Origin of the sequence: Glycomyces sp. MUSA5-2, from assembly GCF_037034145.1 — a bacterium.
GTDB lineage: Bacteria > Actinomycetota > Actinomycetes > Mycobacteriales > Micromonosporaceae > Glycomyces > Glycomyces artemisiae.
The window spans coordinates 1-115,343 of the sequence record NZ_JBAGKG010000007.1 but is presented as its reverse complement, the minus strand read 5'-3'; the positions used below and the strand labels follow the sequence as shown (position 1 = coordinate 115,343).

Below are 115,343 nucleotides of genomic sequence, written 5' to 3'. Positions count from 1 at the left end.
GCCCTTGGGGCTCAGGGCTTGCGGAGGACGAGGCCCTGGTACTGGTCGATGCCGCGGTCGATCGGCAGGCAGACGGCCTCCACGAGGGCGAAGTGCTCCCGGGCGAGGCGCTCGATCGCGTCGGCGGTGAAGAACGAGAAGTACCGCTTCGGCTCGTACGCGTCGCCGTCCCAGACGCCTTCGGAGTCCTCGCCGCCGTACTGTCCCCAGTAGAGCAGGCCGCCGGGCGCGAGGACGCGGGCGATGCCGTCGAGGACGCCGGGCAGCTCCACTTTCGGGACGTGCAGCAAGCAGTTCATGCCGAAGACGGCGTCGAAGGCGCCGTCGGGGAAGTCGAGGTGCGCGAAGTCCATGACGCGGGCGTCGAGCCCGTTCGCGCGGCAGTGGGCGACGAGCGCGGGCGAGAGGTCGGTGCAGGTGACCGCGAAACCCTCGTCGGCGAAGGCGCGGCCGCTGACCCCGTGGCCCGCACCGATCTCCAGGAGGGACTTCGCTCCGGCCTCGCGCAGGTGGGCGGCGAAGCGGGCGCGCTCGGCGCGCTTCCAGGGGGCGTCGTCCATGCCCGCGCGGTCGTCGGCGCCGGCGTCGTAGGCCGCGCGCAGGTCGGCCTTCACTTCCTCGTATCGCATGGGACCGATGGTGCCCGAGGGGTGCGACACCTCAGCGCAGGCCCGCTTCGGCGAGGAGGCGCTTGCGGGTCTTGGCGGGGAGGCGGTCGACGTAGACGGTGCCTTCGAGGTGGTCGGTCTCGTGCTGGAGGCAGCGGGCGAGGGTGCCGGTGCCGTCGATGCGGATCGGGTTCCCGGCCGGGTCGAAGCCCTCCACGGCGGCGGTGGAGGCGCGCGGGGTGTCGGTGAACGGGCCGGGGACCGAGAGGCAGCCCTCGTCGCCGACCATGAGGTCGCGCGGCGGCGGGGGCAGGATGAGGACGGGGTTGACGACCGCGGCCACGGTGCGCTCGCCGTCGGCGTCCTCGCAGTCGAGGACGAAGACGCGGGCGTCGACGCCGATCTGGTTGGCGGCCAGGCCGACCCCGTTGGCGGCGTACATGCTCGCGAACATGTCCTCGACGAGGGACGCCAGCGCGTCGTCGAAGTCCTCGACGGGCCTGCACGCGCGGTGGAGCACCGGGTCCCCGTAGTGGACGATCGGCCGGACGGCGCCGGTGTCGCCCGGGTTCGGTCCGGTGCTCGGGTCGCTGGCGGTCACTGGTGCTCCTCGGTTCGGTCGCGATGCTTATTGCAAGTCTATGGCAACAGTATCCGGAGCGATGTCGGATCCCTCCCGACCGATAGCGGTTCGTTCCCGGACCGTGACGCACCGCGAGGATCGTTGGAAGCGGCGGCGGATCCCTGGCCGCCACCCCTCCTACCCCCTTGCGAGGCAGCACATGCGCACCTTCAGGATATCCATTGTGGCCGCCGCGGCGGCGCTGCTCCTCTTCGGCTGCGGCGACTCAGGCGGCGGGTCGAACGAGGCGGCGGACGACGCGGACGGCGGTGCCGCCGTCGACGAAGGCGCCGTCGACCCTGCGGACGGTGCGACCGGCGGCATCGCCGATCCGCAGGTCAGCGCCGGTGAGCGGGCCGTGGTGTACGAGTCAGCGCTCGCCGTCGAGGACCCCGACCCGGACCGGGTGGCCGAGGACGTGTGGGACCTCGCCGAGTCGTTCGGCGGGTACGTGACCGCCGACGAGCGGGACCTCACCGCCACGGACGACGGCGTCGCGGGCACCGCGCGGCTGACGATGCGCATCCCGTCGGAGCACTTCCAGGAGGCCATGGACGGGCTCACCGCGCTCGCGGAGACCGAGGTGAGCCGGTCGGTGACCACTGAGGACGTGACCGAGGCGGTGGTGGACCTGGAGTCGTACATCGCGACCAAGAGCGCCAGCGTCGACCGCGTGCGCCAGCTCCTCGCCGAAGCGGACTCGGTCACCGCGATCCTGGACCTGGAGTCCGAGCTGGCGACGCGGGAGGGCGAACTCGCTTCGCTCCAGCAGCAGCTCGCGGACCTGGAGGACCGGATCGCGCTGTCCACCATCGACTTCACGGTGACCGCGCCGTACCAGGAGCGCGCGGAGGCGGGCTACACCGGGCCGGACTCGTTCTGGGACGGGCTCGTGGTGGGCTTCGACGGGGCGCTGGCCCTGGTCGTGGGGCTGTCGGTGGCGGTCGGCGTGATCCTGCCGTTCCTGCCGCTGGTCGCGCTCGGGTTCGCGGCGGTGCTGGTGCCGCTGCGGTGGCGCGCGAAGCGGCGCAAGGCCGCGCCCGCGGCGGCGGCCCCGCTCCCGCAGGCCCCGCCGCTGCCGAGGGAACGGGTCTGAGACGCGCCCGAAACGTCCCCGCGGGCCGGTCGTGAGAGACTGGCTCGCGTTCGGTCCACTGCCCCGAGAGGACGTACCCCTATGCGCCGCGTCGCCGGTTGGGTCAAACCCCTGAACACCGTCATGTCCCCCGCCCTCGCCAGGGCGGTCCGCAACCCGGACAAGGCCTTCGAGCAGGCGGTGGCGAAGGCGGAGCAGGCTGCGGGGGCGAGCGCCGACATCGACCCCGCGTTCATCGAGGACTACCGGGACCTGATGCGCCGCTTCGCGAAGGTCCGCGACATCTCGTACCTCGGCTGGACCGCGACGGTCTCGGAGCTCCAGATGCGCATGGAGAACCGGCTGCGGATCAAGCGCCTCCACGCCGAGCACCCCGAGATCGCGCACCAGCCCATCGACCGGCCGATCGTGGTAGTAGGGCTCCCGCGGACCGCGACCACGCTGGCGCACAAGGTCATCGCCGCGCCGGAGGGGAACCGGGCGCCGATGATGTGGGAGTTCCACCACGCCGACCGGTTCGACATCGACCCGAAGCTGCGCGAGCAGCGCCTGAAGAAGGCCCGCCGGATCTCGGCCGCGGTCAACGTGATCACCCCGATCTGGGAGACCATCCACCCCAGCACCGCCGAGACCCCCGAGGAGTGCGTGCTCGCGCTCCCGCACGGCCTCCAGTGGGGCACGCGTTTCAAGCTCAACGGGTACCGGGAGTGGCTCGCGAAGCGCGACTTCGTGCCGGACTACCGGTACCTCAAGGAGTTCCTCCAGGTGCTCCAGACCGGCGACCGGACCCGCCGCTGGGTCCTCAAGTCCCCGTTCCACCTCTACAACCTGGACGCGCTCCTCAAGGTCTTCCCCGACGCGCACATCCTGTGGACGCACCGCGACCCGCAGACCGTCATGGGGTCCTGGTGCTCCCTTGTGGAGACCGGGACGGCGCTGTGCAACCGGCACTACGACACCTACGCGATCGGCCGCGAATGGCTCGACTCGCTGTCGTGGATGGTCGAGCAGGGCCGCATGTCGCGCCTGGACATCCCGCCGGAGCGGATGGTCGACGTGTCGTACCACGCGCTCACCGCCGACCCGTACGGGCAGCTCCCCCGCATCTTCGAGCGCCTGGGCCTGCACTGGAGCCACCGCGAGGAGGGGAACCTCGACGACGTGCTCGCGCGGCCCGGCATGCGCCGCAACCACGAGTACTCGCTGGAGCGGTACGGCCTCGACGCGGACATGGTGGACGCGGCGTTCGGCGACTACTCGAAGCTGGTGGCGTCGATCCGTTAGGGCCTGGCCTGCGGATCAGGGCGTGGCGGGATCCGAGTCCGTTCGTTCGCTCGCAAGGCGGAGGGGCCTCCCAATACCGGTGTTGTATTGGGAGGCCCCGACAACGCAGCGAGCGGGCGAACGGGCCGGATGCCGACCGTTCTGATCCGCAGGCCAGGCCCTAAGGGCCGCAACGGTTCCAAATCGAGGGCGTCGGACCTGACGACCTCCAGGGCGCGGGCGACCGCGCCGAGGCTGACGACCCCGCCGCCGAGCGTGGAGGCCACCAGTTCGGGCCCGGGCGGGTGGGCGAGCTCGCCGAGGCGCTCGGCCGCGCGCTTGAGGACCGGGTCGAGGGACGCGGCGACCGCGCCCGCGAGGACGATCCGCTCCACGTCGAGCAGGCCGCCGAGGACCGCGCAGATCCGCGCGAGCCGCTCGGCCATCCGCTCGGCGAGGCCGAGCGCAGCCGGGTCCCCGGCCGCGGCGGCGGCGAGGACGAGTTCGGCGCCGAGGGACTCGGCGGGGGCCGTCATGATCGGGCTGCCCGAGTCGGCGGTGCCCGCGGCGCGGGCTTCGAGGGCCCAGCGGCGCAGCAGGTTCCCGATGCCGTGGGTCGAGCCGACGCCTTCGACGAGGGTGAGCAGCCGCAGCTCCCCCGCCGCGCCGGAGCGGCCGCGAACGAGGTGGCCGTCCACGACGTAGCCCGCGCCGAAGCGCTCGCCCGAGACGAGCGCGATGTACGAGGAGGCCCCCGCGCCCGCGCCGTGCGCGCCTTCGGCGAGCGCGGCAAGGTTCGCGTCGTTCTCGACCTCGGTGCGCCAGCCGCGGCCGCGGAAGTGCGCGGCGTAGCCGGGGTTCATGCGGGCCCAGAAGCGCCGCTCGCCTTCGGGCGAGGCGCCGTCGAGGTCGGTGGGGGCGGGGACGCCGACGGTGATGCAGAGGACGGATTCGGGCAGGGCGCCGGCGCGTTCGAGGGCTTCGGCGATCGTCGCGTCGGCGACGGCGAGGCGCGCGGCCGGGTCGTCGCCGTCGGGGTCGACGTCGCGGTGGGCGCGGGCGAGCTCGCGGCCGCGGAGGTCGGCGGCGGTGGCGGTGATGCAGTGCTGGCCGGCGTCCACGCCGAGGACGGTCCCGGCGTCGGCGCGCAGCTCGTAGCGGCGGGCGGGGCGGCCCTTGCGGTACTCGCTTCCGGCGGCGCGGGCGTTGGGGAGCTCAGCGAGCCAGCCGCGGTCGACGAGCTCGTCGCACAGGGCGATCACCGTCGAGCGGGTCAGGCCGGTCGCGGCGATCACGTCGCTCGCGGTGAACGCCGCGCAGTCCCAGGCGCGGTCCAGGACCGCCGCGGCGTTCGCGCGCCGCTGCGGGTGGGTCCGGTCCTCGGTTTCCGTCACGGGTCTTGACACCTCGCCTTCGCTGCCTCAGTATGGCGTGGGTGATTTGATTTTGGTACTAGATTTAATCACGCGATCATTCCGGTCCGCGCCCCGGCGCGGCCCACCACCACCGAAAGGCACCCAAGATGGCTGCTCAGACCGGCGCCGACTGGTGGCGCCAGGCCACCGTCTACCAGATCTACCCGCGCAGCTTCGCCGACGCGAACGGCGACGGCATCGGCGACCTGCCCGGCATCACCTCGCGCACGGACTACCTCGCGCGCCTCGGCGTCGATGCCGTGTGGCTCAGCCCGTTCTACCCGTCGGCGCTCGCCGACGGCGGCTACGACGTGGACGACTACCGGAACGTCGACCCGCGCCTGGGCACCCTCGACGACTTCGACGCGATGGTCGCGGCCCTCCACGGGGCGGGCATCAAGCTCATCGTGGACATCGTCCCCAACCACTCCTCGAACCGCCACGAGTGGTTCCAGGCCGCCCTCGCCGCCCCGAAGGGGTCGCCCGAGCGCGACCGGTACGTCTTCCGCGACGGCCTCGGCGAGAACGGCGAGCTGCCGCCCGCCGACTGGGTCTCGATGTTCGGCGGCCCGGCGTGGACCGCGGTCGGCGACGGCCAGTGGTACCTGCACCTGTTCGCGCCCGAGCAGCCGGACTTCAACTGGCACAACGAAGAAGTGCGCGCGGATTTCCTGAAGACCCTGCGGTTCTGGTCCGACCGGGGCGTGGACGGGTTCCGCGTCGACGTCGCGCACGCGCTCGCGAAGGACCTCCCCGCGGACCTGCCGTCGCAGGCGCAGCTCGACGCGATGGACAAGGCCACCGGCCTGCACCCGCTGTGGGACCGCGACGAGGTCCACGACATCTACACCGGCTGGCGCGCGGTGTTCGACGAGTACGACCCGCCGCGCATCGCCGTCGCCGAGGCGTGGGTCAGCCCCGCCTCGCGCCGGGCCCGCTACGCCAGCGCCGCGGGCCTGGGCCAGGCGTTCAACTTCGACCTGCTCGAAGCGGACTTCGACGCGGCGGCGTTCCGGGGCATCATCACCGAGAACCTGGAGCAGGCCGCGGCGTCGGGGTCCTCCACGACGTGGGTGTTCTCCAACCACGACGTGGTGCGCCACGCGACCCGGTACGGCCTGCCGCCCAACGGGGACGAGCCGCGCAAGTACAACCGGGCGTGGCTGCTGTCGAGGGGGGCCGATCCGGAGCTGGACGCGGCGCAGGGCCTGCGCCGGGCGCGGGCCGCGACGCTGCTGATGCTGGCGCTGCCGGGGTCGGCGTACCTGTACCAGGGCGAGGAGCTGGGGCTCGGGGAGGTCGCGACGATCCCCGACGAGGCGCGGCAGGACCCGACGTTCTTCCGCAGCCCGGGGGTGGACGTGGGCCGCGACGGCTGCCGCGTGCCGCTCCCGTGGACCGTGGAGGGCCCCTCGTTCGGATTCGGTTCGGGCCCTGCGCATCTGCCGCAGCCGGACTGGTTCGGGAAGGTCTCGGTGGAGGCCGAGGACGGCGACGCGGCCTCGGCGCTGTCGCTGTACCGGCGGGCGCTGGAGCTGCGGCGGGAGCTCCAGTCCGACGAGACGCTGGAGTGGGTGCGCTACCCCGCCCCGGACGTGCTGCACGTGCGGCGCGCGAACGGCTGGGAGGCCGTGGCCAACTTCGGGAAGGAGACGCTGCCGCTGCCCGAGGGCACGCCGCTGCTGTCGAGCGGCCCCTTCGACTCGGGCGAGCTGCCGGGCGAGACGACCGTGTGGCTCAAGCGGGCTTAGGCGGTGAGGGAAGGGCGCGGCGGGACTCCCGCCGCGCCCTTCGCGCTATTCGAGGGACCAGACCTGGACGTCGCCGCCCATGGAGCCGGTGACGGCGACGGGGTAGCCGTCCACTTCGGTCACAGCGGTGGACTGGATGAGGTCCTCGCCCGAGTGCGGGGCGAAGGCTTCGCCGAGTTGCGTACCCGTGCCGAGGTCGAACATGCTCAGGCCCTGGTCGCCTTGGAGGAGTGCGATCGCCTCGCTGCCGAGTTCGATGAGCTGCGCCTGTGTGACCGCTTGGCGCAGTTCCATACCGGCCGTGCCGTACGGTTCGGCGGCGGCGAGGTCCCAGCCTTGGACCGATCCGTTGGCGGCCACGGTGAGGCTCAGGGCCTTTCCGGCCGCGCCACCCGCGGCGTAGGCGGTGACGTCGTAGCTGAGCTGGTCGAAGGTGCCGGTGGTCGGCTCGCCGGTCGCGAGGTCCGCGACGAAGACGCGGTTCTCGTAGACGCCGGTGAAGCGCAGGGTCCCGTCGACGTCGACGATGCCGGAGAGATCGGCGTAGGCCAGGGAGACGTCGGCGATCGGCTCGCCCGTGAACATCTGCACGACCTCGTACCCGGAGATGTAGGCGGGCACGCCGTCCCAGACGCCGGTCCAGTAGACGGTGTCGTAGTCCGCTTCGCGGGTGGCGATCGGGTGGTCGGGGTCGTCGGCGTACCAGACGGCCTCGGTCCCGTAGTCGCGCGAGAAGACCACGGTCCGGTCCTCGAACTCGAAGGTGGAGAGCACCTCGATCGTGTCGGTGTGGCCGCGGAACTCGTCCTTGAGCTCGCCGGAGTTCAGGTCCCAGATGCGGATGATGAAGTCGTCCCCGGCGGTGATGGCGACGGGCGCGTTGTCGGCCTTCCCGACTGCGACCCTGGTGACCGCGCCGACGTGGGCCGATTCGAACTCGCCCACCAGGTCGCCCTGCTCCGCGTCGGCGAGCGGCACGAGCCCGTCAGACGCCTCGGCGTTGTTCTGGTCCTCGCCGTTGTTGGAGGAGGCGTTCTGGTCCTCCTCGGTGCTGCTGTTCTCGCTCTGCGGGTCCGAGCCTCCGGCCTGGTCGGAGGTGGTGTCGTCGCGAAGGTAGCGGAGACCGATGAGGACGGCGAGAGCGAGGACCACGACCGCGGCGGCCGCGCCGACGACGGACAGGCCCTGCTTCGACTTGATCCACGGGGTGGATTCCGGTTGCGGCGCAGGGTAGGCGGGGCCCTGCGGGTACTGGACGGGCGGCGGGCCGGGGGGCGGGCCTTGGGGCGCGGCCATGGCGGGCTGGGTGACCGGGCTCGGGTGGGACGGGACGGCCTGCGGGGTGGGCTGGGGCGCCGAGGGATGCATCAGGGGCATCGTCTGGTTGGTGTCCGGCGCGGGCGGCGGGAGGACCGGGGTCGGCTGCGGCACAGCGGACTGCGGGGCGGCGGTCTGCGGGGGCAGGGCCGGGCTGGGGATGTTCACCGGGGACGAGATGGTGTGCTGGGCGACCAGTCCGCCTTCGGAGACGGCGAGTTCGGGCTGCTCGATGGCGGCCGGTGCGATGCCGAGCTCGCGGTGGAGCTTGGTGGCGACCAGGGGCATGCGGGAGGCGGCGCCGACGAGGAACAGGGCGGTGATCTGCTCCTTCGCGAGACCTGATTCGCGGATCACGCCTTGGGTGACGCGGATGGTGCGGGCCACGAGCGGCGCGCAGACCTCTTCGAGCTGGCCGCGGGTCAGGTGCGTGTCGACGTCCAGCAGCGGGATCGTCAGGTCGGTGGTCATGGAGCGGGACAGGCGCTCTTTGGCCTGGCGCACTTCGTCCATGAACGCGGTGCGGTGGCGCAGGTCGGCGGGCTCGACCGGGTGGAGCAGGCGCTGCCAGCGCTCGTCGTCGGACTGGACGGTGGCGGCGAGATGCTCGGCGAGGGCCTGGTCGAAGTCGAGGCCGCCGAGGTCGTCGGCGCCGTCGACGGCGAGCACGTCGAAACCGTTCGCGTTGCGGCGCAGGACGGTGGCGTCGAAGGTGCCGCCGCCGAGGTCGTAGACGACGACGCCGTTGCCGGGGTGCACGTCGACGCGGAGGGTCTCCATGAAGTAGGAGGCGGCGGCGACGGGTTCGGCGACGAGGTCGACCTGGCCGAGGCCGGCCGCCGCGGCGGCGTCGGCGACGACGTGGCGGCGGGTCGGGCCCCATGCGGCGGGCACGGTGACGGTGACGGGGCCGAGCGCGCCGAGGGTCTGCTCGCATTCGCGTGCGACGCGGGAGAGGACGGCGGCGATGACGCTGGTCACGGGGATCTCGGTCTCGCCGAGGAGGATCGACTCGTCGTCGATGCGGCGCTTGGGGTTGGGCTCGAAGCGGTCAGGGCGGCGGCGTCCGGAGTGGACGGCGTCGGCGCCGACGACCGGTCCGCCCTCGTCGTTCATGAACACCGCGGAGGGCAGTTGCGGCGAGCCGTCGAACAACTGCTGGTGGACCCGCCCGTCCGCGCGCCGGATGGTCGCGACCGTATGGGAGGTGCCGAAGTCGATGCCGATCGCGGCGGGCCGTGGGCTGGAGAAGGACATGAGGTCACTGTAGTTTCCGCGGTCAACGGCGCGGGGGACGGGAACCGGCGTGGTGGCGGGCGGCTGCGAGAATTCCTCAGTGGGAATTCAGACGCAGCTGCGGCGCGCGAACACGGTGTTCCGGTTCGTCGCGCTCGGCTACCCGGTGCTGCTGGGCGGCCTCGCCTTCGACGCGCTGGTGCGGCCGTTGTGGGCGGCGCTGCTCGTCGTGGTGCTCCTGGGCTGGACGTGGGCGGCGACCGAGTGGTACCGGCGGCGCGGGTACGAGCCGAAGGCGCTGTACACGGACCTGGCGGTGACGGTGTGCGCGGTCGCGGCCTCGTCGTGGGCGCTGGCGACGGACACCGGCGTGCCGGTGTCGGTGGGGCCGTGGATGGCCGGGGCGGTGCTGGCGTGGGCCGCGGCGTGGGGGCGGCGGTCGGGGGCCGTCGCGGGCGCGGTCGTGGCGGCCGCGGGCATGGTGTTCCGCGGCGGCGTCCACTCCAGCACGGTGAACGAGACGGTGCTGCTGGTGCTCACCGGGTTCGCGGCCGGGCACCTGGTGCGGCTCGGGGTGGTCGCGGAGCAGCGGATGCGCGAGGCCGCGGAGCGGAGCGCGACGGTGCGCGAGCGCGAGCGGCTGGCGCGGGACATCCACGACTCGGTGCTCCAGGTGCTGGCGCTGGTGCAGCGCAGGGGCGCCGAGATCGGCGGGGAGGCCGCGGAGCTGGGGCGGCTCGCCGGGGGCCAGGAGGAGGCGCTGCGGGCGCTCATCCGCTCCGAGTCGTACCGCGATCCCCTCGGGGGCCAGCGGGACCTGCGGAGCCTGGTGGGGCGGCACGCGGGCGCGACGGTGACGGTGGCGGCCCCGGCGACGCCGGTGCCGCTCCCTGCGGAGACGGCCCGGCAGCTCGCGGCGGCGGTGGCGAGCGCGGTGGACAACGTGCGGGAGCACTGCCCGGCGGGCACGAAGGTGTGGCTGCTGGTGGAGGACGACGGGGAGGCCGTGCAGGTCACCGTCAGGGACGACGGTCCGGGCATGGAGCCGGGGCGGCTCGCGGCGGCGGCCGCGGAGGGCCGTCTCGGTGTGGCGCAGTCGATCGAGGGCAGGATCCGGGAGCTCGGCGGCACGACCGCCGTGGTCTCGGCGCCCGGGGAGGGGACGGAAGTGGAGATGCGGGTGCCGAGGGGTGAAGGAGGTGCCGGTGGCGACGCTCGTCGTGGTCGATGACCATCCGATCTGGAGGGAGGCCATCGCCAGGGACCTGGAGGGGGCCGGGCACCGGGTGCTCGCGGCGTTCGGGGAGGGCCGGGCGGCGCTGCAGGGCATCAGGTCGCTGCGCCCCGACGTGGCGATCCTGGACCTGCAGCTGCCGGACCTGTCTGGGGTGGCGGTGCTCCAGGGCCTCGAAGAGGACTGCCCGACGGCGGTGCTGGTGCTGTCGGCGAGCGGCGAGTCCACGGACGTGCTGGAGGCGATCAAGGCCGGGGCGCGGGGGTACCTCGTGAAGTCGGCGTCCCCCGCGGAGCTGGCGGAGGCGGTGGAGCGGGTCGCGGCCGGGGACGCGGTGTTCACGCCGGGCCTGGCGGGCCTGGTCCTCGGCGAGTACCGGCGGCTCGCGAACACGCCGGAGCCCGACGAGCGGCCGCGGCTGTCCGACCGCGAGACCGAGGTGCTGCGGCTCGTTGCAAAGGGCTTGGGGTACAAGGAGATCGCGTCGAAGCTGACGCTGTCGCCGCGGACGGTGCAGAACCATGTGCAGCACATCCTCGCGAAGCTCCAGCTGCACAACCGGGCGCAGCTGGTGCGGTACGCGATCGAGCAGGGCATCGACGGGGACTGAGTACTTTCGCCCCCGCGAAATGAGCGATCCGGCGGATGCGGGGCGGCCCCCGGATGGGGCCCAATGGAGGCATGAACGCCTTCATCACCGCCGCCGGGGCGTACCTCCCCGGGGACCCTGTCGGGAACGACGAGATCGCCGCGCGCCTCGGGGGCGTGGACGGGCGCGGGGACCGGCTCCGCCGCCGCATCCTCGCCGCGAACGGGATCGCCAAGCGCCACTACGCCCTCGACGAGCGCGGGCGCACCACCGAGCTGAACGAGGAGCTCGCGGCGCACGCGCTGCGGGCCATGCTCGGCGACCGCGGGTACATCGCCGAGGACCTCGACATGCTCGCCACCGCGACCACCCAGGGGGACCTGCTGGTGCCCGGGTTCGCGTCGATGGTCCACGGGCGGCTCGGGGGCGGCCCGATGCAGCTCCTGTCGGCGGCGGGGGTGTGCGCGTCCAGCATGGCGGCCCTGGACGCGGCCGTGGCGAAGGTGCGGCTCGGGGACCGCGAGCGGGTGGGCGTGGTCGGCAGCGAGCTGGCGTCCCGGTGGCTGCGAGCCTCAAGGTTCAACGGCGCCAATGACACCGACGCGCACTTCCTGCGGTGGATGCTCTCCGACGGCGCCGGGTCGGTGCTCGTGGAGGCGCGGCCGCGCCCGGACCGGCCGTCGCTGCGCGTGGACTGGGTGCGGACCGTGTCGCTCGCCCACGAGCACGCGGTGTGCATGCGGGCCGGGACCGACGGGTCCTCCCCCGCGGCCGGGCGGACCTGGCAGGACATGGGCAGCGCCGCCGCGGCCGAGCAGGCCGGGATGATGCTGCTGCGACAGGACACCTCGGCGCTCGGGCAACTCGCCGAAGCCGGGCTCAAGGAGTTCGCGTCGCTCGCGCAGCGCGGCCTCATCGACCTCAAGCGGCTCGACCACGTGCTGTGCCACTACTCGACGAACGCGTTCCGCGACATCGTCTTCGACCAGCTCGCGGCCACGGGCGCGCAGATCGACACCGGCCGGTGGTTCTCGAACCTGGAGACGCGCGGGAACACCGGGGCGGCCTCGATCTTCATCGCCCTGGAGGAGTGCTGGCGGACCGGGCGGTTCGAGCCGGGGCAGACCGTGCTGCTGGCCGTGCCCGAGTCGGGCCGCTTCTCGTTCGGGTTCGCGCACCTGACGTGTGTGGGACCCGAAGCGCCGCAGGCGGTCCAGGTCCCGGCGCGGGCCGCGGCGCCGGTCCGCGAACCGGTGGCCGCCGCGGAGGGGGACGTGTTCGCGCGGCTCGACGCGGTGTGGCAGGACTTCGAGGAGCGACTCGACGACGTGCCGGTCATGCGCCGCCTCGCCGACGGCGAATCCACACTGGACGACTATCTGCGACTGCTGTTCAACCTGCGCCAGCAGGTCGCCGACGGCGCCCGCTGGATCGCGCGGGCCGCCTCGAACTTCTCCGTCGACTACTTCGACCTGCGCAGCGCCGCCATCGGGCACGCCCAGGAGGAGCACCGCGACTTCATGATGATCGAGCGGGACTACGCCGCGTGCGGCGGCTCGATCGAGGCGATCCGGAACGGGCGCAAGAACATCGGCTCGGAGGCGCTGTCGGCGTACATGTTCTGCAAGGCGAGCGAGCCGGACCCGGTCGGGCTCCTCGGGGCGATGTTCATCATCGAAGGGCTCGGCACCGGGAAGGCCGCCGGGTGGGCCGCGCAGTTCAAGGAGCAGCTGGGCCTGCGCGACGACCAGGTGAGCTTCCTGGCCTACCACGGGGAGGCCGACGACGACCACTTCGCGAAGCTCCAGGCGATCCTGGCCTCGCCGCGGGTCGACGACGCCGCGGCCGACGCGATCGTCTCCACGGCGAAGGCCGTCGCCCGCCTGTACGCGCTGCAACTCGAAGAGCTGGACAATGTCTGACCTCGCCGGGCCGCCGCTGTGGGACGCCGTGGTCGGGGACCCGTCGCTGGTTCTCGACCCCGAGACCGCCCGCAAGATCGCCGCGGACCAGCAGCGGTGGACGCGCACGTGGCTGTACCCGCTCGCGCGGCCCGTCTCGCGGGTCCTGGCCCTGGTCATCCTGGTGCTCAAGCGGCTCACGCCGGTGCGCTGGACCGCGCACCGGCTCATGGACCGGCTCTGCATCTGGTTCCTGCGCCGCTTCGTGTCCCCGCAGGCGGTGGAGCTGCTCATCAGGCACTTCGTGATCGAGACGAACCTGCTCAACTTCATCGTCCGCAACTGCGACACCGACGTCGAGCCGGTCTCGCTGCGGCCCACCACGCTCGCGGGGCTCGGGGACAACGCCGTCATCGAGCACGACATCAACGTCTATGTAGTGCTCGCCGGGATCGGGCCGCTCGTGTACGACGCCGGCCCCGACTACTCCGGGCTCGACGTCCCCGAGCTCGACCCCGAGCCGGACCGGTTCCGGTTCATGCACCTCGACATCCAGACCGCCCTGTGCCTCATGAACCTGCCGTTCGCCGCGTGCCTGACGCCCGAGGAGTACCGCCGCGCCGTCCACTCCATGCGCTTCGACGACTCGATCCTGGCGATCCTCGCCGAGATCACCGGCGACCCGGCGTTCCTGCGGTGGTGCAACGGGGACCTGTCGGTGCGGGTCGACTCCAATGCGGACGTGCCGCACGCGGTGTACCGCCACGCCGTGATCTGCGAGTACGCGCACGAGCACCTGCGGCGTCTGGCGGCGCGCGCCTGAGCTGCTACCGTCAGCGGCGCAGCAGAGGGGGCACGCCTGTGGACGCCTGGGTGGCGATCGACTTCGAGACGGCGAACGGCAGCCGCGCCAGCGCGTGCTCCGTGGCCGCGGTGCGCGTCGAGAACGGCAAGGAGGCGGACTCGTACGCGAGCCTCATCCGCCCGCCCGCCGGGCACGACCGGTTCGACTACCGGAACACGCAGATCCACGGGATCAGGCGCGGCGACGTCGTCGGGGCGCCCACGTGGCGGCAGGCGTGGTCGCAGCTGCGGGACCTCATCGGGGACGCGCCGCTGGTCGCGCACAACGCCGCGTTCGACACCTCGGTGATCCGCGGCGCGAACGCGGCGGCCGGGATCGACGCGCCGAGCGTGCGGTACGCGTGCACGCTGGTCATCGCGCGCCGCACGTGGGAGCTCGACTCGTACACGCTGCCGCGGGTGGCGCGGGCGGCCGGGATCGCGTTCGGCGACCACCACCGGGCCGAGGCCGACGCGCGGGCGGCGGCGAACGTGCTCCTCGCCGAGCAGCGCGAGCACGCGGTGGACTCACTGGACGGGCTGCTGGACTCCGCGCGCGTGCAGTGGGGCCGCATTCACAGCGGTGGATACGACGGCTGCCGCAAGTATTGACCCTAGTCGATATCGGCGGGTTCTGGCGGTCTGGACGCTTTCACCCTTTCGGTGTCAAGAAATTGTCAAGTCCGTTGACGCAGGTCAATTGCGGTGGTGCGCTTGAGAGGTCAAGCGAATCGCAATCGGAGGTGGATGATGGAGCGCACTCCCTCGACCCCGTACTCCCGCGCCGGCGGCCTGGCCGCCCTCGGCGGTTCCATGCTCGTGGCCGGATCGATGTTCCTCCCGTGGGCGGACGCGGGAGGGGGGACGGTGAACTTCTGGGGCCTCTCGGACCTGGTCGACGGCGACGGCGACACCCGCACCTACGGGATCTCGGTGGCCCTGATCCCGCTCCTCGTGCTGTGGTGCGCGATGTTCTTCGCGTGGCGCACCCACGAGACCCGCATGGCCTGGGCGTTCGGCGGGTTCACCGGGGCGATGCTGCTCTACGGCGGCGACCTGCGCATCAGCGAGGACATCGCCGGCAGCGCCCAGGGCGCGGGCGAGGTCGTCGCCGCGGTCGGGCTGCTGCTCCTGGCGGCGGGGTGCGTCCTCGCGCTGGCCGCGAACATCCCCGAGCCGGTCCAGTCCCGGACCGACTGGAAGGGCTCGCTCTAGGCGGACCGGAGACCCGGCGGCGGCACCTCGGTGCCGCCGCTGCTCATTGCTCCAGGAGGCGGCGCTTGGCCGCCTCGAACTCCTCTTCGGTGAGGTGGCCCGCGGCGCGCAGGGCCGCGAGGCGTTCGAGCTCAGCGACGAACGTGCCGGGAGCGGCGGCCGGGGCCGCGGTGTCCGGTTCGGGGCGCTCCAGGGCGGGGAAGCTTCTGATCCACGGCAGGGCGATCCTGGCGCGCTCGGGGCGGGCCTCGCGGAAGACCGCGAAGAGCGGGTGGCCGACCCACTGCTCGCGGGCGCGCACCTTGACGCGGTGGCGGCGGCCGTTGTCGGTGAACGTCAGGTACGCGGTGCCGAAGCCGAGGGCGGCGGCGTCCTTCGCGCCGATGCGGCCGTAGTCGCCTTCGGCGGCGCCGTAGTCGACGAGCACGGCGGGCACGCGCCTGGCGCCGAGGAGGCGGGCGCCGTAGCCGGTGGTCTTCAGCTCCGAGAGCAGGCCGAGGAGGGCGATCAGCGCGGCGAGGGCCGCGGCCGCGGTGACGACCCGCCGCTCGGTGAGGACCGCCGCGGGGTCGACGCCGCCTTCGGTGATCGCTTCGTTCCAGCCGCTCAGCCCCGCGAGGGTGCCGACCAGGGCGGCGAGCCCGAAGCCGAAGGCCCGGGCCGGTTTGAGGAGCAGGACCATGAGGACGACGTTGCAGATGATCCCGGCGATCGGCAGGAGCGACCGGGGGTCGTTCGTGGAGCACTCCCCGCCCCAGCACTCCCACTGGACCAGGTGGCCGACGCTGACGCCCCATTCGATGAGCCGCCAGGCGGCGACGGCGAACGCGGCGGTGAGGAGGAATCGGAGGATCGCGGCGGCGGGGCTGCGGCGCGCGGGCTGCGGTGTCGAGGGCACGGGACCAGTATGGAGCCTGGGAGCCCCTCGCGCGGAACGCGTCTCGCGAAGCATTTGACCTAGAGCGCGCTCTAGGTTCTACGCTCGGTCCATGAGCACACCGCAGCAGAGCATCAACTCCGGATTCGGCGCGAAGACCACCGCGGCCGAGGTCCTCGAAGGCATCGACCTGACCGGGAAGCACGTCCTCGTCACCGGCGGGTACTCCGGGATCGGCCTGGAGACGACGAAGGCGGTCGCGGCCGCGGGCGCGGAGGTCCTGGTCCCCGCGCGGCGCCCGAAGGTCGCCGAGGAGGCCCTCGACGGGATCGCGGGCGTCGAGACGGACGAGCTCGACCTCGCCGACCTCGCGAGCGTCCAGGCGTTCGCCGACCGGCGCATCGCCGTCGGGCGGCCCTTCGACGCCGTGATCGACAGCGCCGGGGTCATGGCCTGCCCCGAGACGCGGGTCGGTCCGGGCTGGGAGCTCCAGTTCGCGACCAACCACCTCGGGCACTTCGCGCTCGTGAACCGGCTCGCGCCGCTCGTCAGCGAAGGCGCGCGGGTCGTCTCGGTGTCCTCGGGCGGCCACCGCAGGTCGGCGATCCGCTGGGACGACCCGCACTTCGAGCGGGGCTACGACCGGTGGGAGGCGTACGGGCAGTCGAAGACCGCGAACGTGCTGTTCGCCGTCCACCTCGACCGGCTCGCGCAAGAGCGCGGCATCAGGGCGTTCGCGCTGCACCCGGGCGGCATCCTCACGCCGCTCCAGCGGCACGTCTCCCGCGAGGACCAGGTCGAGCTGGGCTGGATCGACGCCGACGGCAACCCCGTCGCCGACTGGTTCAAGACCCCCGAGCAGGGGGCCGCGACCCAGACGTGGGCGGCGTTCTCGCCGCAGCTCGACGGGAAGGGCGGCGTGTACCTCCAGGACTGCGACGTCGCGGAGGTCGGCGAGGGCGGCGTCGCCGAGTACGCGGTGGACCCGGACGAGGCCGAGCGGCTGTGGGCGCTGTCGGCGGAGCTGACGGGCGTCGACGGCTTCGGGCGCTGACGTCGGTCGGGCGCGGTAGGTTTCCAGGCGGAGAGAAGGGAGGCCGCATGGAGGTCAACGAGCTGCTGGCCGACGCGTTCGGACGGGTCCAGGGCGAGGTCGCGGGGGTCCTCGACGGGCTGTCGCAGGAGGACCTGGAGGCCCGGCCGGGCCCGGAGGCGAACTCGATCGCGTGGCTGGTGTGGCACATCGCCCGCGTCCAGGACGACCACGTGTCCGAAGTGGCCGGCCGCGAGCAGGCCTGGACCGCGGGCGGCTGGGAGGAGCGGTTCGGCCTGGACCTGCCGCCCGGGGACACCGGGTACGGGCACGGCCCGAAGGACGTCGGCAAGGTCGCGGGGGTGTCCGCAGCGGACCTCCTCGCGTACTACGAGGCGGTCCACGCGAACACGCTCGAATACATCGGCGGGCTCACCGCGGCCGACCTCGACCGGGTCGTCGACACGAACTGGACGCCGCACGTGACGCTCGGAGTGCGGCTGGTCAGCGTCATCGACGACAACCAGCAGCACGGCGGGCAGGCCGCGTACGTGCGCGGGCTCCTAGAGAGCCGTTGAGGCGCAAGGGATTCAGGCGCGGGCGCGGCGGGAGCGGGTGAGCAGGACCCACAGGCCCGCGGCGAGCACCCCCGCGGCGCCCGCCGCCGCGGCCCACAGCCACCAGTGGGCGGTGGACTCGACGGGGGCGACCAGCGCGGCCTCGTCGCTGTCGCAGTCGAGCATGTGGACCTCGTCGGCGGTGGCGACGCAGACCGTGGTGGTGAACCCGGTGCCGCGGCCCGCGGGGCCGAGGTCGTGCTCCTCGACCGCGACGAGGCGGCCCTCGCGGAGCTGCTCCCCCGTTCCGGCCTCGACGGTGTCGCCGATCGCGACGGTCTCGCCGGGGCCGAGGGAGATCCGCCACGCCGCGCCGCCTTCGGGCTCGGTCGCGGGTTCAGACCCGGCGAGGGTGAACCCGGACGGGAGCAGGTGCGAGACGCGCAGGTCCTCGTAGGTTTCGTCGCCGGTGTTGGCGACGGTGATCGCGTACTCGACGGTCTCGCCTTCGCGGACCACGTTGGCGTCGGCGGTGCGCTCCACGGTGACCGCGATCGGGCCCGCCTGCGCGGCCGCCCCGGTGAGGACGGCCGCGGCCAGGCCGCAGGCGAGGGCGGCCGTCAGGTTCCAGTGCTGCATGGGGTCCGTTGTAGCGGAGCGAGACGTGGGAAGGACTGCGCGACACGGCGGCGGCTCGGGAAGGAAACGCGAGGAGTGCTCGATGCGGAGCGCCCCCCGTTTCGAGTGTGGCGCGGGGGTGCGACAGCGCACCGCGGCGCGGGCCGGGGCCGGGTGCGTTCGGGTTCAGGCGGGCCGCTCCCTGGACCGCGGGGAGCCGGTCGGCCGGGGCCGGATGCGTTCGGGTTCAGGCGCCTTCCGGCTCAAGCGCTGTCGCGGACGACCAGTTCGGTCGGGAGGATCACCGGTGCCACCTCGTGCTCGTCGAGCAGTTCGATGAGGAGGCGCACGGTCTCCTCGGCGACGCGGGCGAGGGGGTGGCGGACCGTGGTGAGGGCCGGGCGGGTGGCGGTGGCGATGACCGAGTCGTCGAAGCCGCCGACGGCGACGTCCTCGGGGACGCGGCGACCCGCCTCGTGGAGGGCCTGGAGGGCCCCGGCCGCCATGAGGTCGGAGGCGACGAAGACGGCGTCGATGTCGGGGACGGCGGCGAGGAGGCGGCGCATCGCGGCCTCGCCCGCAGCCTGCGTGTAGTCGCCGTGGACGACGAGCTGCTTGGCGGCCTTGCGGCCCAGCACGCCCGTGAAGCCTTCGAGGCGCAGCGCGCCGCCGGGCGTGTCGAGCGGGCCGGTGATCATGCCGATCTTGCGGCGGCCCAGGCCGACCAGGTACTCGGTCATGGCGGCGGCGCCGCCGCGGTCGTCGGCGGCCGCGTACGGGATCACCGACTCGCGGCCCAGGACCGCGCCGCACGCGACGGCCGGGATGCCGGAGCGCTCGATCTCGTCGAGCAGCGGGTCCCCGGCGTGCGTGGAGACGAGCAGGGCCCCGTCGGCGTGGCCGCCGCGCAGGTACCGGGCGACGCGGTCGCGGCCGCGGTCGTCCCCGGCGATCATGAGCACCAGCGACATGTCGCGCTCGGCGAGCTGGTTCGTCGCCACCCGCATGAGGACCGAGAAGTTCGGGTCCTCGAACAGGCGCTCCTGCGGCTCGGACAGGACCATGACGATCGAGCCCGTCCGGCTGGTCACGAGGCTGCGCGCCGCCCGGTTGACGACGTACCCGGTCTCGGCGACCGCGCGGCGCACCGCAGTCTCGGCCGAGAGCGAGACGTTCGACTTGCCGTTGAGGACCCGCGAGACCGTCCCGCGCGAGACCCCCGCGGCCGCGGCGACGTCGTGGATCGTCGGTCGTTTCCGTGCTGCCAAGTTGCTCAGTTCTCCCTTGTGTCCCGGTCATTATGTCCCCGCCCGGCGACCGGGCGGGGCGCGGATGATCGGGGAGGCCGCCCAAGGGGGTGACGGCGTTCCCCGGTTCCGCGGTCAGGCGCCGCCGAGCGCCCGCAGCGACGGCAGCGCGTCGCCGTCGAAGTCGAACAGGCCCTGGTTGGCCCAGGAGTTCCCGGCCTCGTCCACTACGTCGTCGCCGTACTCCATCCCTGCCCGCGACGCCCAGGTCGTGCCCGCCACCGGGAGCCACGCGGGCTCCCAGTAGACGATGCCCAGGCCCAGGCCGTTCGGGACCACGGCCACGGTCGCGTACAGGTCGCGCAGGAACGCGGCCTGGCCCTCGGGCGAGACCTCCCACGGCAGGCCCTCCGCGAGCTTCGCGGTGAAGACCTGGTGGTGGCCCTCCGGCTGGGCCGTCGTCCACGCGTACGCCGTCTCGACCACCACGAGGCCCTTGCCGTAGCGCAGCGCGAGGTCGTTCAGGTTGGCGCCCAAGTCCTCAAGGGTCGAGTGCCAGTACGGGTAGTACGACAGGCCGATGACGTCGAAGTCGAGGCCGCGCACCGTCGCCTGGTCGAACCAGCCGCGGTAGAGCTCGTTCGCACCGCCGAAGTCGAGGTGCACCATCACCTGCGCGCCGCCGGACTCGCGCACGGCGGCCGCGCCCGCCTGAAGGAGGCCGGTGAGGCGGTCGAACGCGGCCGGGTCCTCGCCGTCGAAGCGGCGCTCGGCGTCCAGGAACTTGGGCGTCCTGCCTTCGGGCCAGAGCATCCCGTTGGTGATCTCGTTGCCGACCTGGACCATGTCCGGGTAGACGTCGGCGGCGCTCATCGCGGCGAGGACCTCCGCGGTCCAGTCGTGCACGCGCGCTTGGAGGTCCGCGCCCTTCAGGCCGCGCCAGGCCTTGGGGGTGGACTGCTTCTTCGGGTCGGTCCAGAAGTCCGAGTAGTGGAGGTCGAGCAGGAGGCGCTGGCCCGCGGACCTGGCGCGGCGGGCCAGCGCGATCGTGGTGTCCAGGTCGTTCGTGCCGCCCATGTAGGGCTCGCCGGTCTCGTCGCGCGGGTCGACCCACAGGCGCAGGCGGATCCAGTTGACGCCGTTGGACTCCAGGATCTCGAAGAGGTCGCGCTCGGCGCCGCCGGAGCGGAAGGCCGCGCCGCGCTCCTCGATCTCGGCGGTCATGGAGACGTCGGCGCCTCGGATGGGCGGCAGGGACATGTCTAGCCTTTCTCGGCGCCGGCGGACGCGCCGGTCACCAGGTAGCGCTGGAGGACGATGTAGAGGATGGTGATCGGGACGGCGAGGATGACCGCGCCGGCGGCGAAGGTCGTGAACGCGTTCTGGTAGACGTCCTCGATCATGGCGAACAGGCCGAGCGCGACGGTCTGCTTCTCGGGGCTCTGGAGCAGCAGGCGCGGGAGGATGAAGTCCATCCACGGCACGGTGAACTGCGTGATGGCCACGAAGGTGAGCATGGGACGCATGAGCGGCAGGACGATCTTCACGAAGATGGTCCACCGGCTGGCGCCGTCGATCGCGGCGGCCTCGTCGAGGCTCGCGGGCAGGTTGTCGGTGTAGCCCTTCATGAGCCACGTGTTGTACGGGAGGGCGGCGGCGATGCTCACGAGCGCGAGACCGGTGAGGGAGTCGAGCAGCCCGAAGTTGAGGAACAGCATGTAGACGGCGATGGCGGTGAGGAAGGTCGGGAACATCTGGAGGATGAGGATGCCCAGGAGCCCGGCCTTGCGGCCGCGGAAGCGGATGCGTGAGAACACGTAGCCGCACAGGGCCGACAGGACGACGGAGCCGACCATGTTGAGGACGGCGACGTACAGGGAGTTGAGGTACCAGCGGCCGTAGTCGGTCTCGGTGAAGAGGCTGACGTAGTGGTCGAGGGTGGCGTCGGTGGGGATGGGGCTGGCGTTCGCCAGGCCCGTCCCGGGGCTGAAGGAGGCGCCGACGATCCACATGAGCGGGAAGATCACGATGATCGCGACGACCAGGAGCTCCAGGTGGAGGAAGAGGCTCGCGGCCTTCTCGCCCCGCGGGGAGGTGCGGCGGCGCTTGCGCGCCGGTGCTGCGGTTTCGGTGGTCATGTGATCAGAGCTCCCGGATCGCCTTGGAGCGGTTGAGGTTCCACACCGAGATGGTGCCGACGATGACGAAGATGAGCATGCTCATGACCGCGCCAATGTTGTAGAGCCGGTTGTCCAGGGTGAGGTTGAACAGCCAGGTGATGAGCAGGTCGGTGCTCCCGGCGAACCGGTAGTCGGCGTTGTCGGGGCCGCCCTGGGTGAGGAAGTAGATGACGCCGAAGTTGTTGAAGTTCGACACGAACGCGAGGATGAGCAGCGGCGCGACGGTGCGGTGCACGACCGGGAAGGTGATGTGGCGCAGCTGCTGGAGCGGTCCGGCGCCGTCCATGCGGGCGGCCTCGTAGTAGCTGTCGGGGATGTTGGTGAGCACGCCGCCGACGAGGGCCATGAAGAACGGGAAGCCCAGCCACAGGTTGACGAGCAGTGCCACGGCCCTTGCGAGGTTCGGGTGGGACGGGTCGGTGAACCAGTAGACGCGCTCGTCGGTGAGGCCGACGTCGACGAGCCACTGGCTGATCGGTCCGAACTGGCCGTTGAACATCGAGCGGAACACCAGGGCCGAGACGATGCCGGGCACGGCCCACGGCAGCAGGAACACCGAGCGCCACACCCGCGGGAACTTCACCTTCTTGTTCGCGAGGAGCACGGCCTGGAGGAACCCGGCCGCGTAGGTCGTCGCCGTGGCGACGATGGCCCACACGAAGGTCCAGCCGAGGACGCCGAGGAACGTCGCGGTCCAGGAGGGGACGGCGAAGATCGTGGCGAAGTTGTCGAAGCCGACCCAGTTGACGAGGTTCTTCGGCGGCAGGTTGTCCCGGTTGTAGTCGGTGAAGGCGACGAGGATGCCGAAGAGCACCGGCAGGACCGACATGAACACGATGAGGATCAGGCCGGGCGACAGGACGATGTACGCGAAGGCGCCCTCCCAGACGCGCTTGAAGTAGGCGAGGGAGGTCTCGCGCGGGCCGCCCTCGATGAGGCGGCGGCGGTAGGCGTGGGCGTCGCGGATGCTCCAGACCCACACGATCGCCAGGAGCGCGAGGGTGAGGAGCGCGATGAGGCCGTTGGCCATGAGGACGATCGAGTTGTCGCCGTCGGTGAGGCCGGTGACGGTCATCTGGCGCGGCTGGGTGCCGAGGGTGAGCAGGCCCCACAGGCCCTTCATGAAGAACCCGCCGTTGGAGCGCGGCGCGAAGTCCATCCCGGCGTAGTAGTTGCCGGTCCCCATCTCCCAGCCGATCAGGGCGGCGAAGAAGGCGAAGAAGAAGGCGGCCTTGCCGACCTGCCGGTTCATGAGCTGGCCGGCGCCCCACACCAGGGCCGAGGCGACGCCCGGCACTGGTGCGGGGAGCCCTTGAGCAGTACCCATCTGTGGTTGCGTCCCTTAGAGTCCGGCGAGCTCGTCGTACCCGGCGACGGCCGCCGCGGCGGCGTCGGCGGAGGACGAGAGGTCGTCCCAGACGGCGACGGTCATCTCGTTGGCGGTCGACCAGAAGTACTCGGGCAGCTGCGGGAACAGGTCGGCCTGGGTGGACTGGGCGACGATCCCGGCGACGTGCGGGTCCTCGGAGAGGCCCTCGATGCCCGCGAGCAGGTCGGCGTTCAGGGCCGGGATCTGGCCGGTGGTGGCGTAGAGGGCGGCGGCGCCCGCGTCGGAGGCGAGGAAGTTCGCGAAGACGCGCGCGGCGGCCGGGTACTTCGTGTACGCGGACACGGCGATGACGTGCATGCCCGCGAAGGACGAGGCCGGGTCGCCGGAGGGCGCGGAGGGGATGGTGGTGACGCCGTACTCGAAGCCGTTCTCCGCGGCCCCGGCGTCGAACGCGGAGAACGCCCACGGGCCGGTGATGATGAGCGGCGTGTTCCCGGCGGCGAACTCGGCCTCGACGGTCTCGGGGGTGGCGTCGGCGGACGGGACGTTCCAGATCTCGCGCAGGCCCTTGTAGTAGTCGAGGGCCTCCACGAGGGCCGGGTCGTCGAAGCCGGGCGCGGCGACGTCGCCGCCGGGGTAGGCCTGCCAGCCCATGGAGGAGAGCACGGAGTAGGAGTAGTAGATCTCGCCGGGGACCCAGCGGATCGTCCAGGTGTTGGCGGCCGCGTCGTTGTAGCCCGCGGCGATGGCCTTGACGTCCTCCCAGGTGGCGGGCGGCTGGTCGGAGCCGGTCAGGTCGGTCAGGAGCTGCTTGTTGTAGAACAGCGCGATGGACTCGGTGGTGACGGGCACGGCGTACATCTGGCCGTCCTCGCCGGAGACGGCGCTGGTGAAGGTCTCGGCCAGGCGGCCCTTGAGGACGGTCTCGTACTCGCCGAGGGGCGCGGCGGTGCCCTCTTCGATCGCGCGGGCGATCTGGTCGTAGAAGCTCATGAAGACGTCGCCGCCGTTGCCGGCCTCGCCCGCGAGGGACATCTCGGAGACGGCGTCGTTCTGGGCCACGAGCTCGTACTCGAACTGGATGTCGGGGTAGACGTCCTTGAAGGCCGTCTTGAACGCGTCGATCTGCGCCTTGGCGAGGTCCTCGTTCTCGAACCACAGCTTGAGCGGGACCTTGCCGGAGGCGATGTCCTCCTCGATGACGTACTGCTGTGCGTCGGCGTCCCAGTCGAGGCCGCCGTTCTCCTCCGGCTCCTCCTCGGGGGAGCCGCAGGCCGCGAGGGTCCCGGCCGCGGCGACCCCGCCGCCCGCGGCGAAGAGGCGGCGGCGGTTCATCGAGGGTCCCGCGTAAGCACCGTTGCTGCGCATGTCAAGTCCTTGTCTCGGTGAGAGGGAGTCCAGTGCCCGCTGGGCTGAGAGAGGCGTGCCACCGGACTGTGAACGTTTACACGAATCTAGCGACTCACGTCGCAGTTAGCAACATATCTATGTCCGCTTGTATCCGTTTCACGTGAAACGTACTTCATGAAACGATCACAATTTCGAAACGAGGACCGACTGAACCACAGGTTGCACGGCGGCTAGGCGTGGAGTACTGTGCACGTTCACAGGCATTGATGCAAGGAACCTCACAGGAGACCGCAGTGCAGGACATTCGCTTCGGCGGCGACTACAACCCCGAACAGTGGCCGGAGGAGATCTGGCTCGAAGACGTGCGCCTCATGCGCGAGGCGGGCGTCAACCTCGTCAGCCTCGGCGTCTTCAACTGGGGGATCATCGAACCCGCCCCGGGCGAGTACGACTGGAGCGGCCTCGACGCGATCGTGGAGCTGCTGCACGCCAACGGGATCGGCGTCAACATGGGGACCCCGACCTCCTCGCCGCCCGCGTGGCTCCGCAAGGCGCACCCGGAGATCAGGCTCGTGGACGCCGAGGGCCGGACCCTCGCCGGAGGCTCGCGCCACGGCGTGTGCCCCTCCTCCCCCGCCTACGCCGAGGCATGCGAGTCCATCGTGGACAAGATCGCGGAGCGGTACGGCAAGCACCCGGCGGTCAAGCTGTGGCACATCCACAACGAGTACGGATGGGCCAACGTGGAGTGCTACTGCGAGGCGTCCGCGGCGGCGTTCCAGGGGTGGCTGGCCGAGAAGTACGGCGACGTGGACCGCTTGAACGACGCGTGGGGCACCGCGTTCTGGGGCCTGGTGTACCGGTCCTTCGACCAGGTCGAGGCCCCCGCGGCCGCGCCGCCGGGCGTCAACCCCGCGCTGCAGCTGGACTGGAAGCGGTTCTCCAACGACGAGCACGTGCGCAACTACCGGATGCAGCGCGAGGTCATCGCCCGGCACTCCGAGGCCCCCGCGACCACGAACTTCATGATCCCCAACTGCCAGGGCATGGACTACCGGCGCTGGGTGGGCACTGTGGACGTGGTCTCGAACAACCACTACCTCATCGCCGAGCGCCCGGACCACCAGATCGAGCTGTCGATGAGCGCCGACCTCGCCCGGGCCGTGGCGAACGGCCCGTGGATGGTCATGGAGCACTCCACGTCCGCGGTGAACTGGCAGCCGCGCAACATCGCCAAGACCCCGGGCGAGCTGCGCCGCAACTCCCTCGCGCACGTCGCGCGCGGCGCCGACGGGCTCATGTTCTTCCAGTGGCGGGCCTCCCGGGCCGGGGCCGAGAAGTTCCACTCCGCGATGCTCCCCCACGGCGGCACCGACACCGAGGTGTGGCGCGACGTCGCCGCGCTCGGGAACGACCTCAAGAAGCTGTCCGCCGTGGTGGGTTCCGACGTGGCCGCGGACGTGGCGGTCCTGTGGGACTGGGAGTCCTGGTGGGCCCTCGAACTCGAATGGCGCCCCTCGGTGGACCTGAAGTACCGCGAGCGCGTCGAGGCGTACTACGCGGCCCTGTGGCGCGAGCACGTCACCGTGGACTTCGCGCACCCGGAGGCGGACCTGTCGGGGTACCGGCTCGTGGTCGCGCCGTCGTCCTATGTGCTCACCGACGCGGCCTCGAAGAACCTCCGCGGTTACGTGGAGAACGGCGGCCACCTGGTGGTCTCGTACTTCTCGGGGATCGTCGACGAGCACGACACCGTCCACCCCGGGGCGCACCCGGGCGCGCTGCGGGAGACCCTGGGACTGTGGATCGAGGAGTTCCACCCGCTCCACGAGCGTGAGTCGCTGAGTCTCGATTCCGGTGCGGCGGGCCGCATCTGGTCGGAGCACGTGCGCCTCGACGGCGCGGAGGCCGTGGCGCGCTTCGCGTCCGGTCCCGACGCGGGGCGCCCAGCGCTGACCCGGCACGACCTGGGGCGCGGCACCGCGTGGTACGCCGCGACCGCGCTCGACGCGGGCACGGGCCTGGACGAGCTGCTGGCGACCGCGATGGACGCCGCCGGAGTCGAACGGCCGCAAGGCGTCCCGGACGGCGTCGAGGTGGTCCGCCGCGGCGCCCACCGCTTCCTCATCAACCACACCGGGCAGGACGTGCAGGTGCCGGGCGCGGGCGTGGACGCGCTCGACGGCACCGCGTACGACGGCCGCGTCCCGGTCCGCGCCGGAGGGGTCGTGGTCCTCGCCGACGCCTAGAAGCCCCGGCGGCCCCGCACTCCCGCGGGGCCGCCGCCAAGAAAATCACCCTCAGGGAGTGTGTCTCAATGAAGAGAAGAACCGCCCTCACCGCGGCAGTCGCCGCCCCGGCACTCGCTGTCCTCGGCAGCGGCACCGCGGCCTCCGCGCAGACCGCGTTCGCCCGCGGCGCCGACATCTCCAGCCTGGCCAAGTCGGAGGCGCTCGGCGGCGTCTACATGTGGTCGGACGGCTGGAAGGAGGACGCGATCTGGATCCTCCAGAAGAGCGGCGTCAACTGGATCCGGCTGAAGGTGTGGGTGAACCCCGCCGACGGCTACAACAACAAGGCGCGCGTCGTCGCGATCGCCAAGCGCGCCAGGGCCGCGGGCCTGAACGTGCTCGTCGACTTCCACTACTCCGACATTTGGGCCGACCCCGGCAGCCAGACCAAGCCCGCGGCGTGGGCGAACTACAGCGTCGCGCAGCTGAAGACCGCGGTCTACAACCACACGGCCGACGTGCTCGGTGCGATGGTCTCGGCGGGCGCGGCCCCGCAGATGGTGCAGATCGGCAACGAGCTCAACGGCGGGATGCTGTGGCCCACCGGCCGCTACGACCAGCTCGACAACCTCGCGCAGTTCCTCATCTCAGGGGCGAACGCGGCCTACGCGACCGTGCCCGGGATCAAGGTCATGCTGCACCTCGCCGAGGGCGGCAACAACTCGCTGTTCCGGTGGTTCTTCGACGCCATGAAGAGCCGCGGCGTGTGGTGGGACGCCATCGGCGCGTCCTACTACCCGTACTGGCACGGCTCGCTCTCGGGCCTCCAGTCGAACCTGAACGACGTGGCCGCGCGGTACGCGAAGCCGGTGTACGTCGTCGAGACCGCGTACCCGTTCACGTCGAGCGACAGCGACGGGTTCGCGAACATCGTCTCGTCGTCCACGCCGGTGTCCGGCTACCCGGCGAGCACGACCGGGCAGTCCAACATGCTCAAGGCGATCGCGAACGTCGTCAAGGCCGTCCCGAACGGCCGCGGCGCGGGCGTGTTCTGGTGGGAGGCCACCTGGACCGCCGTCAAGGGCAACGGCTGGGACCCCGCGGACCCGTCGAGCGGCAACGGCTGGGAGAACCAGGCGCTGTTCGACTACGCGTGGAAGGTCACTCCCGCGCTGAAGACCCTCGGGACCCTCTAGACCGAACCTCCATCCCCCTGGTCGGGGCCGGCCGCCGCGGCGCACTCCGCGCGGCCGGCCCCCGAACCCCCGCAAGAGAAAGCGACCCCTGATGAAACGCAGAACCGCCCTCACCGCCGCAGGCGCAGGCGTCTTCGGCATCGCCGCGGCAGCGGCCGTCCCGGCTCTGGCCAAGGCCGTCGGCGACGACCGAGGAAAGCCCGGCGGGAGGTTCGTGCGCGGCGCGGACGTCTCCGGCCTGCTCAAGAACGAGGACTACGGCGCGGTGTACCGCAAGGCGAACGGCCGCCCCGGCGACGCCGTGCAGATCCTCGCCGACAGCGGCGTGAACACGCTGCGCGCGAAGGTCTGGGTGGACCCGGCCGACGGGTACAACGACAAGGACCACGTGGTGGCGCTCGGCAAGCGCGCCAAGCGCGCCGGGATGGATCTCATGGTCGACTTCCACTACTCCGACGCCTGGGCCGACCCCGGGAAGCAGAACAAGCCCGCCGCCTGGGCCGAACTGTCCTTCGCGGACTTGAAGACCGCGGTGTACGAGCACACGGCCGACGTCCTCGGGGCGCTCAGGCGGGCCGGGGTGAAGCCGACGCTCGTGCAGGTCGGCAACGAGACCAACGGCGGGCTGCTGTGGCCCGACGGCAGGTGGGACCAGCTGGAGCAGATGGCGGAGCTGCTGGCCGCCGGGTGCGACGCCGTCCACGACACCGCGCCGCAGGCGAAGGCCGTGCTGCACTTGGCCGAAGGCGGGAACAACGGCGCGTTCACGTGGTTCTTCGACAACGCCGTGGCGAACGGGGTGCCGTTCGACGCGATCGGCGCCTCGTACTACCCGTACTGGCACGGGCCGCTCTCGGGGCTGGAGGCGAACCTGAACGACCTCGCGGGCCGGTACGGGAAGCCGCTCTACGTGGTCGAGACCGCGTACCCGTTCACCACCGAGGACGCCGACGGGTTCGCGAACATCGTCACCGACCCCGAGCCGGTGGCCGGGTACCCGTCGAGCCCCGAGAACCAGGTCCACTGGCTGGAGCAGATCGCCGAGGTCGTCAGGAACGTGCCCGACGGCCTCGGCAGGGGCGTCGTCTACTGGGAGCCGACCTGGACGGGCGTCGCGGGAGCCGGGTGGGACCCGGCCGACCCGTCCAGCGGCAACGGCTGGGAGAACCAGGCCCTGTTCGACTTCGACGGGAAGCCGCTGCCGGGCCTGCGGACGCTCGGGCGGCTCTAGAAGGACCAGGGGCCGAAGCGGCCCCAGGCGATCACGGCGGCGATGAGGAACAGGACGCCGTTGATCACGAGGGCGGAGTACTCGCCCTTGCGCACGTGGTACGCCGCGGCGAGGACCATCGTGAGCGCGAGTCCCGCCGCGGCGAGCGGCGTCAGGACCACGGCGATGCCGGTGGCGGCGGGCAGGATGAGGCCGAGCGCGCCGAGGAACTCGACGACGCCGACGAACTTGACGGTCCCGGCGGAGAAGTCGTTCACCCACGGCATCTGCGGGGCGAGCTTCTCCTTCGGCTGGGTCGCCTTCATCACACCGGCGGCCAGGAAGGCCAGGGCCAGAAGGCCTTGCAGGATCCAGAGCAGGACGTTCATGCGGGCGTCTCCATAACGAATCGACGGGCGCCGCTCCCAAGCGGAGCGGTCTATCCGGTTGTTGGCGCTGAGTGTAACAACGCAAGCGGATAGGGCATTCCACTTGGTTAGGATTGCGGCATGGAACCCGACCGCAAGCGCCCCCGCCGCCTCCGCTGCGACGCGGAGCAGAACCGCGAGCGCATCATCGAGGCGGCGCGGCGGGTCTACGAGCGGGAGGGCCTGAGCGCCTCGATGGCGTCGATCGCCCGCGCCGCCGGGGTGGGGATCGCGACGCTGTTCCGGCGGTTCCCGACCCGGACGGAGCTGATCGCCGCGGTCTTCGAGGACGCCATGGAGCGGAACCGGGCCGCGGCGCTCGCGGCCGGTGAGCGCGCGTCGGCGTGGGACGGGTTCCGCGAGTACGTGGAGACCGTGTGCGGGCTCCAGGCGGACAACCGCGGGTTCGCCGAGGTGCTGACGATGAACTTCGGGTCGGCGAAAGTGCTTGAGCGCCACCGGCAGGAGGCGTTCGCGGCGTTCACCGACCTCATCGGCCGCGCGAAGGCCGAGGGGCGGCTGCGCGAGGACTTCGCGCCCGAGGACCTGCTCATCCTCTTGATGGCGAACGCGGGCGTGCTCGCGGCGGCCACCGACGCGGCGGGCGAGGCGTCGCGGCGGCTCGTCGGCCAGATGCTGCGGGCGTTCGCGGTCGGCGCCGAGGAGGCGCTGCCGGAGGCGCCCGCGCCGAAGCGGCTGCTGCGCGGGATGGTGCGGGGCCGCCGCGGGAGCGCCTGTTAGGCCGGGCCGCTACCCCGCCGCGAGCTTGGTGGCGAAGCCGATCATGACGGCGCCGACGAGGCCGTTCCCGGCCGCGGCGAGGCGGCGGCGCCGCCGGAACACCTGGGCGAGGCCGTCCCCGGCGAGGATGAGCGTGGTCAGGTAGGTCATCGACAGGACCTGGATGATCACGAACAGGACGCCGTAGCTGAGGACCGGGTAGGCGTAGCCGGGGTCCACGAACTGCACGAAGAACGAGACGAAGAACAGGATGGCCTTGGGGTTGAGCAGGCTCGCGACGAGCGCGCGTGTGAAGGGCCGCTCGTTCGGCGACGCGGCGGGCGCGGGGGCCTCCTCGACCGCGTCGCCGCGGCGGGCCGCGCGCCAGGACTTCACGCCGCCGCGGATGAGCCCGAACGCGAGGTAGGCGAGGTAGACGACGCCCGCCCAGCGCACCAGGTTGTAGATCAGCGGCGAGGTCGCGAAGACCGAGGCGAGCCCGGCGGCCGTGGCGATCATGAGGACCGAGTCGCCGCAGAAGACCGCGGCCGCGGCCTTGAACCCGTCGCGGCGCCCGCGCCGGGAGGCCACGGACAGCACATACAGCGAGTTGGGGCCGGGGAGCAGGATGACGAGGACCGAGGCGACGACATAGGTCCACAGGTCGACGGTGCCGAACACGGGCGCTTCCTCTCAACGCGGGGGACGCATCGAAATAGCCGCGCGCTCGCGGCTCAACGGTCCCAGCCTAGCGCGCCGTTGCGGCGGGGCCCTATGCTGTGGCGACCGGGGCCGGCGGCGCGTGCGGGTATGCGCCGCCGGCCCCTTCGCTCACGAGTTGTCGAGGCGCGGGATCACGATCTCCTTGGCGATCAGGCGCACGGCAGCGTAGATCGGGACCGACAGGACGATGCCGACGACGCCGAAGAGCGTGCCGCCCACCAGGACCGCGACGATCGCGGCCAGGTTCGAGACCTTCACCGCGCTGCGCATCACCGTCGGGTAGATGACCCAGTTCTCCAGCTGCTGGTAGGCGATGAAGAAGATCGCCGACGCGACGGCCGTCATCGGCGAGACCGCGAGGGCCACCAGGGTCACCACGACCGCGCCGATCGTGGCGCCGATCTGCGGGATGAGGTCGAGCAGGGCCACCAGGAGCGCGAGCAGCGCGCCGTAGGGGATGTCGACGATCGCCATGAAGATCCACGACGAGACGCCCGCGAACAGGCCGATCGCCAGCGCGCCGATGAGGTAGGCGCCGACCTGCTTGAGGATGCCGTCGAGGATGCGGCCGGTCTGCTCGCGCTTGGAGGCGGCGACCAGGCGCAGCGAGCCCTGGCGCAGCTGCGTGTAGGACGCGAGGATGAAGACGGTGAGGAGGATCGTGGTGACGGTCCAGACCAGGCCGTTGGCGGCGGAGGCCGCGCCGCCCGCGACGCCGCCGAGGGCCTTGGAGATGTTCTCGGCGGTGAGGACGCCTTGGGCGCGTTCGGCCAGGCCCGCTTCGCCGCCGAACTGGGCGGCGAGCTTGCTGCTCATGATCGCGTCGTAGTAGTCGGGGACGTGCTCGACGAACTGCGCGGTCTCGCGCACGAGCGCGGGGATGATCGCCGCGATGCCGCCGCAGAAGACCAGGAACACGCCGAGGAACAGGATCGTCATGGCGAGCCAGCGGGGCATGCCGCGGCGGGTCATGGTGGAGATGATGCGTTCGAGGCCGATCGCGAGGAACGCCGCCACGACCAGGGCCGTGATGACCGTGCTCAGCTCCTGGAGCGACCAGACGAGCGCGTAGGCGACGGCGAGGCCGAGGCCGAGCAGGATGCCCGCGGTGAGCGGGGGGCTCTGGGAGAGGCTTCTGCGCAGCGGCAGTCCGGGTTTGTCGGTCATGGGAGATGTCTAGCAGATTCGGCGGACCGGGGTCACTCTCGGTGCGCCGGTGTCGGGGTCGTGATCCACTGTGACCGGCTGGCGGTAGACCTCGCCGAGGCGGTCGGCGGTGTAGACCTCGGCGGGCGGGCCGCAGGCGGCGATGCGCCCTTCGGCGAGGAGGGCGGTGCGGTCGGAGTAGGCGGCGGCGAGGTCGAGGTCGTGGAGGACGATGACGACGGCGCGGCCTTCGGCGGCGAGTTCGCGGCAGCGGCGGCCGACGAGCTCCTGGTGGCGCAGGTCGAGGGCGGCGGTGGGCTCGTCGAGGAGGACGAGCCCCGTGTCCTGGGCGACGACGCGGGCGAGCATGGCGCGGGCCTGCTCGCCGCCGGACAGGGACGTGAAGTGGCGCTGGGCGAACGGCTCGGTCTCGGTGCGGGCGAGGGCGTCGGCGATCCGGGCGTCGTCGTGCGCGGCGCGGTCGGTTCCGGCCCAGGGGGCCCGGCCCATCCCGACGACTTCGCGGACGGTGAAGGGGAACGAGACGCGGTGGGCCTGCGGGAGGACGGCGCGGCGGCGGGCGGTGTCGAGGGGGCTCCATTCGGCGGCGGGGCGGTCCCACAGGAGGGCGCGGCCGGAGGCGGGCGGGAGGTCGCCGGAGAGGGCGGCGAGGAGCGTGGACTTCCCGGCGCCGTTGGGGCCGACGAGGCTGAGGACTTCTCCGGCGCGGACGTCGAGGTCGACGCCGCGGAGGATGTCCTTGCCTCCCAGGCGGACGTGGAGGTCCTCGGCGGCGGCGGGGCGGTCGGGGACGGCGTCGGGGACGCGGTGCTGTCGGCGCAGGCGCATCAGGCCCAGCCTCCTTGGCGGCGTCGGGTGCGGCGCAGCAGCCAGAAGAAGAAGGGGCTGCCGACGAGCGCGGTGAGGATGCCGAGGGGGATCTCGGCGGGGGCGGCGAGGGTGCGGGCGGCGAGGTCGGCCCAGACGACGACGGCTGCGCCGCCGACGGCGGACAGGGGCAGGAGGGCGCGGTGGCCGGGTCCGGCGGCCATGCGGACGAGGTGCGGGACGACGAGTCCGATGAAGCCGATGACGCCGGAGACGGCGACGGCGGCGCCGGTGAGGAGCGCAACGATGACGATGAGGTGCAGGCGGAGCCGTTCGACGTCGACGCCGAGGTGGCGGGCGGGGCGCTCGCCGAGGGCGAGGAGGTCGAGGCGGCGGCCGTAGGCGGGGGCCAGGAGGAGCCCGGCGGCGGCGAGCGGGAGGACGGCGAGGATCTTCGGCCAGGTGGCCTGGGAGAGGCTGCCCATCTGCCAGAAGGTGATCGCGGTGATCTCGTCGTTGTCGGCGTAGAAGATGAAGACGCCGATGAGGGCTCCGGCGAGCCCGTTGACGGCGACGCCGGTGAGCACGAGCGTGACGACTTCGGTGCGCCCGCCGGAGCGGGACAGCAGGTACACGACGGAGACGGTGGCGAGCCCGGCGGCGAAGGCGCACACGGGGATCGTCCAGTTCCCGGCGAAGGTGAACCCGAAGGCGATGGCGCACACGGCGCCGACGGCGGCGCCGGAGGAGACGCCGATGACGCCGGGTTCGGCGAGCGGGTTGCCGAACATGCCCTGCATGAGGGCGCCCGCGCAGGCGAGGCTCGCGCCGACGAGGACGCCGAGGGCCACGCGCGGGAAGCGGATGTTCCACAGGACGGACTCCCCGGTGCCGTCGACGGGCGCGCCGCCGAGGCCGAGCCGGTGGCCGATGGAGGAGGTGATGTCGCCCAAGGGGATCGCGAAGGCGCCGGTGGAGGCGGAGACGAGGACGCCGAGGGCGAGCGCGGCGGCGAGGCCGAGGCCGAGCAGGGCGGGGACGGTCCGGCGGCGTGCCGGGGCCGCGGTTCCGGTTGCGGCGGTGTCGGGTTCGATCTTGACGGCGGTCATTCGGCGTCGCCGTGGAGCTGCCGGGCGAGGTCGGCGACGACGTCGCCGGTGCGGGGCCCGTAGTTGAGCATGATGCCGTCGGGCAGGTGCGCGATGCGCTCGTGCTCGCCTGCGGGGGTCTGGGCGACGCCGGGGATCTCCAGGAGTCCGGCGACGCCGCCGACGGAGTCGAGTCCCTTGTCCATCACCAGGATCACGTCGGGGGCGGCCGCGGCGAGGGCCTCGGGGGTGAGTTCGAGGAAGTCCCCTTCGAGGGCTTCGGCACCCGCGTCGATGCCGCCCGCGGCCTCGATGAGGGAGGTGGCGCCGGAGTCGCGGGCGCCGATCATGTAGACGGACGCGGAGCCGCGGAGGTAGAGGAAGGCGACGCGCGGCGGGTCCGAGAGGTCCATGCCCTCGGTGGCGGCGGCGATGCCCGCTTCGGTTCGTTCCACGAGCTGCGCGCCGAGGTCGGGGACGCCGAAGACGTCGGCGACGGCGGTGATGCGCTCGGCGGCGGCGTCGATGCCGTCGGCGGGGTCGAAGACGACGATGGGGACGCCTGCGGCGGCGATCTGGTCGAGCGCGGTCTGCGGGCCGGAACTCGTCTCGGCCAGGATCAGGTCCGGCTGGAGGGAGAGGACCCCTTCGGCGGAGATGTCGTGGCCGTGGCTGACGACGGGGAGGTCGGCGGCCTGCTCGAAGGTGGCGGTGATGTCGCGGGCGACGACGCGGTCGCCGAGGCCGAGCGTGAAGACGATCTCGGAGAGGGAGCCGGAGAGGGGCACGATCGCATCGGCGGCGTCAATGGTGAGGGTGGCGCCGGTCGCGTCGGTGACGGTGGTCGGGAGCGCGGGCTCGGCGTCGTCGGCGATCGGCTCGACGCGGTCGACGGCCTCTTCGACGGTGGTGTCCGCTTCGGATTCGCTTGCACCGCAGGCAGTGAGAGCGAGGAGGAGCGCGGCGCCGACGGCGGTCGCGCGGGCGGTCCGGCGGGGGTCTGGGCGCACGGCGTTCTCCAGTTCTGTCGTCGGGCGGCCGATCGAGCATAGGTTAGGCTTCGCTAATAATTGTTAGCATCCCCTTTGCTCCGACGGCATTAGTTAGGTTAGCCTTACCTCTGTTGCACTCGCCTACGGAGGTCCCCCATGCCCCACGCCACCCGCCTCGCGACGGGATCGCTGACCGCCGCCTGCGCCCTGGCCGCGGCGCTCCTCCTCTGGGCCGCACCGGCACACGCCGACGAGCTCTCCGGCGGGCGGCTCGACTGGGGCGTCAAGGAGTCGTTCCGGACCTACATCACCGGGCCCATCGCCCAGGGCGAGGTCCAGACCGGCGACGGCGCGTCCACCGCGGACGGGGCCTACCGGTTCCACTCCGCTTCGGGCACATATGAGGACGGCACGGCCGTCGTCGACTACCAAGGGTGGGTCTACTTCTGGGGCCACGACGGCGAACTGGACCTCACGTTCGCCAATCCGTCCGTCGAGTACTCGGGGTCCTCCGGGACGCTCTACGTGTACGTCAACGGCGCCCGCACCGACATGGCGAGCCTCAGCGGCGCGGCCTTGCAGGCGGGCGGCGGCACGGTCTCGGTGAGCGGCGCCGCCGCGACCCTGACCGCCAACGGCGCCACCGCGTTCGCCGGATACTACGAGGCCGGGCAGGAGCTGGACCCGGTGTCGTTCAGCGCCGACGTGGCGGCCGAGCCGGAGGAGACCGCCGCGCCGTCCGAGAGCGCGAGCGCGGAGGCGGCAGGGGACGCCGCGACCGGCGCGGTCGTCGACTGGGGCGTGCGCACCTCGTGGCGCGAGTACGTCTCCGGCGACATCGCCGAGGGCGCGTGGACCGTCGCCGACGGCGCGGCCGACGGCGGCGCGGTCTTCCGCTTCGCCGAGGGCGCGGGCACCGCGACCGCGGCCGACTACGAGCTGGCGTTCCAAGGCACCGTGGCGTTCACCGGCACGAACGTGGACCTCGCGCTCACCGATCCCGCGATCAGCGCGGTCGACGGGAAGGGCGTCCTGTCGGCCGAAGTCGACGGGACCCGCGTGGACCTCGTGTCCTTCGAAGCCGAACTCGCCGAAAGCGACGGCGTGCTCCTCGCCGAGGACGTGCCCACGGTCCTCACCGAGGCCGCAGTGCCCGTCTTCGGCGGGTTCTACCAGGCGGGCGACCCGATGGACCCGCTGCTCATCGCCGTGCCGCTCACCGCCGACGCGGTCCTGCCCGCGCTGCCCGACCTCGGATCGGACCCGGTCGAGCCGACCACGAGCGAGCCCGCGACCGCGGGCGCCGACACCGCTTCCGCGGAGACCGGCATGAACCCGCTCGTGTGGATCGTCCCCGCCGCCGTCGCCGTGCTGCTCGGCGCCGGGGCCGTGATCGTCGCGGTCGTCCAGCGCCGCAAGCGGACCGCAGTGAACTCCCCCGCGGCCGAGACCGCCGGGGACACCCCCGACCCCACCCAGGACGGGCCCGACGGCCCGGACGCAGACAAGGAGAACGCATGAGAACCCCCACCCGCAAGCGCATCGCGGCCTTCGCCGCGATCGCCCTCGGCGCCGGAGGCGTCGTCGGCCTCGCGGCGCTCCCCGCCCAGGCCCAGGAACTCGCGAAGTACCCCATCGTGGACGGATCGGTCGTCTGGGGCGTCAAGGAGTCCTTCCGGAACTACGTCACCGGCCCGATCGCGGGCGGCGCGATCGAGGCCGTGGACGGTGCGACGGTCAACGACGACGGGACGTTCACGTTCGCGCCCGTCACCGGCGTCTCGGACCTGCCGAACCAGGCCACCGAGACGACCGCGCCCGGCGGCGTGCACTTCACCGGCCACCACGGCGACCTCGACCTGCTCATCGAGAACATCGAGACCGTCAGCGACACCGAGTCCTACACCGGCGCGATCTACGCCGACGTGACCTCCGGCGGCGAGGTCTTCGAGGACGTCCACTTCGCGGACTTCACCGTCGGCGCCTGGACCTACGTGGACGGCTTCACGACCCTCACCGACGCGCCCGTGGTCCTCACCGCGGACGGCGCGGAGGCGTTCGCCGGGTTCTACCAGGCGGGCACCGCGCTCGACCCGATCACCATCGCCGTCAAGACCGACATGACCGACCCCATCGGGGAGGAGCCCTCCGAGGAGGAGCCGTCCTCCGAGGACCCCGCTTCCGAAGGCCCGAGCAGCGAGGAGCCGGGCGGCACGGTCTACGACGTGACCGGCGGCGACGCCGACTGGGGCGTCAAGGAGTCGTTCCGCTCCTACGTGACCGGACCGATCGCGAACGGCGAGATCACCGTCGCCGAGCCCGCGACCGAGAACGCCGACGGGACCTACCGCTTCCCCGAGGCCGCGGGCACCTTCACCGCCGAGACCTGCCACCTCGACGCGTCCTTCGCGGGCGCCGTGAACTTCTACGGCCATGAGGGCGAACTCGACCTGGACCTGGCCGACCTGAGCGTCAAGAGCGTCGACGGCGGGCTGGCCGTGTTCTCCGGCGCGACGCAGATCGCGGACGTCGCGGTCGAGCAGCTCGCGATCACCGGCGGCGCGGTCACCGTGGACGGCGCGGCCGCCACGGTCGCGGCGGGCGGCGTGGACTTCTTCGGCGGCTTCTACACCGAGGGCACCGAGCTCGACCCCGTCAGCTTCACCGTGCAGATCGACGGCGCCCCCGACACCTCGTGCGAGCCGACCGGCACCCCCGGCGGCGGCAGCGCCGGCGAGGGCACGACCACGAGCGCCGGAGGCGCGGGCTCGCCCAAGCTCCCCGTGACCGGCTCCCCGCTGACCCTGTTCATCGCCGCGGCCGGAGTGCTCCTCGCGGGCGGCGCCGCGGTCATGGTCCTGGCGCGCCGCCGCGCGCTCCAGGCGTAAGACCTCACTCCGGAGGAGGGGCCGCCCCGCCTGCAACCCGGCGGCCCCTCCCGCAAGTTCCGAAGGCACGGCGAAGGGCCGGTGGCGGTGCCACCGGCCCTTTCGGGTCCGCTTCAGACGGCCTTGAAGCCGCGGGAGAGGAAGCGGCGGGTCTGGTAGAAGCGGGCCCAGGCGATGAGCGCGAACAGGACCAGCAGGATCAGCGGGGTGTAGACCGGGTAGTCCAGGATCGTGGCGTTGAAGATCGCGGCGCCGACCATGAGCAGGCTCAGGCCGATCGCGGCCAGGCCACAGGCGCGCGGGATCAGCAGGCCCACCCCGCCGGCGACTTCGAGCGCGCCCACGGCGTACATGAACCAGTCGCCCCAGCCGATGAGGGCGAACCCCTCGGCGGCGGACTCGACGCCGAACAGCTTCGGGGCGCCGGAGGCGGCGATCATGAACGCGGCCAGCAGCGCCTGGAGGACCCACAGGGTCACGTGCAGGCCCTTGGCGGGGCGCTCGGCGTCGACGGTCTTCTCGATGGCGATGTCGTTGGTGCTCATAGTGTCTCGTACCTTCCGGGAGTATCGGGCTCTCGAAAGTGAAGACGAGGGGGCGCGCCGGGATTCATCGCCGCCGCCGAAGTTTTTCCGGAGCGGGTGTCGGGGGGCGCGGATACGGTGAAGGCATGATCGACAGCCGCCAGGTCCTGAGATACCGCACGCACGTCCAGCAGCTCGACCGCGAGCACGGCACGGCCGCCGACACGGCCGTGCTCGACCTCGGGGTGCAGGACACCGGCCCCGACGGCGCGATGTGGGCGCTGGCGGTCCGCGGCGCCGACATCGCGGAGGAGGACCTGGTGTGGCTGTGGACGCTGCGCGGCGCCCCGCACGCGTACCGGCGCGCCGACATGGCCGCGGTGGCGGCCGCGGTCGCCCCGTGGTCGGACGCCGACGCGGCCAAGCGGATCTTCGACGCCTCGAAGCCGCTCAAGGCCGCGGGCATCCCGGTCCTGGAGGCGCTCGACACCGTCGCGGCCGAGATGAAGCGGATCGTCACCGCGCCGATGGTCAAGGGCGAGATGTCGACCCGGCTGCACGAGGCGCTGCCGGAGCCGTACCAGCGGTACTGCCGCTCGTGCGACGCGGTGCACCTGTACGAGATGCCGTTCCGCCTCGCCGCAGTCCACGCCGGGCTCGAACTGGAGGCGCACACCTCGCCGCCGGTCCTCAAGCCCGTCAAGGGGTTCAAACCCGCGAAGGCGTTCCCGCAGCGGCTCGACCCGGTCCGGGCCTACCTGCACCTGTGCGGGCCCGCGACGGTCAAGGAGGTCGCCGAGTACCTCGACTCCCCCGTCAAGGAGGTCAAGGCCCACTGGCCCGCGGACGCGGTCGAGATCGACGTCGCGGGCGAACAGCGGTGGATCCTCGCCGGTGACGAGGCGGCCCTGCGCGGGGCCGACGCCGAGGCCGTGAGGCTCGTCGGCCCCTACGACCTGCTGCTCCAGTCGCGGGACCGGAAGCTCCTCGTCGACGACCCCGCCAAGGCGAAGGCGCTGTGGCCGGTCCTCGGCCGCCCCGGCGCGGTCCTCGCCGGGGGCCGGATCGCGGGGCTGTGGCGGCCCCGCAAGTCCGGGAAGAAGTTCACGGTGCTCCTCGAACCGTGGGAGCAGTCCCTGGACCGCCAGGCGATCGGGGTCGAGGCCGAGCGGCTCGCGGCCTTCCGCGGCACCGCGCTCACCGCCGTGGAGTACGCGGACTAGCGCTTCGCCGTCAGGTTGTCCACGAACAGGCCGTAGTCGCCGAACGCGTCGTCGATCATCGCCGGGTGCAGCCCGTAGTGGACCATCGAGTACTCGTGGCCGCGCTGGTCCCGCGGGCGGTCCAGCGCCTCTTCGAGGTTCCGCTCGTCCGCGTCGGTCCACTTGAGGTCGAGCTGCTCGAACAGCGCGGGGACGGCGCGGGTCGGATCGGCCATCATCGCGTGGTACGACACGTCCACGGTGGTCTCGCGGGGCATCTTGATGCGCTCCCGGCGGGCCCGGTCGACCATCTCGGGGAGGATGCGCAGCCAGGTGCGGCCGATCTCGTGCGGGTCCACCGAGCCGGGCCGGTTGTGCAGGTACGCGAGGGACTCGGCCATCGAGCACATCGAGCCCATGACGGTGTGCGGGTCGCGGTGCGTCCACACGAACTTCGCGTCCGGGAACACCGCGTGGATCGCGGCGGTCTCGCCGAGGCAGTCCGGGTGCTTGAGCATCCAGCGCGGCGTCGGGCGCCGGTACTGGAGGATCTGGAGCGTGTCGCGCACGAACCGGTAGTCGGGACGGGCGTCGTAGGTCGACATGAACTCGATGTACTCCGGCATGGGCGCCATGGTGTTGTGCAGGCGGCTCTGGTTGAGCAGGAAGTAGATCTCCTCGACCCAGTCGGAGCGGACCGGGTGGATGCGGCCCCACGAGGGGCTGAGGGTGAGGATCTGGTCGAGCTTGCGCTGGGTGCGGCGGCGCAGCCGCTGCTCCTCCTCGACGGTGCGGGCGAGCCCGATGTTGTCCATCTCCCACATGTACGGCCCGCGCCCGCCCTGGGCGTTCGCGAGGATCTTGTGGGTCAGCGTGGTCGCCGTGCGCGGCAGGCCGATCACGAACACGGGCGCCTCGATCCGCTCGCGCCTGACCTCCGGATGCCGGGCCTGGAGGCGGCGGACGCGGAACAGGTTCCCGATGCGGGTCCTGATCATGTCGTGGACCGAGAGCCAGCCGACGCCGCTGAGCGACTCGACGGCGGCGATGCGGTGCAGGAACCACCGCAGGTGCTCCAGGGACCGCTCGTCCTCCTCGGTGAGCACGGCCCCGTCGAGGTCGGAGCGCTCGGTCAGGAGGATCTTGTCGAAGACCCGGTCGGGGTCGCGGCGGGCCTTGGCGGCGGGGGCGGTGAGGGTGTTGACGAGTCGCATCTTCGCGGTGGTGCGGCGCATGGATAAGGGGTCCTCTCTCCGTCGGCATTGGACACCGGATCGGGCGGATTCCCACGTACCGTAGCGCAATCGGTGCGCACGGAAAAGACCCGCGCGTCGCCTTTGTCACGTGCAGGCGGACCGCGCGGGTCTGAACTGTATTTCCGATTCATTCCATCGGATTAGTGCAATTGATGACGGAAGGCGAGACTATTCGCCGGTCTCGCCGTCGATGGATTCGCGGAGGAGGTCGGCGTGGCCGTTGTGCCGCGCGTACTCCTCGATCATGTGGGTGAGGATCCAGCGGAGCGACGGCTTGCGGCCGTCCTCCCACGAGCCGTGCGCGAGGCGGTCGAGGCCGCCGTCGGCGAGGGCCTCGGCGGTGAGGGCGCGGGCGCGCTCGACGTGCGCCGCCCACAGGGCCCGGAGCTCGTCAGGAGTGTCCTGCGCCGCCGAGTGCCACTCCCAGTCCCGGTCGGCCTTCCAGTCGACGTCGTCCCACGGCTCGCCCATGGGGCGGCCGAACAGGCTGCGGGAGAACCAGCTCACCTCGACGAGCGCGAGGTGCTTCATCATGCCGCCCAAGGTCATCTTGGAGGGCGGGAGCGAGGTGTAGAAGCCGGCGGCGTCGAGGCCGCGGGTCTTCCACTCGAAGGTGGCCCGCTGGAAGTCGAGGAAGCCGATGAGGGTGGCGGCCTCGTCCCCGGCGGCGGGCGGCTCGGGGCGGCCGTGGTCGTCGATGATCGTCATGTCGGGACTCTAGCGGACCGGTGCGCGGGGCTGCGGCGCAATCGGTTTCCGGAAGTTCCGGAGCATGGCGACACTGGTCAAGCTATTTACATACCTCGATGTTTATCGGTAACCTGGTCCTGCGGCCGGGTGCATTCCGGAACTGTTTGGAACTTCCGGCCCGCGCCGCATCGAGAGAGGCGAGGCAATGGCAATCCCAGTGAGAACGAGGCTCAAGGCGGTGCGCGCAGCGCTGCTGGCGGCCGCCCTGGCCGCCACGATGGCGGCCGCCGCGCTGAGCGCCAGCGCGCAGGGCGACGACTCGGCCGACCCGGTGCAGGCCGAGGCGCTGCCCACGAGCTACTCGTGGAGCTCCAGCGGGGTCCTGGCGGGCCCGAAGCCCGACTCGTCCCACCCGAGCATCGCGGGCCTGAAGGACCCGTCGGTGGTGTACTCGGGCGGGAAGTGGCACGTGTTCGCGTCCATCGCGAACTCCGGCGGGTACAACATGGTGTACTTCAACTTCACGGACTGGTCGCAGGCGGCGTCGGCGACGCACTACTACCTGGACCGGTCGGGGATCGGCACCGGGTACCGGGCCGCGCCCCAGGTGTTCTTCTACGAGCCGCAGAACCTCTGGTACCTGGTGTACCAGGACGGGAACGCGGCGTACTCGACGAACGCGGACATCAACAACCCCGCGGGCTGGACGGCGCCGAAGCACTTCTACTCGGGCATGCCGCAGATCATCAGGGACAACATCGGCAGCGGCTACTGGGTGGACATGTGGGTCACCTGCGACGACGTCAACTGCCACCTGTTCTCCTCTGACGACAACGGGCACCTGTACCGGTCGCAGACCTCGGTGGCGAACTTCCCGAACGGGATGAGCGAGCCGGTGATCGCGATGCAGGACTCCAACAAGTACGCGCTGTGGGAGGCCAGCAACGTGTACAAGGTGCAGGGCTCGAACCAGTACCTGCTGCTGGTGGAGGCGTTCGGGAGCGTGGGCCGGTACTTCCGATCTTGGACGTCGACGAGCATCGCCGGGCCGTGGACGCCGCTGGCGGACTCGAACGCGAACCCGTTCATGGCGGCGTCCAATGTGACGTTCCCGGGCGGGGCGTGGACGGAGGACATCAGCCACGGCGAGATGGTGCGCGCGGGCGTGAACCAGAAGCTGGAGATCAGCCCGTGCAACATGCGGTACCTGTACCAGGGCGTCGATCCGAGCGCGGGCGGCGACTACAACAGCCTGCCGTGGCGCCTGGGCCTGCTGACGCAGACGAACACGGCCCCGGGCTGCGGCGGCGGCGAGGAGACCTCCGACCCGCCGACGACCACGCCCCCGCCGACCGGAGGCGCCTGCACCGCGGCGGTGTCGGTGGCCGGGAGCTGGAACGGCGGCTGGCAGGGCAAGGTCACCGTGACCGCCGGGTCGGCGGCGATCAGCTCCTGGAAGCTGACGTGGACCTGGCCGGGCTCGCAGACGATCAGCTCGGCGTGGAACGCGACGTGGTCGCAGTCGGGGTCGGCGGTGACGGCGACCAACGTGAGCTGGAACGGCGCCGTGGCGGCGGGCCAGTCGCGTGAGGCGTTCGGCTTCATAGCGAACGGGGCGACGGCGACGCCGCAGGTGACGTGCTCCACTGCGTGATCAGAAGGGCCGCTTGACGAGCCGGTGCCCGCTCCCCCGGATCTGAGGAGCGGGCACCGGAAGCTGTTTCAGGGCAAGAAAAAAGGCCCCACCGCAACGAACCGAAACGACGAAAGCCTTAGAAATGAAACGATGACCTTCTTTTGCTAACGCTTTTTCTTTCCACAGACTATTTGTCCACTACATACACTAACTTTAAGTATCACCGAGACCTCTCAAGGGTAAGGCCCGGACGCCTTTGCGGTCAAGGCGTCCGGGCCGTGCTTTACGTAAATCGGCTGTTCAGCCGATGTCGAATTGCACCAACAGGTAAGCGCGGCGCACGTCCTCGGGCAGCAGCGAGTCGTATTCGGCGGCGCCCGCCCGCTTGAGCCCCATGCGCCACTCCCCCAGCATCGGCGGGGCCGGCACGGGGGCGACGGCCGAGTGCGGGGCGCCGCCGAATCCGGGGTCGTTCGCGCCGGGGACCTCGCTGGAGGAGGGCTGGCCGGGGAGGCGCCACTTGACGGTGAACGCGTCGGTGTGGACGGTGTCGATGACGAGGTCGGCGGCGCTCACCTTGACCGGTTCGCTGGCGGCGCGCACGCGGGCCCAGAACGGCAGGTGCTCTGGGGTGAGCGTGAAGACGAGCTCCTGATCCTCGCCGTCCTCGGGGTGGAGCATCCGGTGCCAGGCGGTGCCGAACTGCTCCTCCAGGGCGAACAGGGCCGCGCCGGAGGTCGGGAGCACCGCGTCGATGTTGTCGACGGCGAGGCCCGCGAGGCCGGGCCCGCCCGCGCGGGCCGTGTAGTCGAGGTGGAGCACCACGTCCGTGATGGACCCGAGGTCGAACTGGTTGTGGGCCTTGGGGAGCGAGAGCGTCCATTCGCTGACCGCCCCGGCGCCCTCGAAGGGCAGGAACCGCTCGTCGTCGAAGCGGAGCTCGAACATGCCGCGGTCGTTGACGGCGTGGCTGGTGGCGATGGCGGTGGTCGGCACGGGGCTCTTCCAGAACCGCGGGTCGCCCCCGGCGAGCGGGTCGCCGTAGCCGCCCGCGACCGAGTCCGTCAGGCGCACCCCGTTGTTGGTGACCGCGAGCGTGCAGTTCACGGAGGTGTAGGGGCCGACGACGCACGGCACGGACAGGGCCGCGGACTTCAGGCGGCGGCGGTAGTGGCCGGGGTAGTCGAGGTCGAACAGCCACTCGGGCAGCAGGATCGAGGCCTGGCCGGTGAGCTTGAGCGCGAGCAGCGCGAGCGGGTCGACCTGCGCGAGCGAGACGTGCTTGGTGAGTTCGAGGTCCCGCAGGTGCTTCTCCATGTAGGAGGACTCCATGCGGCGCAGGTCGTTCGTGAGCCGCTCCGGGGCGAGGAGGCCCTTGCGCAGGGAGTCCCAGTACCCGAACTGGATGAACGAGGCGTCCGGCTCGGCCAGCTCGAACTGGTAGGACTGCTGCGCGAGCATCGCGGTGTCGAACGCGATCTGGTACGCCTGGAAGTAGACCGTGGCGACCTTCCCGAGCATCCAGTCGTACAGCTCCTTGTCGGTGTACTTGGAGCGCAGGAACTCCTCGACGGCCTCGGCGTCGGCGGTGGCCTGGAGCTGGTTGTTCGCCTCGGCGGTGGCGATCTGCTCGCGGATCGCGGCGGCGGCGAGCTGGGCCTCCAGCTGGGCGAGGTCGTTCACGGCCACGTCGCGGTTGAACTGGTGGTCGTCGAAGTCGCGGGTGTAGCGGCCCTGCGTCTCGGCCATGGCGGCGCCGGTCATGAGCATCCCGGCGAAGCCGCCGATCATCGCGGCGGTGTTCGACAGGTACCCGGAGATGTTGGAGCCGCCGATGGACATGCTCACGTTCGGGGAGCCGCCGAACCCGGCGATGCCGATACTGAAGTCGGGGATGAGGCTGGCGCCGCCGGCGATGCCGGACATGATGGCGGACACGGCGTTCCCGGCGAGGCCGAGGCTCTGCATGACGACCGCGGCGATCTCCTCGCCGTTCATGCGCGGCACTGAGCCGTGGAACGCGATCCGCGTGTCGATCGCGGCGCGCCCGGCTTCGAGGGCGGCCTTGTCCGCGGCGGCCTCGTCCACCTGGAGGTCGCGCACGGCCTGGATCGCGCGGTTGAGCGCGGCCTCCTGGGTGGCGCGCAGGAGCGCGAGCTCCTCGGCGTCGCGGGTCTCCAGGATGCGCAGGAGCTTTTCCCCCATGGCTCTCAGCTCCGAGAGCAGCTCGGCGGCGCGGGCGGCGAGGACCCTGAACCGGTAGCGGGTGTCGGCGGCGGTGAACAGGCCCAGGACGCTGGAGAGGTCGGCGCCCGCGGCGGCGGCCTTGACGAGCATCCCCGGGTCCAGGGGCGGCTCGAACAGCGGGAGCTGGCGGAAGACGCCCTCGATGTTGAGGCCGTGGCGGACCTTGAACAGCCGGTCGGCGACGGTGTCCCAGTAGCCGAGGAGCCGGTCGTTCACGGGGATGCCGAAGTACTTCACCTCCAGGTGCGGGAGCGGCTCGCCCCCGCCCTCGTCGGGGCCCGCGGCGATGTCGAGCGGCGGCGCGAAGCCTTCGAGGACCGCGGCCACGTCCTGGTTCCCGAACGGGTCGAGGGCGCCTTCGGCGGTGAGCTGCGCGTAGGACTTGTCGGCGCGCTCGGGCGGCGGCACGCTCTCAGGTCGCCGGCCGAGGATCTCCGCAGCGAGGGTGTACAGGAGCACGGCCTGGTTGATCGATTCGAGCGTGTCGCGCCGGAACTGCTGGTCGGCCCAGCCGATGAGGTTGTCGAGGTACTTCATGACGATCGCCTTCTGGTAGGCGACCGGCCGGTGGCGGGCGATCGTGTGCGGCGAGAACGGGTGGTTCTTCCAGGCGCGCAGCTCGTCCAGGTGGTCGCCGATGTCGCCGAGGATCGACTCGATGCGCTGCTGCCGGTAGTCCTCGCTCGTGTGGTCGAAGAACGGCTTGGTGACCCAGTACCGCTGGGGCGCCTCGTCGCCGTCGGTGCTCGTGGGGTCGAAGATCCGGTGGTACCAGCGCATCGCCTCCTCGAACCGCTGCTCGGCGGTGAGCTTCGCGGCGATGAGCATGGGCACGTGGAAGAACAGCTCCCAGTTGTACGCCGAGTACGCGCCGCCGCGGGTGAAGTCCACGCCCCCTTGGGCGGTCGGGTCGATCGCGTTGCCCGGCTGCGGGCCGTACGCGAACTGGGTCTGCGCGGTCGGCGCGATGCTCTGCTGCGGGCGCGTCACGAGCCCCTCGACCCCCTTGGTGTCCAAGGAGGCGAGGAAGTCCGAGGCGTGCGGGTGCCAGAACGGGTACCAGCGGTGCCCGAGCGTCGCCACGGGCACGTGGATCCAGAAGTCCCCGGCGACCCCGTGGAAGCGCATCGGGACCGTGGTGACGACCTGGGTGCGCTTGACCCAGTAGGCGCGCTCGCGGTCCTGGAAGACCATCGGGGACGCCGGGTCGTCGTTGAACTGGCGGGCGTGCGGGGCGAGCACCAGCTCCGCGGGCGTGCGCGCGGCGGAGAGGAGCTTGCGGGTGTCGTCCCAGCCGACCATGACGTCCACTGCGGGCCCGAGCGCGGCGAGGCGGCCGTTCGCGAAGCGCATCGTCGCGGGCTTGCGGAGCTTCGGGGAGCGCTCGGCGGACGTCAGGGCCGTGATGCCGCGGCCCTTCTCGCCGAAGTTGGTCTGCACGTGCCACAGCGAGTCGGCGGTGAACAGCGTCCCGTCGGAGCGGCGGGTGTAGTTGCCGTACATGGGCTTCATCTTCAGGTCCAGGACCTCGCCGGTGAACACGTACGACGAGGAGTGCCAGGGCCAGTGGAGCGCCGAGTACGCGCGGCGGGTGAGCCGCTCGTGCGAGTCGGTGAACTCGTCGTAGAAGCGGCCGTCGTTGAACTCGATCGAGGAGGAGATGTACACGTCGAGCCACAGCTGGTTCGCGCGGTGCCGCGGCTTGAGCGTGTACGACGAGCGCGGGCGGGGCCACGGGTGGATGAGCTTCTCGCCGCTGGTGCGCCGCGCCGTCCACCCGTCGGGGGTCCGCTCGGACCACGCGAGCTCGATCTCCAGGGTCCGGGCCGGGTCGGCGGTCGGGTTCGGCGAGTCGGTGATCTGGGCCGGGGGCTGGCGCTTGGGCGACTGGGTCTTCTCCTCGAACTGGAGCCAGAACAGGTGGAGGCGGTCGCGGTAGACGACGGGGATCACCTGGTCGGAGGCGATGTCGACGTCGATGCGCTCCCAGCCGGTCCACTCGTTGTAGGCGAGGTCGAGGGAGCGGTAGTAGCAGTGGCTCGGCTGGGAGGCCGAGCGGGCGACCACGTGCAGGCGGTCCGCCGAGGCGGTCCGCTGGTGGTAGATCCCCAGGGTCTGCATGTGCGCGACCTCCACGAGCTTGCGGAGGTAGTCGCGGTAGGCGGCCTCGGCGTTCGCGTCGGTCAGCTCCCCTTGGGCGAGGCGGTCTTCGAGCTCCTTGAAGAACGGGGTCTTGTCGTCGCGCAGCTCCGCCTCGATCCAGTTCTCCGGGTAGAGGAAGACCTTCCGGTTGGCCTCCCAGAGCCGGTAGCCGCTCATCCACTCCCACTGGCTCCACGAGTCCAGCGACGTCGTGTCCGCGGTCTGCGCGGCCGTGATCCGCACCAGCGGCAGCTCCAGGTTGAGCAGGCACCGCTGCGCGAACAGCTGCACCGAGCTGATCGCCTGCTTGAGGCGGGAGGTGAGCTGCACGGAGGTCATCTCCGTGTCGAGGAGGAACCAGCGCTGGAGGTCCGCGGCGTCCTTCCAGTGCCGCGGGTTCGCCCACTCGCGGCCCTCGGCGAGGACGGTCGGCGAGGTGGTGCGCAGCGAGTGCTCCACGAGGTACGCGGTGAGGGCGTCGCGGCGGGCCTCGCGCAGCGGGTCCTGCAGCTCGGGCATGAGGGCGAGCCACGCGCCGGTGTCGTACTTGGACTTCATGGTCTGGCGCAGGTGCTCGGCGGCGAGGCGCTGGGCCCCGCCGGTGTCGTCGTCGCGGTCGACCCAGCGGAGGGCGTCGGCGGCGGGGACGGCGAGGCGGCGCAGGGCCTCGGCGGCGGCGCGCACGCGGGTGAGCGCGTCGACGTCGGCGTAGAACGCGGGGTCGCCGCCGTCGAGCTCGGCGAGGTCGGCGGCGTGCCAGCCGGTCAGGGCCTCCACGGCGGCGCGCACGTCGGCGACGGGGTCGCCCGCGGCCGCGGCGTCGAAGACCTCCGGCCAGCCGGACTCCTCGGGCCGCGGGTACCGGTGCCGCAGCACCAGCCACGCCGCGAGCCGCCGCCATTCCTGAAGGGACGCGGGCGGATCGGCGGGCCCGGCGGGCAGCGAGCCGGGGTGCAGCCACCCCGAGGCCGCGGCGCGGTCCATGAGCCACGGCAGGTCGGTGGCGTCGATCCGCATGCGCCGCACCAGGTACGCGGCCTTGTGGAGGAGCCGCCAGGTGTGGAAGAGCTCGGCGAACGCCGCCTCGGTGAGCGGGTGCGCGTACTCGCCGTCCTCGTTCTGGGCCATGAGGTCGGGGTTCGCGAACACGTCCCACGGGGCCGGGCGCAGCAGGTCGAGGAGGGTCACGGCCTGCTCGTCCGGGAGGGAGAACGTGGCCGCGACGGTGGCGGCGATCTGGCCGTTCACCTCCTCGGCGGGGGTGGTCCGCAGGCTCTCGCGCAGGGCGTCGAGCTGCTCGGCGATCGCCTCGGCCCGCTGGCCGAACGGCGCGTCCGGCCGGTCGTTCAGGAGCCAGTCCAGTTCGGACACCGTCAGGCCCGCGGCCTTGGCCTCGGCGTGGCGGTCGGCCAGCGCGAGGGTCGCGTCCGGGCCCGCGTACGGGTCGGGGAGGTCGGCGGCGGCGAGGTCGAGGAGCGCGAGGTACTCGGCGACGGGCAGGCGCAGGGCCTCGGCGAGGACGGTGTGGCGCAGCGGGACCGTGAGGTCGGCGACGGTGAGGTTCTGGCCGGTGCGGGCGAGGAGGAGGTCGAGGTCGGCCTCCCCGGCGCGCCAGGCGGCGGCGAGGGCGGGCCGGTGGTCGGCCATGGGCTCGGTGCCGGGGAGCGGCAGGTCGAACGCGGGGTCGGGCGGGTCGAGCAGGTTGGGGTTGGCGAAGAGGTCGGCGTACGGGGAGCGGGCGCCGTCGGGGCCGGGTTCGGTGCTGAGGGGCGCGTAGAGGGTGATGGCGGCTTCGAAGGGGAGGCGCAGGCGCTTCGCGAGTTCGGCGAAGGCGGCGAGGCGGCGCAGGGCGGCGGCGTCGAGGGTGCCGCCGCCGATGCCGGGGGCGCGCAGGAGCCGGTCGAGTTGCCTTGGGGTCCAGGAGGTGTGGCGCCAGAGGCGGATGAAGCGGTGGACGCGGTCGTAGCGGGCGGGGCCGAGGCCGGAGAGGGTCTGGAGTTCGAGGTCGCAGGTGCCGTCGGGGCGTTCGAGGGTGATGGTCCCGGCGGCGTGGATCCAGGTGGTGTCGAGGAGGTCGAGGAGTTCGGCGTAGGTGACGCCCGCATGGTGCATGAACCCGAGGACGCCGGTCTCGGCGTCGGTGGTGTCGAGGCCCCAGACGTCGTCCTGGTCGGCCTGGTTCGGGGCGGGGGCGGTGATGAGCGCGGCGTCGAGGGTGGAGAGTCCGAAGTACTCGGCGGCGGCGGAGGCGAGGGCGGTCGCAGTGCCGGGGCCGAGGAGGCGCATGAGTTCGTGGCGGGGGACGCCGAGGTGGGCGAGGAGGACGCGGGCCTCCTCCTGCCAGGCGTTGAAGGCGCCGCGGACGGGGAAGCGGGCGGCCTTGACGGTCTCGTAGGCGGGGGCGTGGAGGTGTTCGGGGACGGCGCGCAGTTCGGCGGCGGTGCGGGTGGTCTGGGGCTGGGCGGCGCCGGGGGCGGCGGCACGTTCGAGGAGTTCGTTGACGAGGTCGATGTAGGGCAGGGCGGTGTCGGTGTTGGGGCAGTTGAGGAGCAGGTCGTCGATGTCGGGGCGGCGGGCCTGGAGGACGGTGAGGACGGTGTCGGTCCCGGGGGTCTTGGCGGGCCGGGTGGAGAGGAAGCGGAGGAGGTCGGCGAGGTAGGCGGCGGGGCCGTACACGGATTCGCAGTGCCCGCAGTCGCAGTAGTCGAGGCCGCCGAACAGGAGCGCGAGGTCGGGGACGTCGCCGAGGACGCCGGTGGCGTCGGCGAGGGTGATCTGCTGCGGGCCGAGGGCCTGGGCCTGGCCGGGGGCGTGGTCGGAGCGGAAGGCGGCGACCTGGCCGAGGACGTGGGCGTAGGCGATCTGGGCGGCGGAGTGGACGTGGGCGACGGCGAGGTCGTCGACGCCGTGGCCTTTGAGTTTGGCGGCGAGTTCGGCGCGGTCGAGGGCGGCGATCTGGCCCGCGGAGTGGAGGTGCTCGGCGAGGAGCGCGGCGCCGGTCTTGTGGTCGGGGGCGAGGCGCACGGCGCGCTGCTGGACGCGCAGTTCGGCGCGCAGGTCGGGGTCGAGGTCGAGTCCGGCGGTCCTGGCGTAGGCGTCGAGGCCGGTGGCCTTGAGTTCGAGGTCGGGGTGGTCGTCGATGAACGCGGCCGACTGCGCGAGGAGGGCGAGGCCGTGGCCGTCGGTGCGGCCGAGTTCGGCGATGAGCGCGGTGGTCGGGTAGTGGGCGGCGGCGGTCGCTTCGAGCTTGCGGGCGTAGGTCTCCGCGGCTTCGCCCGCGGGGTGTCCGGCGTCGGCGACGACGGCGTCCCAGTCGGCGCTGGAGAGGCGCGCGAGGTGGCGGGTAGCGGTGAGGTCGGGTTCGCCGGGGTCGTCGATGCGGGCTTTGAGGAGGGCGGCGACGGGCGCGTAGCCGTCGGCGATGGCGGCGGCCTCGACGGCGGCGGCGACGTCGGCGACCACGTCGTCGCCGCCGAGTTCGCCTGCGGCGCCGGTGAGGTCGGTCCAGAACGCCTCGCTGGTGCCGCCACTGGCGAGGAGCATCGCGGCGACGCCGTCGTAGTGGGCGGCGTCGAGCTGCGAGGAGTCGAGGAGCTGGCGCAGGGACGCGTCGCCGCCGACGGGCGGGGCGTCGAGGACGGCGGTGACGGACCGGGTGGTGAGCGCGGCGAGCACGGCCTCCTCGTCGCGGACGATCCCGATGGGGACGAGGTTGTCGTCGGCGGCGCGCGCGAACGCCTCGGCCTGCCGCTCGGGGCCGAGGAGGAGGATGCCGTCGGCGGTGGCGGCGGTGAGCTCGCCGATGCGGGTCCACTCGTCGGTGGCGGCGAGGAGTTCCTCCGGGAGCGTGCCGGGCAGGCCCTGAGCGATGAATCCGAAGTAGACGGCGGCGCCGAGGGCGGTGTCGCCGACGTGCTCGGCGGCGCGCACGGCGAGGACGAGGCGCATGACCTCGTACTGGGTGAGCCCGGATTCGAGCGCGGCGACGGTGACGTCGTTGCGCTCGCCGTCCTCGACGAGGTCGGTGACGCCGAGGCCCCCGAGGACGGCGTCGAGGGCGGCCCGCTGCGTCTCGTAGAGGGAGGGGCCGCGGTAGGGCCGGTCCCCAGCGGTCTGGTTGGTCCACTGGATCGGCGTGGGGTTGAACAGGATCCGCGACCCGAGCGGCGCGCTGTCGGGGCCGGTGAAGGTGACGACGAGGTGGAGCGGCTTGACGACCTCCTTGGTGTTCGGGTCGCGCGGCGGGTCGTACGGGAGGTCGTAGAAGCCGGTCTCGCCGGTGACGCGGGTGGCGATGGTCGCGCCTTCGCCCGCGAGGGACCGGAACGCGAGCCGGACCTTCGCGCCCTTGACGGGCCGCCACCGGTCGTCGCGCACCGAGCCGCGGAGCCGGTAGTGCGCGAGGGGCTGCTCCGATGCGGGGAGCGCGGCGAGGAGGTCGCGGTTGAGGGCCTTGACGGTGGGCCCGTCGAGCGCGCCGGTCTGCGGGAGGCGCTTGGCGGCCTGGAACGCGAGGACGGCCTGCCGGGTGGCCTTGCCGAAGCGGGCCTCGCCGTGCTCGCCCATGGGGATCGCGTACCCGAAGTGGGCGAGGGCCTGCTGGGCGGCGGCGACGTGGCCGCCGCGCATGTTGAGCTTCGCGCCGCGCTTGAGCGGGGACAGGCCGAGCGCGGACTTCACCTTGAGGGTCTTGACGGGCGCGGGCTTGGAGGCGGCGACGGCGTCGAGCTTGTCCATGGTGGCCAGGTCGAAGCGGCCGGACGCGGGGAGGCGGTACTTGGCCTGGAAGGCGCGCAGGGCCGCCTGGGTGCCGGGCCCGGCCTGGCGGGCGTTGAGCTCGTCGGCGCCGATGGGGACGTCGAGCTTCGCGATCGTCAAGGCGCGCAGGAGGGTCCGCTGGGCCTTGCCGAACTGGGTGCGCGAGCCGAGGCGGGCGTTGAGGGCTTCGGCGCGGAGGCGTTCGACGAGGGCCTCGTCGAGCCACCAGGAGACGCCGCGGGCCTTGGTGCGCTGGCGGAACTGCTGGATCGCGGCGGCCGTGGAGGTGCCGACCTTGCGCGAGGCGAGTTCGGCCGGGTCGATGCGGTGGCCGAGGGAGGTCAGGAGCGCCTGGACCTTCGCGGCGCGGTGGGGCGCGTCGGTGAAGTAGCGGTGCTCCAGCTCGCGCTTGATCTGCCCGGCGGTCTCGGGGGTGACGACGCCGGTGCGCACGAGCCCGGCGGCGGCCTGGAGGCGCCGCACGGCGTCCCTCGTGGACGGTCCGAGGCGGGACTCGGCGACCTCGGCGGGGTCGATCGCGTGCCGCAGGCGCGCCAGCGCGGCCTGGAGGGCGGCGACGTCGCCGCCGGTGGGCTCCTCGACGAAGCCGGGGAGCTGGATCGCCATGGTGCGGTCCGGGTCCGCGCCGGGCGGGGCCGCGGCCGTCTCGACGGGCAGCGCGAGCCTGCGGATCGCCTCGGGGCTGAAGTGCCGCTTCGGCTGGGTCATGTCGGGTCCTCTCTGTGCTGCGGCGGTCCCGTGGATCTCGCAAGCGGGGTGAATGCGCGGTGGTCGGTGCCGTTGTGGCGCTAGGGGGTCGGAGGGTTCGGGATCAGTCGGTGAACATCCGGTACAGGCCGTAGAGCCCGGCGGCGATCCCGGTGACGATCCCGATCCCGATGAGGACGGGCGAGCCGATGATGCAGCCGATGACGAGCGCGACGCCGCCGACGGCGGCGGCCGCGTTGAACGCGAACGAGGTCCAGTCGCCGCGCTGGTAGTCCTCGTAGGCGAGGTAGCCGGAGATGAGGGCCTGCGCGACGCCGCCCGCGACGCCGGCCGCCCCGCGGGCGATCCCGGCGGTCCGGGCGAGGTTCGCGGAGTGGAGCCCCCGCACGCCGAGCGCGGTGCGCGCGCCCACATAGGTGGCCCCGGCGGCGAACTCGACCCCGGCGGCGCCGTACGCGCCGTAGCGGACCGCGCGGTTCTCGATGGACGAGGCGCCCCAGACGGTGACGGCGGGCCCGGCGAGCATGAGCGCGTTGCCGCCCCAGCGCAGGCCGGTGCGCAGGCGGGTGCTGTTGCTCCAGTGGCCCATGTCGGCGGTGCGGGCGACCCCGCCCGCGGGGACGTCCTCGACGGCTCCGGCGGCGCGGGCGCGCCGGTCGGCGTGCATCGCACTGGAGCCCTGGGAGCTGTTGATGCCCCGGGGCCAGTAGCGGTGGTCGGCCGGGCGCACGAACTCGCCGGGCTGGCGGACGATGTGCTGGAGCTCGACCATGTGGTCGACGGGGTTCGCGGGCGAGCGCAGGCCGCCGTTGGCGGCGTCGAACGCGTCCATCAGGCCCTCGTTGGCGGCGCGGATGTCGGAGGTGCGGGCCGAGCCGCGGCCGGTGTGCGCGGGGTCGGCCGAGCGCAGGCCCACGCCGCGGTCGCCTTGGATGCGCTGGCGGTAGGCGTTGATCTTGGCGTCGTCGAAGTTGTTGGGCACCTCCAGGGTCTCGCCGGGCGGCCCGGCGCGGAACGCCTCGCGTCCGGCGGCGCCGACGCCGGGTCCGGCCGGTGCGCCCGCGCCCTCCCCGGTCTCGCCGCCGTCGCCGGTCTCGGCGCCGGTCCCGGTGCCCGCGTCGGCGCCGGTGCCCGCGTCGCCGGACCCGGTGCCGTTCGCGCCCGCTCCGGCGTCGGGGGCCTGCCCTGCGTCCGCGCCGCCGTCGGCGTGCACGGTGATCTCCATGTCGTCGCTGGTCGCCTCGCCGGGGTCCTGGTAGGGCTCGGCGAAGTACCAGGAGCCGTCCTCCCAGGTGGGCAGGGTGTGCAGGTACGGGAAGTACCGCTGGGCCTCGCGCAGGACGTCGGCGGGGTCGGCGTCGGGGTTGGCCCAGATCTCGGGGTCGCCGTCGGGGATGGGGACGTGGACCTTGTCGCCGGGGGCGGTCGCGGGCGCGTCGGCCGGGGTGTCCTGGGTGCCCTTCGGGTCGATCCTGCCGACGGGGTCGTTCCCGCAGTAGGCGTACAGGTTCGGGCCCGCGCCGGTCCCGGCGGGGTCGGCGCCGGTCCACCTGCCGAGCCACGGCGCGTACATGCGCGAGCCGTAGTCGTAGAGGCCGGTCTCCTCGTCGCGCTCCTTGCCGTGGAAGCGGTAGCGCTTGAGGCTGTGGTGCTCGCCGGGCTTCGCGGAGCGGTAGGCGGTGGAGCCGTACGGGTGGTACTCCTCGTAGGAGACGACCGCGCCGTCCTCACCGGTCTCCACTGTGGCCGAACCGACGTGGTTGCCGTACTGGTACCGGAAGACCGGTTCGCCGAGCGGCGCGCCGTCGGTCCCGGCGGTGTCGGTCACGAGGACGTCGGCGCGGGCGAAGCGCCCGGCGTCGTCGGTGAACTGGATCGTGCGGCGCTCCAGGCGCAGCACGCCGTTCATCCACTCCCGGTAGACCTCGACGGCGCCGAGGTGGCGGCGCTCGGTGCGCAGGCCGCCCTGGCGCTGGACCACCTTGCGGGCGCGGGACCCCCCGCCGGTGTGGCAGTAGTACGCGGTCCCGCCGCCGCCGAGGTCGGCCTCGCGGAGGCGGTCGTTCCAGTCCCAGGCGAGCGCGGCCAGGTGCGGCGCGGTAGCGAGGTTCCCGTAGGCGTCGTACGTGTACTGGTGGCTGTAGGGGCCGTCGGGGGCGTCGCCGGGGGCGCTGGTGGCGGTGAGCCGGTTGCGCCGGTCGGCGGGGTCGTCGTCGTGCGCGTACCGGTAGCGGCGGGTCCAGCCGCCGCCGTTCGCGATGTGGCGCATGGACAGGAGGTTGCCGAGGTCGTCGTAGTCGTACACCTGCTCGTAGCGGCGCACCGCGGCGGTGTCGTTGGGGTGGGGCAGCGGGGCGCCGACCGCGTCGGCCGGGCCGGTGGGCGCGTTCGGGTCGGTGCCGGCGTGCTCGCGGCCGGTGGCGCGCACGAGCTGGCCGAGCGCGTCGTGGCGGAAGCGCATCGCGGCGGGCACGAAGGCGCCCGCGAAGAACAGCGACTGCTGCGCGGTGTCGTCGGCTTCGACGAGCCGCCCGGCGGCCTCGTAGACGTAGTGGAGGTGCTGGATCGCGTCCGCGGCGCCGTCGGCGGCGGTGCGGATCTCGGTGACCTTGCGGCTCAACGGGTCGTAGGTGTAGGCGGTGGTGAGGCCGTTGCCGTAGCGGGCGGTGGCGCGGCGTCCGAGCGCGTCGTACTCCTGCCCGGCCATGAGGGTCCTCACCGGACCGGCGCCGCCGATCTGCGCGTCGAGGCGGGCGAGCCGGTTGGCCTCGTCGTAGGCGGGGGTGACGACGGTGCCGTCGGCGAGGACCGCGGTGGTGGCGCGGCCGAGGGCGTCGAACGCGCCTCCGGTCTCGACCTGGTCGGCGAGCGGTTCGAGCAGCGGCGCGGCGGCGGCCATGACGGCGGCGGGGTCCTCGATCCCGTCGAGCGCGGACCAGTCGGGCTCGGTCTCGGGGTCGGCGGTGAAGCGGCGCAGCACCCGGAGCGGGTTGCCGTGGCGGTCGTAGCGGTCGAAGACCACCGCCCCGGCGCCGTCGAAGACGATGTGCGTGCGGCCCACCAGGTTCCGTTCGGCGGCTTCGGGGTGGGCGTCGCCGTAGACGACGCGGCTGAGCACGGTCTCGGGCCGGTCGGGGTCGGTGAGGCGGGTGGTGACGGGCCGGTGGAGGCCGTCGTAGGTGACGCGGAGGGTGCGGCCGTGCTCGTCCCAGGCGCGTACGAGGCGGCCCACGGTGTCGGCGAGGTGCCAGCGGCGCCCGCGCTCGGCGGACTCCCCGGAGACGGCGCCGCCGGTGAGGTTGGCGACGGCGGCCCCCACGAGGCGGCCGCGGTGGTCGTACTCGCGGGTGAAGCCGCCGGTGGCGTCGGCGGCGGCCCGGCTGGTGCGCAGGCCCGCGGGGCCGTTGTCGGCGACGGTGTGGACGGTGCGCCCGGACGGGTCGGAGTGGGCGACGGCGGGCGTGCCGGCGTGCTGGGCGGCGATCCAGGCGGCGCGCTGCTGCGGGTCGGCGGGCTCGGGCCCGGCCGGGTCAGGGCTGCCGCGCTCGGCGTACCAGGCGGAGTCGAGGACGGTGTCGTCGGCGTCGTGGGACACCGTGGACCACGGCGTGGTCTCCGTGCGCGTGAACGTGCCGTCGGGGCGGTCGGTGCGCACGACGCGCCCGAGCGGGTCGTAGCGCGGGATCGCGGTCACGCCGGTCTCGACCAGCGCGGCCTCCGACTCGAAGTCGGCGGTGGTCGAGAAGTACGGCTCGTACTGCTTGACCGGCAGGCCCTTGTTGTTGACCACGGTGCGGCCGTTGCCGACCCAGCGCGGGTCGGCGTGGACCTCGGTCGCGGTGCCGGTGTCCGGGTCGTACTGGAGCGCGGGCCCGGGGGCGACCCGGCCCTTGGTCATGACCGTCCCGCCCGCGCCGTCGAAGTAGGTGCGGGTCTCCTGCCAGGGGGTGCCGGGGTCGGCGTGGCGCTCGCGGCGGCGGCTGCGCGCGCTGATCGGTTTGCGCTCGTCGATCCACGAGAACAGGTCGTAGTCCATCGTGGTCGTCGGGTCGTCGGCCGTGTCGGCGTCGGCGTCGCCGGGGCGGCCGAGGACCGCGGTGGCGACGGTGGCGCCGAGGGCGTCGTAGACGGCCTCAGCGCGGTTCCCGGCCGCGTCGGTGACGAGGCGGGGACGCAGGACGCGGTAGTCGGGCTCGACGCGGATCTCGCGCCCGGCGGCGTCGGTCGCGCGCACCACCATGAGGTCGCGGGGGTCGCGCTCGATGGTGGCGGTGACGCCCGCGGGGTCGGTGGAGCCGGTCGGGAGGTAGAAGCGGTCGGGGGCGTCGGGCGCGTAGACCTCGGTCGGCCCGGCGGCCCACCAGCCCTCGTCGAAGTGCTCGTACCCGGCGGCGGTGAGCTCGTCGGCCGTGACGGTGCCGTCGTAGTGGGCGGCCACGAGGCCGTCGGTGAGGACGAGGCCGCGGCTGCGGTGGCCGATGCCGAGGCGGCCGTGGACGCCGTGCGGGAGCGGCCCGGCGAGGTCGTCGGAGCGGAAGAACGCCTGGGCGCGCGACAGCAGCCGCAGCGCGGGTCCGGCGGCGTCCACGGCGCCGTCCTCGTCGACCTGCTCGTACGGGACGTGCTCGGCGGCGGCGACGAGGGCGTCGACGTCGGCGGCGGTGAGCCGCCCGTCGGGGAGCCCGGCGAGTTCGAAGGAGCGGGCCTCGCAGACCTGGCGCAGGCGGCGGGCGTCCGGTTCGTCGATGTCGGCGGTGTAGTCGGCCTCGCTGTACCCGGCGCGGGTGCGGGCCTGGGCGTCGCGGACCGCTTGCGGCAGTGACGGGTCGGCGACCGCGCGGCGGTAGGCGATCGCGGCGGAGCGGACCGGCAGCCCGAGGTCGTCGAGTTCGAGGGCGAGGGAGTGCGAGACGCGGGGGTCGGCGGGGTTCCGGTCGTACGCGTACGTGACGGCCTCGGTGGGCAGGACCTGGAAGACCGCGTGGCGGCGCGCCCCTTTGGGCTGGCGCAGGGCCACGTCGTAGCCGGACTCGCTGACCGAGTACGGGTCGGCCGCCTCGGGGGCGCCGTCGAGCCCGTACACCTCGGTGCGCAGCACGAGGCCCTTGAGGGCGCGGCACGCCTCGCGGTACTCGTCGTCGCCGAGCGCCTGCGGCAGCCGCGGTTCGGGCAGCGGCGGCTCGGGGAGGACGGTGTTCTCCCAGTACTGGTCGCGGCGGGCGTGGAGCATCCGCTGCCCGGCCGCGGCGGCGGCCCCGGTGTGGAACCAGGTGCGGGTGAGCACCGGCGGCTGGTCGAGGTCGGTTCCGGCGCTGTCGTTCTCGGAGGTGCTGCCGGTCTCGTACGCCTCGGTGTCGAGGGCCTCGACGCGGCCGAAGCCGCGGAACTCGCGCTCGACCGGGTCGAAGTAGCCGTCGTGGTAGCTGGTGGTCGAGGTGAACGCGGTCTCGCGCACGTGGTCGGCGCGGGTGACGCGGTGGGCGCACGGGACGGGGAACGGCAGGCGCGAGGGCCAGGGGCGCCCGGCCTGCTCGTCGGCCAGCGCGAAGTGCGTGGAGGGCAGGTACTCGACGGTGGTCTCGCCGCCGAAGCCGTTCTCGTACCCGGCGAGGAGGTGGGGGCGTCCGGCGGCGGCGAGGTCGATGTAGCGCATGGCGGCGGCGGTGCCGCCGGGCAGGACGGTGGACCAGACGAGGCAGCCGGTGCCGGCGCCGCGGAGGTCGACGACGGCGGCCATGCGGCGGTTGTCGGCGGCGGGGGCGCCGGGGAGGTCGCGGGCGGGGGCCCAGGAGTCGCCGGAGCGGTTGGCGTAGATCCGGGCGGCGTCGGCGGCGAGGTAGACGAGGTCGGTGCGGCCGTTGCCGTCGGTGTCGCCGAGGAGGACGCGGCGGGGGTCGAAGCGCTCGGGGCTGTCGAACCAGGGGGCGTCGTCCATGGCGACGGCGGGTCCGAAGCGGCCGCGGCCGAGGTTGGGGCGGTAGAAGACGGCGCCGTTGGCGATGCGCACGAGGTCGGGGAGGCCGTCGCCGGTCATGTCGGCGAGCTGGACGGCGACGCGCTCGGAGGTCTCCACGAGGGAGGGCCGGAGGGGTTCGGCGCCGGGTTCGATCGGCTGGGGCGGGCCGAATCCGGCGAGGCCGAGCCCTTCGCACCAGCGGGCGCCCGCGGTGTCGGCGAGGACGAGGTCGGGGAGGCCGTCGCCGGTCATGTCGGCGACGCGGACGTCGGCCCCGAACGCGTCGATCGCGGGCCGCTGCGCGAAGGGCGCGGCGGCGCGCCAGCGGCCGTCCTCCTCGCGGACGGCGATGCCGGTGACGGGTCCGTCGAGGCGCACGAAGTCGGGCCTGCCGGAGCCGTCGGTGTCGAGGAGGAGGTCGGTGCCGACGTTGAGGCGGCCGGTCTCGGGGCGGGGGTCCACGTGCTGCGCGGTCGTGAAGCGCACGGGCCCTTCGGGTTCGAGGGGGGTGTGGTTGCGGAGGTAGTACCAGGCGCCCGCGCGGGAGGCGAGGACCCCGGCGACGCCGTCGCCGTCGAGGTCGACCCAGGTGTAGTCGACCGGGTCGAGGCCGGCGGGCAGGTGCTCGGCGCGCACGTCGCGCACTTCGGGGTCGAGGACGGCGGGCGTGTACCGCATGGTGGTGGGCGGGGTGTGGGCGCGGTCGTAGCCGTCGCCGGAGCGGAGGTAGCCGGTGGAGTGGACGGCGGTGAGGAGGGAGTCCCCGGCGTGCGGGGCGGTGTCGTAGGTGAAGTCGAGGGAGGCGACGAGCGTGGGCGTGTCGCCGAGTTCGGGGAGGTCGTGGAACATGAGGGCGCGCTCGCCGCGGCGGTGGCAGCGGATCTCGAACCCGGGGCGGCAGGTGCCGTAGGGGTCGGGGCGGGCGGGCCAGGGCCGGTCGGGTTCGAGGGCTGGGGTCTCGCTGTCGTGGTCGCCGTAGTCGACGACGAGGGTGAACAGCCACTGCCCGGGCCGGGGAGTCGGGGGTGCGTCGGGGTCGAGGACGGGGAGGTAGGGGACGGCGTTGCCGTAGCGGACGCGCTTGAGGTGCCTTGCGGCCGTGCGGGACTGCTCGGTGCGGCCGGATTCGGCGGCGGAGCGGGGGACGCCCGCGGAGTCCTCGGGGGCGTACTCGTAGGCGACGGCGTTGCCCTTGTCGTCGTGGCCGAAGCTGAGGAGCCAGGCGAAGATCCGGGCCGGGTCGGCGGGGTCGGCGATCCGGCTCTCGGGCCCCTCGCCGAACCAGGAGGTCTGGTTGTCGCTGGAGAGGGTGCGCCACTTGACGTCGGCGCGGTCGGCGACGGCGCTCCAGCGCTCGATGCGGGTGAGCCCGTCGTCGATGCGGGGCCGGTAGCGCTGGACGGTGTAGGCGGTCCCGGCGACGGTGCGGACGGCGGCGGGCGCGGCGTCGGGGACGAGGTCCTCGGCTCCGTCGGCGAGGAACACGTCCGAGTCCTCGGCGTCGCGGTAGCGGGGCACGCCGCGGTCGGTGCGGCGGCTGATGCGCGGGACGGGGAGGTCCCAGCCGTAGCCGAAGAGGCCGGGTCCGCCGGAGGAGTCGTAGGCGACCGCGAGGGAGGGGGCGCCGCGGCCGGCGCTGAAGGGCAGCGGGAACGACATCGAGGCCGAGCCGGTGGCGGGGTTGGTCTGGAACGTCTCGCCGAGGCGCCCGGGCGGGTTGCCGACCGTGGGCAGCTCGGGCGCGCCGGGCATGTGGGCGCTCTCGGGCCCGCCGGGGAAGGGCGTGCCCGGCGGCCGCATCGGGTGGTCGGCTCCGCCGCGGTAGGCGTCCACGATCGCGGCCCCTTTGCTGGGAAAGGCGGTTGAAAGGCACTCGGGAGGTGCCTGATAACGGAGCGTAATACGATGGAAGCGCCCGCACAATTGACCGTACGGACCAATTCGAGGGCAGTTTCAGTAGTGCCCGAGTGGTAGAATCCGCGTCTTTCACAGAGCGGTCCCGAATGGGTATAACAAGTCCCGAGATTGAATAATGTGGACTATTGAAGCCAGGAGCGCCGCTGGTGCACACGGTGCGTCAGCCTGCTCACTAGATGCTATCGGCAAGCCGGGTGCGGCGGGGTCCCGCCGGAATTGCGGCAAACGATCGCCGTCCGGAACGGCCGCGGCGCGTCCGCTGCGGCCATTCGTTCGCATTTCGCATGAACGGCGGGAACGAATGCCGCAAAGAACGTGCGATCCGCGCGGCCCGCGCCGTCGGCCTCCGCCACCGCGGGCCGCGCCGCCGGGTGGTTGAATCACCGGGTGACCCCCGAACCGGCCCCCGCGCGCGACCTGCGCCGCCTGCGCACCTACACGTTCTTCACCGTGATCGGCTCCGGCCCGCTGGCCCTCGCCATGGCCGCGCTGTTCCTCGCCGGGGCCGACGACGGCGTGCGCCCGCTCGCCGCGGGCGCGGCGGTCGGGTCGGTCGCGCTGTGCACCGCGGGGCTCGCGCTGCACTGGCACGGCCAGGGCCCGTGGCGCCGCCGCCTCCTGTGGATCGCCTCGCTCGCACTGCTGTTCGCGGGCGTCGCCGCCGAGGCCGCCTCCGGCGAGATCGGCCCCGCGTGGGGCGCCCCGGCCGGGCTCATCGCCGCCGAGGGCGCGCTGCTGTGGTCGCGCCCCGGGCGCCGCTCCCTCGCGGTCCTGCTGGGGACGGCCGCCGCGGGCGCCCTCTCGGCGCTCGCGATGCAGCTGGGCTACATGAACTTCGGGACGCTGCTGACGACCGCGGTGCTCGTGCCCTCGATCGCCGTCGGGATCGTGTGCCAGCTGTGGCACTACCGGGTCGCGCAGGAGCTGGAGCAGGCCCGCGGGCTCGCCGCCGACCTCGCCGTGGCCGAGGAGCGGCTGCGGTTCGCGGCCGAGCTGCACGACGTCCAGGGCGGGCACCTCCAGGCGATCATGCTCAAGGCCCAGGTGGCGAGGCGGTTCCGCGACACGGACCCGGAGCTGGCCGCAGCCGAGGTCCAGGCGGTCGAGGAGCTCGCGCGCGAGGCCCTGCGCGACATGCGGGCCGTCGTCGGCGGCTACCGCAAGACCGCGCTGGCCGACGAGATCGACTCCGCCGCAAGGCTCCTCAAGTCCGCGGGCGTGGAGGCGTCGGTGCCCGACAAGGCGCCGGACCTCGACGAGGACACCGAGCGGCTGCTGGGCCTGCTCGTGCGCGAGGCGACCACGAACCTCATCCGCCACGCCGAGCCCACGTCCGCGAACGTGTCCATCGTGGAGGTCGACGCCCAGGTGACGGTCACGGTCGTCAACGACGGCGCGCCGGAGGCGACCGAAGGCGGGAACGGGCTCTCGATGCTCGCCAAGCGGTTCGACGAGGCCGGCGGGTCCGTCGAGCACGCCCTCGACAACGGCGAGTGGACCATCCGGGGGACCCTCCCGAAGCCCGTGGTCCCCCGGCCGCGCCAGGCGCCGAGGGCCGCCACGAGGGCCCGCAGGAGGGTCCGCCGCCGCTAACCGCCGAAGGTGTGCGACTCCAGGTGGTCGAGCAGGACCCACTCCGAGTCCGGGCTCGCCTCGGCCACGAGCTCGCCGAGGGCCGCCGCGCCGAACAGGTCCACGGCCGGCTCCTTCAGGGGCGCTTCGTAGTCGTCCCAGTGGGTCGGCACGATGTACGGCGGGCGCCCCGTGGCCGCGAGCATCCGCTCCACGTAGTCCGGGTAGGCCGGGTTGGGGCCCTGCATGAACAGCACCGTGGGCCGGACGCCCGCCACCTCCCGTTCGTGGAACGACGGCAGGCCGTTGAAGAACAGCGAGGTCTCGCCGAACGTCACGAGGTACGCGAGGCTGCCGCCCTCCACGAGGTCCTTGATGGCCTCGGGCTTTTCGGGGACCGGCCCGGGGCGCGTGCCGGGGAACAGGAGCGTCTTGTGCTTGCCCGAGACGCCGTGGGAGGAGCGGAAGACCTCGACGGTGTAGCCGTCGAACTGGTACAGCTCACCGCCGCCGACCTGCGACAGCTGCTCGTCCGGCGTGCCCATGGCGCGCAGCAGGTTCAGATGCGTCTCGGTGCCCAGGACCGTCGCGCCGGTCTTCTCCGCGACGTACGGGACGTCGGCGATGTGGTCGAAGTGCGCGTGGGTGATGAGGATCGAGTCGGCGGCCCCGATGTGCTCGTCCACGGCGGACTCGTCCACGGTGATCGGCGTGTCGGGATCGAACTGCCCCGGGACGGTGGCGCCGGTGTAGGTGCGGGAGACGTACGGGTCGACGAGCACCGTGGTGCCGTTCCCGGTGATCTCCCAGGCGTTGGTGCCCAGCCAGCGGACGGTGACCTCAGAAGTCATGGCTCTCCAGGTGGTCGAGGAGCAGGAACTCGGTCTCAGGGCTCGCGGCGGCCACGCGGTCGCGCAGGGCCTCCCAGTCGCCGCCCTTGACGGCGGGCTCGGTGAGCGGCTCGTCGAAGTCGTCCCAGTGGGAGGCGACCACGTACGGCGGGAACCCGGTCGCTTCGAGGGCGCGCTCCACGAAGGCGGGCGTGTGGCCGCCGCCGGGCTGGAGGAACAGCACCGTGGGGCGGATCCCTGCGATCTCGGCCTCGTGGAAGCTCGCCGACCCCATGTTGAAGAACGAGACGCCGCCGAAGTCCACCAGGTACGTCAGGCTGCCGCCCTCGATGAGGTCCTTGATCCGCTTGGGGCGCTTCGGGACCTCGCCGGGCCGGGTGCCGCCGAACAGGATCCGCTTGTGCTCGCCGCTGGCGGAGTGCGAGGAGCGGAAGACCTCGACGGAGTAGCCCTCGAACTGGTACAGCTCCCCGCCGCCGACCTGGCACAGCTGGTCGTCGGGGGCGCCCATGGCGCGCATGAGGTTCAGGTGCGTCTCGGTGCCGAGCACCGTCGCGCCGGTCTTCCCGGCGAGGTACGGGACGTCGGCGATGTGGTCCCAGTGCCCGTGGGTCACCAGGATCGTGTCGGCCTTCGGCAGGTGCTCGTCGATGACATCCTCGTGGACCTCGATCTCCGTCTCCGGGTCGGCGCCGCCGCTCGAATACGCGCCGGTCGGGAACCGGCTCACCCACGGGTCGATGAGCACCGTCGCGGTCTCGGTGGTGAACTCCCACGCGTTGGTGCCGAGCCAGCGCAGGCGCACACCCGCGGTGTCGGTCTGGGCCGCGGCCACGCCGCCCCCGGCGGCCGCGGCCGCGACGGCGGCGACGCCGGTGCCCTTGAGGAGGTTCCGGCGCTGGAGCGCCGGGGTCCGGTCTCGTTTCTCGGTCATCGCGACAGTCAAGCCCGGATCGTCCCATCCGTCCAATATCAACGCGCGTATCGCCTCATACGCGCGTTGATATCGTGGCTCGGTGGACCTCATGCGGCATCTGGAGTGCTTCCTGGCGGTAGGTGAAGAACGTCACTTCGGGCGGGCGGCCGAGCGGCTCGGCATGGAGCAGCCGCCGCTGAGCCAGCGCATCCGGCGGCTGGAGAAGGAGCTGGGCGCGGAGCTGTTCGACCGCAGCGGCGGGCAGGTGGCGCTGACGGCCGCCGGGGACGTCCTCATGCGGGAGGCCCCTGCCCTGCTGCGCCAGCACCAGCGGATGCGGTCCCTGGTCAAGCGCGCGGCCGAGGCCGACCCGGCGGACCCGCCGCGCCCGTGGAGCGCGATCTACTGACCCCTACCGCCCCATGGCCTCGGTGAGCGCGAGGGCGGTGCGGCTCATCGCGAGCTCCACTTCGCGGAAGTTGCGTTCAGCGGGCTGCGCGGAGACGGCGATGGCGTGGCGGCGGCCGTCGGGCCACTCCCACACGGCGACCTCGTTGAGCCAGCCCGGGAGCGACCCGGAGCGGCCGAAGACCTGGACCTCGCTGGGGGCCAGGCGGGACAGGCGCCCGCCGGTGAGCTGGCGGCCGGTCCAGGTGCGCAGGTCGCCGGCGATCGGCTCGGGCCCGTTCCAGATGTGCCGCATGAACGCGGTGAGGTCGGCGCAGGTCGAGACGTTGGTGCGGGCGGGGTCCCAGGCGCTGGTGGCGCGCAGCTCGGCGGTGGTGACGGCCCCGGCGCTGAGGACGTGCGCGAGGGCCTGGAGGTCGGAGACGTCGAGGTCGCGGGCCACGTCTTCGAGGATCGTGCGCGGCGGGCCGATGAGCCGGGTCCCCTTGAGCCCCAGGCGGGCCGGGAGGCTCCGCAGGGACGAGGCGCCGATGCGGGCGGTGACGAGGTCGGCCGCGGAGTTGTCGGAGACCTCCATCATGAGCGCGGCGAGGTCCCAGACGCTGATGTGCGAGTCGTAGCGGAACCCGGCGGTGCCGGTGCCGCCGAGGCGGTCGGCGGCGGTGGTGCGGACGGGCGCGGCCGGGTCGACCAGGCCCTCCTCGACCTGGCGGCGGAACTCCCAGGCGATGAAGAGCTTCACGACGGACACGAGGATCACCGGCTCGTCCTCGCGCACGCCGATCCCGCGGCCGTCGCCGAGGTCGCGGATGTGCGCCTGGGCCGTGGCACCGAGGGGCGCGAAGAACCCGTCGACGATCGCCTGCACCCCTCGCCCCCTTCCGGTCGACCGACCACGGTACCCGGCGGGTGCGACATTCCGGGCCGCGGACCGGAGGTCCGGCAGTGCCCCTGCGGACCGGAGGTCCGCCAGCGCTTCTGCGGACCGCAGGTCCGATAACCGTTCGCGTCCGGTCCTAGAATCGGCCTCATGGAGGAGGACGGACCGCTGCTGCGCGAGGTGTACCCCGACCTCGTCGCGGAGCTGGAGCGGCTCCTGGAGGACGAGGGCGAGCGGAACCTGTCGATCCTCGCGCACGACCTGCGGATCGTCGCCGAGTGCGGGTGCGGCGAGCCCCACTGCCAGAGCATCAGGACCGCCCCGCACCCGCCCGGCGAGCCGTACGGGCCCGGGCACCGGAACGTGCTGCTCGACCCCGACGAGGGGATGCTCGTCCTGGACGTGCTGAACGAGCGGATCGTCTATGTCGAGATCCTGTTCCGGCCCCCGATGGCCCGCCGGGACGTCACCCGGCCGCAGTAGCCGGGTCCATCGCCCACAGCGCCCCGCCGTCCCCCGCCTCCGGTGCGGCCCCGGCGACCACGAGCGCGAAGTCCTGCCGCAGGTCGCCGGCGGGGGCCGCGCCGGGCGCGTGGCTGGTGACGGAGACGCCGCGGACGCGGAACGTGTAGACCCCGGGCTCGGGGTCGTCGACGGTGATCTGCTGGACGTTGTTCGTGACGCGGGTGACGGGGTTCGCGTCCCAGTTGCGGACCTCCCCCGAGGGCGTCTCCACCTGGAGGTACAGCTCGTTGACGAGGCCGCCGAGCCCTTCGAGCGAGGGCGCGTCGGTCCACGCGAGCGTGGCCTTCAACTCGGCGCCGGAGGCGGCGACGCGGAAGGCGCGGATCTCACCGGTGGCGACGGCGTGCGCGGGCGAGTCCGCGAACCCGACCCTGCTGTCGGGGCCGACGGCGGCGCCGACGTCGATGCGGCCGAACCCGGACACCGGGTTGGGCCCGGCGGGCACCTCCCCGGGGTACTGGCCGGGGATCGGGACCGCGCCGTTGACCAAGAGCGCCTTGAGGAGCGCGCCGGAGGGGCGGCGGCCGTCCTCGACGTGCCCGGCGTCGGCGAGGCGCTGGCGCACGAGCGCGGCGGCCCCGGCGACGAGCGGCGTGGCCATGCTGGTGCCGCCGCTCCAGCAGTACTTGTCGCGCAGCGGGTGCCCTTCGGGGAGGCGTCCCCAGAGGGGCTCGCCGTCGCCGTCGTAGACCGAGGAGAGGAGCGAGAGGACGTTGGTGCCGGGGGCCACGACGTCGGGTTTGATGCGCAGGTCGTCGGTGGGGCCGCGGGACGAGAACGCGGCCATGCCGTCGGTGTTGTCGGAGACGTGCCTGGCGGCGCCGAGCTTCGGGTAGCTCGACCAGTCGCTCCAGTTCCGGTCGAGGCCGGGCGCCGGGTCGGACCCGGCGGGGCGGTCGTTCTCGGTGGCGCCCACGGTGAGGCAGTTCTTGGCGGTGCCGGGCGAGCCCATGGAGTCGCGGTCGATCTGGCCGTCGCTGTCGACGTCCTCGCCGTCGTTCCCGGCGGCGAAGAGCACGAGCATGTCGGGGTGCTCCCAGGTGAAGGCGTCCACGGCGCGGGCGTTCTGGCTGTACTCCCCCGCGAGCGGCGCGCCCCACGAGTTCGTGTGGACGCGGGCGCCCGCGGCGTAGGCCTCGGCGAACAGCTCGGCGATGTCGCCGGGGATGCCGTAGAGCCCGGAAGCCGGCGGGGGCCAGGGGAACGTGAAGGGCTGGAGGCCGGAGGCGGCGAGTTCGGCGCGGGACTTCCACCGGATCGTCTGGTTCACCGCTTGAAAAAAGACCTGCGCGGCGGGGGCGGTCCCGGCCGGGACGGGCCCGGCTCCCGCGAGGCGGGCCGCTTCGCCGTTGCCGAGGACGGAGCCGGTGACGTGCGTGCCGTGGCCGGACTCGACGTCGGCGGGGCCGTCGTCGTGGGCGGGCGGGTCGTTCGTGAAGGGCGCGAGGACTGAGCGCGTGGGCCAGGAGGTGATCCCGGCGACGCGGCCGCGCACGTCGGGGTGGAGGGTCTCGGGGTCGCCGTTGTCGAGCCCGGAGTCCGCGATGCCGACGATCTGCCCGGTCCCGGTGAGCCCGACGGCCTCGGCGACGGCGGGCACGCCCATGACGGCCGCGGCGCGGTCGTTGCTGGTCTGCGAGAACGCGTACGGCACGATCGCCTGCACTCCTTGGAGGTCGGCGAGGTCGGCGATGACGGTGCGGGGCAGGCTCGCGACGACGGAGGAGGGCAGCACGGTGAGCACGGTGCCGCCGGACTCGCGGATGCGGCGCACGAGCGCGCCGGAGTCCTCGCCGGGGAAGACGGAGACCTCGACCATCTGGAGGGCGTCGTCGGTGAACGCGTCGGCGTCGACGGCGGCGAGGTAGGCGGCGTCGAGGTCGCGGCGGGGCCGCGGGTGGAGTTTCGGCGAGACCTTCATGGCGGGCCGGTACGGGGTGACCTCCTCGACCCGCGGGAGGTCACGGATCGCCTGCACGCGTTCGGGAAGCGCGCCGACGAGGAGCGTGAACCCGGAGAGGCTGCCGTGGATCTCGGCGCCCGCGTCGGTGAGCTCGCCGAGCCAGTCGGCGGTGGGCGGGCCGATGAGCTTGACGAGCCAGTAGGCGGTGCGGCCGGGCTCGGGCTCGATCGCGGCGGTCTCCTGCGCGTCCACCGCGGCGGCGAACTGGAAGGAGGCGCCCGCGGTCTGGACGGGCTGCTCGGGGAGCGGCGCGGTCTCGACGCCGCGGTCGGCGAGGTCGCGGGCCTGGCCCGAGGTGGACGTGACGAGCAGGGAGTCGGGGTATTCGGCGAGGACTTCGACCCCGGTGTCGCGCACCGCGTCGCGGTCGCCGGGGGTGCGCAGGGTGACGAGGAGCTTCGGCATGGGTGCCTTCTTCCGGAGGGGAGCGCCGGGTGGCCGTCTCCTCAGGCTACGCGGAGGCGGTGACGGCGTGGGTGCGCTGCGTATCCGCCGAACGGCTGAAACCGGCGGCCGCGTGCGCGGGGAGGGCCCGCTCGGTGCGCAGCAGGAGGAGCCCGCCCGCGAGGACCGCGGCGGCGAGGACGGCCCACAGCTGCCACGTCCCGGCGTCGAGGAGCAGTCCGAGGACCAGGGGCGCGACGGTGCGGCACAGCGACCACGACAGCTGGTAGACCGCGAGGTAGCGGCCGCGGACGTGGTCGCGGGCGGCCTGCACGGAGAGGCTCTGCGCGGGCGCGGAGTGGATGAGCTCCCCTGCGGTGTAGACGATCGCGACGATGAGGACCGCGACGATGCCGCCGCCGAGGGCGGGCAGTGTTGCGAAGGCCGCGAAGGAGAGGGCGAAGACGGCGGTGCCGAGCGCGGCGCCGCGGGCGCGGCGGGCCCGGGCCATGGCGCGGGCGACGGGCACGCCGAGGACGGCGACGAGCGCGGTGTTCACGGCGAACACGCCGCCCGCCAGCGCGCCGGGGAGGCCGACGTCGCGGGTGAGGAACACGGGCAGGGCGATGGCCTGCGCGGTGTAGCCGAAGCCGATGAGGAAGTTCGCGGCGGTGATCGCGAGGTAGGGCCGGTCGGCGAGGACTTCGCGGTAGCCGCCGCGGGCTTCGCGGGGCGCGGCGGTGACGCGGCGTCGGACCGGGATGGTGGTGACGGTGAGCGCGGCCGCGGCGCAGGCGGCGGCGAGGAGCGCGGCGGCGGCGAAGAAGCCGGCGTCGCCGTCGACGGCGAGCATCCCGGCGGCGGCGAGGGCCCCGAATCCCATGCCGCCGTTGCGCAGGCTCCGGTCCCAGGCGAGGAGCCGGTCGCGTTCCGCGCCTTCGGCCATGTCGCCGATGAGGGACTGCTGGCTGGGCGGGGCGGCCCACATGGCGACGGCCACGACGAGCGCGACGGCGAGGAACGCGGGGTAGGAGTGGGCGAGGGGGTAGAGCGCGAAGCCGATGGCGCGCAGGGCGAGCGCGGCGGCGTAGACGCGTTTGCCGCCGAAGCGGTCGACGAGGGCGCCGACGGCGGGCATGGAGGCGAGCGCGCCGAGCCCGGCGAGGGTGAGGCCGGTGCCGATGGCGGTGAGGGTGAGTCCGGTGAGGGCGTGGACGAAGAGCATGGTGAGGGGCACGTAGACCCCTTGGCCGAGGGCGTCGGTGAAGCTCGCGGCGATGAACCGGCGGCGGGCCGGCACTGAGGGGCTTGCGGAGTTGTCTTCCATGGAAGACATTTTATCTTCCTTGGAAGGTAGAATGCAAGCCATGCCGAACGACAGGAACGACGCCGTCGCCGACATGGTCGGCCAGTGGCACCGCGAGCGCCCCGACCTCGACGCCTCCCCGATGCTGGTGGTGGGCCGCCTGTTCCGCCTCGCCGACGGCTTCGATCGGGAGCTGCGCCCGCCCTTCGCCGAGGCCGGGCTCGGCAACGGCGACTTCGACGTCCTCGCGGCGCTGCGCCGCTCCGGCGAGCCGTACGCGCTCTCCGCGGGCGACCTCTCGCGCACGGTCCTCGTCACCACCGGCGCGATCACCAAGCGCGTCGACAGGCTCGAAGCAAAGGGCCTCGTGGAGCGGTCGGTGGCCGACGAGGACGCGCGCGGGCGCCAGATCTCCTTGACGCGCAAGGGGAAGGAGATGACCGACCGGCTCATGGGCGTGCACCTCGCGAACCAGGCGCGGCTCCTGGAGCCGCTCACCGCCGCCGAGCGGCAGACCCTCGCCGGGCTCCTCGCGAAGCTCGCGCAAGCGGCCGGATAAGGCGGCACGGAGCCGCTCGGCGAGGCGCCGCAGCTCCTCTCGGAGCTCCTGGGGCGCTTCGACGCTGAATGGCAGGCCGAGCCCGGCGGTGAACCGCGCCAGGTCCTCCAGGGAGTCGCTGCCGGTCTCCCACAGGCACGCGTCCGCCCCGGCCGCTTCGAGCACGCCGCTCCCGATCGGCAGCCGCTCGGCGGCGGCCTCCAGCGGCACGTGGAACCGGACGCGGGCCCGGTGCTCCCAGGCGGTGCGCCCGATTCCCTTGAGCACGTGGTCGACCGCGCCCTCCGGGGGCTCGCGCGGGGCGAACCGGGGGCCGTTGGGAATCCGGGGCCGGATGCGGTCGGCCCGGAACGTGCGCCAGTCCCTGCGGTCGACGTCCCAGGCGAGGAGGTACCAGCGCCGCCCGGTGTACACGAGGCGGTGCGGCTCCGCGCGCCGCCGCGTCTCCTCCCCCGCCCGGTCGAGATAGTCGAAGCGCAGCTGCTCGCACCGGTGCGCGGCCTCCGCGATCGAAGTGAGCACCTCGGCGTCCACCGCGGGGCCCGCCGCGGTCGCCGCGGCCGTGGCCGACCGCAGCACCTCGATGCGCCGCCGCAGCCGCGAGGGCATCGTCTGCTCCAGCTTCGCGAGCGCCCGCAGCGAGGTCTCCTCGATGCCCGCCACCGATCCCGACGCCGCCGCGCGCAGCCCCAGGGCGACCGCCACGGCCTCCTCGTCGTCCAGCAGCAGCGGCGGCAGCTCGCTGCCCGCTTCGAGCCGGTACCCGCCCGCGCTCCCGGTGGTGGAGGCGACCCGGTACCCGAGCTGCCGCAGCTTGTCGACGTCGGCGCGCACGGTCCGCGTCGACACGCCGAGCCGTTCGGCGAGGTCGGGCCCGGTCCGGTCGCGGCGGGCCTGGAGGAGGGCGAGGAGGCGCAGCAGGCGCGCGGAGGTCTCCAGCATTCCCGGATTCTCGCACGCATTGCGGAAGCTGGTCTTCCGCAATAGGCCATAGCGTGGGGTGCAACGACAACGAAGGAGCACCAATGCTGCGGGGATTCGCCACCATCACCTACTTCGCCGAGGACCTGGAGGCCGCGAAGGCCTGGTACGCCGAGCTGCTCGGCTTCGGGCCCTACTTCGAGGTCCCGGGCGGGTACGCCGAGTTCCGGATCGGCGACCACAGCCAGGAGCTGGGGATCATCGCCGGGGCCTGGGCGCCCCACGAGCCGCGGCCCGGCGGCGCCATCGCGTACTGGCACGTCGACGACCTCGACGCGGCGATCGAGCGGCTCACCACCTTGGGCGCCAAGGAGTACGAGCCGCGGAAGGTCCGCGGGGAGGGCTTCGAGACCGCCTCGTTCACCGACCCGTTCGGGAACGTCCTCGGCGTCATGTTCAACCAGCACTACCTCGACGTCCTTGCGGGAGAGGCGAAGTGACGCCCCTGGAGTTCGCGGACCGCGCCGCGTGGGAGGACTGGCTCGAAGCGCACCACGCGGACGGGACCGAGGCGTGGCTGCGGATCGGCAAGCGCCGCACGGCCCTCGCGCTCGTCCGCATCGAGGAGGCGCTCGACGCGGCCCTGTGCTTCGGCTGGATCGACGGGCAGCGCAAGGCCTTCGACGCCGACTCGTTCCTCCAGCGGTACACCCCGCGGCGGCCCGCCGGCGCCTGGTCGCAGGTCAACCGCGCCAAGATCGAGGCGCTCACGGCCGCGGGCCGGATGCGCCCGGCGGGCCTCGCGCGGGTCGCGGAGGCGAAGGCCGACGGCCGGTGGGCGGCGGCGTACGAGCCGCAGTCCACGGCCGCCGTCCCGCCCGAGCTGACCGCGGCGCTCGACCCGGCCGCCGCGGCGGCGTTCGACGCGCTCCCCCGGAGCGAGCGGTACACGCTCATGCTCCCGCTGCTCCAGGCCCGCACCGCGGCCTCGCGGGCGCGGATCGCGGCCCGCATCGCCGCATCGCTGGGGGCGGCGGCGCCGCGACGCGACTGAGCGGGAATGATGGCCGGGTCCGCTAAGGAGGCGCTTCATGGACCGCACGGGCCCGGCCGTACCCCAGACCACGATCTTCACCGTCATGTCGGCGCTGGCGCTAGAGCACCGCGCCGTGAACCTCGGGCAGGGCTTCCCCGACGAGTCGGGTCCGGCCCGCGTGATCGAGGCCGCGGCGGCCGCGATGCGGGAGGGCCGCAACCAGTACCCGCCGCTCGCGGGCGTGCCCGAGCTGCGCGAGGCGATCGCGGCGCACCAGCGGCACTGGTACGGGCTCGAACCGGATGTCAACGACGGGGTCGTGGTGACCGCGGGGGCCACGGAGGCCGTCGCGGCGGCGATGCTCGCGTTCGTGCGGCCCGGCGACGAGGTCGTGGCGATGGAGCCGTTCTACGACTCGTACAAGGCGTCGGTGGAGCTGGCGGGCGGCACGATCGTGCCATGGCGCCTGGAGGCCCCCGCGTTCCGTCCGGACCTGATGCGGCTCAAGGAGATCGTCACGGACCGGACCCGGGTGCTGCTGCTGAACTCGCCGCACAACCCGACCGGGACGGTCCTCGACCGCGCCGAGCTGGAGGCCGTGGCGCGCGTCGCCGCGGAGCGGGACCTGCTGGTGGTCACCGACGAGGTGTACGAGCACCTGGTGTTCGACGGCCTCGCGCATGTGCCGTTCGCGTCGCTGCCGGGCATGTGGGAGCGGACGGTGAGCATCGGGTCGGCCGGGAAGACGTTCTCGGTGACGGGTTGGAAGATCGGCTGGGCGACCGGCCCCGCGGACCTGGTCGGGCGGCTCAAGGGCGTCAAGCAGTACCTGACGTTCGCGTCGGGCACGCCGTTCCAGTACGGGATCGCCGAAGCGCTCGCGTCGGGCCCGGTGTTCTACGAGGAGTACGTCGCCGACTATGCGGAGCGGCGCGACCTGCTCGCGTCGGGGCTCGCCGACCTCGGGTTCACCGTGCACCGCCCGCAGGGCACCTACTTCGTGACGGCCGGCGCCGCGCCGCTCGGGTACGCGGACGGCCTGGCGTTCTGCCTGGAGCTGCCCGAGCGGTGCGGGGTCGTGGCGATCCCCAACCAGGTGTTCTACGCGGACCCCGCGGCGCCGCGGCCGGAGGTCCGCTTCACGTTCTGCAAGCCGCGGGAGGTCCTCGAAGAGGGCCTCAAGCGGCTGCGGGACGGCCTGCCTAGATGATCGTCGACAGGATCACGAAGAAGATGACGAACAGGATGATGACGGCCGCGCCGGTCACGAGGACGGCCGGCTCCTGCGTCAGCGGGCGCTTCGCGGGCTGCTGCTGGTAGACCGGCTGCGGCTGCGGCGCGGGCTGGTAGTTCGTCTGCGGCGGCAGCATCTGCGGCGGGGCCTGCGGGGCCTGCATCGACGGCGCCTGCATGGGCGGGCGCGGCACCGAGTGCCCGGCGGGCGAGACGGGCCCGCCGGAGGTCGGCCGGGTCAGCGGCTGGTCGGCCGGGGCCGGGCCGGAGGCGGCGCGCACGGCGCCTTCGACGACGACGGTCTCCGGCTGCTCGAACGTCTGCGGCGGCACGCCCAGCTTCGAGTGGATGAGCTGGGAGATCATCGGGATGCGCGAGGAGCCGCCGACGAGGAAGATCCCGACGAGGTCGGCGGGGTTCATGCGCGCGGCGCTGATGGCCCGCTGGAGGCAGTCCACGGTCCGCTCCAGCGGCGGGCGGGCGATGTCCTCGAACTCGGCGCGCGTCAGGTGCGCGTCGACTTCGAGCGCGGGCAGGTGGATGTCGGCGCTCGCGGTGCGCGAGAGCGTCTCCTTGGCGCCGCGCACGTCCTCGTAGAGCATGCGGCGGTAGCGGCGGTCGCGGTCGTCGGCCGGGCTCAGGAGCCGCTGCCAGTCGGCCGCGTGGGACGCGCCGTAGGTCTTGCCGAGGTGCTCGACGATCCCGTGGTCGAAGTCGAGGCCGCCGATGTCGCCGACGCCCTCTTCGGCGAGGACCTCGAAGCCGGTCTGGGTGCGGCGCACGACGGTGGCGTCGAACGTGCCGCCGCCGAGGTCGTAGATCGCGAGCGAGCGCCCGGGCGGGACGGCGGTGCCGAGCACCGACGTGAAGTAGGAGGCCGCGGCCACCGGCTCGGGGATGAGCTGCGGGGCGGGGAGCCCGGCGAGGCGCGCCGAGTCCACGAGGATCGCGCGGCGCCGCTCGCCCCAGCGGGCGGGGTGGGTGAGCCGGACCTGGCCGGGCATCTGGCCGGCCTGGCGCTGCGCCTCCAGGGCCACCTGCTGGAGCACGTACGCGAACACCTGCGGCACCGGGATCTCGGAGGTGCCGAGGAACAGCGAGCCGTCGTCGATGCGGCGCTTCGGGTTCGAACAGCAGGGGGCGTACGCGTCCGTCGGCCGAGCGGAGCACGGCGACGGTGTTCGAGGTTCCGAAGTCGATTCCAAGCACGTGCATGTGAGAACTCCTTGTCTGGTGCACACCTTACTGTGCGCGTCCCCGCCGGATGCGACCCGTTCGAGTTCACCAGTCGCTCACGCACCGTTCGCACCGCATTCTCCCCGGCTGCGAGCGGCATCTCACGTGCTCGCCCGCGCGGATCGGGGCCCGTGTTGTGTCACACTTCAAGGGGACGCCCGTGGCGGCCGCGGCCGCGCCGGGCCACACTTGGGGGTCCGCGTCGGAACGGCTGCATCAGCGGACGGCGGTGCCGGGAAGGATCCGGCCAGGTCCCGGCGTTGTACGAAGCGAAAGCCCCCCGATTCGGCGTGATCGGCGGGGCGCGCAAGCAGCGGGGGCCGACCGGTCCGGCTGCGAGGGTCAGGGCAAGTGCTCAAAGGAAGTGCAGGGGAACATGGGCGACAGAATGCTGAGGGGCTCCCGTCTCGGCGCCGTCAGCTACGAATCGGACCGCAACACGGAGCTGGCGCCCCGCCAGACCCGTGATTACGTCTGCCCGCAGGGCCACCGCTTCGAGGTGCCCTTCGCAGTCGAAGCGGAGATCCCGCTCACGTGGGAGTGCCGCCTGGACGGGACGACGGCCAAGCTCGTCGACGGCGAGGAGCCGGAGACGAAGAAGGTCAAGCCGCCGCGTACCCACTGGGACATGCTGCTGGAGCGCCGTTCGATGGAGGAGCTCGAAGAGATCCTCGACGAGCGCCTTCAGGAGATGCGCGCCCGCCGCGGCGAGCGCTAAGTCAGCGAGGCTCACGGACCCTGGTCGATCGACCGGGGTCCGTTGTCGTACCGCTTGGGCTCGTCGTCCGGGAACGGCGTGTCCGCGTAGTCCCGCTCCTCGACCACCTCGCCGTCGATGACGTCCCCGCCGAAGCGCATCACGGGCGTGCGGGCCGCGATCCAGCGCCCCAGGCCCCGGAACAGGAACCGGGTCGGCGGGAACAGCAGGAGCAGGCCGATGAGGTCGGTGACGAAGCCCGGGATGATGAGGCAGAACGCGCCCGCGAGCGCATACCCGTTGGGGAGTTCGCGGGACGGGTCGCCGCCGGAGTTCAGGTAGTCGCGGGCGGCCCGGAAGGACTTCGCGCCGACGTACTGGATGAGCGCGATCCCGAGGAAGGTCGTGCCGATGAAGATCATCAGGGTGTACGCGAAGCCGATGAGGTAGGCCAGCCCGAAGAAGGCGGCGGCCTCGGCGACGATCCACACCGCCAGCGCGAGCCTGACGGCGAACGGGGCCCGTTTCGGTGCCTGCGGCGGCTGCTGGTGCGTCACTCCTCGATTCTGCCACGCGTGAAGGCGCGCCGCAGTTGCCGTGCGCGGTGGGCGAACCCCCACACGGTGACGTTCCACAGGGCCTCGATCGTGATGGCGCCGTTCATCTTCGACGCCCCGGCGCGCCGCTCGGTGAACACGATCGGGATTTCGCTGATGGTGAAACCGGCCTTGACGGCCCGCCACGTGAGGTCGATCTGGAAGCAGTACCCCACGGAGTTGACGGTGTCGAGTTCGAGCTTCTGGAGCGCGTCGAGGCGGTAGGCGCGATATCCGGCGGTGACGTCCTGGACGCGCAGGCCGAGCATCGCGCGCGTGTAGATCCCGGCGCAGCGGGAGAGCGCGAGCCGGTGGAGCGCCCAGTTGCGCACGGACCCGCCGGGGATGTACCGGGACCCGATGGAGAGTTCGGCGCCTTCGGCGATGGCGTCGAGGAGCCGCGGCAGGTCGGCGGGGTCGTGGGAGCCGTCGGCGTCCATCTCGACGACGACGCGGTAGCCGCGCTCGGCGGCCCACGCGAACGCGGCGAGGTAGGCGGCGCCGAGGCCCTGCTTCTCGGCCCGGTGGAGGACGTGGACTCGGGATTCGCGTTCGGCGATGGCGTCGGCGATCTCGCCGGTCCCGTCGGGCGAGCTGTCGTCGACGACGAGCACGTCGATGCCGGGGCAGCCGTCGAGGGCGGCCCGGACGGCGGTCTCGATGTTGTCGCGCTCGTTGTACGTCGGGATCGCGACGACGGCCGGACCGGCATCGCTGCCGGGGGTGTTCCGGTCCGGGTTCTGGGACATGGCGTCGGCTTTCTAGACCTGGCCGCGGCGGTGCCGGATGTTGATGGCGATTGCGCAGGCCAGTGCCACCAGTGCCGCTCCGGTGAGGACCGCTTCAGGCAGGATACCCACTACAGTGGCGGGAGTCGAGGCGTCCGAGAGCGTCAGGTCCGACTGGATGACGGCGGCGGTGTTGAACTCCGTGGCCTGCGAGACCGCTCCGGTGTGGTCGGTGAACGCGGAGACGCCCACGGTGGAGGCCATGAGGCCGTCGCGGCCGTGCTCGATGGACCTGATCTGGACCATCGCGAGCTGCTGCTGCGCCTCGTTGGTGTCGAAGGTGGCGTTGTTGGTCTGCACGACCATGAGCTGCGCTCCGTTGAGGACGGAGTCGCGGGTCTCGGCGTCGAAGGCGATCTCGAAGCAGATGAGCCCGGTGATCTCCGCGCCGTCGACGGGGATCACGCCGTCGCTCTCCCCCGCTTCGAATCCGGCGACGCTGTCGAGGCCCTCGGACATGCGCGGGTCGATCCACCCGGCGACGGTGGAGAAGAAGTCCTTGTAGGGCACGAATTCGGCGAACGGCACCGGGTGGCGCTTGGAGTACATGTGGACGGGCCCGTCCTCGGGGTCCCACACGATGCTCATGTTGGAGACGGTGCCGTCGTCGTTGTGGACGATGCCGCCGAGGACGATCGGCGCGCCGATCGCGGCTGCGGCGAGGCTGATCTCGTCGTAGGCGTCCTGGTTCTCGATCGGGTCGATGTCGGAGGCGTTCTCGGGCCACACGACGAGGTCGGGCCGCTCGGCGCGGCCCTCGTTGACGGCGTCGGCGAGATCGAGGGTGGCCTGCACGTGGTTGTCGAGCACGGCGCGGCGCTGCTCGTTGAAGCCCAGGCCCAGGCGCGGGACGTTGCCTTGGACGACGGCGACGTTGACGGTCTCCCCCGCGGGCGCGGTGGTCCCGATCGGAAGCGCGAGCGGCGCGATGGTGGCGACGGCGGCCGCGGCGACGAACGCGGCGGCCTTGCGGATGCCGCCGAGGCGGCGCGTCACGACCGCGTACCCGGCGACGAGGAGGAACCCGCCGGTGAGCGCCACGAGGAAGCTGAGGAGCGGCGCGCCGCCGAGCCAGGCGGCGGCCGCAGTGGGAGCGTCCGCCTGGCTGAACGCGAGGCGGGCCCAGGGGAAGCCGCCGAAGGGCTGGCGGTCGCGCAGCGCCTCCTGGGCGACCCAGGCGACGCCGGTGAGCGGGGCCCAGGTCCAGCGGTGGCGGTCGATGAGGCGCGAGCAGACGGCGAGCCCGGCGCCGAGGATGCCGGTGCCGAGCGCTTCGAGCGCGGACAGGAAGATCCAGGGCCACTGGCCGACCTGCGTCGAGGACCAGGCCAGGAGCGGCATGAAGAACGCCATGCCGTACACGAAGCCGACGCCGAGGCCGCCGCGCAGGCGCCTGCGGTGGACGGCCGCGCCGAACCCGGCGACCGAGACGGCCGCGAGCGGCCAGGCCCCGTAGGGCGGGAACGCGAGGACGGCGAGGAGGCCGGAGGCGATCGCGAGGACGAGCGCGGCGGGGAGGCTCAGGCGGCGCCCGAGCGGCGAGTCGACCAGGAGGAGGCCGCGGCGGGCCTTGACGGGCTGCGGCGCGGGGGCGTCCTCCGAGGGAGGCGCGTCGCGGTCGTCGTCGATCACGGTGCTCAAGAAGGGCGCTCCTCGCTCGTGCGCTGGCCTGGGATGCGACCGGCGCGAGCGGAATTCGCGCCCGGTGGGGCTCTAGCGTACTGCGGACACGGCAAAGGGGCGTAGCTGTGTCCGGCTACGCCCCTCGCACGGGTTTCTCCCAGTCCCTGTACGGCCGGTGTCCCCTGCCGCGTTCACCGGTGATCTTCGGACCAACTCGCACCCGTCTGGCTGAGCGTCTACGAGCTGTTGTCTAGGGATCACCTGCATCCGCCGCGGGTCCACCACCGGCGACCGGCCCGCCTTCCTCCGCCGACCCCCGCGATCTGGACCTGGCCGCCGGTGACAGTGCGGCCGCGCTGTCACCTTGTCCAGTCTGCGTGGGAGCAAAGCAAGTCGAGTCGCCCCCGACGTTCGGCGGGCCACCGTTTCAGGTCGTCCGCCGAGGACCAGACCACCGTAAGCCAAACAGCGCCGAGGGCGTCGACCGGGTCGGAATTTTGGTCCAGCAATTTTTCTCGCGTCAGCACCGCCGCAAGCGCAGTGCCAGGTCAGGCGCGCGTGTACACGAGCGATCCTTCGGCGACCGTGAGGCGGCACTCCGGCTCGGGGGCATCGGGATCACTCAAGTCGGGGAGACCGGTCCCGGTGAGGTCCCACACTGTGAAGTTCGCTCGGGTGTTCGGGACGAGCGACCCGGAGTCGTCGATCCCCAGGGCCCTCCAGCCGCCTCTGGTGGCCGCCGCGAACGCCGCGGCCATCGGGAGCCGCGACACCGGGTTCCAGTGCCGCACGGCGGCCCTCACACCGCCCCACGGGTCCAGTGCGGTCACCGGCGAGTCGGATCCGAACGCCAGCGGCACGCCGACCCCGGCGAGCCGCGAGAGCGGGTTCGCCGCCAGCGCCCGGTCGCGCCCGAGCCGGGCCGCGTACATGCCGTCGGGGCCGCCCCAGGCGGCGTCGAACGCGGGCTGCACGGACGCGTGGACGCCGTGGTGGACCATCCGGGCGATGAGCTGCGCGTCCAGCAGCTCGGCGTGCTCGATGCGGTGGCGGGCGTGCCGCACGGCGTCGAGCCCGATCTCCGCTTCGACCCGGTCGAGGCCGTCCAGGACGGCCGCGATGGCGCCGTCCCCGATGGCGTGGAATGCGGCGGAAAGCCCGAAACGATGGGCATCGCGAAGATGAGCCGCAACGTCAGAGGCGGTCAGATACTGCGCCCCGAGGGTGTCCTCGTCGGCGTACGGCGTGCGGAGGAACGCCGTCCGGGCCCCCAGGGACCCGTCCGCGGAGAGGTCGCCGCCGCTGCCGTGGGCGCCGAGGTCGCGGGCCTTCTCGGTGGCCCGCAGCTCGCCCCACCAGCCGTAGACGGCGGGGTTCCCGGGATCGCGGCCCAGTTTCACGAGACCCGAGAACTCGGCCTCGGTGAGCGGGTCGGCGTCGTTCGGGATCGCCATCTCGGCGATCGCGGCGATGCCGAGGCTCGCGGCATGGGTCAGCCCGGCCTGGGCGATCGCGAGGCGCTGGCTGAGCGGGACGGCCGCGTTCAGGGTGGCGCGGGCGGCGCGGTGGGCGGCGCGGGTGAGGAGCCCGGACGGGTCGTAGCCGTCGAGGGCGGCGAGCTCGGGGTGCTCGGCGAGGAGCCGGGGCGCGGCGACGCCGGTGTGGCCGCAGGTCCGCGACAGGTACGCGAGGCGGCCTCCGGCGGCCTTGCCGAGGGCCTCGGAGGTGAGCGGCGCGGGGTCGTCCCAGGCGGTCTCGTCCCAGCCGTGGGCGAGGACGATCCCGTCCGCGGGCAGGCTCGCGGCGAAGCTGTCGACGCGTTCGAGGACGACGGCCGCCGAGGGAAGCCCGGCGAGGTGCAGGCCGATGAGTGCGGCCCCGGTGCCGGTGAGGTGGACGTGCGAGTCCACGAACGCCGGGGCCGCCAGGCCCCCTTCGAGGTCGACGGTGCGGTCGGCGGCGGGCGCGTCGGTCTCGTCGCCGATCCAGGCGATCCTGTCGCCGTCGGTGAGCAGGGCGGTCGCGGCCGGGTGGGTCGGGCTCAGGACCCGCCCGCCGCGCCACAGTGTCCGTTCCGAGGTTCGCTCGGTGCTGTCGAGGAGGCTCATGCCCCCAATGATGTCAGTCCGCCGGGTGGAGGACGCGGTGGAGGAAGCTGCGCGCCCGCTCCGTCTGCGGGTTCGCGAGGACTTCCGAGGGCGGCCCCTGCTCGACGATGACGCCGCCGTCGAGGAACAGGACCCGGTCGGCGACCTCCCGCGCGAAGCCCATCTCGTGGGTGACCACGAGCATCGTCATCCCTTCGGCCGCAAGGCCCTTCATGACGGCGAGGACCTCGCCGACGATCTCGGGGTCGAGGGCGCTGGTGGGCTCGTCGAAGAGCATGAGCCGGGGTTCGACGGCCAGCGCGCGGGCGATGGCGACGCGCTGCTGCTGCCCGCCAGAGAGCTGCGCGGGCTTGGCCTTCTCCTTGCCTTCGATGCCGACCTCGGCGAGCAGGCGCCGCGCCGTCTCGACCGCTTCGGCCTTGGGGGTCTTGCAGACGCGCCGCTGGGGGATGACGAGGTTGTCGAGGATCGTCATGTGGCTGAACAGGTTGAACTGCTGGAACACCATGCCGATGTCGCGGCGGGCGAGGTCCAGGTCCGCGTCGGGCCCGGTCATGTCGTGGCCGGCGGCCTCGATGGTCCCCTCAGTCGGCTCTTCAAGGAGGTTGACGCAGCGGAGCAGCGTGGACTTGCCGGACCCGGAGGGCCCGATGAGGCACACGACCTCCCCTTCCTCGATCTCCAGGTCGATGCCGCGCAGGACCTCGTTGTCGCCGAAGCGCTTGTGCAGTCCTTCGACCTTGACGATGGGCGCGTTCACCGGTGGTCCTCCCGGTTCTCAAGGCGGCGGGCCAGGAGGCCCAGCGGGATCGTCAGCAGGAGGTAGAGCAGGCCGCCGACGAGCAGCGGGGTGGCGTTGGCGGTGTCGGTGAGCTCGTTGCGGGCGAACTTCGACAGCTCCATGGTTGCGGTGGTGACGCCGAGGACGAACACGAGCGAGGAGTCCTTGGTGAGCATGACGAGCTCGTTCGTCAGCGGCGGCACCACGATCCGCAGCGCCTGCGGGAGCACGACGGTGACCATGGTGCGGGTGCGGCTCATGCCGAGCGACCTGGCGGCCTCCACCTGGCCCTTGGGGACGGCCTGGATGCCGGCGCGCACCGATTCGGCGATGTACGCGGAGGAGGTGAGGCCCAGGCCGATGGCGACCTGCCCGTAGACGCCGCCGGGGTACTGGATGCCCGGGAACGCCTGCGGGACGCCGAAGCCGACGAGGAACAGCACGAGCAGCGCGGGCAGGCCGCGGAAGACCTCGACGTACACGACCGCGAACCAGCGGTAGGGCGCGAACTCGGAGACGCGCATGAGCGCGATCGGCACGCCGACGACCATGCCGAAGGCGAACGCGAGCAGCGTGTAGACGATCGTGTTCCAGAACGAGGCCCACACCTCGGGGAACATGTCCGCGGCGATGTCGAGCTGGAAGAACGACTCGGCGATGCGGCTCCAGTCGGCGACGGCGGCGAGCACCGCCACGACGGCGACGATGACGGCGTACTGGACGCCGCGGGCGAGGCGGCGGCGCTGCCGGGCCGTCATGCGGCTCCGGGCGGGCGCGGCGTCGGTGGTGGCGGCGTCCACTACTGGTCGAGGTCCCCGGTGTACGGCTCGCCGATCCACTTCTCGTACAGCTCGGCGTAGGTGCCGTCGGCGAAGATCTCGTCGAGCATGGTGTTGACCTCGTCGAGCAGCTCGGTGTCGTCCTTCTGGACGGCGAAGCCGTAGTGCTCGGCGGTCTCGATGGTCTGCACCAGCTGGAGGTCGCTGGCGGTCTCGATCATCTCGTTCCAGGTGGCGAGGTCGGCGATGGAGGCCCCGACGGCCCCGGTCGAGAGCGCGGACGCGATGTCGCCCATGGACTCGAAGGCCCGCACTTCGAAGCCGTACTGCTCGGCGTTGTCGTTCGCGTACGCCTCGCCGGTGGAGCCGGACTGGACGGCGACCTGGAGCCCGGAGAGGTCGTCGAGGCTCGCGACCGCGGAGCCGGTCGGCACGACGAGCGCCTGGTCCGCGCGGTAGTAGGCCTGGGACATGCCCATGGCGTCCTGCCGCTCCTCGGTGATCGAGAGCCCGGCGGCGGCGATATCGCAGGTCCCGGCGTTGAGGGCCTCGCCGGAGCTGATGGAGTCGAAGCTGATCTCGACCACTTCGACGGTCTGGTCGAGGCGGTCGGCGAGCCGGTTCATGAGGTCCATGTCGAAGCCCACGTACTCGTCGCCGTCCTTGTACTCGAACGGCGCGAAGGGGACGTTCGTGCAGACGGTGAGCGTGGAGTCGTCGTCCGATCCGGACGTGCAAGCGGCTGCGGCGAGCCCGGTCCCGATCAGGGCCAGGGCTGCCGCGGCGCGGCGGGTGTGCTTGTTCACCTGAAGGCTCCTATGCGTTTGCGGATTCGCCGATCATTCCGGTCGGATGCACCCATACTCATGCCACCTGGTCCGCAATGTGGCAGGTTTCGCAGTTCGGACCGGCCGAATCGCCGTTGGCGCGCGCTGTCATCCCGCCGTGAGAGAGTGGTCCGATGCTGATGCTCATCGACGCCGCGTCCCTGTGGTACCGCGCCTACTACGGGCTCCCCTCCTCGATCAAGGCCCCCGACGGGCGGCGCTCGGGCGCGGTGCGGGGCTTCTTCGACGGCCTGGCGGTCCTCGCCCGCCGCTTCTCCCCCACCGGCATGGTCTGCTGCCTCGAAGGCAACTGGCGCCCCGGCTGGCGCCTGGAGCAGCTCCCCGCCTACAAGGCCGAGCGGGCGAACCCCGACGGCTCCGAAGCCACCCCCGAGGGCCTCGACGACCAGGTCGCGGCCATCGAAGCGCTCCTCCCGGCCCTGGGCGTCGCCACCGCGACCCACCCCGAGTTCGAGGCCGACGACGTCATCGCCACCCTCGCCGCCCGCACCGCCGAACCGGTCCTCGTCGTCACCGGCGACCGCGACCTCTTCCAACTCGTCGACGACGACCGCGCCCGCCACGTCGTCTACCTCGCCAAGGGCATCTCGAAAGCGGAACTGTTCGACGGCGAGGCGGTCGCCACGAAATTCGGCGTCGCCCCCAGCCACTACGTCGACTTCGCCGTCCTCCGCGGCGACCCCTCCGACGGCCTCCCCGGCGTCAAGGGCATCGGCGCCAAAACCGCCGTCTCCCTCGTCAACACCTTCGGCGGCATCTCCGGCATCCGCGCCGCCGCGGCCGATCCCGCCTCCGACCTCCCGGCCCGCCAGCGCGCCGCCATCACCGACGCCGCCGACTACCTCGACCGCGCCGTCAAGGTCTCCTCGGTCGTATCCGACGTCGAGGTCCCCCTCACCGACGCCGCCCTGCCCACCGCACCGAAAGACCCCGCCCTCGTCGAAGCCCTCGCAGCAGAATGGAACGTCACCTCAGCCCTCACCCGCTTCCAAGAGGCCATCACCACACCCACCACCTGACCTCCCCCGCCCAGGTGACCGCCAAGCCCCGAATTGTCGGCCCCCCAGGGCACTGTCGAAAGCGGGGGCGCCACCGAACGCGAGATCCGCTCCCGTTCACCGCATGATCGCCGCCCACCCGAGGCGGCCGACCGGCCTCCCGGCCAAGAAAATGTCGGCCCCCGCAGGCACGCTTGCAAGCGGGGGCGACATTGAACGCGAGCGGGGCTCGCCTCCCTGGTCCTACACGTCGGCGACCACGCCGCGGCGGATCGCGTCCACCGCGTCGAACGCCGCATCAGCGAGCTTGTTCGAGGACTCCGTACCGAGGAACCGCGCGGCGGTCCCCATCTGGTGCAGCAGGTCCGCGGTGCGGCGGGCCCAGCGGACGAAGTCGCCGCCGGGCATCGGCCACGGGCCGTCGGCCGCGGCGAGCGCCTTCGAGAGCTCCTCGCCGCTGGTCCACCGGTAGATCGGCCACGCCAGCCCGAGCTGCGGCCGCGAGATCAGCGACAGGCCGCGCTGGTTCTCGGTGCGCCGGATCGCCTCCCACCGCCGCACGGTCTTCGCCACATGCTCGGTGATCTGCCCCGGCACGGCCACGAAGAACTCGTCCTCCTCGAACCGCGACTCGTAGATCACCGTCGAGGCCACCGCGGCCAGCGCCGCGGGTTCGAGCCCCTCCCAGATCCCGTCGCGCAGGCACTGCGCGACGAGCAGGTCGGTCTCCACGAACAGGTTCCGCAGCAGCCGCCCCGAATCCGTGACGGTCTCGCCTTCGAGGTACCCGAACTCGGTGAGCACCTCCCGCACGGCCGTGAACTGCCGCGCCAGCGAGTGCTCGCGCCGCTCGGAGCGGCGCCGCAAGGCGTCCTCCTCGCGCTTGAGCCGCGACCAGCGGGACGCGTGCACGGTGTGCTGCCCGGCGTCGGGGCAGGTGCGGCACGGGTGGTTCTTGACCTCTTCGCGCAGGCGCGCGATCTCGGGGGTCTCGGCGGCCCCGCCGCGGCGCGTCGGCCGCGAACGGTCCCTTGTGGCCTCGCGCAGGCTCGCCGCGAGGTCGTTGCGCGACCGCGGATCGCGCCGGTCGAAGCGCTTGTCGACGCGGATCTTCGTCACGACCTCCAGGCCGCCGTCGAACGCGGAGGTCTCCAGCGTCCCGGCCCACCCGTCGGCCGTGAGCACCGCCCACCGCGGGTCGTGGTGCCGCGAGCCGCCGGTGGGCCGCAGGAACACCGCCCACCCGGCGCGCTTGCCGCGCGAGATCCACACGACGTCGCCGGCGCGCAGCTCCTCCAGGCGGGTGCGGGCCTCGTCGCGTAGGGCGCCTTTGCGGCGCTTCTGGTTCGCGCGCTCGGCCTGCGAGAGCTCATGCGTCAGTTCGAAGTACGCGAGGAAGTCGCCCTTGTGGCACTCGGCGCCCTTCGCGGCCTCGGCGGCGCGGCGCCCGAGCGACCGGGCCTGCTCGGCGATGTGGACGGCCTCGGCGTCCGATTGGAACTGCGCGAACGAGGACGCCAGGACCTCTTGCGCGCGTTCGACTCCGGCCGCGCCGATGAGGTTCACGGCCATGTTGTACGACGGCGCGAACGAGGAGTTCAGCGGATAGGTGCGCTTGGACGCGAGCCCCGCGAGCTCCTTGGGCCGCACGTCCTCGGCCCACACGGTGACCGCGTGCCCCTCGACGTCGATGCCGCGGCGCCCGGCGCGCCCGGTGAGCTGCGTGTACTGGCCGGGCGTGAGCATGACGTGGTCGGAGCCGTCGTACTTGATGAGCCGCTCCAGGACCACCGACCGGGCGGGCATGTTGATGCCCAGCGCGAGCGTCTCGGTGGCGAACACCGCCTTGAGCAGGCCGCGCTCGAACAGCTTCTCGACGACCTCCTTGAACACCGGCAGCAGCCCGGCGTGGTGCGCGGCGATCCCGGCCGCGAGGCCCGCGAGCCACCGGTCGAAGCCGACCGCGTCGAGGTCGGCGGGGTCGATGTGGGCGACCGACGCGGTCGCGTAGTCGACGATCTCGTCGCGCTCGCGTCCGTCGGTGAGGCGGAGCCCTGCGCGCACGCATTCGTCTACGGCCGCATCGCATCCGGCGCGCGAGAAGATGAAGTAGATCGCGGGCAGCAGCGCGGCCTGGTCGAGCCGGGAGACGACCCGGCCGCGGTCCACATGGGGCCGTCCGCGGCGGCGACCGCCGCCCGCGCGCTCCCCGCGCTCGCGCATCCGCGCGTCCTTCTTCAGCAGCTCCTTGGAGACGTAGTCGGCGCCGGGCTCGAACAGGTCGAGCAGCGCGCCGCCGATCATCATGTGCTGCCACAGCGGGACCGGCCGCGTCTCGGAGACCACGACCTCGGTGGAGCCGCGCACGCTCTTGAGCCAGTCGCCGAACTCCTCCGCATTGGAGACCGTCGCCGACAGCGAGACGACCCGGACCTCCTGCGGGAGTTCGATGATGATCTCCTCCCACACCGCGCCGCGGAACCGGTCGGCGAGGTAGTGCACCTCGTCCATGACCACGTACCGCAGCCCCTGGAGGGTCGCCGAGCCCGCGTAGATCATGTTGCGCAGGACCTCGGTCGTCATCACGACGATCGGGGCCTCGCCGTTGACGACCGTGTCGCCGGTCAGGAGTCCGACGTTCTCGGCGCCGTGGGCCTCGACGAGGTCGTTGAACTTCTGGTTCGACAGCGCCTTGATCGGGGTCGTGTAGAAGCACTTCGCGCCCTCCGCGAGCGCGAGGTGGACCGCGAACTCCCCGACGACGGTCTTCCCGGCGCCGGTGGGCGCGCACACGAGGACGCCGTGCCCCGCTTCCAGGACGCGGCACGCCTGGACCTGGAAGTCGTCGAGCTCAAAGGAGTAGTCCCCCGCGAATGCCGCCAGCTGGGGCCACTGCCGACGCGCCTGAGCGGCGGCGTGGCGTTCGGCCGGGGAGCGGTCGTCGGCGTAAGGCACGTCGGCGTTAACCATGGTCCCAACACTAGTCTGCCGCCCCGACAAGAGCATCCCGGTAACGCGCCCGGCGCACCCGGCTGTGACGACGCCTACACGGCCGGGTATCGTCCCGGATGTGCACCGTGATTCCTCACCAGGAGACGACGATGCGGGACGCGGAGGGGTCGACGCGGTCCTGTTCGACTTCCACGGCACCTTGGCGCAGCTCGAACCCTTGACCAGGTCGGTCGCGCTGGCCGCGGACGCCTGCGGGAAGCAGCTCTCGCCGCTCGCGGTGACGGCCTTGGCCGACGCCATCGGCGCGCAGGGCTGGCTCGGTTCGGGCATGGAGCCGCGGGTGCGGCCGCACTTCGCCGAGGCGTGGGCGGAGCGGGACCTCGACGAGGACGCCCACCGCGAGGCGTTCACGGCGCTCGCGGCGCAGGCCCACGGCGTGTTCGACGGCCTCGCGGAGGCCCTCTACGACCGGCTCGCCTCCCCCGAAGGCTGGGTGGCGTTCGCCGACACGCTGGCGACCCTGGTGTCGCTCAAGGCCCAGGGGTATCCGATCGCGCTGGTGTCGAACATCGGCTTCGACGCGCGCCCGATCCTGCGGCGCCTGGGCATCGACCGGTTCATCGACGCGTGGGTGCTGTCCTACGAGGTCGGCTACTGCAAGCCGGACGAGAAGATCTTCTACTCCGCGTGCCATGCGCTGGACGTCGAGCCGGGCCGGGTGCTCATGGTCGGCGACACGATGGCCGACGCGGGCGCGGCCCGGGTCGGGGCGCGCTGCTACCTGCTGCCGCACGCCGAGGCGGGCCGGGCGGTGGGCCTGGACGCGGTCCTGCGGCTCGTCCGCGCGGGCTGCTAGGCGCTTCGAGAACTGCGAAAGGCCCCGGGTATCGACCCGGGGCCTTTCGCTATCGCGCTACCTGCGTCCCAACCGGACTCAGGTGATGTCGTCGTAGCCGTCGACGCGCCTGCCGAGCCGGTTGCGCCGGTCGTTCTCGGCCGGGTAGTCCTCGTCGTCGAGGCCGCCCGCGCGGATCGAGGTCGCCGCGTCGACATCGCTGGAGGAACCGATGTCGCTGGCCTCCTCGTCGTCCCAGTTCTCCTCGTCAGTGATGCCCTTGCGCTTGTCGTTGAGGTGGGCGATGATCAGCGCGAGTCCATAGAGGAAGAGCATGCAGATCGCCAGCGCCGTCATGCCGAACGGGTCGGGCGTGGGCGTGAAGATCGCGGTGAAGATGAAGCTCACGACGACCACGATGCGCCACCAGCCGCGCATCCGCTTGGCCGTGACGATGCCCATGACGTTGAGCATCAGCATGATCAGCGGGAACTCGAAGCCGACGCCGAAGACCACCATCACCGTGAGGTAGAAGTTGATGTACTCCTCTAGGTTCAGGGCGATCGTGAACCCGGTGCCCTCCTGGAGCACCATGATGAACTGGATGCCGTGGCTGACCACGAAGTACGCGAGGGTCGCGCCGCCGAGGAACAGCGGCGCGGCGATCCCGATGAACGTGTAGGCGTACTTGCGCTCGTTGCGGTGCAGGCCGGGGGCGATGAACGCCCACAGCTGGTACAGCCAGATCGGCGAGGTCGCGACCAGGCCCATGTACAGCGACACCTTGAGGTACAGGGCGATGTGCGAGGCCGGCGAGTTCAGCGTGAAGTTGCAGAGCACTTCCTCGCCCGACTCGACGTTCGTGCCCGACGTGTTGCAGTAGGGCTGCGCGAGGAACTCGATGGCCTGCTTGGAGAAGATCAGGCCCAGCGCGGTGCCGACCAGGATCACCAGGACCGCGATCATCAGGCGCGATCGCAGGTCCATGAGGTGCTCCATGAGCGTCATGGAGCCGTCGGCGGCGCGCTGGAACTTGGTCTGCCGTTTGCCCTTGCGGCGCGGTGGTTCGTCCGCCATGTCCGTAACGGTCGAATCCAGGCTAGCGGGTCTGCTTGCGGTCGACCGATTCGCCGTCGATCACGGACTCGTTGACCGGCTGCGGCGGCTCCAGCGGCTCGCGCGTGTGCTTGGGCTCGGCGCGGGTGTCGCCGTCCTCGTCCGGGTTGTTCCCGTCCTTCTTCATGGCCTCGGTCTCGGACTTGAGGATGCGCATGGAGCGACCCAGACCGCGGGCCATGTCCGGGAGCTTCCGGGAGCCGAACACCAGCAGGATGACAACGACGAGAATGATGATGTGCCAGGGCTTCAGTGCACCCATTGTTCGGTCCCTCCGGATATCTGTCGGTGACGATTACCATCGTATGCCTCGGTCGAGGCTGCCGCCACGGAGCCTGAGACCGGGTTCACCCCGTGGTCACCGTTGGTAGGCGCGGCTACGACGTCGTCGAGCCGGACAAGCATGACCGACGTTTGACACTTCCGTCAACACTGGAGCCTTCGGGATCGCCGATCTTTATCAGAATGTGGCGAGTGCGACCGGCCCGTGTCATTTCTCGGGCAGCGCGGCGGTCGTGCGCTGCACTTCCGCCATCGTCTCGTTCAAGCGTTCTTGCAGGTCCTGTACCTGGCCGGCGCGTTCTTGGACGCGGTCGAGGCCGGATTTGAGTTCGCTCAGGCCGCCGAGGAGGCGCCACGCCGCGACGGCGAGGAGCACGAGTCCGGCGAGTGCCAGCACGACCGATATCGCCCAGATCATCGGGACATTCTAAGCGGACGCGGGCCCGGCTCAGGCGGCCGGGGCGTAGCGGGCGAGCGCGGAGGCCGCGGTCTGGCGGACCGCGTCGCGCAGCTCGGCGGGGGCGACGACCTCGGCTTCGCCGCCGAGTCCGAGGACGAAGCGGCGGGCCCAGTCGAGGTCGCGCACGCGCATGACGACGCGGCGGCGCCCGTCGGGCTCCCCGGCGACCTCCTCGCACGGGTAGGAGTCCGAGACGCCCTTGGCGCCGGGTCCGAGCAGCAGTTCGATGCGCGGCAGCTCCGAGGCGAGGAACGCGGTCGGCGCGGGCTGGTTGGTGAGCCGCAGCGGCTCGGAGGGCTCGTCGAGCTCGCTGCACGCGTCGATCCGGTCGATGCGGAACTGGCGGATCTCCCCCGCGGTGCGGCACCAGGCCCGCAGGTAGGCGTGGCCTTCGGCGACGACGATCTCGATGGGGTCGACGACCCGCTCGGAGGTGGTGTCGCGGTGCGCGGAGTAGTAGGTGATGCGCGCGGCGTGCCCGGAGGCGACGAGCGCGGCGTACTTCTCCGCGGCCGGGTCGGTGACGGTGTCGCGGACGGTGACGTCGGCGGGCGCCTCCCCCGCGGCGGCGGCGAGCTTGTCGAGCGCGGAGGCGATGGCGGCGCGGTCGCCCACGCCGGGCGTGTCGGCGAGGACCCGCAGGGCCACCGACAGGGCGAGGGCCTCGTGGGCGGCGAGGCGCACGGGCCGGTCCATCCCGGCGGCGAACAGGACCCGCACGGCGTCGGCGTCGAACGCGATGTCGATGAGGTCGCCGGGCCCGTACCCGGGCAGGCCGCACATCCACAGCATCGTCAGGTCGGCCTGCACCTGCTCGACGTCCACCCCGAAGTCCGCGGCGATCTCGGACATCGGCACCCCTTCGGGGCGCGCGACCAGGTACGGGACGAGGTTGAGCAGCCGGGCCAGGCGGTTGGTCACCATCAGTGGTCCCCCTCTTCGGCCGCGAGCGCCTGGAGGCACGCGACGGTCTCCTTGACGAGCTCGGGCGGGTCGACGACGAGCACGTCGGGGCCGAACGACGCGAGCCACGCGGCCGTCGGCGCGGTCTCGGTGTACGAGAAGCACACCTGGTCGCCTTCGGGAGTGCGCGGCCCGATCTGGTCGGCGCGGCGGCGCACGCCCCAGGCCCGCTTCGGGCGGACCATGACCGTGGCGCGCACGGGCATGAGCCGGGACTCGGACTCGGAGGCGAACGCGAGCACGTCGACGTCCTCGGGGATGGTGTAGGCGCCTTCGGGGCCGGTGAGCCGGACCTTCCCGCTGATGCGCGAGAGCCGGAAGCACCGCTGCGCGTCCCGGTCGAGGTCGAGCCCGGCGACGTACCAGCGGCCGCGCCAGGCCGCGCAGCCCCAGGGCTGGATGCGGCGCTGCTGCGCGGACTCGTCGCGCGAGCCCAGGTAGTCGAAGACGACGGCGCGGCGCACGGCGATCGCCTCGAAGAACGGCGACAGCGCGGCTTCGGCGCCGGGCAGGGACTTGACCGTGGCGGTCGCGGCGTGCGACTCGACGTCGATCCCGGCGGCGCGGAGCTTCAGGAGCGCCTCGGCGCTCCCGGACTGGAGCTCGGGCTGCTGCCACAGGCGCGCGGCGGCCGCGACGGCGGCGGCCTCGGCGTCGGTGAACTCGATCTGCGGCAGCTCGAAGTCCGAGCGCGCGATCCGGTAGCCGGGCTCGCCGTCGGCGAGGAAGTCGTTGCCGGACTGGAGCGGGATGCCGATGCGGCGCAGCTCGGCCTTGTCGCGCTCGAACTTGCGCTGGAACGCCTCGTGCGCCTTCTTGTCCTCGGGGTCGTGCTCGTATCCGGGCACGGTCCGGGCGATCCTGCCGGCGGTCTGGAAGCGCCGCGAGGACAGCAGGCAGAGCACCAGGTTCACCAGTCGTTCAGTGCGATCGTTGGACACCTGCCCAGCCTATGCCAGCGCCCTCGCGGGCCGCCATCACGCCCGGCCCCGCGGCGGCGCCGGCTTGCGGGCGGCACGGTCGGGCCCTCGGGCTCCGCGCCCGCTTTGATAGTGTCCGGGCGTGATCAGATGGCGATACGGGACCGTCTCGGGCGTGCGCGGCGGCTGGAACGGCTGCACCGAGCTGGAGGTCGACGTCGAGGCCCGCGAGGGCGAGGACGCGTTCTCGTGCCGGGGCCTCGCCTATGACGGCCTCGTCGGCGTCCCGGAGGTCGGCGACCGGGTCCTCCTCAACTGCAACGCCATCGCAAAGGGCCTCGGCACGGGCGGGTACGCGCTGGTCATCGCGGTCCCCGACCGGCTCCCCGCGGACGTCGACGTCCCCGGCCACATCGTCAAGGCCCGCTACACGCCGATGCAGGCGATGCGCCTGGCGGTCGACGAGGACGACTCGCCGCACCGCGCCGCAGTGGAGGCGTGCGACGACCTCGGCGGGATGCCGGTGGTGGTCGCGGACCTGCACTCGGCGCTCGCGCCGGTCCTGGCGGGGATCCACGCGACCGCTCCGGGCGCGAAGGTCGCGTACGTGATGACCGACGGCGGGGCGCTCCCGGCGTGGTTCTCGCGCCAGCTCGACCAGCTCTCGGACCGGATCTGCACGGTCGTCACCGCGGGCCAGTGCTTCGGCGGCGACCTGGAGGCCACGAACATCCACAACGCGCTCATCGCGGCCCGCGTCGTCGGCGGCGCCGACATCGCGATCGTCGCCCAGGGACCCGGCAACCTCGGCACGGGCACCGTGTGGGGCTTCTCGGGCACTGCGGCGGGCGAGGCCGTGAACGCGGCGTCGGTCCTCGGCGGCCGCCCGGTCGCTTCCCTGCGGATCTCGGAGGGCGACGCCCGCGAACGCCACCGCGGCGTCTCCCACCACTCGATGACCGCCTACGGCAGGGTCGCCCTGGCCCCGGCCGACATCCCGGTCCCCGACGAGCTCCCCGCCGACCTCGAACCGAAGATCCGCGCCCAGCTCGCCACCCTCCCCGAGCGCCACCGCCAGATCGAGGTCGACTGCTCCGGCCTCGTCGAGGCCATGGAGTCCCTCCCGGTCAAGCTCTCCACGATGGGCCGCGGCCTCGACAAGGACCGCGTCTACTTCGTCGCCGAAGCCGCAGCGGGCCGCCACGCGGCCCACCTCGCCAAGCGCCGCTAGAGCACGAACAGCACCACGATCCACAGGCCGATCACGCCCGCCAGCGCGAGCGCCAGGACCCAGGTCGGGACCTTGTACTCGCCGCGGCGGTTGCGGGCGATCTCCTCGCGGATGCGGGCGGTGCGCCGCTCGTAGGCGGCCATGGGGTCGAGCGAGGAGAGCAGGCCGGACCGGCCAGCCTGCTCGCGCTCGTGGGGCCGCCGCTCGGCGGCCGTGTCGGTCTCAGGGGTCTCGGAGGACATGCCCCAATGCTCACATGCTGGCGATGAGCTTGTCCACGCGCTCGTCGCGCGAGCGGAACGGGTCCTTGCACAGCACGGTGCGCTGCGCCTGGTCGTTGAGCTTCAGGTGCACCCAGTCGACGGTGAAGTCGCGGCGCTTCTCCTGCGCCTTGCGGATGAACTCGCCGCGCAGGCGCGCGCGCGTGGTCTGCGGCGGCACCTCCTTGGCCTCGAACACCTCGACGTCCTGCGTGATCCTGTCGGCCTCGCCGCGCTTCTCCATCAGGTGGTGCAGGCCGCGCCCGCGCCGGATGTCGTGGTAGGCGAGGTCGAGCTGGGCGACGCGCGGGCTCGACAGCGGCAGGCCGCGCTTCTCGCGGTACCGCTCGATGAGCTTGTACTTCGCGACCCAGTCGATCTCGCGCGAGATCGTGTCGAGGTTGCCGTCCTCAACGGCCTGGAGGACGCGGCCCCACAGCTCGATGACGCGCTTGGTGGTCGCGTCGGCGCCACGCTGGTCGACGAAGTCCATCGCCTTCTCCAGGTACTCGCGCTGGATGTCCAGTGCGGACGCCTCGCGTCCGCTCGCGAGGCGCACCAGGCGCTTCCCGGTCGTGTCGTGGCTGATCTCGCGGATGGCCCGGATCGGGTTCTCCAGGGTGAGGTCGCGCATGGTCACGCCGGTCTCGATCATCCGCAGCACCAGGTCGGCGGAGCCGATCTTGAGCATCGTGGTGATCTCGTTGATGTTCGAGTCGCCGACGATGACGTGGAGGCGGCGGTACCGCTCGGCGTCGGCGTGCGGCTCGTCGCGGGTGTTGATGATGGGGCGCGAGCGGGTGGTCGCGGAGGAGACGCCCTCCCAGATGTGCTCGGCGCGCTGCGACAGGCAGAAGCGCGCGCCCCGCGGGGTCTGGAGGACCTTGCCGGCGCCGCAGATGAGCTGGCGGGTGACGAGGAACGGGATGAGGACCTCGGCGAGGCGCCCGAACTCGCCGTGGCGGCTGACGAGGTAGTTCTCGTGGCAGCCGTAGGAGTTCCCGGCGGAGTCGGTGTTGTTCTTGAACAGGTAGATGTCCCCGGCGATGCCCTCGTCGTGGAGGCGCTTCTCCGCGTCGATCATGAGGCCTTCGAGGATGCGCTCGCCGGCCCGGTCGTGCTTGACCAGGTCCTCGACGGAGTCGCACTCGGGGGTGGCGTACTCGGGGTGGGAGCCCACGTCGAGGTAGAGGCGGGCGCCGTTGCGGAGGAACACGTTGGAGGAGCGGCCCCAGGAGACCACACGCCTGAAGAGGTATCGGGCCACTTCGTCCGGAGACAGGCGGCGCTGTCCCCTGAAGGTGCAAGTGACCCCGTATTCGGTCTCCAGTCCGAAAATGCGCCTGTCCATGTCGAAACCCTACCCCGATTCGGTTGAGGAGAACACCCCTCGCGGTCGAACGGTTTCGCTCCGCGACGGGCGTGTTGACGGTCTTGGCGGGGTCGCGGGGGCGCTGGCGCCCCCGCGACCGTCCACTTGCGTGCGGGAGTTTCGTTGTCCGTGAATGCGGCTCGGGCCGTTGCTATTCGCTCGGCTCGGGCCTTTCGCCCTTGTCGGGCGTGTCCGGTTCGGCGGCCGGGTCGTCGTCCCCGATGACGTCGTCGGGGTCGACCTCGGAGGGCTCGTCGTCGGCGCGCGGCATGAGCGCGTCGAGGGCGAGGCCCTCGATGCGCCGGAAGGCGCGGCCGGGGCGGGCGCGTTCGAGGACGGCCACTTCGAGGACGTCGGTGGTCAGCTCGCGGCGGGTGCCGTTGCCGCCGTCCGAGGAGAGCGCCCGCAGCGCCAGCGCGAACGCGTCGGCGAGCGGGGCGTCGGCGTCGTGGCCTTCGGAGAGGACCTCGACGAGCTGCTCGGCGGCGCCACCCATGGCGAGGTAGCCGGGCTCGTCGTTGATCGAGCCGTCGAAGGTGAGCCGGTAGAGCTCGTCGGCCTCGGGGGACGCCCCGACGCCGGCGACGCAGATCTCGACCTCGAAGGGCTTGGTCTGCTCCGAGAAGATCGCGCCGAGCGTCTGCGCGTAGGCCTTGGCGAGGCTGGCGGCGGTGACGTCGCGGCGGTCGTAGGAGTAGCCGCGCAGGTCGGCCATCCTCACGCCCGCGGTGCGGAGGTTCTCGAACTCGTTGTACTTGCCGACGGCGGCGAAGCCGATGCGGTCGTACAGCTCGTAGACCTTGTGGAGCGCCGAGGAGACGTTCTCGGCGACCAGGAGGACCCCGTCGGCGCACGAGAGCACGACGACGTTGCGGCCGCGGGAGATGTTCTTGCGGGCGAACTCGGCCCGGTCCCGCATGATCTGCTCGGGACTGGTGTAGAACTGCATGGCCATGTCAGGCTCCTCTCCTTATCCGTAGGGGTTCTCGGTGCGGGCCGCGATGACCGAGCGGGCCAGGTCGGCGACGACGGCGTCGTCGATGCGCCTGGAGCCCTCGGCGGTGGCGGACATGACCACGGGGTAGAGGTCGCGGATCGGGTCGGGTCCGCCGGTGGCGGAGTCGTCGTCCGCGGCGTCGTAGAGCGCCTCGACGGCGGCCTTGACGGCGTCCTCGGTGCTGAGGCCGCGCCGGTAGCGCTTCTTCAGCGAGCCCTTGGCGAAGATCGAGCCGGAGCCGATCGAGTCGTAGTCGCGTTCGGCGTAGACGCCGCCGACGACGTCGAAGCTGTAGATCTTCCCGGCTTCGGCGACGGAGGGCGCGTCGTTGTCGAACCCCGCGAACAGGGGGACGACGGCGAGGCCCTGCATGGCCATGCCGAGGTTGCCGCGCAGCATGGAGGCGAGGCGGTTCGCCTTGCCGTTCAAGGTGAGCGGTGCGCCTTCGAGCTTCTCGTAGTGTTCGAGTTCGACCTGGTAGAGCTTGATGAGCTCGATGCCGAGCCCGGCGGTGCCGGCCATGCCGACGAGCGAGTAGCCGTCGGCGGGGAAGACCTTCTCGATGTCGCGGCTGGCGATGTAGTTGCCGGACGTGGCCCGCCGGTCGCCCGCCATGACGACGCCTTCGGCGGTCTTGAGCGCCACGATCGTGGTCGCGTGGGCGCTCATCTCGGCGAAGTCGCCGGGGGGCAGGGGCCTGCGCCCCGGCAGCAGTTCAGGCGCCGTCTGCATGAGGAACTCCGAGAAGGAGGAGGTTCCAGCCGTCATATACGCGTTGGGCAGTTTGCCTGGGAATCCTTGACCTGTCACGACATGACCTCCCTGATTCTCTATTCTTTTCGACGCTCGGCCGAGTTCCGACTGGACGGTGCCAGGCCCCGGTGCGCCTGTGCGTCACACCAGGCCCTGTCGACCGCAGGTGCGGCTACTGGCCGCCCTTCTGCACGAACGAGCGCACGAACTCCTCGGAGTTGGTCTCCAGGACCTCGTCGATCTCGTCGAGCAGGTCGTCGACTTCTTCGGTCATCGCCTCGTGGCGTTCGGCGATCTCGGGGTCTACAGCGGCCTCGGTGGTCTCGGCGTCTGCTTCCTGCCGTGACCGCTGCGACTGCGACTGCCCGCCGGAGTCCTTCGCTGCCATAGCTGTTCCCTTCTACCTCGACGGTGCATAAACCGTACCGCGAGAGTACGACAGCACGCCAGATACGACGCTGTACCGCTCTGTAATATTCCCGCGGCGGAGCGGTGTCGGCTAATCGGCGGTGATGACGTCGAGGAGGTCCTTCGCGGCCTCGCAGCGCTCGAACAGCTCCCCCACATGGGCTTTGGTGCCCTTTTCGGGCTCCATCATGGGCACTCGCACGAGCGAGTCGGCGCCGACGTCGAAGATGACGGAGTCCCACGAGGCCGCGACGACCTCGGAGGGGTAGCGCGAGAGGCACCGGCCGCGGAAGAACGCGCGGGTGTCGGCGGGCGGCTCGGTCATCGCGTTGATGATCTCGGTGTCGGTGAGCAGCCGCTTCATCTTGCCGCGGGCCACGAGCCGGTGGTAGAGGCCCTTCTCGGGGCGCACGTCGTGGTACTGGAGGTCGATGGCCTGGAGCTTCGCGGCGCCCCAGTCGAGGTTCTCGCGCTGCCGGTAGCGGTCGAGCAGGGAGAGCTTCGCGGGCCAGTCGAGCATGTCGGCCAGCTCCATGGGGTCGCGGGCCAGCGCGTCGAGGACGTACGCCCACAGGTCGAGGACCTCGCGGGTGTCGGGGTCGGCGTCGGCGCCGCAGTAGGCCTCGGCCTGCTCCAGGATGGACTGCTGGAGTTCGACCGCGGTGAGCCGCTTGCCGTTGCGCAGTTCGATCTTGTGCGTGAGCGTGGGGTCGTGGGAGACGGCGCGGAGCTCGGCGACGGGCTCGGCGATGCCGAGGGAGCCGTCGAAGGCGCCCGATTCGATCATCGCGAGGACGATCGAGGCGGTGCCGGTCTTGAGGAACGTGGCGTGCTCGGCGAGGTTGGCGTCGCCGATGATGACGTGGAGGCGGCGGTACCGCTCGGCGTCGGCGTGCGGCTCGTCGCGGGTGTTGATGATGGGCCGCTTCAGGGTGGTCTCCAGGCCGACCTCGACTTCGAAGAAGTCGGCGCGCTGGGAGATCTGGTAGCGGTGCTCGGAGGCGTCCTGGCCGATGCCGATGCGCCCGGCGCCCGCGAAGACCTGGCGGGTGACCAGGAACGGCGTGAAGTGGGCGACGATGTCCGCGAAGGGGGTCTGGCGCGACATGAGGTAGTTCTCGTGCGCGCCGTAGGAGGCGCCCTTGTTGTCGGTGTTGTTCTTGTACAGGTTGATCGGGCCGATGCCGGGCGTGTGGGCGGCCCGGAGGGCGGCCTCGGCCATGGTCATCTCGCCGGCCTTGTCGAACAGCACGATCTCGCGGGGGTTGGTGACCTCGGGCGTGGAGTACTCGGGGTGCGCGTGGTCGACGTAGAGGCGCGCGCCGTTGGTGAGGATGACGTTGGCGAGCCCGGAGTCCTCGTCGGCGAGGTTCTCGGCGGGGTCGTAGAGGGCCCCGGTGTACGTGAAGCCGCGGGCGTCGCGCAGGGGGGTCTCCTCCTCGTAGTCCCACCTGGCCCGTCCGCCCTTGGACAGCTCGGGGCGGGCGGCGTAGGCGTTGACGATCTGCGAGGAGGTCACCATCGGGTTGGCCCCCGGCTGGCCCGGCACGGAGATCCCGTATTCGATCTCGGTGCCCATGATGCGGCGAACGGTCATGCCTTCGAGCCTAGTCCGTCCCGGCCCCTTTGCGCCCCCTCGGAGTGCGCTCGACTGGATTTCCGCGGACTCGATGTGCACGTTGTTCAATGGCTGCGGCTTCATGGACGGCGGTTACCCGGATGCGTGCGCGCGACACGCCGGACGCAGGAGCGATCGGCCGGCGGACGAATCCGCCGACCGATCCCTTTGATCTGCTGTTTAGAGGCCGCGCAGCCCGGTACCTTCCGCTTCGCTACAGGTACTGTCCGGTGTTCGACACGGTGTCGATGCTGCGGCCGGAGTCCGCGCCCTTGCCGGAGACGAGCGTGCGGATGTAGACGATCCGCTCGCCCTTCTTGCCGGAGATGCGGGCCCAGTCGTCCGGGTTGGTGGTGTTCGGCAGGTCCTCGTTCTCGCGGAACTCGTCCACCGTGGAGTCGATCAGGTGGCTGAGCCGGATGCCCCGCGACTGCGAGGTGAGGAAGTCCTTGATGGCCATCTTCTTGGCGCGGGCCACGATGTTCTCGATCATGGCGCCGGAGTTGAAGTCCTTGAAGTACAGGACCTCCTTGTCGCCGTCGGCGTAGGTCACTTCGAGGAAGCGGTTCTCGTCGACCTCGGAGTACATCCGCTCGACGACCGCCTGGATCATCGAGGCCACGGTGGCGTCCCGGTCCTTGTCGTGCTCGGCGAGGTCGTCGTCGTGCAGCGGCAGGGTCGGGGTGATGTACTTCGAGAAGATGTCCTTCGCGGACTCGGCGTCGGGCCGCTCGATCTTGATCTTGACGTCCAGGCGGCCGGGCCGCAGGATCGCCGGGTCGATCATGTCCTCGCGGTTGGAGGCGCCGATGACGATGACGTTCTCCAGGCCCTCGACGCCGTCGATCTCCGACAGGAGCTGCGGGACGATCGTGTTCTCGACGTCGGAGGACACGCCCGAGCCGCGGGTGCGGAAGATCGAGTCCATCTCGTCGAAGAACACGATGACCGGCATGCCCTCGCTGGCCTTCTCGCGGGCCCGCTGGAAGACCAGGCGGATGTGCCGCTCGGTCTCGCCGACGTACTTGTTCAGCAGCTCCGGGCCCTTGATGTTGAGGAAGAAGCTCTTGGAGGAGGTCTCCTCGCCGCGCATCTCGGCGACCTTCTTGGCCAGCGAGTTGGCGACGGCCTTGGCGATGAGCGTCTTGCCGCAGCCGGGAGGGCCGTAGAGCAGGATGCCCTTCGGCGGGCGCAGCTCGTGCTCGCGGAAGAGGTCGGCGTGCAGGAACGGGAGCTCCACGGCGTCGCGGATCATCTCGATCTGCCCGTCGAGGCCGCCGATGTCGTAGTAGTCGACGTCGGGGACCTCTTCGAGGACGAGCTCCTCGACCTCGCTCTTCTGGATGCGCTCGTACGCGTAGCCCGCGCGCGGCTCGATCATGACCGAGTCGCCGGCGCGCAGCGGCCCGTTGATGAGCGCGTCGGAGAGCAGCACGACCCGCTCCTCGTCGGCGTGGCTGGTGACCAGGGCCCGGTCGGGAGGTCCGCCGCTCGGGTTCTCGATGAGCTCCTTGAGCGTGACGACCTCGCCGATGCGCTCGTAGTCGAGGACCTCGACCACGTTCATGGCGTCGTTGAGCAGGACCTCCTGGCCGCGCTCCAGCTCCTCGGGGTCGATCGAGGGGGCGAGGGACACCCGGAACTTGCGACCGGAGGTGAAGACGTCTACGGTGCCGTCCTCGCGCGCGCCCAGGAACACGCCGTACCCGGACGGCGGCTGGGCGAGCCGGTCGATTTCCTCTTTCAGTGAGACGATCTGCTCGCGGGCCTCTTTCAAGGTCGCCACGAGGCGCTCGTTCTGCTCCGACAGGCGGTCGATCTGGGATTGGGCGGCGGCGAGCCGCTCCTCCAGGATGTGCATGTGTCGGGGCGTTTCGGTGAGACGGCGCCGTGCCGCGGCCAGTTCTTCCTGGAGCTCTTCGACCTGTCCTGACAGTTCGTCGCGCTCTGAGCCCTGGCCCAGGTTCTGTCGACGGTCATCGTTGCTTCGTGCCACGGGTCACACCTCCCAGGAGAGTGTTGCTACTCCAACCGTAGCTGGCTGGGGAGGCCAATAGTAAGGCTCGCCACCGACATTGCGCTACATTCTCGATGCGATTTAATGTGGGAGCCATGGCTGTGGAACGTGAACTCGAAGTCTCGATCGACCAGGACGCGTGCACCGGGGACGGGCTCTGCGTGCAGTACGCCCCCGACGTGTTCGAGTTCGACATCGACGGCCTCGCGTACGTGAAGGACACTCAGGGCGAGCTGTTGACTACGGCGGGTTCGCAAGTCAGCGTGCCCGAGCACCTGCGACTGGACATTGTGAACGCCGCGCACGACTGCCCCGGCGAGTGCATCTACGTCCGCGACCGCGCGAGCAAGGAGGCCGTCGCCGGACCCGGCGCCGACGACTAGACCGAACGACCGAAGCGCGGCCCCGCTTATGCGGAGCCGCGCTATCTTGTTTCAGCACTTGGGAAGTCGTGAATCCGACTCTCGAAAACCGCGGATTGTTACTGTTCCGTTACTTCTTCATCGGGGGCCGCCCCGGCTTCGGCGGCGATCCGCGCGTTCCGCTCCCGCAGCGCCTGCTGGCCCTTCGAGGGCTTCAGCTTCCGCGCCGGGGCCACCGTCCCGGGGGCGAGCTTGCGCGCGGTGATGAGGAACGCGGTGTGGGCGATCATGCGGTGGTCCGGGCGGACCGCCAGGCCCTCCAGATGCCAGCCGCGGATGAGCGACTCCCACGCCTCGGGCTCGGTGAAGGTCTTGCGCTCTCGCAGGGCCTCGACGAGTTCGGACATCTGCGTGGTGGTCGCGACGTATCCGATGAAGACACCGCCGGGCCGCAGGATTCGCTCTACTGTGTCCAGTACCTCCCACGGGGAGAGCATGTCGAGCACGACCCGGTCGACCGGCGCGTCGAGCTCGGCTTCGGCCACGTCCCCCACCGTCAGCGTCCACTGCTCGGGCAGCTCCCCGTAGTAGCCCGCGACGTTCTCCTGCGCGATCTTCGCGAAGTCCTCGCGCAGCTCCCACGAGAACACGCGGCCGGTCGGGCCCACGGCCCGCAGCAGCCAGTTCGTGAGCGCCCCGGAGCCCGCCCCGGCCTCGACGACGCGCGCGCCCGGGTAGATGTCGCCGAACGTGAGGATCTGCGCGATGTCCTTGGGGTAGATGACCTGGGCGCCGCGTCGCATCGACAGGCCGTAGTCCGGCAGCAGCGGGCGCAGCGCCAGGTAGGCGGTGCCGCCCTCGGTGGTGACCGTGACGCCGTCGGGCCTGCCGATGAGGTCGTCGTGGAACAGCCTGCCCCGGTGGGTGTGGAAGGCGCCGCCCTCGGCGAGGGTGATCGTGGCCTTCCGGTTCTTCGCGTCGGTCAGTTGGACGCGGTCGCCCGGCGCCAGCAGGTCAGATGCCACTTTGCCTCGTGTCTCCTTCGGTTCAGGTCCGAAGCATCTTAACGGAGGGCTTTGACCACGTCGGCGGTGTAGAGCAGCCCTGTCAGGCGCCCCTCATCGACCACGAAGAACCGGTCCGCGCCGCTCTTGCCGATCGCGTCGACGAGCGCCTGGCCGGTCAGGCCGGCCCCGAGCCCGGGGATCTGCTGCGCCGAGCGCAGGAGCCCGGCCAGCGGCATGGCGGCGACCTGGTCGGGCGGCACGGCCTCGGCGCTGGCGCGGTCGAGCACGCCCACCGGGCGCCCGTCGACGGCCACGACCTCCTTGTCCCCCGCCGCGGCGAGGGCCTCGCCGAGGGTCGCCGAGGCGCTCACGACGACGACCGGGCGGGCGAGCCGCGCGGCGTCGAGGGCCTTGACGCGCGGGCCCATGCGGGCGGCGCGGATCGCGCCCGTCGCGCCGCGCCACAGCTCGAACGCGACCATGAGCAGCAGGATCAGGCCGATCCAGGAGAACATGCGGTTGGAGAACAGCCACAGGCCCGCGCCGACGGTGCCGACGGCGACGACGCGCCCGGCCCACCCGGCGACCCGGTAACCGCTCCAGCGGTCGCCCGTGGCGGCCCAGATGCCCGCCTGGAGGGCCTTGCCGCCGTCCAGGGGCAGGCCCGGGAGCAGGTTGTAGGCGGCTACGAGGAGGTTCGCCACGCACACCTGGAAGCTCAGCTGCCAGCCGAGCGTGCCCACGTCGATGACGGCGACGCCCGCGAGCCCCGCCAGGCCCAGCAGCAGCGAGACGGCCGGGCCCGCCAGCGCGATGGCGGCGGCCGTCGAGGGCTTCGGCGCCTCGCGGTCCATCTCGGTGAAGCCGCCGAGGGCGTCGAGGTTGATCTGGCGCACGCCGATCCCGGCGCGCAGGCTCACCAGCGCGTGCCCGAGCTCGTGCAGGAACACCGACAGGAGCAGGGTGAGCGCGAACAGGGCGGCGACCGCGAGCGAGGCGCCCGCGCCGATGCCGGGGACCGAGCGCTGGACGATCGGCGCGTAGACGGCGACGACCATCGCGGCGAGGATGAGCCACGTGTAACCGAGCGTCACGGGGATGCCCTTGACGCGGACGAGCGTGAAACCGGAGCGGCGGAAGGCCAGGACGTTGGTCGACATCGGCGGCAATGCTACGCGCCCGGACCCGTGGGGTCCGGGCGCGGTTGGACCGGGTCAGACGGGCCTGACGCGGAAGGCGTGGGTCCGGTAGGGCATCGCGAAGGTCTCGCGTCCGGCGAGGTCGGGGTGGGTGGCGATGAGGTCCTCGACGCGGGCGACGAGGTCGCGCCGGCGGTCGGCGTCGGCGGTGAGGTAGTAGGAGCGGGACTGGACGAGCCGGATCAGGCCGTCGGCGTCGAGGGGCTTCTCGTGCCGGAAGACCCGCACCTCGGGTTCGCCGAAGCCGGGCTCGAAGTAGCCGGGCTCGGCGGCGCGGGTGGCCATCTGCTCGCCTTTGGAGGAGCCGACGATCTCGGTGAGGCGCTCGACCCAGTCGACGGACTCGTCGCGGAGGTTCCAGATCGGGGCCAGGACGCCGCCGGGGCGCAGGACGCGGCGCAGCTCGGGGAGGGCCCTGGGGCGGTCGAACCAGTGGAAGGCCTGGCCGGCGGTGATGACGTCGGCGCTCGCCTCGGAAAGCGGAAGCGCTTCGGCGCTGCCGACCAGTGCGTCGACGAGCCCCGTGGTGGCGGCGGTGAGCTTGGCGAGCATCTGCTCGTCGGGGTCGACGGCGGTGACGCGGTGGCCGAGGGCGATGAGGCCGCGGGTGAGCAGGCCGGTCCCGGCGCCGACGTCGACGACGTCGGCGGGCGCGTCCCCGGCGAGCCAGGCGAGGGCCTCGGCGGGGTAGGCGGGGCGGGCGGCGTCGTAGAGGTCGGCGGCCTGGCCGAAGGAGCGCGCTTGCTGCTGGTTCGTCATACCTAAACCGTACGTGCGTTATGTTAAAAAGTCCAGCGGCCCGAAGGCATGTCGGCGCCCCGTCCTATGCTCAAGGGATGTCGAACGCCACCCGACCGACCCAGCTGTCCCCTTCGCGCGCCGGGGATTTCAAGCAGTGCCCGCTGCTGTACCGGTTCCGGGCGGTCGACCGCCTGCCCGAGCCGTCCTCAAGGGCGCAGGTGCAGGGGACGCTCGTCCACGCGGTCCTGGAGCGGCTGTACGAGCTGGAGGCGGGGCGGCGCACCCCTGAGGAGGCGCTGGCGCTCATCGAGCCGGAGTGGACGCGCCTGAACGCGTCCCAGGAGTACTCGGAGCTGTTCGACGGCCTGAGCGACGAGTCCGACTGGCTGCGCGGGGTGCGGCGCCTGGTCGAGACGTACTTCGCGATGGAGGACCCGCAGCGCCTCCAGCCGCACCGCACGGAGTGCCTGGTGACGACCACGCTCGACGACGGCACGCAGCTGAAGGGGTTCATCGACCGGGCCGACGTGAACCCGGCGGGGCTGGTGCGCCTGGTGGACTACAAGACGGGGAAGCGCCCGCCGGACCGGTTCGCGGACAAGGCGCTGTTCCAGATGAAGTTCTACGCGCTGGTGTGGTGGCGCACCCGCGGGAAGGTGCCGACGCTGCTGCGGCTGATGTACCTCGGCGACGGCCAGGTGCTCGACTACTCGCCGACCGAGCGGGAGCTGGAGCAGTTCGAGCGCACCCTCAAGGCGCTGTGGGCGTCGATGCGGGAGGCGATCGCCACGGGCCTGTTCCGGCCGCAGAAGTCGAAGCTGTGCGGCTGGTGCGCGCACCAGAAGCTGTGCCCGGAGTTCGGCGGGGAGCCCCCGGCGTACCCGCTGACGACCGTCCTTCCAGGACTGGAGATGCCTCCTCCCTGAGACGGATCCGCGAATCATTCCCACGTTCGATGAAACGGGAGTGACCGGCGGATACGGTATAGAGCGTGCACGCCGCCTCCGCCTTCCACCGCTTCCGCTACTGGCTCCACGAGCGGCCCTTCCTCGCCGACTGCCTGCTCGCGGTGGTCCTCGGGGTCGCGTACACGGGGTTCTTCGCCGCGACGGCGCAGCTCGCGCCCGACTACGCGCTTGAGTGGCCGCAGTCGCTGCTGATCCTGGCGCCGTTCTCGGTCATCGCGCTGCGGCGGCGGGCGCTGTGGGCGGGCGTGGTCCTCGGCCTCGCGATCATGGCTGTCGCGGTGTTCTGGGAGCCCGCGCAGGTCATGGGCGCCGACAGCGGCATCGGGTTCTTCGTGCTCACGTACACCGCGGCCGCGTGGCGGCCGGCGAAGACGGCGCTGCTCGCGTCGGCCGCGATCTGGGTGCCGGTCGCGGGGGTCATCTACGCGGGCGTCGGCGCCGAGATCGACCACATCACCGCCACGATCCTCGTCATGGTCAACCTCGTCATGGCCGCCACGGTGTTCTGGATCGGGTGGGTCGTGCGGAACCGGCGCGAGAAGGTCGAGGAGCTGTCGGACCGGGCCCGGTTCGCCGAGGAGCGGCAGGAGGCCCTCGCGGCCCAGGCCGTCGCGGACGAGCAGCGGCGCATTGCCCGCGAGCTCCACGACGTCGTCGCGCACCACATCTCGGTCATCGGGGTGATGTCGGAGGGCGCCAAGCGGGTCCTGCGCACCGACCCCGACGCGGCCGAGGAGGCGCTGACGACGGTGAACCAGACCGCGCGCACCGCGCTGCGCGAGATGCGCGACATCCTCACCGTCCTGCGCAACGGCCATGAGGAGAGCGACCGCGCCGAACTCGAACCGCAGCCTACAGTGGACTCGCTGCGGGCGCTGGTGGCGCAGACCAAGGAGGCCGGCCTGCCGGTGCGCTACACCGTCCGCGGCGAGGAGTACCCGCTGCCGACGGGCGTGAGCCTGGCGGTCTACCGGATCGCGCAGGAGGCCCTGACGAACACGATCAAGCACGCCGGGCCCCACGCGAGGGCCGGCGTCGTCGTCGACTACGGCGACCAGGAGTTCCGGATCTCCGTGGGCGACTCCGGGACCGGGGCGCCGGCCGCCTCCGGGTTCTCCGGCGGCCACGGCCTGATCGGCATGCGCGAGCGCGCCACGCTGTACGGCGGCACGCTTGAGGTCGGGCCCCGGCCCGGCGGCGGGTACCTCGTCGAGGCCCGCTTCCCCAAGAACGCCCACCTCCAGGGAGTGACCACATGAGCGACCGGCCGATCCGCCTCCTCCTGGCCGACGACCAGCAGCTGCTGCGCGCCGGCTTCAAGATGGTGCTCGGCGCCGAGACCGACATCGACATCGTCGGCGAGGCCGGCGACGGCGTCGAGGCGTTCGAGCTGACCCGCAGGCTGGTGCCGGACGTGGTCCTCATGGACATCCGCATGCCGCGGCGCGACGGCGTCGCGGCGACCGCCGACATCGTGCAGGCGAACCTGCCGACGCGGGTCCTGGTGCTCACCACGTTCGACCTCGACGAGTACGTCGTGGGCGCGCTGCGGTCCGGGGCCGCGGGGTTCCTCACCAAGGACGCCCCCGCCGCCGACCTCGTCGAGGCGATCCGCACCGTCCACCGCGGCGGCGCCGTCGTCGCCCCGCACATCCTCTCGACGCTGCTGGGGCGCTTCGCGCAGCACCGCGGCGCCGACGACGACCGCACCCCCGCGATCCTCGGCGCGCTCACCGCCCGCGAGAAGGAGGTCCTCATGCTCCTGGCGAAGGGCCTCACGAACGCCGAGATCGCCGACTCCCTCACCGTCGGCGAGACCACCGTCAAGACGCACGTCGGCCACCTGCTCACCAAGCTCGGCGTCCGCGACCGCGTCCAGGCCGTGGTCCTCGCCTACGAGACCGGCCTCGTCAAGCCCGGCACGACCGGCTGACCTGCCCGGCCTCCTCCCACGGTGCCGCCCCCTCCGCCTGCGGGCGTAGGCGAAGACCGTTCTCGAAGCGGATGCGGGCGGCCCGGGGAACGCATATCGTCGAAACCGATGATGCGGGCCACGATGCCGAATGACATCAGCTATGATGTCAGAATCCGGCGTTTCGACGTCACAGGTTCGCATCGCGAACAGCAGCAAGGCTCCACGGGGCGGCGCCCCGCGGAGCGCAGGAAACCAGCACACCGAATCCCTCGGAACCCGACACCTTCACCCGAAAGCGAGAGCGTCGTGTCCACCGCATCCCCCGTCAAGACCACCGCCGTATCGGCCGAAGGCGTCTGGAAGGCCTACGGCACGGGCGAAGCCCAGGTCGTCGCCCTCCGCGACGTCTCCGTCCAGTTCGCCTCCGGCGCGTTCACCGCGATCATGGGCCCCTCCGGGTCCGGCAAGTCCACCCTCATGCACTGCCTCGCCGGGCTCGACACCACCGACCGCGGCACCGTCCACATCGGCGACACCCCCGTGACCGGCCTCAGCGACAAGGCCCTCACGAAGCTCCGCCGCGACAAGATCGGCTTCATCTTCCAGCAGTTCAACCTGCTGCCCACGCTCACCGCGGAGGAGAACATCACGCTCCCCGCCGCCATCGCGGGCGCCAAGGCCGACCCCGACTGGATCAAGAAGATCATCCACACCCTCGACCTCACCGACCGCCTGTCGCACAAGCCGACCGAGCTCTCGGGCGGCCAGCAGCAGCGCGTCGCCTGCGCCCGCGCGCTGGCCTCGCGGCCCGAGGTCGTGTTCGCCGACGAGCCCACCGGCAACCTCGACACGCGCTCGGGCGCCGAGGTCCTGCGGTTCCTGCGCACCAGCGTCGACGACTTCGGGCAGACCATCGTCATGGTCACCCACGACCCCAGCGCCGCCGCCTACGCCGACCGCGTGGTCTTCCTCGCCGACGGCCAGATCGTCGAGGACATGACCGACCCGACCGCCGACAAGGTCATCGACAAGATGAAGCACTTCGAGGAACTCGTCGCCGCCGCCCAGGAAGCCGCCGCCTAGCCATGCTCCGTGCCACCCTCAAGGGGATGGCGAGCCGCAAGGCCCGCCTCGTCCTCACCAGCCTCGCCGTCGTCCTGGGCACCATGTTCGTGGCCGCGGCGATGGTCCTCACCGCGACCATGGAGAAGTCCGTCTCCGGGGTCATCGCCGACGCCTTCACCGGCGTCGACGCGGTCGTCACCTCCGCGGAAGACCCGGCCGCCGCCCAGGGCAACACCCCCAGCGCCACCCTCATCCCCGCCGACGTCCTCGACACCGTCCGCGGCGTCGACGGCGTCGACACGGCCGACGGCGACGTCTCCGGCCAGGTCAACGCCATCGGCGACGACGGGAAGCTCGTGGGCGCCTTCGCCCCCACCATCGGCTTCAACTGGAACGACCAGTCCACCGGCTACAACGAGATCCGCGACGGCCGCGGCCCGCAGGCCGACGACGAGGTCATCGTCTCCGCCCAGTTCGTCACCGACGCCGGACTGTCCATCGGCGACACCGTCACCGCCTACTCCTACTCCGCCGACCGCGCCGACTACGAGATCGTCGGCGTCTTCGGCCTCAGCGGCGACCGCGACTCCCTCGCCGGGGAGACGCAGATGGGCTTCACCACCGCCGAAGCGCAGCGCCTGCTCACCCAGGGCGAGAACGCCTACATGACGATCTACGTCACCGGGGACGCCGCCACCGGCGACATCGCCGATGCGATCGGCGCCGACTACCGCGTCCAGACCGGCGAGGAGGCCTCGGAAGAGGCCGCCGAGGGCTTCGCGGCCGTCGCCGACATCATGGGCTACATCTTCCTCGGCTTCGGCCTCGTCGCCGTGTTCGTGTCGGTGTTCCTCATCATCAACACCTTCACCATCATCGTGGCCCAGCGCCAGCGCGAGCTCGCGCTCCTGCGGGCCATCGGCGCCGCGCGCGGCCAGGTCGTCGGCTCGGTCCTCGCCGAAGCCGCCGTCATCGGCGTCATCGCCTCCATCGCCGGCCTCGGCCTCGGCGTGCTGCTCGGCTGGGGCCTGTCCCAGCTCGTCAGCTCCTCCGCGATGGGCGGACTGCCCGTGGAACTCGAAGTCCCGCCGACGTCCCTGTGGGCGCTCGCGGTCGGCATCGGCGTCACCGTCCTGTCCGCGATCATCCCCGCCGTCAGGGCCTCAGGCGTCCCGCCGGTCGCCGCCATGCGCGAGGCGGTCAACCCGCCGAAACCGCTGCGCGGCATCACCATCGCCGGGCTCGCGGTCACCGCGGTCGGCGGCGTCCTGGTCGCCCTGGGCCTCACCGACAACCTCGGCGACCTCGGCCTGACCGGGTTCCTCACCGGCGTGGGCATCGCGTTCGTCGGCATCACGCTGCTGACTCCGATCCTGTCGCGCCCGCTCGTGGCGCTCCTCGGCGCAGTCATGTCGTGGTCGTTCTCGGGCCGCCTCGGCAAGCTCAACGCCGGGCGCAACCCGCGGCGCACCGCGATCACCGCCTCGGCGCTCATGATCGCCGTCGCGCTGGTCACCGGCATCGCCACGATCGTCTCCAGCTTCAAGGAGACCACCGCCGAGCTCGCGGACCAGAACCTCGACTCCGACCTCATCGTCATGGGCCAGCAGGGGGCCAACATCCCCACGTTCGCGCCCGAGACGCTCGCCGAGATCAAGGCCCTGCCCGACGTGTCCGCCGTCGGCGACATGTACGGCGAGTTCTTCGGCGCCGAAGTCGACGGCCGCCAGACCGCGCTGCTCGCCAGCGAGGACCTCCCCACGAGCCTGGGGATCTTCTCCGGGACCGTGGCCGAGGGCTCGGCCGACCTCCCCGACGACGGCCTCGCCGTCAACGAGTCCGCCGCCGCCGACTACGGCGTCGAGCTCGGGGACACCGTGCCCGTGACGTTCGCCGACGGCACCGAGGTGCCGCTGCGCGTCTCGGCGATCCTCGACGACGCGCTCCTCACCGACGGCTGGTGGGTCGCGCCCGCGCAGATCGAGCACTTCACCGTGCCGAAGCCGATGCAGGCGTACATCCAGGTCGCCGACGGCGCCGACGTCGACGCCGTCCAGGACCAGGTCGACGACATCCTCGCCGACGAGCCCGAAGTGAGCGTCACCAACAACGCCGACTTCGTGGAGCAGCAGACCTCGCAGCTCGACGTCCTGCTGAACTCGGTGCAGATCCTGCTCGCGCTGGCGATCATCATCGCGATCATCGGCGTGGTCAACACCCTGGTCCTGTCGGTCCTCGAACGCACCAGGGAGCTGGGGCTCCTGCGCGCGATCGGCATGACCCGCGGCCAGGCCCGGCGCATGATCACCGTCGAGTCGGTCATCATCTGCCTGTTCGGCGCGGTGCTCGGTATCGCCGTCGGCATCGGCCTGGGCTGGACGGTCCAGCAGGCGCTCGAAGAGGAGGGCCTCACCAGCTTCGCGCTCCCATGGGACCTCATCGTCACGTACCTCGTCGCGGCCGTCGCGGTGGGCCTGCTCGCCGCGATCGCCCCGGCGGCCCGCGCGGCGAAGCTGAACGTGCTCAACGCCATCGCCTACGAATAAGCCTTCACCCCAACAGGAAACCAGGAGAGGGGCGGCGCCGGAAGGCGCCGCCCCTCCCGTCTGCCCGCTCCCCCTCGGCCGAAAGACGGAGGCCGCGCGCGGGGCTCCGACCTGCGGAGGAGCCGAGCTCTGGCCCGCGGACCGAAGCGCATATGCGGGCGCGTCCATAGCCTTGAAAGGACAGTCACCCGATCAGAAAGGCGCTCCCGTGCCACTCGCGAATCCCCCCGCCCCGCAGCTCACCAGGACCCGCTCCGCCGTCACGGCCGCCAACCTGTGGCGCGCCTACGGCTCCGGCGAGGCCCAGGTCGTGGCCCTGCGCGACGTCTCGGTCCAGTTCGCCTCCGGCGCGTTCACCGCGATCATGGGCCCGTCGGGCTCGGGCAAGTCGACGCTCATGCACTGCCTCGCCGGCCTCGACACCACCGACCGCGGCACCGTCCACATCGGCGAGACCGCGATCACGGGCCTGAACGACAAGGCCCTCACGAAGCTCCGCCGCGACAAGATCGGCTTCATCTTCCAGCAGTTCAACCTGCTCCCGACCCTGACGGCCGAGGAGAACATCCTCCTGCCGGCCTCGATCGCCGGGGCGAAGGCCGACCCGGAGTGGATCGCCCGCATCATCGCCACGCTCGACCTCGCCGACCGCCTCACCCACAAGCCGACCGAGCTCTCCGGCGGCCAGCAGCAGCGCGTCGCCTGCGCCCGCGCCCTCGCCACCCGCCCCGAGGTGGTCTTCGCCGACGAGCCCACCGGCAACCTCGACACCCGCTCCAGCGGCGAGGTCCTGCGGTTCCTGCGCCGGTCCGTCGACGACTTCGGGCAGACCATCGTCATGGTCACCCACGACCCGAGCGCCGCGGCCCACGCGGACCGCGTCGTGTTCCTCGCCGACGGCCAGATCGTCGAGGACCTCCACCGGCCCACCGCCGACGCCGTCATCGACACCATGCGCGGCTTCGAGAACCGCGTCCCGCTCGCCGGAGAGGCCCGCTAAGCACATGCTCCGCGCAACCCTGAAGGGCATGGCGGCCCGCAAGGCCCGCCTGATCCTCACCAGCCTCGCCGTCGTCCTCGGCTCGGCCTTCATCGCCGCCGCCCTCGTCCTCACCGCGTCCATCCGCGCCACGGTGGACGACCTCAGCGGCGACGCATACAAGGGCGCCGACGTCATCGTCCAGCCCGTCGAGCCCGAGAACCGCGGCGACCGGCTCGTCCGCGACGGCGTCGCCGCCGAGACCCTCGCCGCGATCGAGGCGAACGGCGACGTCGCCGACGTCAGCACCACCGTCACCTGGATGGTCAACGCCCTCGGCGAGGACGGCAAGATCGTCGGCGGCTTCGCGCCGACCATGGCCGTCAACTGGGGCGACGAGTCCGTCGAGCGCGAGATGCGCGAAGGCCGCGCCCCCGAGGCCGACGGCGAAGTCGCGGTCTCGGCCCAGTTCGCGACCGAATCGGGGCTCCGCCTCGGCGACACCGTCACCGCCTACTCCCTGTCCACCGACGAGACCCCGTACGAGATCGTCGGCGTCTACGGCTACGCCGGAGGCCGCGACTCCCTCTCGGGTTCAACGGAACTCGCGTTCACCACGACCGAGGCGCAGCGCCTGGTCTTCGGCGGCGAGGACGTCTACTCGGCCGTGGCGGTCACCGCCGCCGACGGCGTGGGCGCCGACGAGCTGCTCAAGGCCCTCGAACCGGCCGTCGGCGCCGAGTCCGAGGCCATCACCCACCAGGCATATGTGGACGACCTGAACGCCGAGAGCGCCGAAGTCACCAGCGTCATCGGCTACTTCCTGCTCGGCTTCGGCCTCATCGCCGTGTTCGTGTCGGTGTTCCTCATCGCGAACACCTTCTCCATCGTGATCGCCGGGCGCCTCAAGGAGATCGCGATGATGCGCGCCATCGGCGCGGGCCGCGGCCAGATCATCTGCTCCGTCCTCGCCGAAGCGGGCCTGCTCGGCGCGGCCGCCGCGGTCGTCGGCGCCGGCCTCGGCGTCGCCGCGGGCGCGGGCCTGACTTCGGTGGTCGCCAACGGCTTCCTCGACACCGCCACCACGAGCGTCGCGATCCCCTGGAGCGCCCCGCTCGCGGCCGTCGGCGTCGGCCTCGGCGTCACCGTCCTCTCCGCGCTCGTCCCGGCCGTGCGGGCCTCCAAGACCCCGCCCGTCGAGGCCATGCGCGAAGCGGTCAAGGCCGACAAGCCGATCACCGGCGTCACCGTCACCGGCCTCGTCGTCACCCTGCTCGGCGCCGCCGGGATCGTCCTGGGACTCAACGAGACCTTCGGCACCGACGACGCCAACCTCATGGCCGCGGCCGTCGGCGCGGGCGTCGTGTTCGTCGGCGTCGCGCTCCTGACGGCATGGCTGTCGAAGCCCGTCGTCGCACTCCTCGGCGCGATCTGGTCCTGGTCCTTCGCCGGGCGGCTGGGGCGCCTCAACGCCTCCCGCAACCCGCGGCGCACCGCCGTCACCGCGGCCGCGCTCATGATCGGCGTGACCCTCGTGACCGCCACGGCCACACTGCTCACCAGCGTCAAGGAGAGCCTCGCCGAACGCTTCGACACCACCATCAAGGCCGAGCTGTTCGTCACCGGCCCGGTCACCGCCTCGGTCCCGGCCACGTTCGACCCCGAAGTGATGGACGAGATCCGGGCCGTCGACGGCGTCGAGGCCGCCGTGGACCTCTACTACGACCTCGCCCAGATCGACGGCACCGAGCAGTACGTCAACGCCAGCTCCGACATCGAAGGGGCCGTCACGCAGTTCGGCGGCGTCGTCACCGAAGGGTCCATGGAGGGCCTCGGCGAAGGCGAGATCGCCGCCAACGACTCCGCGGCCGAGCAGCTCGGCATCGGCATCGGCGACACCGTCACCGCGACGTTCAGCCGCGGCACCGAGGCCCACGAGTTCACCCTCGTCGCGATCATCGCCGACAACGAGGAGAGCGACGGCTTCTACGTGGACCCGGCCTACACCGCCGAGTTCTACACGCCCAAACCGAACATGGCCCTGGTCGACGTCGCCGACGGCGCCGACGTCGGGGACGTGACCGCCGAGGTCGAGGACCTCATCGCCGACCAGCCCTCGGTGAGCGTCCAGAACCACGAGGAGTACCTCTCGCAGGTCACGGTGTTCTTCGACTACGCCATCATCGCGATCCAGCTGCTGCTGGCGCTGGCGATGATCGTCGCGGTCATCGGCGTCATCAACACGCTGGTCCTGTCGGTCCTCGAACGCACCCGCGAGCTCGGGATGCTCAGGGCGATCGGCATGACCCGCGGGCAGACGACCCGCATGGTCACCGTCGAGAGCGTCACGATCGCCCTGTTCGGCGCCCTCCTGGGCATCGGCACGGGCCTGCTCCTCGGCTGGATCGTCCAGCAGGCGCTCGTGCCCACCGGCATCGAGTCCTTCGCGATCCCGACCGCGCTCATCGCCGCTTACCTCGCCGCGTCTGTCCTCGTCGGACTCCTCGCGGCCATCGCCCCGGCGGTGCGGGCCTCCAAGGTCGACATCCTCGGCGCGATCTCCTACGAGTAGGGCCTTTCTCGACAGCGGGGGAAACAGAAGCGGGGCGCCCTTTTGGGCGCCCCGCTTCACTGCGCGTGCGTCAGGTGGCGAGCTCGCCCCGCTCCAGGCTCTCCATGTCCTCCAGCTCGATGCCCTTCGTCTCCCGCACCATCTTCCAGACGAAGATGAACGAGATCAGCGCGAACAGCGAGTACAGGCCGTACGCCAGGAACAGGCCGGTCTGGGCCAGTTCGGGGAACGTGACGGTGATGAGCCAGTTGGAGATCCACTGCGCGGCCGCGGCGACGCCGAGCGCGGAGGCGCGGATCCGGTTGGGGAACATCTCCCCGAGGAGCACCCACACGACCGGGCCCCACGTGAACGCGAACCCGAACACGAACACGTTCGCCGCGATCAGCGCGGTCACGCCGGCGCCGTCGCTCAGGACCGGGTTGTTCTCGGCGTCCACGGGCGACGACGCGAAGATCACGGCCATGGTGCCGAGCGCGACGAACATGATCGCCGAGCCCGACAGCAGCAGCTTCTTGCGGCCGATCCGGTCGACCAGGTAGATCGCGAGGATCGTACCGGCGATGTTCACGATCGAGTTGATGACCGAGGTCAGGAACGCGTCGTTCTCGCTGAACCCGACGGACTGCCACAGCGACGTCGAGTAGTAGAAGATGACGTTGATGCCCACGAACTGCTGGAACATCGACAGGAAGATCCCGACCCACACGATCGGCAGCAGGCCGAGGCGCGGACCGCGCACGTCCGAGATGCGCGGCGGGTGGTCGCTGGAGAGCGTCCCCTGGATCTCGATGATCTTGTGGTCGACGTTCCCGCCGACGTACTTCAGGAGCACCTCGCGCGCCCGGTCGAGCTGCTGCTTCGCCACCAGGTAGCGCGGCGACTCGGGGATGTTCAGCGAGAACATGAAGTACACGAACGCGGGGATCGCGGCCGCCGCGAACATCCACCGCCACGCGGTCCCGCCCCACGGCACCTCGCCGCTCGCACCGCCGGCCGAGGCCTGGATGCCGTAGTTGACGATCAGCGCGCCGAAGATGCCGAGCACGATCGCGAACTGCTGCAACGAACCCAGCCTGCCGCGCAGGTGCGCGGGAGAGATCTCCGCGATGTACGCGGGCGCGATGACGCTCGCCGCGCCGATCGCGAAACCGCCGATGATGCGCCAGATCGTGAGGTCCACCGGGCCCGTCGCCAACGCGCTGCCCAGCGAGGTCACGAAGAACACGATCGCCGCGAGCATCATGACCTTGGGCCGGCCGATCCGGTTCGCGAGGGAGCCCGCGAACCAGGCGCCGACCGCGCAGCCGAGCAGGGCCGAGGAGACGACGATGCCGGTCTCGACCGAGCCGATCCCCCACTGCCGCTCAAGCGCGCCGGTCGTGCCGTTGATGACGGCCGTGTCGTATCCGAACAGGAAGCCGCCCAGGGCCGCGGCGATCGACACGAACAGCGCCGACCCGGTCGGCCCTTCGGGTTCACCGCGCAGCAGACCCTCATTGTCTGTCGTCATCACTCACTCCCGTACGCGACTTGAACCGATACCACACGTGCACGAATCCTAAGCTGCTAATGCCTTGAAGATCACGAATTGCCGGAATCCGAGACCTACCCTGGGCAGGAGTGGATCAACCCCGATGAGCCGCTGAGCGGCTCATCGATGAAAGCGGAGCGACGGGGAAGCACGGGATCAGACCAGAGTCCACTACTGTGACCCATCTAACTTGTGATGCCCACCATCATTGATTTATCGATGTGGGACAATACCTGAAGGGCAACACCCAGAGCCTGCAACGGAGGAGGCCAACGTGAGCACATTCTTCAGTGTCGTCGGTGCTATCGGAATCGCGATCGCGCTAGTGACAGTGTCGCTACTGACATTCCTGGTGACCGGCGCGATCTTCGGGATCGGCGTCGGAGTCGCCAAGGTCAGAGACGCGCTCTCGACTTCTTCGTAGGCATGCGAGAAGGCCCCCACCTTGCGGTGGGGGCCTTCCCTGTACGTTAA

Annotated in this window: 91 protein-coding genes and 2 pseudogenes; 40 read left to right on the top strand and 53 right to left on the bottom strand. The window is 71.9% G+C overall.

Translation table 11 applies throughout. The features are described 5' to 3' along the window. Nucleotides 1–11 precede the first annotated feature (11 nt). Both WA640_RS21515 and def read right to left on the bottom strand, forming a co-directional pair. On the bottom strand, nucleotides 12–629 hold the full coding sequence (locus tag WA640_RS21515) for a class I SAM-dependent methyltransferase (RefSeq protein ID WP_335990411.1): 618 nt from the start codon (nucleotides 627–629) through the stop codon (nucleotides 12–14). Nucleotides 630–660: 31 nt separating this feature from the next. Continuing rightward, on the bottom strand, nucleotides 661–1,209 hold the full coding sequence (gene def / locus WA640_RS21510; RefSeq protein ID WP_335990410.1) for a peptide deformylase: 549 nt from the start codon (nucleotides 1,207–1,209) through the stop codon (nucleotides 661–663). 181 nt (nucleotides 1,210–1,390) lie between these two features. On the opposite strand from def, the gene WA640_RS21505 reads away from it, so the two are divergent. Together WA640_RS21505 and WA640_RS21500 are read left to right on the top strand one after the other, a co-directional pair. Further along, nucleotides 1,391–2,326 carry a DUF4349 domain-containing protein gene (locus WA640_RS21505; protein WP_335990409.1) on the top strand — a complete coding sequence of 312 codons (936 nt, stop codon included), beginning with the start codon at nucleotides 1,391–1,393 and terminating at the stop codon, nucleotides 2,324–2,326. Nucleotides 2,327–2,407: 81 nt separating this feature from the next. Beyond that, entirely contained in the window at nucleotides 2,408–3,610 is a 1,203-nt protein-coding gene (locus WA640_RS21500; RefSeq protein ID WP_335990408.1) for a sulfotransferase family protein, read from the top strand. Here the strand turns inward: WA640_RS21500 and WA640_RS21495 are convergent. Beyond that, nucleotides 3,607–4,983 (bottom strand): ROK family protein, encoded by a 1,377-nt coding sequence (locus WA640_RS21495; RefSeq protein ID WP_335990407.1) that lies wholly within the window; start codon nucleotides 4,981–4,983, stop codon nucleotides 3,607–3,609. The two genes, WA640_RS21500 and WA640_RS21495, sit on opposite strands and share 4 nt — an antisense overlap. A gap of 128 nt (nucleotides 4,984–5,111) precedes the next feature. Between WA640_RS21495 and WA640_RS21490 the strand changes: the two genes are divergently transcribed. After that, a complete protein-coding gene (locus WA640_RS21490) occupies nucleotides 5,112–6,755 on the top strand; it encodes a glycoside hydrolase family 13 protein (RefSeq protein WP_335990406.1) in 1,644 nt (547 codons plus the stop codon). A 45-nt stretch (nucleotides 6,756–6,800) separates the two neighbouring features. Here WA640_RS21490 and WA640_RS21485 read toward each other — a convergent pair whose 3' ends face one another. After that, on the bottom strand, nucleotides 6,801–9,329 hold the full coding sequence (locus WA640_RS21485; RefSeq protein WP_335990405.1) for an Hsp70 family protein: 2,529 nt from the start codon (nucleotides 9,327–9,329) through the stop codon (nucleotides 6,801–6,803). Between the two features lie 79 nt (nucleotides 9,330–9,408). Here WA640_RS21485 and macS point away from each other — a divergent pair, with 79 nt between their 5' ends. The 6 genes from macS to WA640_RS21455 all read left to right on the top strand — a co-directional run bounded on the left by macS (nucleotide 9,409) and on the right by WA640_RS21455 (nucleotide 15,090). Then, the gene (gene macS / locus WA640_RS21480; protein WP_106365948.1) at nucleotides 9,409–10,539 is read left to right on the top strand and encodes a MacS family sensor histidine kinase; all 1,131 of its coding nucleotides are present in this window, start codon (nucleotides 9,409–9,411) and stop codon (nucleotides 10,537–10,539) included. Further along, nucleotides 10,514–11,152 (top strand): response regulator, encoded by a 639-nt coding sequence (locus WA640_RS21475; RefSeq protein WP_106365947.1) that lies wholly within the window; start codon nucleotides 10,514–10,516, stop codon nucleotides 11,150–11,152. The genes macS and WA640_RS21475 overlap by 26 nt, the downstream gene beginning before the upstream one ends. A 71-nt stretch (nucleotides 11,153–11,223) precedes the next feature. Continuing rightward, a complete protein-coding gene (locus tag WA640_RS21470) occupies nucleotides 11,224–13,053 on the top strand; it encodes a 3-oxoacyl-[acyl-carrier-protein] synthase III C-terminal domain-containing protein (RefSeq protein ID WP_335990402.1) in 1,830 nt (609 codons plus the stop codon). Further along, a complete protein-coding gene (locus WA640_RS21465; protein ID WP_335990401.1) occupies nucleotides 13,046–13,855 on the top strand; it encodes a DUF6999 family protein in 810 nt (269 codons plus the stop codon). The genes WA640_RS21470 and WA640_RS21465 overlap by 8 nt, the downstream gene beginning before the upstream one ends. A 38-nt stretch (nucleotides 13,856–13,893) precedes the next feature. Continuing rightward, on the top strand, nucleotides 13,894–14,487 hold the full coding sequence (locus tag WA640_RS21460; RefSeq protein WP_219926913.1) for a 3'-5' exonuclease: 594 nt from the start codon (nucleotides 13,894–13,896) through the stop codon (nucleotides 14,485–14,487). Nucleotides 14,488–14,625: 138 nt separating this feature from the next. Beyond that, nucleotides 14,626–15,090 carry a hypothetical protein gene (locus WA640_RS21455; protein WP_335990400.1) on the top strand — a complete coding sequence of 155 codons (465 nt, stop codon included), beginning with the start codon at nucleotides 14,626–14,628 and terminating at the stop codon, nucleotides 15,088–15,090. A gap of 43 nt (nucleotides 15,091–15,133) precedes the next feature. Here the strand turns inward: WA640_RS21455 and WA640_RS21450 are convergent, their stop codons facing one another. Further along, a complete protein-coding gene (locus WA640_RS21450; RefSeq protein ID WP_335990399.1) occupies nucleotides 15,134–15,988 on the bottom strand; it encodes an SHOCT domain-containing protein in 855 nt (284 codons plus the stop codon). 91 nt (nucleotides 15,989–16,079) lie between these two features. On the opposite strand from WA640_RS21450, the gene WA640_RS21445 reads away from it, so the two are divergent. Next, nucleotides 16,080–17,021, top strand: a complete 942-nt coding sequence (locus tag WA640_RS21445) for an SDR family NAD(P)-dependent oxidoreductase (RefSeq protein ID WP_335990397.1) — start codon at nucleotides 16,080–16,082, stop codon at nucleotides 17,019–17,021. Between the two features lie 47 nt (nucleotides 17,022–17,068). After that, complete coding sequence (locus tag WA640_RS21440; protein WP_335990395.1) at nucleotides 17,069–17,578, top strand: mycothiol transferase; 510 nt, start codon at nucleotides 17,069–17,071, stop codon at nucleotides 17,576–17,578. Between the two features lie 12 nt (nucleotides 17,579–17,590). Here the strand turns inward: WA640_RS21440 and WA640_RS21435 are convergent, their stop codons facing one another. From WA640_RS21435 to WA640_RS21410, 6 genes are all read right to left on the bottom strand, one after another. Then, nucleotides 17,591–18,196, bottom strand: a complete 606-nt coding sequence (locus WA640_RS21435; protein ID WP_335990394.1) for a hypothetical protein — start codon at nucleotides 18,194–18,196, stop codon at nucleotides 17,591–17,593. A 242-nt stretch (nucleotides 18,197–18,438) separates the two neighbouring features. Continuing rightward, entirely contained in the window at nucleotides 18,439–19,452 is a 1,014-nt protein-coding gene (locus WA640_RS21430) for a LacI family DNA-binding transcriptional regulator (protein ID WP_442904801.1), read from the bottom strand. 105 nt (nucleotides 19,453–19,557) lie between these two features. After that, complete coding sequence (locus tag WA640_RS21425; RefSeq protein ID WP_335990391.1) at nucleotides 19,558–20,682, bottom strand: glycoside hydrolase family 53 protein; 1,125 nt, start codon at nucleotides 20,680–20,682, stop codon at nucleotides 19,558–19,560. A 2-nt stretch (nucleotides 20,683–20,684) separates the two neighbouring features. Further along, nucleotides 20,685–21,560 (bottom strand): sugar ABC transporter permease, encoded by an 876-nt coding sequence (locus tag WA640_RS21420; protein ID WP_106365938.1) that lies wholly within the window; start codon nucleotides 21,558–21,560, stop codon nucleotides 20,685–20,687. Nucleotides 21,561–21,564: 4 nt separating this feature from the next. Beyond that, a complete protein-coding gene (locus tag WA640_RS21415) occupies nucleotides 21,565–22,929 on the bottom strand; it encodes a carbohydrate ABC transporter permease (protein ID WP_335990387.1) in 1,365 nt (454 codons plus the stop codon). 15 nt (nucleotides 22,930–22,944) lie between these two features. Next, on the bottom strand, nucleotides 22,945–24,300 hold the full coding sequence (locus WA640_RS21410) for an extracellular solute-binding protein (RefSeq protein ID WP_335990386.1): 1,356 nt from the start codon (nucleotides 24,298–24,300) through the stop codon (nucleotides 22,945–22,947). Between the two features lie 275 nt (nucleotides 24,301–24,575). Between WA640_RS21410 and WA640_RS21405 the strand changes: the two genes are divergently transcribed. From WA640_RS21405 to WA640_RS21395, 3 genes are all read left to right on the top strand, one after another. Further along, nucleotides 24,576–26,531 carry a beta-galactosidase gene (locus tag WA640_RS21405; protein WP_335990385.1) on the top strand — a complete coding sequence of 652 codons (1,956 nt, stop codon included), beginning with the start codon at nucleotides 24,576–24,578 and terminating at the stop codon, nucleotides 26,529–26,531. 68 nt (nucleotides 26,532–26,599) lie between these two features. Continuing rightward, nucleotides 26,600–27,709: a glycoside hydrolase family 53 protein gene (locus WA640_RS21400; RefSeq protein WP_335990384.1), complete on the top strand. Its 1,110-nt coding sequence runs from the start codon at nucleotides 26,600–26,602 to the stop codon at nucleotides 27,707–27,709. Nucleotides 27,710–27,800: 91 nt separating this feature from the next. Continuing rightward, nucleotides 27,801–28,940, top strand: coding sequence for a glycoside hydrolase family 53 protein (locus WA640_RS21395; protein WP_335990382.1), 1,140 nt, complete (start codon nucleotides 27,801–27,803; stop codon nucleotides 28,938–28,940). On the opposite strand, the gene WA640_RS21390 is transcribed toward WA640_RS21395, so the two are convergent. Further along, a complete protein-coding gene (locus WA640_RS21390) occupies nucleotides 28,937–29,308 on the bottom strand; it encodes a DoxX family protein (protein ID WP_335990380.1) in 372 nt (123 codons plus the stop codon). The two genes, WA640_RS21395 and WA640_RS21390, sit on opposite strands and share 4 nt — an antisense overlap. Before the next feature lie 120 nt (nucleotides 29,309–29,428). On the opposite strand from WA640_RS21390, the gene WA640_RS21385 reads away from it, so the two are divergent. Further along, a complete protein-coding gene (locus WA640_RS21385) occupies nucleotides 29,429–30,088 on the top strand; it encodes a TetR/AcrR family transcriptional regulator (RefSeq protein WP_106365931.1) in 660 nt (219 codons plus the stop codon). A gap of 9 nt (nucleotides 30,089–30,097) precedes the next feature. Here the strand turns inward: WA640_RS21385 and leuE are convergent, their stop codons facing one another. The 5 genes from leuE to WA640_RS21360 form a co-directional block, all read right to left on the bottom strand. After that, on the bottom strand, nucleotides 30,098–30,748 hold the full coding sequence (gene leuE / locus WA640_RS21380; protein WP_335990378.1) for a leucine efflux protein LeuE: 651 nt from the start codon (nucleotides 30,746–30,748) through the stop codon (nucleotides 30,098–30,100). A gap of 150 nt (nucleotides 30,749–30,898) precedes the next feature. Beyond that, the gene (locus WA640_RS21375; RefSeq protein WP_106365929.1) at nucleotides 30,899–31,957 is read right to left on the bottom strand and encodes an AI-2E family transporter; all 1,059 of its coding nucleotides are present in this window, start codon (nucleotides 31,955–31,957) and stop codon (nucleotides 30,899–30,901) included. A gap of 9 nt (nucleotides 31,958–31,966) precedes the next feature. Then, the gene (locus WA640_RS21370; protein ID WP_335990375.1) at nucleotides 31,967–32,785 is read right to left on the bottom strand and encodes a heme ABC transporter ATP-binding protein; all 819 of its coding nucleotides are present in this window, start codon (nucleotides 32,783–32,785) and stop codon (nucleotides 31,967–31,969) included. Continuing rightward, nucleotides 32,785–33,873: a FecCD family ABC transporter permease gene (locus WA640_RS21365; RefSeq protein ID WP_335990373.1), complete on the bottom strand. Its 1,089-nt coding sequence runs from the start codon at nucleotides 33,871–33,873 to the stop codon at nucleotides 32,785–32,787. Before WA640_RS21365 ends, WA640_RS21370 begins: the two co-directional genes overlap by 1 nt. Then, nucleotides 33,870–34,862 carry a heme/hemin ABC transporter substrate-binding protein gene (locus WA640_RS21360; RefSeq protein WP_335990372.1) on the bottom strand — a complete coding sequence of 331 codons (993 nt, stop codon included), beginning with the start codon at nucleotides 34,860–34,862 and terminating at the stop codon, nucleotides 33,870–33,872. Before WA640_RS21360 ends, WA640_RS21365 begins: the two co-directional genes overlap by 4 nt. A 138-nt stretch (nucleotides 34,863–35,000) precedes the next feature. Here WA640_RS21360 and WA640_RS21355 point away from each other — a divergent pair, with 138 nt between their 5' ends. Next, nucleotides 35,001–36,365 (top strand): HtaA domain-containing protein, encoded by a 1,365-nt coding sequence (locus tag WA640_RS21355; protein ID WP_335990370.1) that lies wholly within the window; start codon nucleotides 35,001–35,003, stop codon nucleotides 36,363–36,365. Continuing rightward, a complete protein-coding gene (locus WA640_RS21350; RefSeq protein ID WP_335990369.1) occupies nucleotides 36,362–37,732 on the top strand; it encodes an HtaA domain-containing protein in 1,371 nt (456 codons plus the stop codon). The genes WA640_RS21355 and WA640_RS21350 overlap by 4 nt, the downstream gene beginning before the upstream one ends. Nucleotides 37,733–37,845: 113 nt before the next feature. Here the strand turns inward: WA640_RS21350 and WA640_RS21345 are convergent, their stop codons facing one another. After that, complete coding sequence (locus tag WA640_RS21345; protein WP_106365928.1) at nucleotides 37,846–38,277, bottom strand: DoxX family protein; 432 nt, start codon at nucleotides 38,275–38,277, stop codon at nucleotides 37,846–37,848. A 125-nt stretch (nucleotides 38,278–38,402) separates the two neighbouring features. Between WA640_RS21345 and WA640_RS21340 the strand changes: the two genes are divergently transcribed. Then, on the top strand, nucleotides 38,403–39,479 hold the full coding sequence (locus WA640_RS21340; protein ID WP_335990366.1) for a winged helix DNA-binding domain-containing protein: 1,077 nt from the start codon (nucleotides 38,403–38,405) through the stop codon (nucleotides 39,477–39,479). Here WA640_RS21340 and WA640_RS21335 read toward each other — a convergent pair. Next, nucleotides 39,476–40,693, bottom strand: coding sequence for a sulfotransferase family protein (locus WA640_RS21335; RefSeq protein ID WP_335990364.1), 1,218 nt, complete (start codon nucleotides 40,691–40,693; stop codon nucleotides 39,476–39,478). The genes WA640_RS21340 and WA640_RS21335 overlap by 4 nt on opposite strands. Before the next feature lie 189 nt (nucleotides 40,694–40,882). After that, complete coding sequence (locus WA640_RS21330; RefSeq protein ID WP_335990362.1) at nucleotides 40,883–41,422, bottom strand: DinB family protein; 540 nt, start codon at nucleotides 41,420–41,422, stop codon at nucleotides 40,883–40,885. 322 nt (nucleotides 41,423–41,744) lie between these two features. Between WA640_RS21330 and WA640_RS21325 the strand changes: the two are divergent. Continuing rightward, nucleotides 41,745–42,695, top strand: a pseudogene (locus WA640_RS21325) (non-reducing end alpha-L-arabinofuranosidase family hydrolase); the annotation flags it as partial. Between the two features lie 84 nt (nucleotides 42,696–42,779). After that, entirely contained in the window at nucleotides 42,780–43,058 is a 279-nt protein-coding gene (locus tag WA640_RS28905; protein WP_342761237.1) for a cellulose binding domain-containing protein, read from the top strand. A 282-nt stretch (nucleotides 43,059–43,340) separates the two neighbouring features. Here the strand turns inward: WA640_RS28905 and WA640_RS21320 are convergent, their stop codons facing one another. Together WA640_RS21320 and WA640_RS21315 are read right to left on the bottom strand one after the other, a co-directional pair. Next, entirely contained in the window at nucleotides 43,341–52,916 is a 9,576-nt protein-coding gene (locus WA640_RS21320) for a neuraminidase-like domain-containing protein (protein WP_335990361.1), read from the bottom strand. Nucleotides 52,917–53,019: 103 nt separating this feature from the next. Then, nucleotides 53,020–60,705, bottom strand: a complete 7,686-nt coding sequence (locus tag WA640_RS21315; RefSeq protein ID WP_335990359.1) for a SpvB/TcaC N-terminal domain-containing protein — start codon at nucleotides 60,703–60,705, stop codon at nucleotides 53,020–53,022. 471 nt (nucleotides 60,706–61,176) lie between these two features. Here WA640_RS21315 and WA640_RS21310 point away from each other — a divergent pair, with 471 nt between their 5' ends. Beyond that, nucleotides 61,177–62,382 (top strand): sensor histidine kinase, encoded by a 1,206-nt coding sequence (locus WA640_RS21310; RefSeq protein ID WP_335990357.1) that lies wholly within the window; start codon nucleotides 61,177–61,179, stop codon nucleotides 62,380–62,382. On the opposite strand, the gene WA640_RS21305 is transcribed toward WA640_RS21310, so the two are convergent. After that, nucleotides 62,379–63,212 carry an MBL fold metallo-hydrolase gene (locus tag WA640_RS21305; protein ID WP_335990355.1) on the bottom strand — a complete coding sequence of 278 codons (834 nt, stop codon included), beginning with the start codon at nucleotides 63,210–63,212 and terminating at the stop codon, nucleotides 62,379–62,381. The genes WA640_RS21310 and WA640_RS21305 overlap by 4 nt on opposite strands. Continuing rightward, nucleotides 63,202–64,146 (bottom strand): MBL fold metallo-hydrolase, encoded by a 945-nt coding sequence (locus tag WA640_RS21300; RefSeq protein WP_335990354.1) that lies wholly within the window; start codon nucleotides 64,144–64,146, stop codon nucleotides 63,202–63,204. Before WA640_RS21300 ends, WA640_RS21305 begins: the two co-directional genes overlap by 11 nt. A 91-nt stretch (nucleotides 64,147–64,237) precedes the next feature. On the opposite strand from WA640_RS21300, the gene WA640_RS21295 reads away from it, so the two are divergent. After that, nucleotides 64,238–64,537 (top strand): LysR family transcriptional regulator, encoded by a 300-nt coding sequence (locus WA640_RS21295; RefSeq protein WP_335990644.1) that lies wholly within the window; start codon nucleotides 64,238–64,240, stop codon nucleotides 64,535–64,537. Between the two features lie 3 nt (nucleotides 64,538–64,540). On the opposite strand, the gene WA640_RS21290 is transcribed toward WA640_RS21295, so the two are convergent. Next, entirely contained in the window at nucleotides 64,541–65,404 is an 864-nt protein-coding gene (locus tag WA640_RS21290) for a serine hydrolase (protein WP_335990352.1), read from the bottom strand. 162 nt (nucleotides 65,405–65,566) lie between these two features. Here WA640_RS21290 and WA640_RS21285 point away from each other — a divergent pair, with 162 nt between their 5' ends. Next, entirely contained in the window at nucleotides 65,567–65,899 is a 333-nt protein-coding gene (locus WA640_RS21285; protein ID WP_335990350.1) for a hypothetical protein, read from the top strand. Here WA640_RS21285 and WA640_RS21280 read toward each other — a convergent pair. Both WA640_RS21280 and WA640_RS21275 read right to left on the bottom strand, forming a co-directional pair. Next, the gene (locus WA640_RS21280; protein WP_335990347.1) at nucleotides 65,883–68,309 is read right to left on the bottom strand and encodes a S8 family serine peptidase; all 2,427 of its coding nucleotides are present in this window, start codon (nucleotides 68,307–68,309) and stop codon (nucleotides 65,883–65,885) included. The genes WA640_RS21285 and WA640_RS21280 overlap by 17 nt on opposite strands. Nucleotides 68,310–68,355: 46 nt before the next feature. Further along, on the bottom strand, nucleotides 68,356–69,615 hold the full coding sequence (locus WA640_RS21275; protein WP_335990345.1) for an MFS transporter: 1,260 nt from the start codon (nucleotides 69,613–69,615) through the stop codon (nucleotides 68,356–68,358). Between WA640_RS21275 and WA640_RS28900 the strand changes: the two genes are divergently transcribed. After that, nucleotides 69,566–70,153 carry a MarR family winged helix-turn-helix transcriptional regulator gene (locus WA640_RS28900; RefSeq protein WP_442904800.1) on the top strand — a complete coding sequence of 196 codons (588 nt, stop codon included), beginning with the start codon at nucleotides 69,566–69,568 and terminating at the stop codon, nucleotides 70,151–70,153. The genes WA640_RS21275 and WA640_RS28900 overlap by 50 nt on opposite strands. Here WA640_RS28900 and WA640_RS28895 read toward each other — a convergent pair. Next, nucleotides 70,154–71,095: pseudogene (locus tag WA640_RS28895) on the bottom strand (helix-turn-helix transcriptional regulator); the annotation flags it as partial. Between the two features lie 83 nt (nucleotides 71,096–71,178). Here WA640_RS28895 and WA640_RS21265 point away from each other — a divergent pair. Genes WA640_RS21265 through WA640_RS21255 form a run of 3 tightly spaced genes read left to right on the top strand, consistent with a single transcriptional unit; the run spans nucleotide 71,179 to nucleotide 73,320 of the window. After that, nucleotides 71,179–71,574, top strand: a complete 396-nt coding sequence (locus WA640_RS21265; protein ID WP_335990341.1) for a VOC family protein — start codon at nucleotides 71,179–71,181, stop codon at nucleotides 71,572–71,574. Beyond that, the gene (locus tag WA640_RS21260) at nucleotides 71,571–72,128 is read left to right on the top strand and encodes a YdeI/OmpD-associated family protein (protein WP_335990339.1); all 558 of its coding nucleotides are present in this window, start codon (nucleotides 71,571–71,573) and stop codon (nucleotides 72,126–72,128) included. Before WA640_RS21265 ends, WA640_RS21260 begins: the two co-directional genes overlap by 4 nt. Before the next feature lie 37 nt (nucleotides 72,129–72,165). Continuing rightward, nucleotides 72,166–73,320, top strand: coding sequence for an aminotransferase class I/II-fold pyridoxal phosphate-dependent enzyme (locus tag WA640_RS21255; protein ID WP_335990338.1), 1,155 nt, complete (start codon nucleotides 72,166–72,168; stop codon nucleotides 73,318–73,320). Here WA640_RS21255 and WA640_RS21250 read toward each other — a convergent pair. After that, the gene (locus tag WA640_RS21250) at nucleotides 73,313–74,548 is read right to left on the bottom strand and encodes an Hsp70 family protein (RefSeq protein WP_335990337.1); all 1,236 of its coding nucleotides are present in this window, start codon (nucleotides 74,546–74,548) and stop codon (nucleotides 73,313–73,315) included. The two genes, WA640_RS21255 and WA640_RS21250, sit on opposite strands and share 8 nt — an antisense overlap. 407 nt (nucleotides 74,549–74,955) lie before the next feature. On the opposite strand from WA640_RS21250, the gene WA640_RS21245 reads away from it, so the two are divergent. Next, nucleotides 74,956–75,297, top strand: coding sequence for an RNA polymerase-binding protein RbpA (locus tag WA640_RS21245; protein ID WP_091028371.1), 342 nt, complete (start codon nucleotides 74,956–74,958; stop codon nucleotides 75,295–75,297). Nucleotides 75,298–75,308: 11 nt separating this feature from the next. Here WA640_RS21245 and WA640_RS21240 read toward each other — a convergent pair whose 3' ends face one another. The 7 genes from WA640_RS21240 to WA640_RS21210 form a co-directional block, all read right to left on the bottom strand. Beyond that, entirely contained in the window at nucleotides 75,309–75,833 is a 525-nt protein-coding gene (locus WA640_RS21240; protein ID WP_335990336.1) for an FxsA family protein, read from the bottom strand. Next, nucleotides 75,830–76,621 (bottom strand): polyprenol monophosphomannose synthase, encoded by a 792-nt coding sequence (locus WA640_RS21235; RefSeq protein ID WP_335990335.1) that lies wholly within the window; start codon nucleotides 76,619–76,621, stop codon nucleotides 75,830–75,832. The genes WA640_RS21240 and WA640_RS21235 overlap by 4 nt, the downstream gene beginning before the upstream one ends. A 12-nt stretch (nucleotides 76,622–76,633) precedes the next feature. Continuing rightward, entirely contained in the window at nucleotides 76,634–78,292 is a 1,659-nt protein-coding gene (gene lnt / locus WA640_RS21230; RefSeq protein WP_335990643.1) for an apolipoprotein N-acyltransferase, read from the bottom strand. 539 nt (nucleotides 78,293–78,831) lie between these two features. Further along, on the bottom strand, nucleotides 78,832–80,391 hold the full coding sequence (locus WA640_RS21225; protein ID WP_335990334.1) for an amidohydrolase: 1,560 nt from the start codon (nucleotides 80,389–80,391) through the stop codon (nucleotides 78,832–78,834). A 13-nt stretch (nucleotides 80,392–80,404) separates the two neighbouring features. Further along, a complete protein-coding gene (locus WA640_RS21220) occupies nucleotides 80,405–81,151 on the bottom strand; it encodes an amino acid ABC transporter ATP-binding protein (protein ID WP_335990333.1) in 747 nt (248 codons plus the stop codon). After that, nucleotides 81,148–81,930 carry an amino acid ABC transporter permease gene (locus tag WA640_RS21215; protein ID WP_442904799.1) on the bottom strand — a complete coding sequence of 261 codons (783 nt, stop codon included), beginning with the start codon at nucleotides 81,928–81,930 and terminating at the stop codon, nucleotides 81,148–81,150. Before WA640_RS21215 ends, WA640_RS21220 begins: the two co-directional genes overlap by 4 nt. A 41-nt stretch (nucleotides 81,931–81,971) precedes the next feature. Then, nucleotides 81,972–82,757, bottom strand: a complete 786-nt coding sequence (locus tag WA640_RS21210; RefSeq protein WP_335990331.1) for a transporter substrate-binding domain-containing protein — start codon at nucleotides 82,755–82,757, stop codon at nucleotides 81,972–81,974. A 155-nt stretch (nucleotides 82,758–82,912) separates the two neighbouring features. Here WA640_RS21210 and WA640_RS21205 point away from each other — a divergent pair, with 155 nt between their 5' ends. Next, on the top strand, nucleotides 82,913–83,818 hold the full coding sequence (locus WA640_RS21205) for a 5'-3' exonuclease (protein ID WP_335990329.1): 906 nt from the start codon (nucleotides 82,913–82,915) through the stop codon (nucleotides 83,816–83,818). Nucleotides 83,819–84,040: 222 nt separating this feature from the next. Here WA640_RS21205 and WA640_RS21200 read toward each other — a convergent pair whose 3' ends face one another. After that, on the bottom strand, nucleotides 84,041–86,767 hold the full coding sequence (locus WA640_RS21200; RefSeq protein WP_335990327.1) for a DEAD/DEAH box helicase: 2,727 nt from the start codon (nucleotides 86,765–86,767) through the stop codon (nucleotides 84,041–84,043). Between WA640_RS21200 and WA640_RS21195 the strand changes: the two genes are divergently transcribed. Further along, the gene (locus WA640_RS21195; protein ID WP_106365815.1) at nucleotides 86,766–87,605 is read left to right on the top strand and encodes an HAD family hydrolase; all 840 of its coding nucleotides are present in this window, start codon (nucleotides 86,766–86,768) and stop codon (nucleotides 87,603–87,605) included. The two genes, WA640_RS21200 and WA640_RS21195, sit on opposite strands and share 2 nt — an antisense overlap. Nucleotides 87,606–87,683: 78 nt before the next feature. Here WA640_RS21195 and tatC read toward each other — a convergent pair whose 3' ends face one another. The 5 genes from tatC to WA640_RS21170 all read right to left on the bottom strand — a co-directional run bounded on the left by tatC (nucleotide 87,684) and on the right by WA640_RS21170 (nucleotide 91,346). Beyond that, nucleotides 87,684–88,661: a twin-arginine translocase subunit TatC gene (gene tatC / locus WA640_RS21190; RefSeq protein ID WP_335990325.1), complete on the bottom strand. Its 978-nt coding sequence runs from the start codon at nucleotides 88,659–88,661 to the stop codon at nucleotides 87,684–87,686. Nucleotides 88,662–88,683: 22 nt separating this feature from the next. Beyond that, nucleotides 88,684–88,962 (bottom strand): Sec-independent protein translocase subunit TatA, encoded by a 279-nt coding sequence (tatA, locus tag WA640_RS21185; RefSeq protein ID WP_335990324.1) that lies wholly within the window; start codon nucleotides 88,960–88,962, stop codon nucleotides 88,684–88,686. A 228-nt stretch (nucleotides 88,963–89,190) separates the two neighbouring features. Further along, nucleotides 89,191–89,400, bottom strand: a complete 210-nt coding sequence (locus WA640_RS21180) for a hypothetical protein (protein ID WP_106365812.1) — start codon at nucleotides 89,398–89,400, stop codon at nucleotides 89,191–89,193. 30 nt (nucleotides 89,401–89,430) lie between these two features. Then, nucleotides 89,431–90,366: a helix-turn-helix transcriptional regulator gene (locus WA640_RS21175; protein WP_106365811.1), complete on the bottom strand. Its 936-nt coding sequence runs from the start codon at nucleotides 90,364–90,366 to the stop codon at nucleotides 89,431–89,433. After that, the gene (locus tag WA640_RS21170) at nucleotides 90,366–91,346 is read right to left on the bottom strand and encodes a helix-turn-helix transcriptional regulator (RefSeq protein ID WP_106365810.1); all 981 of its coding nucleotides are present in this window, start codon (nucleotides 91,344–91,346) and stop codon (nucleotides 90,366–90,368) included. The genes WA640_RS21175 and WA640_RS21170 overlap by 1 nt, the downstream gene beginning before the upstream one ends. A gap of 121 nt (nucleotides 91,347–91,467) precedes the next feature. On the opposite strand from WA640_RS21170, the gene WA640_RS21165 reads away from it, so the two are divergent. Further along, the gene (locus tag WA640_RS21165) at nucleotides 91,468–92,556 is read left to right on the top strand and encodes a DUF3866 family protein (protein WP_106365809.1); all 1,089 of its coding nucleotides are present in this window, start codon (nucleotides 91,468–91,470) and stop codon (nucleotides 92,554–92,556) included. Here the strand turns inward: WA640_RS21165 and WA640_RS21160 are convergent. The 7 genes from WA640_RS21160 to arc form a co-directional block, all read right to left on the bottom strand. Next, nucleotides 92,553–92,798, bottom strand: coding sequence for a hypothetical protein (locus tag WA640_RS21160; RefSeq protein ID WP_335990323.1), 246 nt, complete (start codon nucleotides 92,796–92,798; stop codon nucleotides 92,553–92,555). The genes WA640_RS21165 and WA640_RS21160 overlap by 4 nt on opposite strands. A 10-nt stretch (nucleotides 92,799–92,808) precedes the next feature. Continuing rightward, nucleotides 92,809–94,167, bottom strand: coding sequence for a Pup--protein ligase (gene pafA / locus WA640_RS21155; RefSeq protein WP_106365807.1), 1,359 nt, complete (start codon nucleotides 94,165–94,167; stop codon nucleotides 92,809–92,811). A gap of 172 nt (nucleotides 94,168–94,339) precedes the next feature. Beyond that, entirely contained in the window at nucleotides 94,340–95,143 is an 804-nt protein-coding gene (gene prcA, locus WA640_RS21150) for a proteasome subunit alpha (protein WP_106365806.1), read from the bottom strand. 15 nt (nucleotides 95,144–95,158) lie between these two features. Beyond that, nucleotides 95,159–95,953, bottom strand: coding sequence for a proteasome subunit beta (prcB, locus tag WA640_RS21145; RefSeq protein WP_335990321.1), 795 nt, complete (start codon nucleotides 95,951–95,953; stop codon nucleotides 95,159–95,161). A 157-nt stretch (nucleotides 95,954–96,110) separates the two neighbouring features. Next, a complete protein-coding gene (locus WA640_RS21140) occupies nucleotides 96,111–96,326 on the bottom strand; it encodes a ubiquitin-like protein Pup (protein ID WP_106365804.1) in 216 nt (71 codons plus the stop codon). A 111-nt stretch (nucleotides 96,327–96,437) separates the two neighbouring features. After that, nucleotides 96,438–97,943: a depupylase/deamidase Dop gene (dop, locus tag WA640_RS21135; protein ID WP_106365803.1), complete on the bottom strand. Its 1,506-nt coding sequence runs from the start codon at nucleotides 97,941–97,943 to the stop codon at nucleotides 96,438–96,440. Between the two features lie 235 nt (nucleotides 97,944–98,178). Then, complete coding sequence (gene arc, locus WA640_RS21130; RefSeq protein ID WP_106365802.1) at nucleotides 98,179–99,960, bottom strand: proteasome ATPase; 1,782 nt, start codon at nucleotides 99,958–99,960, stop codon at nucleotides 98,179–98,181. A 116-nt stretch (nucleotides 99,961–100,076) separates the two neighbouring features. Between arc and WA640_RS21125 the strand changes: the two genes are divergently transcribed. Further along, a complete protein-coding gene (locus tag WA640_RS21125; protein WP_106365801.1) occupies nucleotides 100,077–100,364 on the top strand; it encodes a ferredoxin in 288 nt (95 codons plus the stop codon). Between the two features lie 98 nt (nucleotides 100,365–100,462). Here WA640_RS21125 and WA640_RS21120 read toward each other — a convergent pair whose 3' ends face one another. The 3 genes from WA640_RS21120 to WA640_RS21110 are packed head-to-tail and all read right to left on the bottom strand — an operon-like array spanning nucleotide 100,463 to nucleotide 103,308. Then, complete coding sequence (locus WA640_RS21120; RefSeq protein ID WP_146148180.1) at nucleotides 100,463–101,368, bottom strand: tRNA (adenine-N1)-methyltransferase; 906 nt, start codon at nucleotides 101,366–101,368, stop codon at nucleotides 100,463–100,465. 38 nt (nucleotides 101,369–101,406) lie between these two features. Then, entirely contained in the window at nucleotides 101,407–102,510 is a 1,104-nt protein-coding gene (locus WA640_RS21115; protein ID WP_335990318.1) for a M50 family metallopeptidase, read from the bottom strand. A 54-nt stretch (nucleotides 102,511–102,564) separates the two neighbouring features. Beyond that, the gene (locus tag WA640_RS21110; protein ID WP_335990316.1) at nucleotides 102,565–103,308 is read right to left on the bottom strand and encodes a class I SAM-dependent methyltransferase; all 744 of its coding nucleotides are present in this window, start codon (nucleotides 103,306–103,308) and stop codon (nucleotides 102,565–102,567) included. Between the two features lie 77 nt (nucleotides 103,309–103,385). On the opposite strand from WA640_RS21110, the gene WA640_RS21105 reads away from it, so the two are divergent. The 7 genes from WA640_RS21105 to WA640_RS21075 all read left to right on the top strand — a co-directional run bounded on the left by WA640_RS21105 (nucleotide 103,386) and on the right by WA640_RS21075 (nucleotide 113,335). After that, nucleotides 103,386–104,216: a RecB family exonuclease gene (locus WA640_RS21105; RefSeq protein ID WP_335990315.1), complete on the top strand. Its 831-nt coding sequence runs from the start codon at nucleotides 103,386–103,388 to the stop codon at nucleotides 104,214–104,216. A gap of 65 nt (nucleotides 104,217–104,281) precedes the next feature. Beyond that, the gene (locus WA640_RS21100) at nucleotides 104,282–105,517 is read left to right on the top strand and encodes a sensor histidine kinase (RefSeq protein ID WP_335990313.1); all 1,236 of its coding nucleotides are present in this window, start codon (nucleotides 104,282–104,284) and stop codon (nucleotides 105,515–105,517) included. Next, on the top strand, nucleotides 105,514–106,191 hold the full coding sequence (locus tag WA640_RS21095; protein ID WP_106365796.1) for a response regulator: 678 nt from the start codon (nucleotides 105,514–105,516) through the stop codon (nucleotides 106,189–106,191). The genes WA640_RS21100 and WA640_RS21095 overlap by 4 nt, the downstream gene beginning before the upstream one ends. Before the next feature lie 288 nt (nucleotides 106,192–106,479). Continuing rightward, on the top strand, nucleotides 106,480–107,256 hold the full coding sequence (locus WA640_RS21090; protein ID WP_335990312.1) for an ABC transporter ATP-binding protein: 777 nt from the start codon (nucleotides 106,480–106,482) through the stop codon (nucleotides 107,254–107,256). A 2-nt stretch (nucleotides 107,257–107,258) separates the two neighbouring features. Then, nucleotides 107,259–109,784 carry an ABC transporter permease gene (locus WA640_RS21085; protein WP_335990311.1) on the top strand — a complete coding sequence of 842 codons (2,526 nt, stop codon included), beginning with the start codon at nucleotides 107,259–107,261 and terminating at the stop codon, nucleotides 109,782–109,784. A gap of 208 nt (nucleotides 109,785–109,992) precedes the next feature. Continuing rightward, entirely contained in the window at nucleotides 109,993–110,784 is a 792-nt protein-coding gene (locus WA640_RS21080; RefSeq protein ID WP_335990310.1) for an ABC transporter ATP-binding protein, read from the top strand. A 4-nt stretch (nucleotides 110,785–110,788) separates the two neighbouring features. Then, on the top strand, nucleotides 110,789–113,335 hold the full coding sequence (locus tag WA640_RS21075) for an ABC transporter permease (protein WP_335990309.1): 2,547 nt from the start codon (nucleotides 110,789–110,791) through the stop codon (nucleotides 113,333–113,335). A 70-nt stretch (nucleotides 113,336–113,405) separates the two neighbouring features. Here WA640_RS21075 and WA640_RS21070 read toward each other — a convergent pair whose 3' ends face one another. Then, nucleotides 113,406–114,848: a sugar porter family MFS transporter gene (locus WA640_RS21070; protein WP_335990308.1), complete on the bottom strand. Its 1,443-nt coding sequence runs from the start codon at nucleotides 114,846–114,848 to the stop codon at nucleotides 113,406–113,408. A gap of 295 nt (nucleotides 114,849–115,143) precedes the next feature. Here WA640_RS21070 and WA640_RS21065 point away from each other — a divergent pair, with 295 nt between their 5' ends. Continuing rightward, entirely contained in the window at nucleotides 115,144–115,293 is a 150-nt protein-coding gene (locus WA640_RS21065) for a hypothetical protein (protein ID WP_157974657.1), read from the top strand. The last annotated feature ends 50 nt before the right edge of the window (nucleotides 115,294–115,343 follow it).

Coding starts and splice junctions, on each gene's coding strand:
- WA640_RS21515 (WP_335990411.1), bottom strand. CDS start 629: ATGCGATACGAGGAAGTGAAGGCCGACCTGCGCGCGGCCTACGACGCC.
- WA640_RS21505 (WP_335990409.1), top strand. CDS start 1,391: ATGCGCACCTTCAGGATATCCATTGTGGCCGCCGCGGCGGCGCTGCTC.
- WA640_RS21500 (WP_335990408.1), top strand. CDS start 2,408: ATGCGCCGCGTCGCCGGTTGGGTCAAACCCCTGAACACCGTCATGTCC.
- WA640_RS21490 (WP_335990406.1), top strand. CDS start 5,112: ATGGCTGCTCAGACCGGCGCCGACTGGTGGCGCCAGGCCACCGTCTAC.
- WA640_RS21485 (WP_335990405.1), bottom strand. CDS start 9,329: ATGTCCTTCTCCAGCCCACGGCCCGCCGCGATCGGCATCGACTTCGGC.
- WA640_RS21470 (WP_335990402.1), top strand. CDS start 11,224: ATGAACGCCTTCATCACCGCCGCCGGGGCGTACCTCCCCGGGGACCCT.
- WA640_RS21465 (WP_335990401.1), top strand. CDS start 13,046: ATGTCTGACCTCGCCGGGCCGCCGCTGTGGGACGCCGTGGTCGGGGAC.
- WA640_RS21455 (WP_335990400.1), top strand. CDS start 14,626: ATGGAGCGCACTCCCTCGACCCCGTACTCCCGCGCCGGCGGCCTGGCC.
- WA640_RS21445 (WP_335990397.1), top strand. CDS start 16,080: ATGAGCACACCGCAGCAGAGCATCAACTCCGGATTCGGCGCGAAGACC.
- WA640_RS21440 (WP_335990395.1), top strand. CDS start 17,069: ATGGAGGTCAACGAGCTGCTGGCCGACGCGTTCGGACGGGTCCAGGGC.
- WA640_RS21435 (WP_335990394.1), bottom strand. CDS start 18,196: ATGCAGCACTGGAACCTGACGGCCGCCCTCGCCTGCGGCCTGGCCGCG.
- WA640_RS21425 (WP_335990391.1), bottom strand. CDS start 20,682: ATGTCCCTGCCGCCCATCCGAGGCGCCGACGTCTCCATGACCGCCGAG.
- WA640_RS21420 (WP_106365938.1), bottom strand. CDS start 21,560: ATGACCACCGAAACCGCAGCACCGGCGCGCAAGCGCCGCCGCACCTCC.
- WA640_RS21415 (WP_335990387.1), bottom strand. CDS start 22,929: ATGGGTACTGCTCAAGGGCTCCCCGCACCAGTGCCGGGCGTCGCCTCG.
- WA640_RS21410 (WP_335990386.1), bottom strand. CDS start 24,300: ATGCGCAGCAACGGTGCTTACGCGGGACCCTCGATGAACCGCCGCCGC.
- WA640_RS21400 (WP_335990384.1), top strand. CDS start 26,600: ATGAAGAGAAGAACCGCCCTCACCGCGGCAGTCGCCGCCCCGGCACTC.
- WA640_RS21395 (WP_335990382.1), top strand. CDS start 27,801: ATGAAACGCAGAACCGCCCTCACCGCCGCAGGCGCAGGCGTCTTCGGC.
- WA640_RS21390 (WP_335990380.1), bottom strand. CDS start 29,308: ATGAACGTCCTGCTCTGGATCCTGCAAGGCCTTCTGGCCCTGGCCTTC.
- WA640_RS21385 (WP_106365931.1), top strand. CDS start 29,429: ATGGAACCCGACCGCAAGCGCCCCCGCCGCCTCCGCTGCGACGCGGAG.
- WA640_RS21375 (WP_106365929.1), bottom strand. CDS start 31,957: ATGACCGACAAACCCGGACTGCCGCTGCGCAGAAGCCTCTCCCAGAGC.
- WA640_RS21370 (WP_335990375.1), bottom strand. CDS start 32,785: ATGCGCCTGCGCCGACAGCACCGCGTCCCCGACGCCGTCCCCGACCGC.
- WA640_RS21365 (WP_335990373.1), bottom strand. CDS start 33,873: ATGACCGCCGTCAAGATCGAACCCGACACCGCCGCAACCGGAACCGCG.
- WA640_RS21355 (WP_335990370.1), top strand. CDS start 35,001: ATGCCCCACGCCACCCGCCTCGCGACGGGATCGCTGACCGCCGCCTGC.
- WA640_RS21350 (WP_335990369.1), top strand. CDS start 36,362: ATGAGAACCCCCACCCGCAAGCGCATCGCGGCCTTCGCCGCGATCGCC.
- WA640_RS21345 (WP_106365928.1), bottom strand. CDS start 38,277: ATGAGCACCAACGACATCGCCATCGAGAAGACCGTCGACGCCGAGCGC.
- WA640_RS21340 (WP_335990366.1), top strand. CDS start 38,403: ATGATCGACAGCCGCCAGGTCCTGAGATACCGCACGCACGTCCAGCAG.
- WA640_RS21335 (WP_335990364.1), bottom strand. CDS start 40,693: ATGCGCCGCACCACCGCGAAGATGCGACTCGTCAACACCCTCACCGCC.
- WA640_RS21330 (WP_335990362.1), bottom strand. CDS start 41,422: ATGACGATCATCGACGACCACGGCCGCCCCGAGCCGCCCGCCGCCGGG.
- WA640_RS21320 (WP_335990361.1), bottom strand. CDS start 52,916: ATGACCCAGCCGAAGCGGCACTTCAGCCCCGAGGCGATCCGCAGGCTC.
- WA640_RS21305 (WP_335990355.1), bottom strand. CDS start 63,212: ATGACTTCTGAGGTCACCGTCCGCTGGCTGGGCACCAACGCCTGGGAG.
- WA640_RS21300 (WP_335990354.1), bottom strand. CDS start 64,146: ATGACCGAGAAACGAGACCGGACCCCGGCGCTCCAGCGCCGGAACCTC.
- WA640_RS21295 (WP_335990644.1), top strand. CDS start 64,238: ATGCGGCATCTGGAGTGCTTCCTGGCGGTAGGTGAAGAACGTCACTTC.
- WA640_RS21285 (WP_335990350.1), top strand. CDS start 65,567: ATGGAGGAGGACGGACCGCTGCTGCGCGAGGTGTACCCCGACCTCGTC.
- WA640_RS21280 (WP_335990347.1), bottom strand. CDS start 68,309: ATGCCGAAGCTCCTCGTCACCCTGCGCACCCCCGGCGACCGCGACGCG.
- WA640_RS28900 (WP_442904800.1), top strand. CDS start 69,566: ATGAACCGGCGGCGGGCCGGCACTGAGGGGCTTGCGGAGTTGTCTTCC.
- WA640_RS21275 (WP_335990345.1), bottom strand. CDS start 69,615: ATGGAAGACAACTCCGCAAGCCCCTCAGTGCCGGCCCGCCGCCGGTTC.
- WA640_RS21265 (WP_335990341.1), top strand. CDS start 71,179: ATGCTGCGGGGATTCGCCACCATCACCTACTTCGCCGAGGACCTGGAG.
- WA640_RS21255 (WP_335990338.1), top strand. CDS start 72,166: ATGGACCGCACGGGCCCGGCCGTACCCCAGACCACGATCTTCACCGTC.
- WA640_RS21245 (WP_091028371.1), top strand. CDS start 74,956: ATGGGCGACAGAATGCTGAGGGGCTCCCGTCTCGGCGCCGTCAGCTAC.
- WA640_RS21235 (WP_335990335.1), bottom strand. CDS start 76,621: ATGTCCCAGAACCCGGACCGGAACACCCCCGGCAGCGATGCCGGTCCG.
- WA640_RS21225 (WP_335990334.1), bottom strand. CDS start 80,391: ATGAGCCTCCTCGACAGCACCGAGCGAACCTCGGAACGGACACTGTGG.
- WA640_RS21215 (WP_442904799.1), bottom strand. CDS start 81,930: ATGACGGCCCGGCAGCGCCGCCGCCTCGCCCGCGGCGTCCAGTACGCC.
- WA640_RS21205 (WP_335990329.1), top strand. CDS start 82,913: ATGCTGATGCTCATCGACGCCGCGTCCCTGTGGTACCGCGCCTACTAC.
- WA640_RS21195 (WP_106365815.1), top strand. CDS start 86,766: ATGGTCCCAACACTAGTCTGCCGCCCCGACAAGAGCATCCCGGTAACG.
- WA640_RS21200 (WP_335990327.1), bottom strand. CDS start 86,767: ATGGTTAACGCCGACGTGCCTTACGCCGACGACCGCTCCCCGGCCGAA.
- tatC (WP_335990325.1), bottom strand. CDS start 88,661: ATGGCGGACGAACCACCGCGCCGCAAGGGCAAACGGCAGACCAAGTTC.
- tatA (WP_335990324.1), bottom strand. CDS start 88,962: ATGGGTGCACTGAAGCCCTGGCACATCATCATTCTCGTCGTTGTCATC.
- WA640_RS21180 (WP_106365812.1), bottom strand. CDS start 89,400: ATGATCTGGGCGATATCGGTCGTGCTGGCACTCGCCGGACTCGTGCTC.
- WA640_RS21175 (WP_106365811.1), bottom strand. CDS start 90,366: ATGGTGACCAACCGCCTGGCCCGGCTGCTCAACCTCGTCCCGTACCTG.
- WA640_RS21160 (WP_335990323.1), bottom strand. CDS start 92,798: ATGTCCTCCGAGACCCCTGAGACCGACACGGCCGCCGAGCGGCGGCCC.
- pafA (WP_106365807.1), bottom strand. CDS start 94,167: ATGGACAGGCGCATTTTCGGACTGGAGACCGAATACGGGGTCACTTGC.
- prcA (WP_106365806.1), bottom strand. CDS start 95,143: ATGGCCATGCAGTTCTACACCAGTCCCGAGCAGATCATGCGGGACCGG.
- prcB (WP_335990321.1), bottom strand. CDS start 95,953: ATGACGGCTGGAACCTCCTCCTTCTCGGAGTTCCTCATGCAGACGGCG.
- WA640_RS21140 (WP_106365804.1), bottom strand. CDS start 96,326: ATGGCAGCGAAGGACTCCGGCGGGCAGTCGCAGTCGCAGCGGTCACGG.
- dop (WP_106365803.1), bottom strand. CDS start 97,943: ATGACCGTTCGCCGCATCATGGGCACCGAGATCGAATACGGGATCTCC.
- WA640_RS21125 (WP_106365801.1), top strand. CDS start 100,077: ATGGCTGTGGAACGTGAACTCGAAGTCTCGATCGACCAGGACGCGTGC.
- WA640_RS21115 (WP_335990318.1), bottom strand. CDS start 102,510: ATGTCGACCAACGTCCTGGCCTTCCGCCGCTCCGGTTTCACGCTCGTC.
- WA640_RS21110 (WP_335990316.1), bottom strand. CDS start 103,308: ATGACGAACCAGCAGCAAGCGCGCTCCTTCGGCCAGGCCGCCGACCTC.
- WA640_RS21105 (WP_335990315.1), top strand. CDS start 103,386: ATGTCGAACGCCACCCGACCGACCCAGCTGTCCCCTTCGCGCGCCGGG.
- WA640_RS21095 (WP_106365796.1), top strand. CDS start 105,514: ATGAGCGACCGGCCGATCCGCCTCCTCCTGGCCGACGACCAGCAGCTG.
- WA640_RS21085 (WP_335990311.1), top strand. CDS start 107,259: ATGCTCCGTGCCACCCTCAAGGGGATGGCGAGCCGCAAGGCCCGCCTC.
- WA640_RS21075 (WP_335990309.1), top strand. CDS start 110,789: ATGCTCCGCGCAACCCTGAAGGGCATGGCGGCCCGCAAGGCCCGCCTG.
- WA640_RS21070 (WP_335990308.1), bottom strand. CDS start 114,848: ATGACGACAGACAATGAGGGTCTGCTGCGCGGTGAACCCGAAGGGCCG.